Genomic DNA, 89,439 nt, shown 5'->3' with positions numbered 1-89,439 from the left:
CGATGCCTGAAATCGAAGCGCCCAAGCGGAAGCGCGCGATCAAAAGTACGCCTTGACGCTTAGCGGTACGCGTTGATCGTATCGCGCGTTTTCTTCGCGGCGTCGGCTGCGGCCGGCGCGTAATCATCGCCCTTGCCGGCGTAGATGATTGCGCGCGACGAGTTGATGAGCATGCCCGTGCCGTTGGCCGTGCGCCCCGCGCGCACGGTCGCTTCGACATCGCCGCCCTGCGCGCCGATGCCCGGAATCAGCAGCGGCATCTCACCGACAATGCCGCGCACCGTTTCGATTTCCTTCGGGAACGTCGCGCCGACCACGAGGCCGAGCTGGCCTTTGTCGTTCCACTTTTCGGCAGCCAGACGCGCGACGACCTGATACAGCGGCTGACCATCCGTGTTGAGGAATTGCAGGTCCGAACCGCCCGCGTTCGAGGTGCGGCACAGCACGATCACGCCCTTTCCTTCATGCGCGAGATACGGCTCGATGGAATCGAAACCCATGTACGGATTGACCGTCACCGCGTCGGCCTGATAACGCTCGAAGGCTTCTTTCGCGTACTGCTCCGCCGTGCTGCCGATATCGCCACGCTTGGCATCGAGAATGACGGGAATGCCCGGATGTTTCTCGTGGATATGCGCAATCAGCGCTTCCAGTTGATCTTCCGCGCGATGCGCCGCGAAGTACGCAATCTGCGGCTTGAACGACGACGCGTACGGCGCGGTGGCATCGGCGATGGTCTTGCAGAACTCGAAGATGGCGTCGGACCGGCCTCTGAGCGCGCCGGGAAACTTTGCCGGTTCGGGATCGAGCCCGACGCACAGCAGCGATTGAGTACGCGTCCAGGCGGCTTCGAGCGATTGGATGAAGGACATGGCAGGGATTTCTTGAAGACGTCGATGCCACGCATTTTAACGTGCGTGGCATCGGGCCCTGCCTGCGACGGCGGCGAAATCTCAAATCGCCGAATTGGTCGTCGCGTTGAATTTCACGCCCAGCGTCGTTTCGAGATTCTTGATGGCGTCTTCCAGCACGCTGAATATCGTCGCGCGATCCTGCGCGTTGGAGAGATCGAGCGTGCTCGTCGATGCAACCGAATGCTGTGTCAGCGCGGAGTTATAGGCGCTTTGCGCGGTCGCGGCCGGAATGAATTCGCCCGCGCCGGTGCTGGCGTTCACGTAGGACAGCGTCTTGAACACGTTGACGAAGACATCGCCCAGTTTGGTCATGTTGAAGGCGACGTGGTTTTGCGGCGTCATCATCGTCGTCGCGTTGGTGGTGGGAATCGGCCGGCCATAGAACTGATTCAGGTAATAGCGCACCTGATACGGATACTGCTCGTAGGAATCCGTCTTGCCCCAGACGCTGCTCCACGCATCGACTTGTTTGACGGTGTCGGCGGTGGCCGTTGCGCCCTGTTTGCTGTAACTCGACATCAAGGTGCCGTAAAAGCCCTGGTTGTACGCCACGTTCAGCAGGATTTCGAAGAAGTTGTCCGGTAACGTTTTGAAGGTGGTCATCGCGTTGTCGAAGGCCGGTTGCCAGGGCGTGGTCCAGCCGCCCGTGCCCTTTCCGGTTTCCACCAGCGCGACCATATCGTTGTAATGGAAGTACGCGGTGAGCATCGGACCGTAGTACTTGTCATTGAACGATGGCGGCGTGACCTTGGTGTATTGCGTGCCCGCATCGGCCCATGAATAGCCGATATTCTTCTGCAGCGCGATGTAGTTGATCAGCGAATGTCCCTGCGGCTGATAGGTGCCGGAGACCATATCGGCGGCGTAATTGTTGATCTGATACGGACCGCCCTGACCTTTGCCCATCACCGCCTGCTGATCTTTCGATGGCGCGATCTGCGTGCCGCTTGCCTGATACATCTGCGATTCGAGATTCTCCTGCAACAACTGGCCGAGAACGGAACCGTAGAGATAGTCCTTTTCGAACTGAAGGCCGGGGTAATACTCGACGACCAGATGGCCATACATCACGCCCGCAATGATGTTGGACATGATGAGGTCGGTGTAGTTGTCGCCGTCCAGCTTCATGCTGTCCTGCGGGTTGCCCGCGCCGAGCAGCAAGTGGAAGTTGATCGTGCCTGTAGTCGTGACCGAGCCTGCTGGTGAGGGAGCGGGCGTGGGCGTTGGCGTGGGCGTGGGCGTTGGTGTTGGCGTTGGCGTCGGCGTCGGCGTTGGCGTTGGCGTCGGTGCAGGCGTTGGCGAACTGCCGCACGCGCCGAGATCTTTCCACGGTCCGTATGCGCCGCTTTGCGCGGGGTTATCGCCCTGTGTCCACCACTTGCTCTCGTAGTTGTGACCCGCTGTGGTTACGCGTGTGCCAGCCTTGTCGTAGATCGTGGCCGATTGCCATGACGGATAGCAATTCGCCGATGGCGATGGCGATGGCGATGGCGATGGCGCAGGCGTCGGAGCCGGTGCGGGCGCCGGGGTCGGTGTGCCGCCCGCCGATGGTCCCATATCCCGCCAAAGCGTCGGCGATGACGATGGATACCAGCCCGCGCCCGCCAGCGATGTATGCGTCTGCAACGCCTGATAATCGTGGCCCTGGTAACTGACGTACGTGCCCGCCGTATATTTGGTGTCTTCCTGCCAGGCCGGATAAGCAGCATAGACCGCACTCGCTACCAATACAGCACTTGCAACGGACCACCTCAGCTTGCGCAAATGAAATGATCGCATTTTCAACCTCGCTTTCTCTCAGACTGACCCGACCTAACCCCACTAAAATTTAGTCGATCGAATCAAATAAGTCATACGCGAGATTGAACGCATTACGACGTTTGGTTTCATCGAAACATCGTCGCTTTACAGCACGAAAATGCTGATTGAACGCAATGAAATGCGAATGAAGGATTGAGACTTACAGCCGATAAAAGAGGCGGTGATCCACACGCTCGACGTTCAAAATTTCGCAACGGCGCGCAAAAAAAACAGGCCGATCGCGTGACGCAATCGGCCCTTCACCTTGCCATTTGAAACGTATAGATCGAAGCGTTTATTTCGATGCCGCCCGCGCCTTGGTTCCCGCTTTCGACCGCGGCCGTCCGCGTCGCGCCGCTTCGCCGGTACGCTCGACGGTAAATCGAAACTCACGCGATAAGCGCTCGCCCGGAGCCAACACCGTCATGCCGTTGGCCTCGCCGCCGCCCGGCAGATTCACCGCGTTGATCGGATGATCGACCGGTTCGAAGCAGAAGAAGTCCTCACCGGGCGGCGCATACAGCACGTAGTAATCCGTGTCCGCCGCGATCGTCAGTGACAGCCGACGCTTGGGCCACAACACGCTCGTGCGTCCGCTCCAGCCGGTGAACGCGTTATTCACCATCGACGAAGGCATCGGGTACGCCACGCCGAATTGCCACGCGGGCGGCGCGGGCACGTGCCGCACCGGCAGCCAGTCATCGCCGCAAAGCCACAAGCCACCTGCCGCAGCGGACAGTTCCGTATCCGCTTCGCGCATCAGAAAAGGATGCAGGCCGAGACCGAAGGGCATGGCTGCATCGCCGGTATTTTCGATCCCGAGCGTGACGACCAGCGTCGCGTCTTCGAGCGAGTAAGTCTGCGAGGCGCGGAACGAATACGGCTTGCCGTTGCTCCGATCCAGCGACAGCCGCACGCGCGTGGCCGTTTCCTCTTCGACATCCCACGCGCCGAGCCAGCCATCGCCATGCAGCGGACACGGCTCGTCTTCGCGATTGCGCGGCACATCGATCGCGCGTCCGGAAAAATGAAAGTGCCCGTTGCGGATGCGATTCGAATACGGCAGCAACGGATAGCACGCGAGCAGATTCGGATCGGTGCCGGGACCGGGTTCGGGGCAGGGCCGGAAAATCGGCACCAGCGCGCCTTCGTGCCGCCAGTCGAATCGCGTGATACCGCCGCCGAGCATCGGCGCGACATCGAGTTTCAGGTGCGCGTTCGCCAGCGTGATGCAGCCCTCCACGTCCGTTCCGCCGATGGCGACCACCGCGGTGCTCGGGCCGGGGCGTATCGGCGGTTCGGTGGCGGCGGCCAGACGCGAGCGCCGTGCGTTCGCAGCTGCCGTGTTCGCCGCTGGTGTCGATGTGGATCGAAGTCTTTGTTCCGTGCGCGCAGCGGTCATGACTCATGCTCCATCGAGAGGCGTGGACCCGTCTTGTCGGGCGGCGCGTCATCGCGCGCCGCCTCGTCACTCAAAGCTTCCCTGCAAACCAGTTTTCCGCGATACCGCGCGCTCCGGGCTGCGCGCTGAACACGCCGCCCGCGTGTGCATCGCTGCCATCATTTGTATCGATGCCGATGCCCGCGCTCGTGATGAACAACGTGTCCAACGCCGCGCCGCCGAACGCAACGCAACTCGGCTGCTCGGTCGGCACATCGATACTCGCGGTTTCGCGTCCATCGGGCGCATAGCGCACCACGCGCCGACCGCCCCATTGCGCGTTCCACAGGCCGCCGTCTGCATCGACCGTCGAGCCATCGGGCACGCCGTGTTCATCGCTCAATTCGATAAACACGCGATCGTTCGAGCACGACGGGTAATCGCACACGCGAATCTGCCGCGTCGGCGAATCGCAGTAATACATGCGCGCGCCATCGGGACTGAAGCCGATGCTGTTCGAAATCGCGCAATCGCCCAGCGGCAGGCGTTCCAGCGTCAAATCCGTATTCAGCCGATAGAACCCGCCGAGCGGCTTCGCATCTTCAACATCGTGTTTCGTGCCAAACACGAAGCGCCCTTCGCGATCGCAACGGCCATCGTTGATACGTGTCGGCTGTCCGGCTTCGACTTCGATGAGGGTGTGGATCGCACCGGTCGCCAGATCGAAGAAGGCGAGACGCGACGCAAGACCGAGCAAAAGCGTGTTGGCATCGGCGCAAAGAGCGAACGTTGCGAGCCGCTCCGGCATATTGAAACTGCGGCTCGACTGATCGCGCGGATCGTAGCGCCAAAGCTTCGCGCCTTCGATATCGACCCAATACAAACGCCCGCTGCGCGCATCCCAGGTCGCGCCTTCACCCAGCGTGCATCGGCTATCGACGAGCAACTCAGCCTTCATACCCAGCCTCCATCGATGATCAAATCCTGCGCGGTCATCATGCTGCTGTCGTCGGACGCGAGGAACAGCGCCGCACGCGCCAGATGCGCCGGCAGCACTTCCCCGTCGATGCACTGGTTTTCCTTGATCGCGCGCTTGCCTGCATCGTCGAGCCAGAGACGCTTTTGCTTTTCCGTCATGACCCAGCCCGGCACCAGCGTATTCACGCGAATGTTGAACTGACCGAGATCGCGCGCAAGACCGCGCGTCATGCCCTGCACGCCCGCCTTCGCCGTCATGTAGATGGGAATATTGCTGTTCTTGATCATCCAGCTGATCGAGCCGAGATTGATGATCGAGCCGCCGCCGAGCTTTTTCATGTCCTCCGCGACAGCCTGCGCCGCGAAGAACTGATGGCGAATATTGACCGCGATGGTCTGATCGTAAAGCTCGGGCGTCACGTCTTCGATCTTGTGGCGCTTGTCGTTCGCCGCGTTGTTCACCAGCACGCCGATCGGACCGAAGGCGCTGCGGACATCGGCGATGCCGTTGCGGAGTGCATCGATATCGGTCAGGTCGATGTTGAGGTACATCGGGCGCGTCTGGTTTTCGTCCAGCGATGCGCCGAGCGTGTCGGCCAGCGCTTCGCCCGCGTTCGTATCGATATCAATGAAAGCGACCTTCGAACCTTGCGCGAAGAAATGTTCGACGAACGCCGCGCCGATACCGGTCGCGCCGCCGGTAATCAGCACGGTCTTGCCCTTCAGACTCGGATACTGCGCCAGATTCGGATTCATGTTTTAGTCCCGCGCGCCGCGATTCTTCAACTGATCCAGCAACACCGCCGCCAGCAGAATCGCGCCACGCACGAGGTACTGATAGAACGCATCGATATTCATGAGATTCATGACGTTCTCGACCGTACCCATGATCAGCACGCCGATCACCACGCCAGAAATCGTCGCCCGCCCGCCCAGCAGCGACACGCCGCCCAGCACGCAAGCCGAAATCACATTCAGTTCGAAACCTTCCGCCGCGTTCGGCTGCCCGGACGTGATCCGTGACGCCAGAATCACACCGGCCAGCGCCGTGACCGCGCCTTGAATCAGGAAAATCCACACGCGCGTGCGTTCGACATTGATCCCCGCGAGGCGCGAAGCTTCGGGGTTTCCGCCGATCGCCAGCGTATTGCGCCCATAAACCGTCTGGTTGAGCAGCACGCCGAAGATAATGAAACAAGCGAGCGTGACCCAGATAGGGAGGGAAATCCCCAACATCGTCAATCCGCCCAACGCGATAAACGTATCCGACGACACGCCCACCGCTTGTCCATGCGACACGATAAAGCCCAGCCCGCGCACGATTTCCATCGTCGCCAAGGTCGTGATCAGCGCGTTGATGCGCAGATAAGCGATCACCGCGCCGTTGACGAAACCGATCACCGAACCCGCCACCACCGCCGCGATAATCGCGATGAAGGTGTTGCCCGTGGCGTTCAGCACCATCGCGCAAAGTACGCCCGCGAACGCGATGGTCGAGCCGACGGACAAGTCGAAGTCGCGCGAGGCCAGGCAGAACATCATCGTGCAGGCGACCATGCCGATCTGCGAGATCGACAGCGCCAGACCGAGCATGTTCTCGATCGAGAAGAAGTGATCGACGGTCAGCGACATCGTCAAAAACATGACAACGAAGATCACGATCAGGCTGTATTCGGTGATCTGCTGCCACCACTTCTGTTTGTCGTTCTTGGCCGGAATCAGCGCGCTCGCTACTTTCTCGCCCGCCTGACCGACGATATTTTCTCTGGCTTCCATGTTCGCTCCTCTCTACGCCGCTTGTGCTTCTGTGTCCGCTTGCGGCAGCGCAAGACTCAACACCGATTGTTCGTTCGCCTGTCCGCGCGGCAATTCGCCCGCGATCCGTCCCTGCCGCATCACCACGATCCGATCCGACACGCCCAGCACTTCCGGCAACTCCGACGAAATCATCACGATCGCGCAGCCGCGTTCGGCGAGCTGATAAATCACGTTGTAGATTTCGTGCTTCGCGCCCACGTCGATACCGCGCGTCGGTTCATCGAGAATCACCACTTTGAGATCCGGCTCCGCGAGCCAGCGCGACAAAATGGCTTTCTGCTGATTGCCGCCCGACAGAAAGCGGATGCGCTGACGTCGGCTCGGCGTCTTGATCTTCAGCAATTGAATAAAGCGATCCGCCGTCTGCGCTTCTTTCTTGCGATCCAGAAACAGCCCCGCGCGCAAATAGTGACGACGGCACGAGATATTGATGTTCTCCGCCACCGTCGCCATCGCGACGATGCCTTCTTCCTTGCGATCTTCCGGACACAGCACGATGCCGTGACGAATCGCTTCGCCGGTGCTGCGGACTTTGATCGGCTGGCCGTCGAGTTGGATATCGCCGGTCTTTTTCTTGTCCGCGCCGTAGACGAGGTGCATCAGTTCGCTGCGGCCCGCGCCGACCAGACCGAAGAATCCGACGATCTCACCGCGCTTCACTTCGAAGTTCGCGGGCGCATTCAGGGCATCGCCTTGCACGTTCTTGACGGAGAGGCGCACATCGCCCAGCGGACGCGAACGATAGTTGTAGATATCGCTGATTTCGCGGCCGACCATTTCCTGCACGAGCGTGTCGCGCGGGACATCGGCGAGCGACAGATGCGAGGCGATCTTGCGGCCGTCGCGGAAAATCGTGCAGGCATCGCACAGTTCGTAGATCTCATCCATGCGATGCGAGATGTAGATCAGCGCGCGGTTGTCCGCCTTCAGATCGCGCACGAGCTTGAACAGCACTTCCGTCTCACGGTGCGACAACGAAGACGTCGGTTCATCCAGCGCGATCACGCGTGCATTACGCAGCAGCGCCTTGCAGATTTCCACCATCTGCCGCTGCGCGATGGAGAGCTTGCGCAGCTTCGCGTTCGGATCGAGATCGACGCCCATCGCGGCGAGCCGTTCGCGCACGTGCTGACGCGCCGCGCGCTTGTTGACCCAGCCGAGCTTGTTCGGCAACGCGCCGAGCAGCAGGTTTTCGGATACCGTCAGATCCGGCACGTACTGCAATTCCTGATGAATCACTGCGATGCCCGACGCGATCGACGCCGCCGCACTCGCAAATTTCACTTCGTTTTCGTCGATGAGCACGCGGCCCGAATCGGGCTGATACTCACCGCCTAGAATCTTGAGCAAGGTCGATTTACCCGCGCCGTTCTCGCCCATCAAACCGTGCACTTCGCCGGCATTGACGTCGAACGACACGCCGTCGAGCGCGCGCACGCCTGGAAACACCTTGCCGATATTGTCAAAACGCAGCGTCGCTGACACATCGCCTCCTATTTTTCAGCGGACCGCACACGCGGCCCGCTTCTTCTCCGAAAAACTTAGTTCGATGCGAGACCCATCTGCTGACGGACCGACGCGACGTTTTCACGCGTCGCCAGCATGCCGGTGGTGAGCGTCAGCGGCGGCGGTGCCTTGCCGTCCTTGATCCACGCGTACATCAGTTCGGACGTCTCTTCGCCGTGGCGCTTCGGGCTGATGATCACGGTGCCGTAGAAACCGGTCGGATTCGGCTTCTTGAACTCGTTGATCGCCGAGTCCGATCCGCCAATACCGATGCCGATCATGTTGTCCGCCTTGAAGCCGCGCCCTTCCGCTGCGCGCACCGCGCCGAGCACGCCTTCGTCGTTCAGCGCGTAGGCAACCCAGTGCTTGAACTGCGGGTTCTTCGTCAGTGCGATATTCGCGGCGTTGAAGGCGTTTTCCGTATCGGTCTTCGCTTGCGGCGCCATGATGATGTTCGCCTTCGGAAAGCCCGCGGCGACGAGCGCATCGGTTGCGCCGGACGTGCGGTCATGCGCGGTCGGCAACTGTTCGTAGGTCACATCGATCGCGCCGACATCCTTCATGTCCCAGCCGCGCTTCTTGATCTCGGCGGCGATGCCATCGCCCACTTGCTTGCCGATGTTGTAAGCCGAAATGCCCATATGCGGCACCGACTCGATCGGCTTGCCGGAGCCATCGACGAGACGGTCATCGACGGTCATCATCTTGAGCTTGTCGGCCTTCGCCTTGGCGACGATGCCCGGTCCGAGCTTCACGTCCGGCGTGCAAATGATGAAACCCTGCGCCTTCTGCGCGGCGAGGTTATCGATCGCGCTCATGACTTTTTCGCCGGACGGCGCGCCGATTTTCACCAGCGTGAAGCCCTTCTCCTTGGCGGCCATTTCCGCGAACTTCCACTCGTCCTGGAACCACGGCTCTTCCGGCTGCTTGACCAGGAAGCCGATCTTCACGTCATCGGCGGCTTGCGCGACGGGCGCGGCGATCATCGTCGCACTCGTGGCCGTGGCAGCGGCGATCAGCGTAAGGAACAGTCTGCGTTTCATAATCGTTGTCTCCCGACTTTTTCCGTTGTCTCAAAATTCCCGCGTGGGCGGGGATTAACGAAGGGTGTGGCCGTGTTTAGTTGTCTTGATGCGCGCACCGCGGCCAGTGCGTCATTCTTTGCGATTCAGTCGTGATAAAGCGCTGAACGTCCGCCATCCACCGTGATGCAACTCGCGTTGATAAACGGCGCTTCATCCGATGCCAGAAACACCGCCGTCATCGCCACTTCCTGCGGCTGACCGATACGCTTCATCGGCTGCAAATCGAGCGTGGCCTGACGCGCGGCCTGGCGGTCGTGCTGCGCATTCCACCAGTCGTGCGTTAACTGCGTTTCGATATAACCCGGCGCGATCGCATTCACGCGCACGTTCTTCGGCGCGTATTCAATACCCAGCGCTTTCGTCAATCCGATCACGCCGTGCTTGGCCACCGGATACGGAAAGCAGCCCGGAATGATCTTGAAACTGTGCGTCGAGGCGATATTCACGATGCAGCCTTTCTCGCGTCCGACCATGCCCGGCAACACCGCGCGGCAGCCGTTCCACACGCCGTCCAGATCGACGGCGAAGCAGCGCTTCCAGTCGTCGTCGGTCATGGTGAGCGGATCGCAGAACACGTTGATGCCGGCGTTGTTCACGAGCACATCGAGCGGGCCGAAATGCGCTTCGGTCTGCGAAACCGCCTCTTTCACCGATGCGCTCTGCGTCACGTCGGTGCGAATCGCGATGACATTCGCGCCGGTTTCCTGACGGATGCGTTCGGCGGTTTTATCGGCGATTTCGATGTCGAGTTCGGCAAGCGCCACGCTCGCGCCTTCGTGCGCGAACGCCAGCGCGATCGCCGCACCGATGCCGCGCCCGGCGCCGGTCACCATCGCGACTTTGCCGGCGAGGCGGTTCATCGCTTGTCGCCTCGTGCAGTCCGTGCAATAGCCAATCCGTCGATAAACGCCTTCGCGTGATGCGCGGTCACTTCCGCGCTCTGCCCCGGCTTGTACAGCGCCGAACCCAGCCCGAACCCGTTCGCGCCCGCCGTCAAAAACGGCCCCATGTTGTCCGGCGCGATACCACCGACCGGCACCAGCGGCACTTCTTTCGCAATCACCGCGCGCCACGCCTTCACGACGATCGGCCCGAGTTGCTCGGCGGGAAACATCTTCAGCACGTCCGCGCCGTCTTTCAGCGCCTGAAACGCTTCGCCGGGCGTCGCGACGCCTGGCGCGCAGGCCAGACCTTGCGATTTCGCGGCGCGGATCACGTCGCCATCGCTGTGCGGCATGACGATAAGTTCGCCGCCCGCTGCCTTCACGCTATCGACGTAACTCGGATGCAGCACCGTGCCTGCGCCGACGATTGCATCGGCGGGCAAGGCGCTGCGGATCGCGGCGATGCTGTCGAACGGCTGCGGCGAATTAAGCGGCACTTCGATGATCCGAAAGCCCGCTTCGTACAGCGCGCGGCCGTGATCGGCGGCTTCATCGTGCGTGACGCCGCGCATGATCGCGATCAGCGGACACGCCGCGAACGCTGCCGACAATCCGGCGTGCATGCCGTACGGCGCGGGGAGATTGATCGGAGGTTGCATGTCGTGTTCGCCTCATTGAGCCGCGCGCACGGGCGCTGCGATCAGCCCGGCAAGCGCGGCGATTCGATAAAGACCGTGCTCGGTGGCATGCGCGACGGTCGGTGCATCGTCACAACCGAAACGGGCCAGCGCCGCGCGATAACGGTCGCACAATGCGTCGTTGCCGATCAGCCGAAGCGCCTTGCCCGCCAGCGCGGATTGCTCGCGCGACAACACTTCGTTCAGGCCGCGCAATTCGTGACCGATCAGCAATCCCGACAAATAGTCCGGCTGCTGTTCCGCCGTCAGTTGGCCCGTGAGACCGAGCGTGCGCGTGCTGAAAATCGTCGCGAGCACGCCGGGATGACCGGCATCGCGCGCGGTATCGACGCCGCGCAAAAACGCGGGCTGATCGGGCGTCGAACTCGGGTGCATGGTGCGGCCGAGAATGGTGTGATCGCGCAATGCGCCGAAGGTCTCGCCCGTCATAAACGTATAGAACCGTTCGATGCGGCCATCGCGTACAAACGCCCACTTCGCGTGCGTGCCCGGCAAACCGATCAGCGCGCCGTCTTTCTGCTCCAGTGATGTGTCGCTGGCGAGCGCGCCGAAGATTTGCGTTTCTTCGCCGCGCATCACGTTGGGCAGCGTGCCTTGCTCCAGCACGCCCGGCACGATATGCACCGTCGCGCCGCGATCCGTCTTCACCTGCACGATGCCCGCGACCAGCGCGCTGGCACCGGCGGGCGCTTCGACGTAAGGCGCTTCCACCCAGCCCTGCGCGCTGCCGACCATGCCCGCTGCGATGACCGGTAGTTGCGTATGCGCATCGAGCCACGCGCCGCAGGTTTCCTCGAACGTCTGATCAAAGCCGCCTTCCGGCAACTTCATAATCCCCGCCGACGATGCGCGCATGTCGAGCGCGACGCCGTCCGCATCGAGCAAGTAAGCGCGCAGCGAAGTCGTGCCCCAGTCGAGCGCGATGAGTGCAGGTTGGCTCATCGCTTGATCCTGCGGGCGGATTGCGGCGCGCGCCAGCCGAGTTCTTCGGAGATCGCGCGGGCTTCGCGCTGGATGACCGGAATCAGTTCTTCCATGCGTTCGTGCGGCATATAGGGAATCGTGCTCGCCACGGAAAGCGCCGCGACGATCGCACCGGACGCATCGCGCACGGGCGCGGCCACGCATCGGATCGACGCTTCGTTTTCTTCGAGATCGAAGGTGAAGCCGCCTTGTGCGTAACGCGTCATGCGCTGAAGGAACGTATCGATATCCGGCCGATTGTCCGGCTTGAAACTCTTGCGTTCCAAGGCCTTGTGCGATGCCTCGAGCAGCTTTTTCCACGCGTTCGCTTCGAGGTCGAGCATCATCGCCTTGCCGATTCCCGTCGATGCCAGCGGCATCCGGTGACCAACGCGCGACCGCATTTCCAGCCCGCGCGTACCGGGAATCTTGTCGATGTAAAGCACGTCGTCGCCATCGCGCACGCCCAGGTGAATGGTGTCCTGCGTATGCTCAGCGAGCGCCTGCAGATGCGGACGCGCGACTGCGTTCAGCGGCATCTGTTCGAGCGCGATCGTGCCGAGTTCGATCAGCTTCGGCCCGAGCAGATAACCGCCCTGCACTTGCCGGAGATAACGCGCCTGCACCAGCGAACTCACCAGCCGATGCGTCGTGCTGCGCGTCGTGCCGAGCGCGGCGCCGAACGCGCGCAGATCGCGTGCGCCGTTCGCGGCGGCTTCGAGAATCGCGAGGCCGCGCAGCAGCGTTTGCGTGCCGGCTTGCTGCGGCGTGATATCGACCAAGGCGCTTGGCAACGCGATCGCATCGGGATCGCGATGGCCGTTGGATTTTTTGGCGGTGTGGATGGCGTGATCGGCGTGATCCGCAGCGTCGCGCGTTTCCACGGCTTCGATGCCGTCGTTCGAGATTCTGTTCATGGCGCTCGTTTCCTCGGTGAACGGATCCGGCATCACGCCGAACGCGACGTGCGGACGCTGACGTGCGGCACGCAACGCGCGAAGAGGAAAGAATCGTGCAGCGCGACCCGCGAACGCGGGTGGGCGATCGAATGCATGACGTGTCTCCGGTCTGTTCTTGTATTGGCTTCGTGGTTCCGACCTTGCCTTCTTGCCTCTGTCAGGTCGGTCGATTTCGAAGCTCTGGACGGATTGTAGGACTGGCTATCTCAAAAATTCAATATGTGATCGCAGTGTTCAGATAATGGGAGTTCTCTTTCTGGTCGCAAACGGGCAAAAAACAAAAAAGCCCTGATTAATCAGGGCTTTATGGTGTTTAGCAACGCAAAACTAAATTCACTGCGGCAACTCCGCCGCTCCCATCCGCCGCGCAATCACTCCCGCACGCTGCGACAAATACGCCGAATTTCGATGGTCATCGAAATACTTAGGACGCGGCAACATCACCGCCAAGCGCGCGCTCTGCCCCGCAGTCAATTTCGATGCCGAAGTCTTGAAGTAATACTGCGCCGCCGCCTCCGCGCCATACACGCCGTTACCCCATTCCACCGAGTTCAAATAAATCTCGAAGATACGTTCCTTGTCCATCCAGAACTCGAGCATCCCCGTAATCACCAATTCCTCGGCCTTGCGGATATAACTCTTCTCACGCGATAAAAACAAATTGCGCGCCAATTGCTGCGAAATAGTCGATCCACCGAACGCCATTTTCCCGCGCGCCTTATTCTTCTCCCAGGCCTGAAGAATCGCGTCAGTTTCGAAACCGTTGTTATTGACGAAGTTGGCATCTTCCGACGCGATAATCGCGCGCTTCAGATTGCGCGATATCTGGTCGTACGGCACCCAAGTCCGTCGCAACGTAATACCGGGATGCGTCTTCGAAAGCGTCCACGCGTCCGCGCGCATAAACGCGGTTTCGCCGGGATTCACCGTCGTCCAGATGCCGATCTGCACGAAGAAATAAAGCTGCGTAGCCAGCGCCGCGATAAACATCACCGACACGCCGTAGATAATCCAGCGCGCGGGGCCAAAGCGCGCCGCGTTGCGCGTACGCGGCGTTCGGCCGCCGATGGGCGCGGTCGTCATGTCAGTGTTGTGCGAGCGCGCCGCGCAGTTCGCGCAGCACCGCGCCGCCGTCCGGACGCACGCCGCGCCAGATAAAGAACGATTCCGCCGCCTGCTCGACCAACATGCCGAGTCCGTCCGCCGCGCGCGCGCCGAGCTTCTGCGCGTGCTGAATGAACACCGTCGGTTTTGGGCCGTACATCATGTCGTAGGCGAGCGTGCCGGGACCGAACGCGCTGTCGTCGCAATCGGGCAAGGCGGCATCGAGGCTGCCTGCAGTTGCATTGATGACGACATCGTATTGGCCCGCTTCCGCTGCGTCCGCACCGCCGCCCGAGAATCGCACGTTCGATTGCGACGCGTTCTCCGCGAATTGATCGACGAGTACGAGCGCCTTTGCCGCCGTGCGATTCACGATGGTCAACGCAGCAGGAGCGCGATCGAAAATCGGCAGGACGACGCCGCGCGCCGCGCCGCCCGCGCCGAGCAGCAGAATGCGCGCGCCCTTCAGACTCACGCCCAGATTCACTTCGATATCGCGCACCAAGCCAACGCCATCGGTGTTATCGCCGCGTACGCCGTCCGGACCGAACGACAGCGTGTTCACCGCGCCCGCTGCGGCTGCGCGCGGCGACAATGAATCCGCGAAAGCGTGCGCATCGAGTTTGAATGGCACGGTCACGTTCATGCCGCGTCCGCCTGCATCGCGGAAGCGTTTTGCTTCGTCGAGAAAACCGCCGAGCGGTCCAAGAATGCGGCCGTATTCGATCGGCTCGCCGGTCTGCGCGGCGAATTTCGCGTGGATCCACGGCGATTTGCTGTGCTCGATCGGATTGCCGATCACCGCGTATTGGTCTTTCATTGCGTGGATTCCTGCGCGTTGCCGCTGGCTTCGGTTTGCGATTCTTCGTTCGATACTTCCGTCGATGCTTCCGCCTGCGCTTCCGCTTCGCTTTCCGCGCTGAGATCGTCGGCTTCGATGATTTCTTCTTCGCTTTCGTCTTCTTCGGCGGGCGCGGCGGCGGACGGCGCATCGATCACATGCAGCAGACGGCACGACGCTTCCACCGTCAGTTCATCGATCGATACGACTTCGAGCATCACGCGCGTTCCGCGTGCATGCACGCCGAGTCCGGGCACGTGCAGCATCAGCGGAATCTCTTCGAGACGCACGAGATCGTCTTTGATCACCGACGCCGGAACCTGCTTCTTGTTTTCCTGCTTCAGCCAGCGCAGGCACCAGAAATACTCCATGCGACGCTGATGGTCGGCGTACGCGCTGTAGGTATCGTCGAAACCTTGCACGACGGCGAACAAGTCCGCGTCCTTCGGCTTGAACGGCGCGGCGAGTTTCGCGGTGACGCCGTGCTGCACGCACGCGATCAGTTGCCATTGATTGACCAGATCGACGTATCGGCGCAGCGGCGACGTGCTCCATGCGTACTGCGCGACACCCAAACCTTCGTGCGGCGCGGGCGTGGTCTGCATGCGCGTGCGCTTCGGTCCCGGACCGCCGAAACCGCGCTGCGAACGGTAAATGCCCGGCACGCCATGATCGTTGAGGAACGCGCCCCACGATGAGTTCGCCAAAATGGCCAGCTCCGCGACGATCAGATCGAGCGGCGATCCGCGACGGCGCGGCGTGATGGTGATGTGCTCGCCATCGACATAGAAATTGAAGTCGTTGTTGCGCTGGACTTCACGCTTGAGGCCGTAAGTCGCGCGCGCTTGCTGGCGCTTTTCGAACAAGGCTTGCGCGAGCGGCCACAAGACAGCGATATCGTCCTTGTGCGCGTAATCGCCGCTGCCCGCCGCGAGCGTTTCTTCGGTCACATGTTCGTCGAGATGGTTGTGACGCAGATTGCTCTTGATGAACACGCGCTCCGCACGCGTTTCCGTCGCGACAATCTCCTGCGTCTCCCGATTCACGATGATGTACAGCGACAGCGCCGGACGCAGCCCGCCTTCCGCGAGCGTGAAGACATCGACGACGTTGTCGGGCAGCATGGTGATCTTGTCGCCGGGCATGTAGACCGTCGAGAGACGTCCACGCGCGATCGAATCGATCGAATCGCCGCGTTCGATACCGAGCGCCGGCGCCGCAATGTGGATACCCACGCGCACGCGGCCATCGGCTAAATGTTCGACGGAGAAGGCATCGTCGATTTCGGTGGTGGTGACGTCGTCGATGGAAAACGCCTGGACGTTCGCTTCCGGCAAATCTTCCGGCAGCACGCTCGGCTGCACCGACGGAAAACCGATGCCGTGCGGGAAAAACTCCGACAGGAATTTCGCCTCATGCAGCGCCCGCGCCGACGCGATGCCGCCGCACTCCAACATCAGCCGCGCCTGCGACATGCCGCGCGCGATGGCCGCCGCTTCGAGCGCCTTGTATTCGATCGAATTCTTGTCCGGCTTCGTCAGCAAACCGATCGCCTTGCCCTTCAGCGCGTCGGGCAATTTCCCGGCCTTCAGTTCTTCCTCGTAACCCGCCTGAACCAGCGCCTGCTGACGCTTGCGTTCCAGACCGGCGAGCGCCATTTGCAACTGCTCTTGCGGCGCGCGCTGATACTGCCCGCGCCCCTTGCGACGGAAATACACCGGCGCGCCGTGCATGCGCAACACGAGCGCGGCGCGTTCGGTCGGACCGAACTTGTCACCGAAATAATCCGCGCCGAGCGAGGCGAACGGGAATTCGTCTTCGGGCGCGCATTCCCACAGAAAATCGAGATCGATTTCCTGCGCGATGGCGTCGGCTTCCTGCATCAGTTCGCTTGCCGCCGGTTTCTCGAATTCGATCAGCACATCCTTGGCGCGCACTTTCGCGCGGCGGCCGCCCGGCAGTTCGACCTGAAACGCATCGCCCTGTTTCGACAGCACCGATCCGGCCTTGAAACTACCCGATTCCTCGAAGAAAACGTTCACTCAATACTCTCGTAAGACGGTGAGCCGGCGCGATATCGAACGCGCCGGCGTGGAAGTTCTGATTTATGCGGCGGCTGGCGTCGGTTCGCGTCCGCAGAACGCGAGCACGTCGTCCAGATACTTCGGAAAGTCGCTGATGGCGTGATCGCCGCCCTGAATCAGCGTCGTGCGGACGCCTGGATAATGGGCGAGCATCGTGCGGTAATCGAGCACTTCGTCGCCGGTGGCGGCGATCAGAAAGTAGCGCTCGGGCTGCGTGATGGCATCGACGGAAAGCGCGCGCAATTCATCCAGATGACGCGGCAAAACGGTGATGCTGCCGCCGCCGTGCCACAGCGGCTGTTCGCCCAGGTAATGACTCAGATCGTTCTGCGGCACCACGGCGGGATTCAGCAATACCGCGCGCCAGCCGTGCTTTTCTGCGAGATACGTGGCGTAGAAACCGCCAAGCGAACTGCCGACGACCGTGATTTGATCGTCACGCGCGCTCGCCGCGATCCGTTCCGCCAGTTCGATCGACTCGTACGGCGACACCGGCAATACCGGACACTGCCATTCGCTCAATCGGCCGAGTTCGGCGAGGCGCGCATTCATCACGCGCGCCTTGAACGATTGGGGAGATGAGCGAAAGCCGTGCAGGTAGAGGATCACGCGGTTCCTTTCGGTGTCGTTCGCGCCGATAGCGCATCGAGCAGCTTTTGATGCACGCCGCCGAAGCCGCCGTTGCTCATCACGAGCACGTGATCGCCGGGACGCGCGGCGGCGGTGACGGCTTTGACCAGCGGATCGATTTCGTTGAAGGCCTGCGCTTTGTCGCCGAGCGGAGACAGCGCTTCGGCGAGATCCCAGCCGAGTTTGTCGCGGCCTTCGCGCGCGCCGTAGCCGAAAACGAGATCGGCGGCGGCGAGACTGGCGGGCAACTGCGCTTTCATCGTGCCGAGCTTCATGGTGTTCGAGCGCGGTTCCAGCACCGCCAGAATGCGCGATGTCCCGCCGATGCGCGTACGCAATCCGGCAACCGTCGTATCGATGGCGGTCGGGTGATGCGCGAAGTCATCGTAGACGGTGACGCCATCGATACTGCCCTTCACTTCCATGCGCCGCTTCACATTGCGGAACGCCGAGAGCGATTTGACCGCCTGCGCCACCGGCACGCCAACCGATCGCGCCGCTGCGATCGCCGCCAGCGCGTTCATCCGATTGTGCTCGCCCTGAACCTGCCATTCCACGACGCCTTGCCGCTCGCCTTCCCAATACACGGCGAATTGTTCATCGACGGTTGCGCCTTCGGTTGCCGGCAATGCCTGCCAGCCGCCTTCCACGCCGAAGCGCTCGACGCCCGACCAGCAACCGCGCGTCAGTACGCGCTCAAGCGCATCCTCGCGCCCGTTTGTCACGATACGGCCAACGCCCGGCACCGTGCGCACGAGATGATGGAATTGCGTTTCGATGGCGGCGAGATCGGGGAAGATATCGGCGTGATCGAATTCGAGATTGTTGAGCACCGCCGTGCGCGGACGGTAATGGACGAACTTCGAGCGCTTGTCGAAGAACGCGGTGTCGTATTCATCGGCTTCGATCACGAAGAAACTCGAGTCCGTCAGCCGCGCCGAAATGCCGAAATTCAGCGGCACGCCGCCGATCAGAAAGCCGGGATTCAGCCCGGAATCTTCCAGCAGCCACGCCAGCATGGAACTCGTCGTCGTCTTGCCATGCGTGCCCGCGACCGCGAGCACCCATTTGCCATTCAGCACATGCTCGCCAAGCCACTGCGGACCCGACACATACGGCAAACCGCGATCGAGAATGGCTTCCATCAGCGGATTGCCGCGCGAGACGACATTGCCGATCACATATAAATCAGGCTCCAGCGCAAGCTGTTCCGCGCCATAACCTTCAATCAGTTCGATACCTTGTGCCTCGAGCTGCGTGCTCATCGGCGGATAGACGCCGGCATCGCAGCCGGTGACCTTGTGGCCGGCCTCGCGCGCCAGCACGGCGAGACCGCCCATGAAGGTGCCGCAGATGCCGAGGATGTGGATGTGCATAAACCGTGTCGCGCCGCGCGGGCGTTTTCGAGATGCAGAAAGTTGGAACGGCGCTGCGGGAAAACCCTTGTCCCACGGCACCTGAAGCGTTCTATTGTAACCGAGGCTGTCTGCTGTCTTTCGTCCTGCTCCTAGCCCGTTCGCTTGCTCCAAAAGGGCCAATTGACGTTATCTAGTATCATTCCGAGATGGTTCGCAAATCACATTTCGATCCGCAGCGCGTTCGCGAGGAAATCGCGATCGCGGCAGCGAGGATGATTGCCGAAGACGGCCTCGACTACGCAACAGCCAAGCGCAAAGCCGCGCGGCAGGTGGTCGGCGAGAGCAAGGTGACCGGCGAGTTTTTGCCCGATAACGACCAGATCGAAGAGGAAATCCGCGAATATCAGGCGATTTTCCAGAGCGACAGTCAGCCCGCCGTCTTGCGCCGCATGCGCGAAACCGCACTCGACTGGATGCACAAGCTCGAAGCCTTCGATCCGTATCTGACCGGCGCGGTGCTCAACGGCACGGCGGGCGAACACTCCGATATCCACCTGCAATGCTTCTGCGACAATCCCAAGGAAGTCGCGATCTACTTGTTGAACGCGAACGTGCAATACGACGTTTCCGAAACGCGGCACTTTGCCGGACGCGGTTATGTGGAAACGCTGAGCTTTCTGCATCGCGTGCGCGGTGAGGAGCCGATCGGCGTACATATCGCGCTTTACAGCGCCGACGATCTGCGCGGCGCGGTGCGCGCGGACGGACGCGGCAAACTGGCGCGCGCCAACGCGGCAATCGTACGCACGCTGCTCGACGATCCCGATACGCCCGCGCTGCAAATCGGCGCCTGACCTTTTCCCTCGACGCTCATGAAAATCACACGCATTCTGGCTGGCCTGGCGGTCGCCGTCGCCGCGACGATCGGCGGTTTCTATGCCGGCCACGTCTTCACGGGCAACGATTCCGTCGCCGCAACGCAAACGGCCGGCAACGCGGTCGATCAGTTGTGGAAAACCACGCCGCCGGGCGCGGCGGGGACATCGGAACCGCTTTCGGCATTCAAGGGCAAGCCGGTGGTCGTGAACTTCTGGGCGTCGTGGTGCGGCCCGTGCGTGAAGGAAATGCCCGTGCTTTCGGCCATGCAGCGCGACTATCAGAAAAAGGGCATCACGTTCATCGGGCTGGGTGTGGACAGTGAAAAGAACATCAACGACTTCCTGCAAAAGGTCAAAGTCGATTACCCCGTCTATGTCACCGGCTTCGGCGGCGCGGATCTTGCGCGAGCTTTCGGCAACAATGCGGGCGGCCTGCCATTTACCGTTGTCATCGATGCAAAGGGCGTCGTACGGTTGACAAAACTAGGCGAAGTGAACGAACCCGAGTTGAAGAAGACTTTGGATAACCTGTAATAATTCACTGCTCTTTCTCCAAATTTTGTACAACGAAAGCAGCGAAATAAGCACGCGTAGGCCGATTTTGTGAGAACTTCGTGCTGCTGGCGGTAACAAGTCGGGAAAATGCTCCGCTGATTGAGCATCGTCATCGCTGTAAAACTAGACAAAATTCTCTAAACGGCGCTAAAGTGCGCCGAATTCCGCACAACCTGAAGCGACCACGTTCCAATCGGCAGCGGTCGCGGTTGTGTAGTCAGAACACCCATAAGCCAAGTCAAGCACCGGGCAGCCCGGTCTCCAAGTATTGAAAGGGGATTTTTCGATGGACCTTCGTAAACTGAAAACGCTGATCGACCTCGTCTCGGAATCCGGCATCTCGGAGCTGGAAGTGACGGAAGGCGAAGGCAAGGTTCGCATCGTCAAGAACGCAGCGCCGGTCTATATGTCCGCGCCGCAGCAGTTCGCACCGCAAATGCCGATGCAGGGCGGCCAGTCGTTCGCGCCTGCCGCCGAAGGCGCGGCGCCCGCAGCGGGCGCGGCGGCATCGTCGGCAACGGCGGCTGCGATCCAGGGCCACGTCGTGGCCTCGCCGATGGTCGGCTCGTTCTATCGTGCGCCGTCGCCGGGCGCGGACCCGTTCGTGCAAGTGGGCGATACGGTCAAGGAAGGCCAGACGCTGTGCATCATCGAAGCCATGAAGCTGTTGAACGAAATCGAATCGGACAAGGCCGGCGTGGTGAAGGAAATCCTCGTCGATAACGGTCAGGCGGTCGAATACGGCCAGCCGCTCTTCGTGATCGGCGACTAAGGCGCTCACGCCGTGCGCCGGACGCGCACGGTCCAACGTCAGGTTCGCGCGCAACGCACCACCGCGCGCGCCGCCGATTCGATTCCCGAGGGCCGCTCGCGCGCGCCCGTTGATGAGCCGACCCACTATGTTTGAAAAAATCCTTATTGCGAACCGCGGCGAAATCGCGCTTCGCATCCAGCGCGCGTGCCGCGAGCTGGGCGTCAAGACAGTCGTCGTCTACTCCGAAGCCGACAAGGAAGCGAAGTACGTCAGATTGGCCGACGAAGCCGTGTGTATCGGCCCGGCTCCTTCCAATCTCTCCTACCTGAATATGCCGGCGCTCATCAGCGCCGCCGAAGTCACCGACGCCGAAGCCATCCACCCCGGCTACGGTTTCCTCTCCGAAAACGCAGACTTTGCCGAGCGCGTCGAGCAATCGGGCTTCACGTTTATCGGACCGCGTCCCGAAACCATTCGCCTGATGGGCGATAAGGTCACCGCCAAGCAGACGATGATCAAAACCGGCGTGCCGTGCGTGCCGGGTTCGGAAGGCGCGTTGCCGGATGATCCGAAGGAAATCGTGCGGATTGCGCGCAGTATCGGCTATCCGGTGATTATCAAGGCGGCGGGCGGCGGCGGCGGTCGCGGTATGCGCGTGGTGCACACGGAAGCGGCGCTGGTCAACGCGGTCAACATGACGCGCGAAGAAGCGGGCCGTGCCTTCGGCAATCCGCAGGTGTACATGGAGAAGTTTCTGGAGAATCCGCGTCACATCGAGATTCAGGTGCTGTCGGACTCGTTCCGTAACGCCATCTGGCTCGGCGAGCGCGATTGCTCCATGCAGCGCCGTCACCAGAAAGTGATCGAGGAAGCGCCTGCGCCCGGCATTGCGCGGCGACTGATCGAACGGATTGGCGATCGTTGCGCGGATGCGTGCAAGAAGATGGGCTATCTCGGCGCGGGCACGTTCGAATTCCTGTACGAGAACAACGAGTTCTACTTCATCGAAATGAACACGCGCGTGCAGGTCGAGCATCCGGTGACGGAGCTGATCACGGGCGTGGATATCGTGCAGGAACAGATTCGTATTGCCGCTGGCGAGAAGCTGACCATCCGCCAGAAGGATATCCAGTTCAAGGGACATGCGATCGAATGCCGGATCAACGCAGAAGATCCGTTCAAATTCACGCCGTCGCCGGGACGCATCACGTCGTGGCACACGCCGGGCGGTCCGGGCATTCGCGTGGATTCGCACGCGTACGCCAGCTATTTCGTCCCGCCGAACTATGACTCGATGATCGGCAAGCTGATCGCTTATGGCGCCACGCGCGAGCAGGCGATCAACCGCATGCGGATCGCGTTGTCGGAAATGGTGGTGGAAGGCATTTCGACCAATATTCCGTTGCATCGCGAAATGATGATCGACGCGAAGTTCGTCGAAGGCGGCACGAGCATCCACTATCTCGAGAACAAGCTGGCGGCGCGTCAGGCCGCGGCTCCCGAAGAGACGCAGGCGCGCTGGGCATGAGCTACCGGGAACTGATCGCCGAACTGGACCGCGAGCACGCGGAAGCGCTGTCGGATGCGCTGCTGGACATCGGCGCGCTGTCGGTATCCGTCGAAGATGCCGATGCCGATACGCCCGACGAGCAGCCGCTGTTCGGCGAGCCCGGTCTCGTGCCCGAGAAAAGCGCGTGGAATCGTTCGCGCGTGGTGGCGTTGCTGGCCGAAGACGCCGATCCCGCGGTGCTGCTCGCCGCAGCAGCGAACGAAATTGGCCTGAGCGCTGCGCCTTCTTTCTCTGTACGTGAAGTCGAAGAACAGGATTGGGTGCGTCTCACGCAGGCGCAATTCGATCCCATTTCGATCGGCGAACGTATCTGGGTCGTGCCGTCCTGGCACGATGCGCCCGATCCCAACGCACTCGTGCTCGAACTCGATCCGGGTCTCGCGTTCGGCACCGGCAGTCATCCGACCACGCGTTTGTGCATGGAATGGCTGGAGCAGAACGTGAAGTCTGGCAATTCACTGCTCGACTATGGCTGCGGCTCCGGCATTCTCGCGATTTTGGCGAAGAAATGCGGCGCGGAACCGGTGATCGGCATCGATATCGATCCGCAGGCGGTCGAATCCGCGCGTCAGAACAGCGAGCGCAATCATGCCGACGTCACCTACGGTTTGCCCGATGAATGTCCGGCTGGCGAGTTCGATATCGTCGTCGCCAATATCCTTGCGAATCCGCTCAAGCTGATGGCGTCGATGTTGTCGTCGAAGGTGAAACCGGGCGGAAAAATCGCGCTTTCGGGCGTGCTAGCGCGCCAGGCCGATGAAGTCGCTGCCGTCTATGCACGCTGGATCGATATCAGCGTCTGGCGTGAGCACGAAGGCTGGGTGTGCCTTGCCGGAACGCGGCGCGAAAGCCTTTAGAATAGCGCCATCGTCAACATCCGGCCGCGAGGCCACTGGCACTTCTATGGCGCTGGCAACCCGCTGCCCACACTGCGAAACCGTCTTCAAGCTGGACCCGCATCTGCTCGCGCCGCACGACGGCCGCGTGCGGTGCGGACATTGCCAGGAAGTATTCGACGCCGCGCATCATCGTTTCGAATTGCCCGAGGAACACGCTGCGGCGAGTGAAGCGCAGCATGCCGCTATCGTCGATGATGAAGTGGCGATCGGGCCGTCTTCTCCTGCGCCTGTTCCTACGCCCGCGCCAGTTCCTGCACCCGCGCCTGCGCCTGCACCTGTTCAAGCACCCGCTCCTCGTCCCACTGTTGCCGCGCCGCGCACGCTCGATGTCGGTGCGTCGCTCGCGGGCCGCGCTTCGGAGCCGGCTCCGCCGCCGCCCGTCCCCGCATCGCCTTCGCTCGATGAAGACAGCGATCGCACGGTGTATGCCGGTGAAACCCGAACGCCGCCGGATGAGCGCGTGAAGCAATTCGTGCGCGTCGGTACGCCTGCGCCAGTCGAGCCGCCTGCGCCCGCTCCTGCTCCCTCGCCTTTCGTCGCTCCGGTCGATGATCGTGCGGAACCGTTTATCGGACCGGTGCGCGAAGAACGTTCGGCTCCGGCCCCCGCCCCTGCGCCCGCTCCCGATTGGCGCAACGACGACGAACCCGCGTTCGGCTCTAAAGCGCCCGGCGTCACGCACGCCGCCAGCGCCAACGAAGCATTTCCGGTCACGCGCGAACCGCGTCCGGCGAGCGCCGCCGGTCCGCGTCGCGGATGGCGGATCGCGGGTATCGTGTTCGCGGTTTTTCTGGCGCTGTTGCTGATCGTGCAACTCGCGTGGTGGGAACGCGAAGAAGTGATGGTGCTGATTCCCGGCTCGCATTCCATCTACGCCGGAGTCTGCGATGAACTCGGCTGCACCATCTCGCCGCCGCGCGATATCGACGGACTTCAGATCGAAAGCTCCGGTCTGCGTCAGGTCGATGGTCCGCACAAGCTCGAACTGAAGTTGTCGCTGCGCAATCGGCTGGACGTGGCGCTGGCGTATCCGGCGCTCGAACTCACGCTGCTCGACGACAAGAACAATGTCGCGCTGCGCCGCGTGCTGTGGCCGCAGGATTACGCCCGACCGGGTACGATATTCGCCATCGGCATTCCGGCGCAGAGCGCGCAACCGGTCGTCGTACGGCTGGACACCGGCGATGCAGTCGCCGCAAATTACCGCGTACAAGTCTTCTATCCGTGACCGCCATTGTTTGCGGTTCACGACAACGCTTCCCTGCTTCTTCGACGCGCGCCTCTACAAGGAAGCGCGCGAATTTAGTCGGCATCCGACCTATTCTCTGGAGCGCAACATGAGTCAAGTTACCCTCGGCGGCAACCCTATCGACGTCAGCGGCACTTTTCCGAGCACGGGGCAACAAGCGCCCGACTTCACACTGGTCGGCGCGGATCTCGGCGATCTGAAACTGGCGAGCTTCGCAGGCAAGCGCAAAGTGCTGAATATCGTGCCGAGTCTCGACACGCCGACCTGCGCCACGTCCACGCGCAAATTCAACGAATCGGCTGCGAAGCTGAACAACACGGTGGTCGTGGTCGTATCGGGCGATCTGCCGTTCGCGGCGAAGCGTTTCTGCACGACGGAAGGTATCGAAAACGTGGTGACGGCTTCGACGTTCCGTGGCCATGATTTCGCGCAAGCCTACGGCGTGGACGTGACCAGCGGCCCGCTCAAAGGCCTGACGGCGCGCGCAGTCGTCGTGCTCGATGAAAACGACAAGGTGCTGCACTCGGAGCTGGTTTCCGAAATCAAGCAGGAACCGAACTACGACGCAGCGCTTTCGTCGCTGAAGTAAGTTCGTTTTGCAGAGCGCCGAACGCGGTGCTCTGCGCATACGAGGCGCGATGGTCTGCCGTCGCGCGCCTTATGCGCACAACATTCCGAACATAAAAGGACGATCGCCTTGGCCACGCTCATCTGCGGCTCGCTCGCTTACGACAACATCATGACCTTCCAGGGGCGCTTCGGCGACCACATCCTGCCGGATCAGGTGCATATGCTGAATATCAGCTTCCTGGTGCCGACCATGCGCCGCAATTTCGGCGGCTGCGCGGGCAATATCGCGTACGCGCTGAAGTTGCTCGGCGGCGATGCGAAGATCATGGCCACGCTCGGCGAAGCGGATGCGCAGCTCTATGTCGATCGTCTGGACGCGCTCGGTTTGTCGAAGGAATACGTGCGCGTGCTGCCCGACCAGCATTCGGCGCAATGCTTTATCACCACCGACCTCGGTAATAATCAGATCACCGCATTCCACCCCGGCGCGATGATGGACTCGCACCTGAATCACGCCGACGAAGCGCGCGGCATCACGCTCGGCATCGTTGCGCCGGACGGGGCACAAGGTATGCGCGAGCATGCGGAAGGCTTCGCCAAATCCGGCGTGCCCTTCGTCTTCGATCCGGGCCAGGGCTTGCCGATTCTCGAAGGTGTGGAACTTCGTCGCATGATTGAACTCGCCACCTACGTCGCGGTCAACGATTACGAAGCCAAGTTATTGAGCAACAAGACCGGATGGTCGATCGAAGACATCATGAGCCGCGTGAAAGCGGTCGTGGTCACGCGTGGGGAACACGGCGCGCAGATCTATCATGAAGACGGCATGCTGGACATTCCCGTGGTGCAGGCAAAGCAGGTGGTCGATCCGACCGGTTGTGGCGACGCGTTTCGCGGCGGTTTGTTGTACGGCATCGAAAACAAGCTTGGCTGGGAAAAGACGGGGCGTCTCGCGAGCCTGATGGGTGCGCTGAAAATCGAACATCAGGGGCCGCAAACCTACGCGCCGACGCGCGCCGACATTGAAGAGCGTTACCAGCAGGCATTTGGCAGCAGCCTGTCGTGATTGATTTGGAGTAGAGAGAATGAAAACGGTTAGTCGTTTCGTGCTGATGGCAGCACTGGTCGGCTCAGTGGCTTTGACGGGCTGCGCCTACAACAGCAGTTCGCCCGACGTTTATACGGCGTCGCAGGCGCAGCGTGAGGAAACGGTTCGCATGGCGACCGTGGAAAGCGTGCGCGGCGTGAAGATCAGCTCGAACAACGGCCAGCCGAGCGGGCTCGGTGCGGTGGGCGGCGGCGCGCTGGGCGGCGTCGCGGCAGCGAGCGCGATCGGCGGCGGCAATGGCTCGATCATCGCGGGGATCATCGGCGGTCTCGCCGGCGCGGTGGCGGGCAATGCGGTGGAGAACAACGTCGCGACGAAGAACGGGCTTGAGATCACCGTGCGCCTCGACAACGGCGACTTGCGTGCGATCACGCAGACGTCGAATGGTGAAGTGTTCCAGGCGGGCGAGCGTGTTCGTCTGCTGTCGAGCGGTGGTGTGACGCGCGTAACGCACTAAGCGCATCGATCGATTCGATCGATCGTCAGCACTCCGTTCTTCAGAACAAAGCGCATGCTTCGAAAGAGGCATGCGCTTTTTCTTTGCAGCATTGTTTCAGACGCTTCTCTCGCCGAATCAAAACGATCAAAACGCAACGAAACGAAAAACCCGCCGACGGGTTGCCCCGAACGGCGGGTTGTGGCCGGGTAGGACTACCCGGTCCCAAGGCACAGCGGTGTGTGCCGTCGTCCTGCTTACTGCTGTCGAATCGACTTACGGACGGCTGCCCGTCGGGAACGGCCATGCCGCTGCCGGGTTCAACGCCGTCTTGACCGCAGCGGCCGGAGCCGGAGCGGGTGCCGATACGGTCGTTGCCGTCGTTGCAGGAGCAGCGGCCGTAGTCTTCTTCGCAGCAGCCTTCTTGGCCGGAGCCTTTTTCGCGGGTGCCTTCTTCGCAGGTGCAGCAGCGGGAGCGGGTGCGGCAGCAGCAGGCGCAGCAGCAGCGGCGGATTTGGCAGCAGGAGCCTTCTTCGCAGCAGCCTTTTTCGCAGGCGCCTTCTTGGCAGCAGCCTTCTTCGCCGCAGCCTTTTTCGCAGGCGCTTTCTTCGCCGCGGCCTTCTTCGCGGGCGCCTTCTTGGCAGCAGCCTTCTTCGCTGCGGCCTTCTTCGCCGGCGCCTTCTTGGCCGCGACCTTCTTCGCTGCAACCTTCTTCGCCGCTACTTTCTTCGCTGCGACTTTCTTCGCAGGCGCCTTTTTGGCCGCAACCTTCTTGGCCGCGACCTTCTTAGCAGCAACCTTCTTCGCTGCAACCTTCTTCGCTGCAACCTTCTTCGCTGCTACTTTCTTTGCAGCAACCTTCTTCACAGCGACCTTCTTTGCTACGACTTTCTTCGCCGGAGCGGCTTTCTTTGCGACGACCTTCTTTGCTGCAGCCTTCTTAGCGGCGGGTTTTTTCTTGGCAACTGCCATGATTTTCTCCTTCAGGTTTTCAGATGAGAGTCAGTTCAAACACCACCCTTCGTCAAAACCCGCTTCCCACGCGTCGCCTTCTCTATAGCGCACGCTACGAAGCGGATTATTCATCGGCGTACGCTGATCCCACCTGCTTACGCTAATGAATACGGCAAGGCGCGCCGTGCCCCTGGGCACCGCGCGCCAAATTGAGTCAGCACCGCGTATTCGCGGCGCCGGCCATTGCTTGATCGAGCCAGCGAGCTTGCCGCTGGCGTTTTCCGGGGGGAAGTTTGCCCATCCCATTGAAGGGATCGCAAAACGCCTGTCTTCTGTTCGGGCCGATAATCGGCGCTTCAAGCCAGTAGGCGCACTTTGCATCAGGCGACCGTTCTCCTAAACCTTGTCGGCCGGGCGCGCGTATGAATCACGCTGCTGCCCTGCCGTCCCATCGATTTCGTCTGCAACACGTCCTGGATTTTTATTATTCCCAGGTGAGCGCGCCGCCGGTTTGATACTCAATCACGCGTGTCTCGAAGAAGTTGCGTTCCTTCTTCAAGTCGATCATTTCGCTCATCCACGGGAACGGGTTTTCCTCGTTCGGGTAGAGCGGGTCCAGTCCGATCTGCTGGCAACGCCGGTTGCAGATGAACCGCAAGTAGCTCTTGAACATCGACGCATTCAGGCCGAGCACCCCGCGCGGCATGGTGTCTTCAGCGTAACGATATTCAAGGTCAACCGCTTGCTTGAAGAGTTCGCGGATTTCGGCCTTAAAGTCTGCCGTCCACAGTTGCGGCTCTTCGAGCTTGATCTGGTTGATGAGGTCGATGCCGAAATTGCAGTGCATCGATTCATCGCGGAGGATGTACTGATACTGCTCCGCCGCGCCCGTCATCTTGTTCTGACGACCCAGCGCCAGAATCTGCGTGAAGCCTACATAGAAGAACAGTCCTTCCATGATGCAGGCGAACACGATCAGCGACTTCAGCAATTTCTGGTCCGCTTCGAGCGTGCCCGTGGTGAAGGCGGGATCGGTCAGCGTATTGATGAACGGAATCAGGAACTCGTCTTTCGCGCGGATCGAAGCGACTTCGTGATACGCGTTGAAGATTTCGCTCTCGTCCAGGCCCAGCGATTCGACGATGTACTGGTACGCGTGCGTGTGGATCGCCTCTTCGAACGCCTGGCGCAGCAGGAACTGGCGGCACTCCGGAGCGGTGATGTGACGGTACGTGCCCAGCACGATGTTGTTCGCAGCCAGCGAGTCGGCCGTGACGAAGAAGCCCAGGTTGCGCTTGACAATACGACGCTCGTCGTCCGACAAACCGTTCGGGTCTTTCCACAGCGCGATGTCGCGCGACATATTCACTTCCTGCGGCATCCAGTGATTCGCGCAGCCAGCGAGATACTTTTCCCACGCCCACTTGTACTTGAACGGCACCAACTGATTGACGTCGGTCTTGCCGTTGATGATGCGCTTGTCTGCGACGTTGACGCGTGCTTCGCTTTGAGCGGCGATCGCGCTCGAAGAAGGCGTTGCGGCTGCCGGGGGAACGAAGCCATCGGAGAAGATGTTGTTCGCCTGAGCAGTCTGATGGGTTTCCTGATGAGCAAGGACACCTTGCGTTCCGAACGTCGTGCCGGAAGTCATACCTTGAGCCTGACGCAACGCGTTCTGTTGCGAAGCGCTCGAGGGAGTTACGGCAGTGGTCTCGTCATCCCAGTTGAGCATAAATTCTCACCATCAATTTAGATCGGTTTGTACCATCTTTTCATGAGCGATAAAAGAGTTTGCTCATGAAAATTCTCGTTTTCATGCGATTTAGATTCGACGTTGCTACCTGCATACAACACTTGGCTCATCGCATGCTGCATGAAGCGTGATGCGATGAGTCGATAAGCATGTGTGAAGCGGTCCTCATCGAGTGTGTTCGAAGGCATCGCGTGGTGCTTCGAACGTCTTGCATCGATACGCTTTCAGCCTTGCGAAATAAGGCTCTGCGACTGATGCCTTTACTACCTTGCGAGTTGCTCGCTGCATGTGTCGAACGTGATGCGATGTGTTCGCTTCGATGTCTCGCGTGATGTCACTCACGCGTGATGCCGATCGCTGCCAACGACACTCACGATGCATATGATCCGATGCACATCGCGCTTCAACTTCGAACGCTGTCGATGTGTGTGATCGACTGCGTTTCACTTCGTTGCAAGCACGTTGGAGCGATGCTTTGAAGTGCTGCTGCTGCATCGATTCGTTGATTCGATCTTAGCATTTCGCGTCTCTTATTTCCACAATATCTTGTGTTATCGAAGCACGTTAACACTACCTATTGTTCACCGCCCATTCACCGCCCACGCAGCGGATCAAGCAGCGACCGAAGGTTGTTGTGATCGATCTCGTGCATCAGCGCAAGCAACTTGCCGAGCTTGCCTTCTGGAAAACCCTCACGCGCGAACCACGCGAGATAGTGTCCAGGCAAGTCCGCGAGCACGCGATCCTTGTACTTGCCGTAGGGCATCGTCTGCGTGACGAGACGTTGAAGATCGTGCGGGTCCATCGCGTGTTCACTCCTTCTCTATGTTCTGCACGACACGCTGCGTGATGTATCCGCTCGTCGGTCGCGCCACTTCGGTGCCATAATCGCCGCTCTTGCCGCCAAGAGTCCATCGCGATTCCCCATGCCGCTTGTAGCCAAAGCTTTCATTGCTCCTCTCATCGTCGCGTGTGCGATGTTCATGGAAAGCGTTGACGCCAACGTCATCGTTACTGCGATTCCCGAAATGGCGCGAGCCTTCGGTCGCGATCCTGTCACCCTCAAAGTCGCCGTTACGAGTTACGTGCTCGGGCTCGGCGTATTCATTCCCATCTGCGGCTGGGTGGCGGATCGCTTCGGCGCTCGCACCGTGTTCCGCACGGCCATCGGCATCTTCGTGGTCGGCTCGCTGTTGTGCGCGGCGTCCACCTCGCTCGGGCCGTTCACCGTCGCGCGTTTCATTCAAGGCGTAGGCGGCGCAATGATGGTGCCCGTCGGCCGCATCATCATCTTCCGCTCGGTGCGCCGCTCGGAGTTCATCCGCGCGATGAACTACCTCGCCGTGCCCGCGATGCTCGGTCCCGCCGCGGGTCCGTTGCTCGGCGGCTTCATCACGACGTATCTGCACTGGCGTCTGATCTTCTTCATCAACATTCCGATCGGTATTGCCGGTATCTGGCTGACCAATCGATACATCGCCGATACGCGCGAGGCGCATCCCGGTCCGCTCGACTGGTTCGGCTTCTTTCTCTCCGCGAGCGCCGGCGTGTTGCTGATGCTCGGGCTGTCGCTGGTCGGCGGCGAGCTGGTGCCGCAGAGCATCGCGTTCGCGATGTGCTTGTGCGGCGCGCTGCTCGTCGTCTTCTACTTGCTGCACGCGCGACGCAGCGAACGCCCGCTGCTCGATCTGCGCTTCTTCCGCGTGCCGACGTTTCAGGCCAGCGTGCTCGGCGGCTCGATGTTTCGCATCGGACTCGGCGCGGTGCCGTTCCTGCTGCCGCTCGCGTTGCAGGAAGGACTCGGCATGTCGGCGTTCAAATCCGGCGCGATTACGTGCGCATCCGCGTTTGGCGGAATGTTCATGAAGTCGGTTGCGCCGAACGTGTTGCGCAAGTTCGGATTCCGTCAGACCTTGCTCGTGAACGCGGTCTTCTCGGGTATTGCCATTGCCGCGTGCGGCTCGTTCTTTCCCGGCACGCCGACGTGGGTGATCTGGCTCGTCGTGTTGCTCGGCGGCTTCTTTCCTTCGCTGCAATTCACATCGCTCAACTCGCTTGCCTACGCAGAGATCGAGACGAAGGACGTGGGACGCGCAACCAGTCTGGCGAGTTTCATCCAGCAGGTATCGCTCGGTCTTGGCGTGACCGTCGCTGGCATCACGCTCGAAGTCACGCAGTATCTGAACGGTCATGCGAGTGTGCGGTGGTCGGATTTCTGGCCCGCCTTCGTCGTAGTCGGCCTGTTCTCTTTCTTTTCGATGCCGATCACCGCGCGTCTGTCACGCGATGCAGGCTCCGAAATTTCGCAAGGCACGCGCAGCTGATTCAAGCTCAACGTTCACGCAAGCGTCACAAATAAAGAAGCCGGTATCGAATCGCTCGATACCGGCTTTCAGTTCCTAAGCTGCCGGAACTAACTCAGCGTTACTGGCACGCTTCGCACTCGTCGAAGCCCGCATCGCCCGGACGCATCATGCAGACGGGACCATCGGCCTCAGGCGCGGCTTCGACAGCCGGAGCAGGCGCAGCAGCAGCGGCATTGAAGCCACCCTTCGCACCAGCGGACGATGCGCCGCCACCAGCGCCACCAAATCCGCCCTGCGCAGCCGAACCACCTTCATTCGACGACGGCACTGCATTCAGCGCGCCGTGCGCCACCGTGGACTTCTCGACGTGCGTGGCGGCCATCGTACGGAGATAGTAGGTCGTCTTCAGACCACGAATCCACGCGAGCTTGTAGACCTCGTCCAGCTTCTTGCCCGATGCGCCCGCCATGTAGATGTTCAGCGACTGCGCCTGATCAATCCACTTCTGACGGCGCGATGCCGCTTCCACCAGCCACTTCGGATCGACTTCGAACGCGGTGGCGTAGATCGCACGCAGATCGGCCGGAATACGGTCGATGCGCGACAGCGTGCCGTCGAAGTACTTCAGATCCGACACCATCACTTCGTCCCACAGACCGCGCGCCTTCAGATCACGCACGAGGAAGTCGTTGACGACCGTGAATTCGCCCGACAGATTCGACTTCACGTACAGATTCTGGAACGTCGGTTCGATACACGCCGACACGCCGATGATGTTCGAGATCGTCGCGGTCGGTGCAATCGCCACGCAGTTCGAGTTGCGCATACCGTAGGTCGAAATACGCGAACGCAGCGCGGGCCAGTCCATCGACTCCGAAGTGTCCACTTCGACGTAACCGCCGCGTGCTTCGGCCAGCAGCTTCAGCGAATCCTGCGGGAGGATGCCGCGATCCCACAGCGAGCCGCGATACGTCGCGTAACGGCCGCGCTCTTCCGCCAGCTCCGTCGATGCGTAGTAGGCGTAGTAGCACACCGCTTCCATCGAACGATCCGCGAACTCGACTGCTTCCGGCGACGCGTACGGCGTGCGCAGCAGGTGCAGGCAGTCCTGGAAGCCCATGATGCCCATACCGACCGGACGATGCTTCAGGTTCGAGTTACGCGCCTTGGCGACCGCGTAGTAGTTGATGTCGATCACGTTGTCCAGCATGCGCATCGCCACGCTGATGGTGCGCTTGAGCTTGGCCTGATCCAGCGTGTACGAACCGTCCGACTGCTTGACCATGTGCGCCAGCAAGTTCACCGAACCGAGGTTACACACGGCGATTTCCGTGTCGCTCGTATTCAGCGTGATTTCCGTGCACAGATTCGACGAATGCACCACGCCGACGTGCTGCTGCGGCGAACGGATGTTGCACGGGTCCTTGAACGTGATCCACGGATGCCCGGTTTCGAACAGCATGCCCAGCATCTTGCGCCACAGTTGCGCGGCCGGCACCTTCTTGAACAGCTTGATCTCGCCGCGCGCGGCTTTCTCTTCGTAAGCTGTGTACGCCTTTTCGAAGTCCGCACCGAACAGATCGTGCAGATCCGGGCAGGTGGACGGCGAGAACAGCGTCCAGTCGCCGCCTTCCATCACGCGCTTCATGAACAGATCGGGAATCCAGTTCGCCGTGTTCATGTCGTGCGTACGGCGACGGTCATCGCCGGTGTTCTTGCGCAGTTCGAGGAATTCTTCGATGTCCAGGTGCCACGACTCCAGGTACGCGCACACCGCGCCCTTGCGCTTGCCGCCCTGATTCACGGCGACGGCGGTGTCGTTCACCACCTTCAGGAACGGCACCACGCCTTGCGACTTGCCGTTGGTGCCCTTGATGTGCGAGCCGAGCGCACGCACGCGCGTCCAGTCGTTGCCCAGACCGCCTGCGAACTTCGACAGCAGCGCGTTTTCCTTCAGCGCTTCATAGATGCCGTCGAGGTCGTCGGCGACCGTCGTCAGATAGCACGACGACAATTGCGAGCGATGCGTGCCCGAGTTGAACAGCGTCGGCGTGGACGACATGAAGTCGAACGACGACAGCACGTTGTAGAACTCGATGGCGCGCGCTTCGCGATCGATTTCGTTCAGCGACAGACCCATCGCGACGCGCATGAAGAACGCCTGCGGCAATTCGATGCGCGTGCCTTCGACGTGCAGGAAGTAGCGGTCATACAGCGTTTGCAGGCCGAGATAGCCGAATTGCAGATCGCGGCCGGCGTCGAGCGCAGCGCCCAGGCGCTTGAGGTCGAACTGTTGCAGCTTGTCATCCAGCAGGCCGGCTTCGATGCCGCGCTTGATGAACTGCGGGAAGTATTCGGCATAGCGCTCGCCCATTTCGGCCTGCACCACTTCGCCGCCGAGAATTTCGCGGCGGATCGTGTGCAGCAGAATGCGCGCGGTGACCTGGCTGTACGCCGGATCTTTTTCGATCATCGTGCGCGCGGCGAGAATGGCCGAGTCGTAGACCTGCGACATCGGCACGCCGTCGTACAGATTCTTCACCGTTTCGGCGACGATCGGATCGGCGGAAACGGCATCGCCCAGATTGGCGCAGGCCGAAACGATCAGCGCCTTGAGCGCGTCCATATCGAGCGGGCTCGTGACGCCGTTGTCCGTCACGTTGATGATGCCGCCTTCATGCGACTGCGCGCTCTGACCTGCTGCGCGCTCTTGCGAACGCTGCTGCGTGCGCTTCTCGCGATACAGCACGTAAGCACGTGCGACGTTGTGCTCGCCGCCGCGCATCAGCGCGAGTTCGACCTGATCCTGAATATCTTCGATATGGAACGTGCCGCCATGCGGACGGCTGCGCACCAGCGCGCGCACGACTGCCTGCGTCAGTTGCTCGACCTGCTCGCGCACGCGCGCGGAAGCTGCGCCCTGCCCGCCATTCACGGCGATGAACGCCTTCGTTACAGCAATGGCGATCTTCGTGGGTTCGAACGACACCACGCTTCCGTTGCGACGGATGACCTTGTAGTCGGCAAACGTCGTGTTGGGCGCGAGCGCCTGTGCGCCCGGCGACTGCGCACCGCTCATCGGCTGTGCGGATGCGCCTTCGAAGGAAGTCGTGGCGTTCTCGGTGGTTTGCATGTGCAAAACTCCAAATGTTCGATGGATGCGGATGGTCCGCGGATTTATCACTTATTGGCCAATAAGGCGGGCGGTAAAGCCGGACTGTGAGGTCAGCAGGCTCGGAACGCGAATCGCGGCGCTGTTGGCCCGCACTGTTTTGGCGTCTCGTGCGGTGCCCGCGTTGGCGCGCGGTGTCGGTCGACGCAATTCACGTTCACTTGCATGCGTTCTTCACGGTGTTGCTCGGCTGGCGCTCGGTGTGTCCGGTGCCTCTCTCCCCGCCGCGAGAAGCGCTGCACACACCGCCCCTGGGCCAGCCTGACTGCTCACTGCCGGAAAGCCGACGGCGCCGGCTCGTGGGAGCGGGCGCCGCCTTCATGACACAAGATATAGTGCAAAGTACGTCTGTCGGCGCTAAGTATAGTGGACAGTCGCACAGTCGCAAAAAGGTTTATTTGCTTTGGATATGTCCGCGCGGGGTTGACTTTTGCTTTCCCGAATCACGACAAGGGCTTGCGCGCGACGCTGCTGCGCTGCAACGAGAAAGACCTTACTGTGCGATCAGACGTTTGACCGGAAGGGGAAAAAAGCGGCAGGCAAGGCGCTGTCTTGACGCAGACGCGGCCAGTCGAAATGCGGTCCCGGATCGGTCTTGCGGCCAGGCGCGATGTCCGAATGCCCGGCGATCGCATCGATCGGATAACGCTTGACGATGATGCTTACGAGCTTGCCGAGCGCCGTGTATTGCGCGTCGTCGAACGGCACGTTATCGCTGCCTTCCATCTCGATGCCGATCGAAAAATCGTTGCATCGCTCGCGGCCGAAGAAGGTGGAGACGCCCGCGTGCCACGCGCGCTCATCGCAGGAAACGAATTGCTCGATCTCACCGCTGCGGCGAATCACGAAGTGCGCCGACACGCGCATGCCGCGCAGGTGATCGAAGTACGGATGCGCGTCGTGATCGAGCGTGTTCTGGAAGAAGCGCGCGATGGAGTCGGTCGTGAAGTCGTCGGGCGGCAAGCTGATGTTGTGCACGACGATCAGCGTCGGCACCGCGTCGCCGGGACGCGCCTCGAAGTTCGGCGATGGCAAACGCGTCGCGCCGGTCAGCCACCCCAGCGCGTCGATACGCGATGCGCTCATCGCGCGTCGCGGCCGGTCGGGGCGGCGGTGTATCGGCGAGCGTGATCGGCGCAGCAGAAGCGCTGGCCCGCTACGACCACGGATTCGCTGCGAGGCGTATGCACGCCGCACTGCGCGCAGCGGATCAGCGGATCGAGCAATTGCGGCGCGCTGCCAACGTTGGCATCGCTGCGCGTGCGGGTGTTCGCGCCGGACGTGCGTGAGTCGGCGCGCGGGTCGGATCGCGCATCGGCTCGTGCTTCGGCTTGCGAGCGCTCGTTCGCGCGGCGCAGCTTCTTGAGCAGCCATTGCGTAACGAAGAACAGCGCGATCAGAAGAATGAAGTTTCGCATCGGATTCAACAGAAAACGGTCAGACTACCGCGCGATGCAGCAGCACTTCGAACACGAAGCGACTGCCCACATACGCGAGCAACAGCGCAACGAACGACGCCAACACCCAACGCAGCGCCGCGCGGCCGCGCCAGCCGGAAATGCGGCGCGCGGTCAGCAGCGCGCCGAACATCAGCCACGACAGGAACGCAAACACGGTCTTGTGATCGAGCCGCAAGGCGCGATCGACGAGTTGCTCATTGAACGCGATCCCCGACAACAGCGTGAGCGTCAGCAGCACGAAGCCCGCGCCGATCAGCCGGAACAGCAGTTTTTCGAGCGTAAGCAGCGGCGGCAAGGTATCGAGCCAACTTGCGAGCCAGCCGCCGTTGTCCGCGTGACGCAGCGCCGTGCCGCGCATGCGTTGCAGGCGGCGTTCGAGCATCAGCATCAGAATGGCGTGGAGCGCGGCGATCGCAAACAAGCCGTAAGCAATATTGGCGATGAGAAAATGCAGCTTGAACATCGGCGCGGCGGAATACGAGAGCACGCGCACGCCGCCGAACAGCAGCGGCATCAGCGACGCCACGCAGGCGAGCGGCAGCAATAGCAGACGCAGGCCATCGAGCGGAAAGAAAAAGCTTTCGATCCAGTAGATGCCCGCGCCCAGCCAGAACATGGCCGAGAGCGCGAACGCGAAGCCGAAGATCATCGCGTTCTGGGGAAAGATGGTGGTGTGCAGCAAGACGCCGTGTACCAGCAACGCTATTAATAATAGAGCGCGCGTGGCCGTGCCCATCGCCGGAGTTTTGGGTTTCGCTTCAAGCGGCGCAATGCCCGCTGGCACGCCCGCCAGCGCCGGCTCCACGGCCGTGTGACGATGCGCGCGCCAGCCCGCTACGGCCAGTCCGCCGTAGAGAAGCGCAGTGAGGGCATACAGTACAATATCCATGTTCGAAGTTTACACTAGGCCCTTGATTCACGACGTCTTCTCCCTTGCATCAACGCGGGGCGAAAGATCCGTTCTCGGCGAAACAAGGGCCGCATTCTTTAGCGCTCCCCATGCTCGATAACCTCACTCAACGGATGGCGCGCGTCGTCAAGACGCTGCGCGGCGAGGCCCGGCTCACCGAGGCCAACACGCAGGAGATGCTGCGCGAAGTGCGCCTCGCCCTGCTCGAAGCAGACGTGGCGCTGCCTGTGGTGCGCGAGTTCATCGCGAAGGTGAAGGAAAAGGCGCTCGGCGAGGAAGTGCTGGCCAGTCTGTCGCCGGGTCAGGCGCTGGTCGGCGTCGTGCAGCGCGAACTGACTGCCGTGATCGGCGGCGATTACGAAGGCAAAGCCGCCGAACTGAATCTCGCGGTCGCGCCGCCTGCCGTTATCCTCATGGCCGGTTTGCAGGGCGCAGGTAAAACTACCACGTCCGGCAAGCTCGCCAAATTTCTGCGCGAAAAGCACAAGAAGAAAGTGCTGACGGTTTCCGTGGACGTGTATCGCCCGGCGGCTATTCGTCAGTTGCAGACGGTCACCGAACAGGTCGGCGCGGACTTCTTCCCGTCGGAGCCGAATCAGAAGCCTGCGGATATCGCGCGCGCGGCGATCGACTGGGCGAAGCGGCATTACAACGACGTCGTGATCGTCGATACGGCCGGCCGTCTCGGTATCGACGAAGCCATGATGAACGAGATCAGCGAGCTGCATACGCTGCTCAAGCCCGCTGAAACGCTGTTCGTCGTCGATGCCATGCTCGGTCAGGACGCGGTCAACACGGCCAAGGCGTTCAACGATGCCTTGCCGCTCACCGGCGTCGTCCTCACCAAGCTCGACGGCGATTCACGCGGCGGCGCGGCGCTGTCCGTGCGCCATGTCACCGGCAAGCCGATCAAGTTCGTCGGCGTCGCGGAAAAGCTGGACGGGCTCGAAGTGTTCCACCCGGATCGCATGGCGAACCGGATTCTCGGCATGGGCGACATCATGGCGCTCGTCGAGGAAGCGCAACGCGGTGTCGATACGCAAGCCGCGCAAAAGCTCGCCGACAAAGTCAAGAAAGGCGGCGACTTCGACCTGAACGACTTCAAGGCGCAACTGGCGCAGATGAAGAACATGGGCGGCCTTTCGTCCCTGATGGACAAGCTGCCCGCGCAGTTCCAGCAGGCCGCGCAAGGCGCGGACATGAACAACGCCGAAAAGCAGATGCGCCGCATGGAAGGCATCATCAATTCCATGACGCTTCAGGAACGCGCGAAACCGGAACTCATCAAGGCGGCGCGCAAGCGTCGGATCGCGGCGGGCGCGGGCGTGCATGTCCAGGAAGTGAATCGCATGCTGAATCAATACGAGCAGATGCGCGGCATGATGAAAAAGCTCAAGGGCGGCAACCTGCAAAAGATGATGCGCGGCATGAAGGGCATGTTGCCCGGCATGCGCTGATCGCACCGCAAAACAAATTCGCGTTTTTGTCGTCGTCACAGGCGAAGGAACGCGGGTTTATCATATGGCGTTCGCCGACATTTTTTTCCACACTAAGAAGTCAGCCTTCCCCCGCTTGCCCTTATGAATCGCGAAGAAGCTCTCCATATTTTCAGCCACTCCGAAGAGATCGTTTCGGCGACGGACGTCAACGCATCGATCGCGCGCATGGCCGGAGCCATCAAGTCGGAGACGGGTGATGAATTCCCGCTCGTGCTGTCGGTCATGGGGGGCGCGGCCGTGTTCACCGGCATGCTGCTGCCGCATCTCGACTTCCCGCTCGAGTTCGACTACATCCATCTGACGCGCTATCGCAATGCCATCAAGGGCAGTAGCGAGATGCAATGGCGTGTGGCTCCCGCTGAGTCGGTGAAGGATCGCGTGGTGCTGGTGCTCGACGATATTCTCGACGAAGGCGAGACGATGGCCGCGATCCGCGACCGCATCATGGCGATGGGCGCGAAGAAGTTTCTGTCGGCGGTGCTGTGCGAGAAGATCATCCCGAAGGCGAAGCCGCTGCGTCCTGACTTCTGCGGGTTTGAAGTGCCGGATCGGTATGTGTTCGGGTGTGGGATGGATGCGAAGGGGTATTGGCGGAATTTGCCGACTATTCGGGCGTTGACTGAGGGGGCATAAACAAAAAAGCGGCCAAGGCCGCTTTTTTTACAGCTGATGCACGAAAGTACGTATGCCAGTCAGAATCATCTCGACCGAAATCGCCACCAGCACGAGTCCCATCAGGCGTTCGAACGCGGTCACCACACGTTCACCAAGCCACTGCTGAATCTTCTCCGCAAGAATCAGCACGATCGCGCAGACGGCCATCGTCACGGAAAGCGCGCCGACCCATTCCAGCATCTTTCCCGGCGCTTGCGATGTCAGCAGCATCACCGTCGCCAATGCCGATGGACCCGCCAGCGCCGGAATAGCCAGCGGCACGATCAGCGGTTCGCCACCGCGCGAGTCACCGCCCATCGCGCCATCGGGATGCGGAAAAATCATCCGCAACGCGATCAAAAACAGCACGATTCCGCCCGCAATGCGCAACGACAAATCCGTGAGATTCATCGCGCGCAAAAAACGGTCGCCGGCCAGCATGAAGATCAGCAGGATGCCGAACGCGATCGCCACTTCACGCAAAATCACCACGCGACGCCGCTCGGTAGCGACGCCGCGCAACGCGTTGATGAAGATCGGAATGTTGCCGAGCGGGTCCGTAATCAGCAGAAGCAGAATGGTCGCCGACAGGAAGTTGTACTGCATTACTTCGCGAGCGCCTCACGGATTTTGCCAATCACCACGCCCGCCGCCTCATCCACCGGCAGCAGCGTGGCTTCGGTTTCGCGACGGCCCTGATACTCCACTTTGCCGTCCTTCAACCCACGATCGCCGATCACCACGCGATGCGGCACGCCGATCAGTTCCCAATCCGCGAACATCACGCCGGGACGCTCGCCGCGATCATCCAGTATCACGTCGATACCTGCTTCCTGAAGCGATGCATACAGCTTGTCGGCCTGCTCGCGCACGGCGTCGCTGCGGTCATAGCCCATCGGGCAGATCACGACTTCGAACGGCGCAATCGCTTCCGGCCAGATGATGCCCTTGTCGTCGAAATTCTGTTCGATCGCCGCGCCCAGCACGCGCGTCACGCCGATGCCGTAGCAGCCCATCTGCATCGGCGCGGGCTTGCCGTTTTCGTCGAGGAAGGTGGCGTTCATCGCTTCGGAATACTTGGTGCCGAGCTGGAACACGTGACCCACTTCGATACCACGGCAGATCGACAACGTGCCCTTGCCGTCCGGCGACGGATCGCCCGCGACGACATTGCGGATATCCGCCACTTCCGGTTCCGGCAGATCGCGGCCCCAGTTCACGCCGGTCGTGTGGTAATCCACCTCGTTCGTGCCGACGACGAAATCGCTCATGTTCGCGACCGTGCGATCGGCGATCACGCGCACCGGCTTCTTCGTGCCGATCGGACCGAGATAGCCCGGCGGCGTGCCGAACCATTCGATGATCTCGGCTTCGGTCGCAAAGCGATACTCCTTCAGGCCCGGCAGCTTGTTCGTCTTGATGTCGTTCAGCGAGTGATCGCCGCGCAGCATCAAGAGCCAAATGGTCGGCTCGGCGCCTTCGTTCTCGGTCGCGAGAATGATCGACTTGATGGTCTTTTCAAGCGGGATGTTCAGAAGCTGCGCGACCGCTTCGCACTTCGCAGCGCCGGGCGTCGGCGTCTTCTTCAGTTCTTCCGTGGGCGCTGCGCGCTCGGCGATCAGCGGCAAACCTTCGGCCGCTTCGACGTTCGCCGCGAAATCCGAAGTCGGACAATACGCGATGTCGTCTTCGCCCGTATCCGCGATCACGTGGAACTCATGCGAACCGCTGCCGCCGATCGAACCGTTATCCGCCGCCACCGCGCGGAATTCCAGACCGATGCGCGTGAAGATGCGCACGTAAGCGTCGTACATCTTTCGATACGACTCGGCCAGACCTGCGGTGTCCTTATCGAACGAATACGCGTCCTTCATGATGAATTCGCGGCCACGCATCACGCCGAAGCGCGGACGGATTTCATCGCGGAACTTGGTTTGAATCTGATAGAAATTCACCGGCAACTGGCGATAGCTCTTGATCTCGCGGCGCGCGATATCCGTCACCACTTCCTCGTGCGTCGGCCCGACCACGAATTCACGCTCGTGACGATCCTTCAAACGCAGCAGTTCCGGACCGTACTGCACCCAGCGGCCGGATTCCTGCCAGAGTTCGGCGGGCTGCACGGCGGGCATCAGCAATTCGAGCGCGCCCGCGCGATTCATCTCTTCACGCACGATGGCTTCGACCTTGCGCACCGAGCGCAGGCCGATCGGCAGATAGTCGTAAATGCCGCCCGCGACGCGGCGGATCATGCCGGCGCGCATCATCAGCTTGTGGCTGACGATCTCGGCGTCGGCGGGAGCTTCTTTCAGAGTGCCGATGAAGAAACGGGATGCTTTCATTCAAATTTTCCAGATACGGCGCGCGGCTTCGTGCTCAAAAGGTGGCGAAGCAGGCGAATCAAAGGTGAACAAACGGAACGACCAGCGAACTGAAGATTTTGCCGTCTTCCGATTCGACTGGCAAAGCTTGTCTGACAGGCGCGTGAAATCGTGCCCCGAATTGGGGTTCCTGCCGGTGCGCAGGGTCCGTTAACTGTTTATAATCAAAGCAATTTTAAAGGATTTGAAGGTGGCTGTATGCTGGATCGTGAAGGCTTTCGCCCGAACGTCGGCATCATCCTCTTGAACGCGCGCAACGAAGTGTTTTGGGGCAAGCGACTGCGTGAACATTCCTGGCAGTTTCCGCAAGGGGGCATCAAGTACGGCGAGACCCCCGTGCAAGCGATGTATCGGGAGTTACACGAAGAAACCGGCCTGCTACCGGAGCATGTGAAAGTTGTCGGTCGCACGCGCGACTGGCTGCGTTATGAGGTGCCGGACAAGTTCATCAAGCGCGAGGTGCGCGGTCACTATCGCGGTCAGAAACAGATCTGGTTTCTGCTGCGCATGGTTGGGCGTGACTGCGACATCTGCCTGCGTGCGACGGACCATCCGGAGTTCGATGCCTGGCGCTGGAACGAGTATTGGGTGCCGCTGGACGCGGTCATCGAGTTCAAGCGCGACGTTTATCAAATGGCTCTGACCGAGCTATCCCGGTTCCTGCGGCGAACCAATGCTCGCGGTGAACGCGGCGAGCGCGCCGCCCATCACGGACCGCGTTATCCACGCGTGGTCACGTCGATGGTGATCGAAGCACCTGCCGTATCCGCCTCTGGTGCGACGGTTCAGGCAGAATGCTCGGTCAGCGAAGAAGTGCACATCGTCGTGCAGCGTCATCCGTGCGACTGATTACTGCGCTTCTTTCTTTAACTTCCACTCGAAGCAGCGGCATGGCGATACTCTCGCCGTGTCGCTTCGCGCGTACGTTTTCGGGAACGCCCAATTGAAAGTCAACGCCTCACTCGCGGTCATTGCGGCATCTGCGGCCGCGCTCCTCACGCTCGCCGGCTGCGGCAGCTCCAAGGAACCCAGCAACAAGGACGACAGCGCATTCGCCTATCTGCTCGACCGCAAGACGAACTGGGTCGAAAACAAGGTCGATACGCTGCCGCCGTTGCCGCAGGCATCGAACCTTTTGCCGTTCAATGTTTCGCAGAACACGCCGCTGACGTTTTCCATCGACAAGACTTCGCTGACGGTTGGCGATGATGGCGTGATTCGGTACACGGTCGTTGCTGCCAGCCCGAGCGGCGCGCGCAACGTGAACTACGAAGGCATTCGTTGCGACACGTATGAGTGGCGTCGCTATGCGAGCATCAACGAGGATGGAACGGGATGGGATCGCGGTAGCGCGTTCGAGTTTAAGCGCATCGAGAACGGTGAGCTGAACGCGTATCAGGCGGCGCTGTATCAGGATTATTTCTGCACCAGCAAGTTGCCGGTCGGTGACGCCAAGCAGATCGTCAATAACATTCAGTACAAGCGGACGCAGAGTTCGATCAATCTGCGCTGATTTTCTAGCTTCGAATGTGAAAACGCCCGCTGGTTCAGCGGGCGTTTTCGTTTGAAGCGCGTCAGACCAGCACCAGATTATCGCGATGGATCAGCTCCGGCTCCAGCATATAGCCGAGCACCGTTTCGATCTCGCCGCTCGGCCGGCGATGGATCAGCCGCGCCTCCGAACTGCTGTAATTGGTGATGCCGCGCGCCACTTCCTGCCCCTGATCGTTCACGCACGCGATCACTTCACCGCGATCGAACGCGCCTTTTACGTCGATCACGCCGATCGGCAGCAAGCTCTTGCCGTCGTCAGTAAGCTTTTGCACCGCGCCCTTGTCGATAACCACGTGCCCACGCACCTGCAAGTGATCCGCCATCCATTGCTTGCGCGCCGCCATCCGCGCCGTACGCGCGATCAGTTGCGTGCCGATGAGTTCGCCCGAAGCGAGCCGCGTCAGCACATCCGCCTCGCGCCCGCTCGCGGTCACCGTGTTCGCACCGCTATGCGCCGCGCGTTTCGCCGCGAGAATCTTGGCCAACATGCCGCCGCGTCCGAGGCTCGAACCTGCGCCGCCGGCCATTTGCTCCAGCTCTGGCGTGCCGGCATCGGCTTGTTCGACGAGCGTGGCGCTCGGGTCCTTGCGTGGATCGGCGGTGAAGAGACCACGCTGATCGGTGAGAATGACCAGCGCATCGCCTTCGATCAGATTGGCGACCAGCGCGCCGAGCGTGTCGTTATCACCGAACTTGATTTCATCGGTGATGACGGTGTCGTTCTCGTTGATGATCGGCACCGCGCCCAGACGCAGCAGTGTAAGCAGCGTGGAGCGCGCATTCAGATAGCGTTCGCGATCGGCAAGATCGGCGTGTGTGAGCAGAATCTGCGCGGTGCGAATGCCGTGCGCGCCGAAACTGCTTTCATACACCTGCGCCAGCCCCATCTGGCCGACCGCCGCCGCCGCCTGCAATTCATCGATCTCGCGCGGCCGCTTACTCCAGCCCAGCCGATGGATACCCTCGGCAATCGCGCCCGAACTCACCAGCACGACTTCCTTGCCCTGCTCGCGGAGCGCCGCGATTTGCGACGCCCAGCGATTGATTGCAGCATGATCGAGCCCGCGCCCGTCATTCGTGACGAGACTGGACCCCACTTTGACAACGATTCGCTTCGCAGCGGCGATCACCGAACGCATCGGGCGCTTTCTCCTGGTTTCGTTATTCCTTCGATGCTTCGTCGCGGAAACGCACGTCGGCGGCGAGATCTTCGGCTTCCGCCGCCCGCGATGCATCCGAATGCTGCGAGATGTAGTCGAAGATTGCGTAGGTCAGCGCTTCGCAGCCCTGACCGGTGAGCGCCGAAATCTCGTAGACCGGGCCGTCCCACTCGAAGCGTTCGAGGAAGTCGTTCACGCGCGCTTCGCGTTCGTCGTCTGGAATCATGTCGAGCTTGTTCAGCACGAGCCAGCGCGGCTTCTCATACAGCGACTCGTCGTATTTGCGCAGTTCGTTGACGATCGCGCGCGCTTCGGCGACGGGATCGACGGTTTCATCGAACGGAGCGAGATCGACGATATGCAGCAGCACGCCCGTGCGCTGCAAATGCCGCAGGAACTGATGCCCCAAGCCCGCGCCTTCCGCCGCGCCTTCGATCAGACCCGGAATATCCGCGATCACGAAGCTCTTGCTCGGTCCCACGCGCACCACGCCGAGATTCGGCGCGAGCGTGGTGAACGGATAATCCGCGATCTTCGGCCGCGCGTTCGACACCGACGAAATGAACGTCGATTTCCCCGCGTTCGGCATGCCGAGCAGACCGACATCCGCGAGTACTTTCAGTTCAAGCCTGAGCATGCGGCGCTCGCCGGGCTTGCCGTCGGTCTTCTGACGCGGCGCGCGATTCGTACTCGACTTGAAATGCAGATTGCCGAGCCCGCCCGCGCCGCCTTGCGCGACCTGAACCTGTTGATTGTGCTCGGTCAGATCGGCGATCAATTCGCCCGTTTCCTGATCCGTGATGATGGTGCCGACCGGCATACGCAGCGTGATATCGTCGCCGCCCTTGCCGTAGCAGTCCGCGCCGCGGCCGTTTTCGCCGTTGCGCGCCTGATGCTTCTTAGAAAACCGATAGTCGATCAGCGTGTTGATATTGCGATCCGCGACCGCCCAGACGCTGCCGCCACGCCCGCCGTCGCCGCCATCCGGCCCGCCGAACGGGACGAACTTTTCGCGGCGCATCGACGCGCTGCCATCACCTCCGTCGCCGGCGATGACTTCAATCCTCGCTTCGTCAATGAACTTCATGCGTTGCTCCGTCCCGTGTTTTCACTCTATTTTGCCGCGACCTTTGCTTGCGGGTCACGGACTACTACGCTTGTTGACTACAAAAGAAAAAGGCCCCGCGAACTTCGCGGGGCCTTTTTCCGGTCCTGAAGCCCGTGCGTAAAATTTACGCTGCCGGGACCACGACGACCGTGTGCTTCTTCCCTGCGCCCTTCGTCGTGAACTTGACGTGGCCGTCGGTCAGCGCGAACAAGGTGTGATCCTTGCCGATACCGACGTTCTCGCCCGGGTGCATACGCGTGCCGCGTTGACGAACGATGATGCCGCCTGCGTTGATTGCCTGGCCGCCGTACACCTTCACGCCGAGGCGTTTGCTCTCGGAGTCGCGGCCGTTGCGGGAAGACCCGCCTGCTTTTTTGTGTGCCATTTGCTTAGCTCCTTAACCGGATGCGCTTACGCGTTGATCGCGTCGATGCGCAGTTCGGTGTAGTTCTGGCGATGGCCAGCGTGCTTTTGGTAGTGCTTCCGGCGACGCATCTTGAAGATGGTCACTTTCTTGTGACGACCTTGCGACACAACGGTAGCCTTGACGGAAGCCCCACCCACCAGCGGCGTACCGAACTTAATCGATTCGCCTTCGCCTACTGCGAGAACCTGGTCGAGCGTGATTTCAGCGTCAATGTCTGCCGGTATCTGTTCTACTTTCAATTTTTCGCCGACAGCAACTTTATACTGCTTGCCGCCGGTTTTTATGACCGCGTACATTGAGAACCTCACTCAGAATTCTATTTTCCACGCACCACGCGGGAAACACGCGATTATACATAGGGTTACGTGCGACGTCAAAGACCATCGGCGAATTCCGAGGCGCGCCGCCACCGACCGGAAACGGGGTGTTATCCCCCGAAAGGCTGAGTCCGACGCGGCAAACTCCGGCGGCAGTCGGATTCGACTTATAATCCGCGGCACTACCCTATTTGCCGATCATGTCGTCCACCGCCACTTCCTCCCCCAACGCCGCCGCGCTGCTCGCCCCGATCGCCGAGGACATGCAGCAGGTCAATCGCGTCATCCGGCAGCGCCTGGCATCAGAAGTGATGCTCATCAACCAGATTTCCGAGTACATCATCGGCGCGGGCGGCAAGCGGCTGCGTCCGGCGCTGCTGCTGCTCGTCTCGGGCGCATTGGGCGATACAACCGGGCATCGGCACGAACTGGCGGCGGTGGTCGAATTCATCCACACCGCGACGCTGCTGCACGACGATGTCGTCGATGAATCCGATCTGCGCCGTGGCCGCAAGACTGCGAACGCGCTGTTCGGCAACGCGGCGAGCGTGCTGGTCGGCGATTTTCTGTACTCGCGCTCGTTCGAGATGATGGTGAGCGTCGGCAAGATGCGCGTGATGGAGATTCTCTCGGTCGCGACCAACATCATTTCCGAAGGCGAAGTGCTGCAACTGCTGAACATGCACGATCCGGACGTGGACGAAGCGCGTTACATGCAGGTGATCCGCTACAAAACGGCGAAGCTGTTCGAAGCTGCGGCGCAGCTTGGCGCGGTGCTGGCCGGATCGGATGCGCGCACGGAAGCGGCGGCGGCGGAGTTTGGGCGGCGTATCGGCACGGCGTTTCAGATCATGGACGATTGGCTCGACTACACCGGCACGCCGGAATCGATGGGCAAGAACGCCGGCGATGATCTGCGCGAAGGCAAGCCCACGCTGCCGCTCATCTATCTGATGGAGCACGGCACGCCCGAACAGGCAGCGCTCGCGCGTGAAGCGATCGAGCAAGGCGGCACGGATCGTTTCGACACGATCTTCCACGCGATCACGACGTCTGGCGCGCTCGACCACACGCTGGAATGTGCACGAAAAGAAGCGCAAGCCGCCGCCGATGCGATTTCTTCATTTCCCGATTCCATTTTCAAAGAGAGCCTGCTAGAATTATGTTCTTACTCGACGTCGAGACAGTCTTGAAAGAGACTAAAACGACATTGCAGTACATTTAGTCCGTTTGGACAATTCGGGGTGTAGCTTAGCCTGGTAGAGCGCTACGTTCGGGACGTAGAGGCCGGAGGTTCGAATCCTCTCACCCCGACCAGAATTTTCGAAAAGCCCGCATGGTTTGCCATGCGGGCTTTTTCTTTTGTGTTTTGCTTCGCGCATTTAAGCGCTGCCGTGCAGGTATCTACCGAATGGCTAATGCCCGCTCTGCGTACCCCATCCGCCGATAACTCCCGCTAGCATCGATCGCATAGTCAATAAAACTTGCGCGATCGATGAATTACTTCTTTTGGTTCTTGTTGAATCTCGGCGTGCCGACACTCGGACCGATATTTATTCTCTCTCTGGCCTCTGTCTCGTTTGGCAGAAACACTGCCCGCGAACTGATCGTTGCTTCGATCAAAGATGGTCAGTTGTACTGGTCAGCCATCGCCCTTTCATCGGCAGCGATTTATGAACTGAATATCGCACTTATTCACAAAAGGGAAGTTGTAGGCACCGAAATTACGATGATACAGTTGGTTATCCTGATCTTTTCGATACTAATCGTAGGTTGTGCTGTACTAGTAGCGAATGCCTCTCTTGATGCGCATGAGCGCGAAGTATCAATGCGTACGATGTCCGATCGCTTCCCAAAGAACCGGACGCTCAGGTTGTCGATCGGCCTGACGACGGTTGCTGTAATTGCCTACGCGAGTTCGCACGCAATAATTTCATGACAGATATATAGAGGTACACCGTGTTCATCAAACGTTGGATCAAACGCTCGACAGATTGGCTCGTCAATACATCGCCTGAGGACCGCGCGCAGTTTCAACTGTGCGTGTTCTGGTTCATCTGCGGAACCATGGTGCCAACCTGGTACATGATGATCGCGCTGCTCATTCACAAACACTAGCGCCACGGAAACGGCGGCCTAACGTTAAAACAGCCGCCAGCCCCCATCACCCCCTTCTGCTATATTCCAAGCCATCTCCGCCCTACCCGATCAATCGCGTGGACAACCTCCCCTTATGGGCGCAGATTTGCGCCATTTTTCTGCTGCTGATCTTTTCAGGCTTCTTCTCGATCTCCGAAACGTCGATGATGGCGCTCAATCGCCATCGGCTGAAGCACTTGGCCAGTCAGGGATCGCTGCGCGCGCGCACCACGCAAGGGCTGCTCGCGAAGACGGATCAGTTGCTGTCGGTCATTCTGATCGGCAATAACCTGATCAACACGATCATTCCCGTGCTCACCACGTCGATCGCGCTGCGCACGTTCGGTCACAATAATATGGTGCTGTCGATCACGACCGGGGTGATCGCGTTTCTTATCATCGTGTTCGCGGAGATTGCGCCGAAGATCGTTGGCGCGACGTATCCGGAGAAAGTGGCGCTGCCCGCGAGTCTGGTGCTCGCGCCGCTCATGCGCATCGGTCGGCCGCTGATCTGGTTTGTGAATCTGTTCGCCAACGCCATTCTGGCCGCGCTGCACATCAATACCAAAAGCAAGCGCGATCAGCGGATTTCGCCGGAAGAGTTGCGCACCATCGTGCTGGAAACCGGCAGCTTTATGCCGACCAAGCACCGCAGCATCCTGCTCAATCTTTTCGATCTGGAAAACATCACCGTCGATGACGTGATGATCCCGCGCCGCCGTATCGAAGCGCTCGATTTCGACGCGCCGTTCGAGCAGATTCTGCATCAACTCGAAACCTGCTATCACAATAAGCTGGTCGTCTATCAAGGCGATATCGACCGCGTGCTTGGCGTGCTGCACGTGCGCAAAACGCTGTCCGCGTTACACAATCAGGAACTGGAACGCGACACGCTGCGCGAATTGCTCGCCGAGCCTTACTTCGTGCCCGCCGGCACGCCTGTGTTTCAGCAGTTGCAATACTTCCAGGAAAGCGGTCACCGCATCGCTATCGTGGTCGATGAATACGGTGAGTTGCAGGGGCTGGTGACGCCGGAAGACATCATCGAAGAACTGATCGGCGAATTCACGACGACGATTCCGCGCGGCGCAGGATCGCGCAGCGGCTGGGATGAGAACGGCGAGTGCATCGTCGCGGGAACGATGCCTTTGCGCGAGTTGAATCGCTGGCTGAAGCTGACGTTGCCGACCGATGGCCCGAAAACGCTCAACGGTTTGATTCTCGAAACGCTCGAAGATATTCCGGATGGCGATGTATCGATCCTGATTGCGGGCGTGCATTTCGAAGTCCTGCGCAGCGACGATCAAGCCATCCGCACCGTCAAAATCTTCCGTCCGCCCGAAAAGGTCACCGCGAAACGCGCGACGCGTTAGCCATTCGGCCGAATAGTCAGATGTGAAGGCGCGCGAGATGATCGACTCATCTCCACTTCGACGCCTTCACATGAACGCTCCCGCCTTCATCACCGCTTCCGGCGACGACGCGCCCGCCGTCTCGCTGCTCACCGATACCTTGCGCGAAGCCGCAGCGCGCGGCGCATCGGATATTCACGTCGAGCCGTTCGAGCACGCGTGGCGCATTCGATTGCGTGTCGATGGCGCGCTGCACGTGCTGCGCCATCCGCCCGCGCATCTGCGCGATGCCTTCATCACGCGGATCAAAGTGCTGTCGCGCATGGATATCGCGGAGCGGCGCGTGCCGCAGGACGGGCGCTTGCGGCTGACGCTGCCGGGCGCGCAGATCGGCGACTATCGCGTTAGTTCGCTGCCAACGCTGTTTGGCGAAAAGCTCGTGCTGCGCCGTCTCGATGCGCTGCCGCAAGATCTTTCGCTCGATGCGCTCGGACTGAGCGCGCAGCAAAGCGCCGTCGTCGAATCCGCGATTCGCGCGCCGCATGGTTTGGTGCTCGTGACCGGCCCGACCGGTAGCGGCAAAACGCTTTCGCTCTATTGCTTCCTGCAAATGCTCAACGCCGATGCACGCAATATCTGTTCGGTCGAAGATCCCGCCGAGATTCAGCTCGCGGGCATCAATCAGGTGAGCGTGCGCGAGAAAGCCGGGCTGAACTTTGCGGTCGCGTTGCGTGCGTTCATGCGACAAGACCCGGACGTGATCATGGTCGGCGAAATCCGCGATACCGAAACCGCCGACGTCGCAGTCAAGGCCGCGCAAACCGGTCATCTCGTGCTCTCGACGCTACATACGAACGACGCGCCCGCCGCTATCGCGCGGCTGATCGATATAGGCATCGCGCCGTATAACCTTGCATCGGCGCTGCGGATGGTCACGGCGCAACGGCTGGTGCGCAAGTTGTGCGAGGCGTGTCGCGCGCCGTCTTCGCTCACGCTCGATGATGGCTTTCGTCCGTTCGAGCCGCGCGGGTGTCCGAAGTGTCATGGCATCGGATATCGCGGGCGCGTGGGCGTGCATCAGTTGATGCCGGTTTCCGATGCCTTGCGCGAGTTGATCGTCGCGCGCGCGGCAACGCATGAGATCGCGCGTCAGGCGCGCTCCGAAGGTATGCCAACATTGCGCGATGCCGCTTTCGCGCGCGTCCGCGAAGGCGTGACGAGCGTCGCCGAAGCGGCAGAAGCAACGGAATCCGCGTGATGCAAACATCGATCGAAACGCGCTTTGCCTGGCGCGGCATAAACACCGATGGCGCGATAAAACGCGGCAAGCTGATCGCCCTCGACGCCGCGAACGTGCGCGCGTCGCTTCAGCGCGACGGCGTGATCGCGCTGGACATCGAAGCGCTTGGCGACGCGCCGCCGCCCAAGGCATCGACCAATGACGTGACGATCTTCACGCGTCAGCTTTCCGGCTTGCTGCGCGCGGGTCTGCCGCTCGCAGGCGCGCTCGACTTGCTCGCCGATGCCGGCATGCGCAGCGGCCTGCCGCGCATCCTGAAACACGTCTCACGCGATATCTCGCGCGGCGTGCCGTTTTCCGCGGCGCTCGCCAATCATCCGAACGCGTTCGGCGCACTGTATTGCCAGTTGATCGCGGTTGGCGAAGTCGCGGGCGCGCTGCCCGCCGTGCTCACGCGCCTTGCCGATGACCGCGAACGCGCCGCATCGCAACGAGCGAAATTGCGCGCCGCGCTGACGTATCCGGTGATGGTGTTGCTGTTGTCTCTGGCGATCACGGCAGGATTGCTGATCGGCGTCGTGCCCACGTTCAAAACCATTTTCGATGGCTTCGGCGCCGCGCTGCCCGCGCCGACGCGCTTCGTGCTCGCCCTCTCCGATGGCGTCGCGCGTCATGCATTACCGTTCGCGACGATCAGCACGGGCATCGCATTGATTTTGATGCGCTGGATGAAACGCTCGCCGGAAGCGCGCGAGAAGGCCGATCGCATTGCCTTGAAACTGCCGCTGGCGGGTGCGCTGCTGCGGGCGCTGGCGGTCGCGCGCTGGAGCCGCGCGCTCGGCACGCTGCTCGCCGCCGGCACGCCGCTCTCCGATGCCTTCGATTCCCTCTCGCACGCCACCGGCAACCGCGTCTTCGACAACGCGACCGTCGATATCGCCAAGCGCCTGCACAATGGCGAACGCCTCGCCGCCGCGATGCGCGCGCTCGGCTGCTTCCCGCAAGATGTCGTGCAGCCGATCGCCGTCGCCGAAGAATCCGGCTCGCTCGACTCGATGCTGCTCGATCTCGCCTCGCTGGCCGATCGCCAGGTGGACGAGCGCATCGGCACGTTCGCGAGTCTGTGCGAGCCGCTCGTCATTACCGTGCTCGGCGCGCTCGTAGGCGGCCTCGTCATCGCGATGTATCTTCCCATCATCCAGCTCGGCAACGTGGTGTAGCATCGCGGGCCAAAGCCATCGTCAAACCATCATGCAGCCTTCGTTCGATCCAACCGCCGTTCATTTCGCGAGCCGCTTCGAGCTGGCGTTCGCCGCGCTGCCCACGGGCGTGCAGTACGCGTTCGCGATTGTGTTCGGGCTGGTGATCGGCAGCTTTCTGACGGTCGTCGTGCATCGGCTTCCGGTGATGCTGGAGCGCGCGTGGCGCTCCGAAGTGGAATCATCGATGCCCGACGCGCCCGCGCCGCCCGGCGATCCGTATCCCGCGCGCTTCAATCTCGCCGTGCCGCGCAGCGCGTGTCCGCATTGCGGGCATGTTCTGCGGGCGTGGGAAAACATTCCGGTCGTGAGTTATCTGGCGCTGCGTGGCAGATGCGGATCGTGCGGCGCGCGCGTGAGTCCGCGCTATCCGTTGATCGAACTCGCGACAGGCGCGCTCGCGGCGTTGTCGCTGTTCACGTTCGGTCCGACGTGGCTCGCGCTTTCGTCCTTTGGTCTATGCGCGACGCTGCTCGCCGCCGGCCTGATCGATTACGACACGCGCTATCTGCCCGACGTGCTCACGTTGCCGCTTTTGTGGGCCGGTCTGATCGTCAATTTCGGCTATGGCGGATTCGCGACGCTTCAGGACGCCGTCGCAGGCGCGATCGCCGGATATCTGTTTCTATGGTGCGTGTACTGGTTGTTCAAACTCGCGCGCGGCGTCGAAGGCATGGGTTACGGCGACTTCAAATTGCTTGCGGCGTTGGGCGCGTGGCTGGGCTGGGCATCGCTGGCGCAGGTCGTGCTGATCTCGGCGGTGGCGGGCGCGCTGGCGGGCATCATCGCCACATGGCGCGGGCGCATGAAATTCGAGGAACCGTTGCCCTTCGGCCCGTTTCTCGCGGCGGGTGGCGCAATCACGCTCTACCTCGGCACGCCGCTCTACTCGTTGTTCGGATAGGAGTTCGGGATGTTCAGCATCGGTCTGACGGGCGGCATCGGCAGTGGCAAGAGCACGGTGGCGGATCTGTTCGCTGCACGCGGCGTCACGCTCGTCGATGCCGATCTGATCGCGCATCAGATGACCGCGCCCGGCGGCGTCGCGATGCCGCTCATCGCCAGCGAATTCGGCGATGCCTTCGTCGCACCGAACGGCGCGCTCGATCGCGCGAAAATGCGCGAACTCGTCTTTTCTGACGACACCGCGAAAGCGCGTCTCGAAGCCATCGTACATCCGCTGATCCGCGCGGAAACCGAGCGACAGCGCAACGCGGCGGGCGGCGCGTATCACATCGTCGTGGTGCCGCTGCTGGTCGAATCGGGCGATTGGAAAGCGCGTGTATCGCGCGTGCTCGTGGTCGATTGCCCGGTCGAAACGCAGATCGCGCGCGTGATAAAACGCAATGCTTTCACGCGCGAACAAGTGCTGGCGACCATCGCGAAGCAGGCAACACGCGAGGCGCGCATCGCTGCCGCCGACGATATCGTCACCAATGACGAAACGAGCACGCTGGCATCGCTCGATCAGCAAGTCAAAACGCTCCACGAACGCTATCTCGAACTCGCATCCTTATGACGAAAGTCTTACGTATCGCGCGCGAAAAGTCGAAAAAGTTCCCTTTTCAGCAGTGAAATCGCTCATTTGATGCGCGAAATTGGCCCGATTTGCTAGGGTAGGGATGCAGCATTAGAATGTGCTGACTTCCGCTAATGGAAGCAACCTGACCCACGCCGAGGCGAGCGCGCTTGATCCTTTACGAGTATCCCTTCAACGAGCGAATCCGGACGCTGCTGCGCCTCGAAGATCTGTTCGAGCGCTTCACGTTCTTTCTGACTCAGGAAGACGCGCGCGAGCACCACGTCGCGCTCACCACGCTCTTCGAAATTGCCGAAGTCGCCGGCCGCACGGATCTCAAAGCCGATCTCATGAAGGAACTGGAACGCCAGCGTCAAACGCTTGCGCCGTTCCGGGGCAATCCGGGCATCGAGCAGGACGCGCTCGAAGCCGTGCTCGGGGAAATCGAATCCACGCTCGCCGGTATGGGCGATATGCACGGCAAAACCGGCCAGCATCTCGCTGATAACGAATGGCTCGCGAGCATTCGCAGCCGCACGATCATTCCCGGTGGCACCTGCAAGTTCGATCTTCCGTCGTACTACGCGTGGCAGCAATTGCCGGTGGAAGAGCGTCGTCAGGACATCGCCAAATGGGTGATGCCTATGCTTGCTTTGCGCGACGCCGCCGCCATCGTGCTGCGTCTCGCGCGTGAAAGCGGCCAGGCATCGAAAGTCATGGCGATGCAGGGCAGCTATCAGCAAATGCTCTCGGGCCGCACGTATCAATTGATGCAGGTGCGCGTTTCGCCCGACACGCGCGTGATTCCCGAAGCGAGCGCGAACAAGTACATGTTGTGGGTGCGTTTCACCGTGCAGGACGGCGATCTGAAACCGCGCGCGGTGGATGTCGATGTGCCGTTCCATCTGACGCTTTGCAGTCTTTGAACTGTTACCGGAAGTGAGCGCGCCATGAGCGTTTTGACCGCATATGGTCAAATACGGCTTTATTAGTCGGCTCGAACTGCAACTGTCATGAACACTGTCGTCAAATGCCCGACCTGCGGCAAGGATGTCCGCTGGATTCCCGAAAGCCGCTTTCGCCCGTTTTGCTCCGAGCGATGCAAACAAATCGATCTCGGCGCGTGGGCGACCGAGAAGTACAAGATCGAAGGAAATTCACAGGAAACGCCGCCGGACGATGATTCGCGCGGCGGCCTGAACTAAGCCAGAACGTCTACTCGCGCTCTTCTTCCTCGAGCCATTCCAAAATGGGAATGGCCGCGGGCAGCAGCGGCGCGACTTCCACCGGCAGCGTTTGCCACGAAATCGCCTGACCTTCGCGGCCAAGCGGCGTGCCGTCCCACTTCGTCACCTTGCAGAAGAACAGCCGCACATAGGCGTGCGGATAGTCATGCTCCAGCGTGCGCCACAACTCGCACGCGGTGACGTCGATACCCAATTCCTCGTGCAGTTCACGCCCGAGCGCCGCTTCGATGCTCTCGCCCTCTTCCAGCTTGCCGCCCGGAAATTCCCAGTAGCCTTCGTACGGCTTGCCTTCGGGCCGTTGCGCGAGCAGATAGCGTCCGTCGGGCTGAACCATCACGCCGACGGCGACTTTCGTGAATTTGCGGCCGTCCGGCGCGATATCGCTTTGGGTACTTTGGGTATCGCTCATTGCTTGCGGCCCGACCAGTCGCGCGCGAATTGCCACGCCACGCGGCCCGAACGCGATCCGCGTTCAAGCGCCCAGACCAGCGCATCGCCGCGCGCACCGGCGATTTCTTCGTCGTCGCAACCGAAATGACGCAGCCAGTGACCGACGATCGACAGATAGTCGTCCTGCTTGAACGGATAAAAACTCACCCACAAGCCGAAGCGCTCGGACAGCGAAATCTTTTCCTCGACCACTTCGCCGGGATGAATCTCGCCATCGGACGTGTGCTTGTAGGTTTCGTTATCGCTCATGTATTCCGGCAGCAAATGCCGGCGATTCGACGTCGCGTAGATCAGCACGTTATCGGACTGCGCGGCGACGGAGCCATCGAGCGCGACTTTCAGCGCCTTGTAGCCCGACTCGCCTTCCTCGAAGGAAAGGTCGTCGCAGAACACGATAAAGCGCTCGGGCCGCGCCGAAATCAGATCGACGATATCGCCGAGATCGTGGAGATCGTCTTTATCGACTTCGATCAGGCGCAGGCCGTCTTTCGAATACGCGTTCAGACACGCCTTGATCAGCGACGACTTGCCCGTGCCGCGCGCGCCGGTCAGCAGCACGTTGTTCGCGGGCAGCTTCTGCACGAACTGCTTCGTGTTCTGCTCGATCAGCCCTTTCTGGCGGTCGATATTCTGCAGATCATCAAGCCCGATATGCGAAATCGCCGTCACGGGTTGCAGGAAGCCGCGCCCTTGCCGCTTGCGCCAGCGAAACGCCACTGCGGATTCCCAATCGATATCGGGTGCGGCCGGCGGCAACATGCCTTCGATGCGCGCGAGAACCGCTTCGGCGCGCGTGAGAAATTGTTCGAGTTTGTCCATTCGTTTTACGAGCGATAGTCGGCGTTGATGCTCACGTACTCGTGCGAAAAGTCACAGGTCCAAACGGTCGCGTGGGCATCGCCACGGCCGAGCACGACGCGGATCAGAATTTCGCTTTTCTTCATCACGCGCTGACCGTCTTCTTCCTTGTACTCGGGATTGCGACCGCCCGCCTTCGCGACGAGCACATCGTCCAGATACAGATCGATCTTGCCGACGTCGAGGTCCGTTACGCCCGCATAGCCGATCGCCGCGAGAATGCGGCCGAGGTTCGGGTCCGATGCATAGAACGCGGTCTTCACGAGCGGCGAGTGCCCGATGGCATAAGCAATCTGACGGCATTCAGCGACGTTCTTGCCGCCTTCGACGGTCACGGTCATGAACTTGGTCGCGCCTTCGCCGTCACGCACGATCAGTTGCGCGAGTTCCTGCGCGACTTCGGTGACGACATCGCGCAATGCGGCGTATGCGGGCGAATCCGTCGATGTGATCGCCGGCAAACTCGACTTGCCCGACGCGATGAGGATGAACGAATCGTTGGTCGATGTATCGCCATCGATCGTGATGCAGTTGAACGAACGATCCGCGACGTGCTTGACGAGTTCATCGAGCACCGGCTGCGCGACGTTGGCATCGAACGCGAGGAAACCGAGCATGGTGGCCATGTTCGGCTTGATCATGCCCGCGCCCTTGCTGATGCCCGACAGCGTGACCGTGTGGCCGTCGATCTTCACCTGTCGCGATGCGGCCTTCGGCAACGTATCCGTCGTCATGATGGCTTGCGCGGCATCGAACCAATGCGCTGCTTGCTGATTGGCAAGCGCGGCGGGCAAACCGGCTTTCAAACGATCGACCGGCAGCGGTTCGAGAATCACGCCGGTGGAGAACGGCAGAATCTGCTGCGCATCGAGGCTCGTCAGACGCGCGAGTTCAGCGCAGGTTTCACGCGCGATCGCCAGACCCGGCTCGCCCGTGCCCGCGTTCGCATTGCCCGTATTCACGACCAGCGCACGAATGCCCTTGCCGCCTTTGCCCGCGGCCGCCAAATGCTCACGGCACACGATAACCGGCGCGGCACAGAAACGATTCTGCGTGAACACGCCCGCAACCGACGCGCCTTCATCGACGCGAATCACGAGCACGTCCTTGCGATTGGGCTTGCGGATATTCGCCTCGGCCCAGCCTAGCGTGACGCCGGCGACGGGATGAAGCGCTGCGGGTTCGATCGAGGGGAAATTGACGGCCATGTTCGCGACTCGCTGATGGTGGCGGCGCCAGCGTGATGCCGACGCGCTGTGAAAGACTGCGGGCGTTTGCTGACACGCCCGCTTCGGGTTCTGCAAAGACAAACGACGCATTACTGCGTCGCTCGTCTCTTGTGTCACCAGCCGATTAAGCCAGCTTGCCGTGACAGTTTTTATACTTCTTGCCGCTTCCGCACGGGCACGGATCGTTGCGGCCGACCTTCGGTACATCGTCGCCCGAACGGGTGGCGACGGAGACATCATCGCCCGAGGACATCGCCTGCGTGACCATTTGCGCGGCGGCCGTTTCTGCTGCGAACTGCGGCGTCGGCGCGGCGGCCGGCGGATTGTAGTCCGCGTGCGTGAACGACACGTTCTCCAGATGACTGCCCTGCTCTTCGTAACGCTCGGCGGCCTCTTCCAACTGTTCCGGCGATTGAATCTGCACGTTCATCACGACGCGCGTGACTTCCTGCTTGATCGAATCGAGCATGGCGGCGAACAGTTCGAACGCCTCGCGCTTGTATTCCTGCTTCGGGTTCTTCTGCGCATAACCACGCAGATGGATGCCCTGACGCAAATGATCCAGCGCGGCCAAGTGCTCGCGCCAGCGGCTATCGAGCGTTTGCAACATGATCGAACGCTCGAACGCGCTGAACGATTCGCGGCCGACCATCGTGACCTTCGCTTCGTAGGCTTCATCGGCGGCGGCGAGCACGGCTTCGTTGATCTCTTCCGAATCGATGGAATGCGATTCGTTGATCATCTCCTGAACCGCGAGATCGAGCGACCAGTCGTTGCGCAGCACTTCTTCCAGTTCCGGCGCTTCCCACTGCTCTTCGATACTGCCCGCAGGCACGAATGTGCGCACCACGTCGCCGATCACGCTCTGGCGCATCGCGGCGATGGTTTCCTGCACGTCGTTGGCTTCGAGCAGTTCGTTGCGCTGCTGATAGATCACCTTGCGCTGATCGTTCGTTACATCGTCGTATTCGAGCAGTTGCTTGCGGATATCGAAGTTGCGCGCTTCGACCTTGCGTTGCGCGCCTTCGATCGAACGCGTGACCATGCCCGCTTCGATCGGCTCGCCTTCCGGCATCTTCAGGCGGTCCATGATCGCGCGCACGCGATCACCCGCGAAAATGCGCAGCAACGGATCGTCCAGCGACAAATAGAAGCGCGACGAACCCGGATCGCCCTGACGGCCCGCGCGGCCGCGCAACTGATTGTCGATCCGGCGTGACTCGTGCCGTTCCGTACCGATGATATGCAGCCCGCCCGCCGCCTTCACGTGGTCGTGCAACTCCTGCCATTCGTCGTGCAGCTTTTGAATGCGCGCGGCTTTCTCGCCTTCGGGAATCGACAGATCGGCTTCGATAAACGACGCCTGTTTCTCGACGTTGCCGCCAAGCACGATGTCCGTACCGCGACCGGCCATGTTGGTCGCGATGGTGACCGCGCCCGGACGCCCCGCTTCCGCGACGATCGCCGCTTCGCGCGCGTGCTGCTTCGCGTTGAGCACTTCGTGACGCACGCCGGTCTGCGCCAGCAGATTCGACAGCAACTCGGACGCTTCGATCGACGTCGTACCAACCAGCGTAGGTTGACCGCGTTCGACGCAATCGCGGATGTCGCGAATCACCGCGTCGTAGCGTTCCTTCGACGTCTTGTAGATCTGATCCTGCTTGTCGATCCGCTTCGGCGGACGGTTGGTCGGGATCACGACCGTCTCAAGTCCGTAAATCTCGTTGAATTCGTACGCTTCGGTATCCGCCGTGCCGGTCATGCCGGACAGCTTCGCGTACATACGGAAGTAGTTCTGCAGCGTGATGGACGCGAGCGTCTGGTTTTCCGCCTGAATCTTGACGTGCTCTTTCGCTTCGACGGCCTGATGCAGACCATCCGACCAGCGACGGCCCGTCATCATCCGGCCCGTGAATTCATCGACGATCACGACTTCGCCTTCCTGCACCACGTAATGCTGGTCGCGCAGGAACAGCGTGTGAGCGCGCAACGCGGCGTAAATGTGGTGCATCAGCGTGATGTTCTGCGGCGCGTAAAGACTTTCGCCCTCGCCGATCAAACCCCACTCGGCCAGCAGTCGTTCCGCCTTCTCGTGCCCGGATTCCGTGAGGAACACCTGACGCGCTTTCTCATCCAGCGTGTAATCGCCCGGCTTTTCGACGCCCGTACCGTCCGCCTTCTCTTCGCCGATCTGCAATTCGAGCAGCGGCGGCAGCGCATTCATGCGCACATAGAGGTCGGTGTGATCTTCGGCCTGACCGGAAATGATGAGCGGCGTACGCGCTTCGTCGATCAGAATGGAGTCCACTTCATCGACGATGGCGAAATTGAGCGGCCGTTGCACGCGCGCGGACGGCTCGTAGACCATGTTGTCGCGCAGATAGTCGAAGCCAAACTCGTTGTTCGTGCCATAGGTGATGTCCGCGCCGTACGCTTCCTGCTTCTGCTCGTGCGCCATTTGCGACAGATTGACGCCGCAGGACAGACCGAGGAAGTTGTACAGACGCGCCATCCATTCGGCGTCGCGCTGAGCGAGGTAATCGTTCACCGTGACGACGTGCACGCCACGGCCCGACAGCGCGTTCAGATATGCGGCGAGCGTGGCGACCAGCGTCTTGCCTTCGCCCGTACGCATTTCGGCGATCTTGCCGTAGTGCAGAACCATGCCGCCGATCAACTGAACGTCGAAGTGGCGCATCTTCAGAATGCGGCGGCTGGCCTCGCGGCAGACCGCGAACGCTTCGGGAAGAATCACGTCCAGCGACTCGCCGCCAGCCACGCGCTTGCGGAACTCATCCGTCTTCGCGCGAAGCTGATCGTCCGAATACTTCTCGACGGTCGGCTCGAGCGCGTTGATCGCCGCAACGGTCTTTTGGTACTGCTTGACTAGCCGCTGATTGCGGCTGCCAAAAATCTTCTGAAGGAAACCGGTCGTCATCGGATCAGTGTCTGCGTCGCGGATTCGGCCGGGCACATTTTTACAATGCGTCCGCAGGCGAATTACCTCGGCGACTTAAGTCCATTTTGGGTGAAATCGAATCGGGAATTTTAGCACGCGAGTCTGGCAGAGCTTACGCCCGCTCAGGCCTGCGCGCGTCGGCGGCGCGCGACAGTCGGCGGGTTGAAAGGATCGCGTTTTATCGCAGCGGCGCGGTGCGCGGCCCGCGATACAATCGAGCCGTCGCTCCATGCGTCAAACGATTGGAAAATGAGCCGTTTTTCTACAAATTCAAGGTCCGCGCCGCAGCGATTCGATCCGCGCAAGCCGCAAGCGCTGGCCGACGTGCTCGATCGCACCGATGCATTCCGCGCGTTGCGCGCAGGCGTCGATCAGGTTGCCGCGTTGCAGCGGGATCTGGCGAAATTGCTGCCGGATTATCTGGCATCGAATGTCGAGCCGGGTTTTATCAAAGACGGTGTGCTGGCGCTGTTCGCCGGTCACAACGCGCTGGCGGCGCGTTTGCGGCATATCGAACCGCGTCTGCTTGCTGATCTCCAGCAACGCGGCTGGGCGGTCGATTCGCTCAAAATCCGCGTCCGCCCGCAAGCGATGAAGGAAGCCACGCCGCCCAAGCAGGCGCGCATGTCGGCGGCGGGGGCATCGGCGCTCAGTGAATTGGCCGAAACGCTCGCGCCGTCGCCGCTGCAGGAAGCGCTCGCCAAAATGGCGGCGCGTCACGGAGCGAAGGCGCAAAAAAAATGAGCGGCGCGAGCCGCTCATTTTTCATCTCACTTCGAAACCGCTCGAAACGAATCAGGCAAACGCCGTTTGCGTATCGAATGCAAAACCGCGCGGCGCCTTCTGCGTGTCTTCGAACGTGACGATTTCGTACGCGTCTTCGTTCGCCAGCAGCTCACGCAGCAGCATGTTGTTCATCGCGTGGCCGCCCTTGTACGCGTTGTACGAAGCCAGCAGCGGATGGCCCACTACGTAAAGATCGCCGATTGCGTCGAGCATTTTGTGCTTCACGAACTCGTCGTCGTAGCGCAAACCGTCGTTATTCAGAATGCGGTATTCGTCCAGCACGATGGCGTTATCCATGCTGCCGCCGCGCGCCAGACCAAGCTCGCGCATCATTTCGACTTCATGCGCAAAGCCGAACGTACGGGCACGCGCGATATCGCGTACATACGAAGTCGTCGCGAAATCCACTTCCAGCGCCTGACCGGTCTTATCAACGGCCGGGTGACGGAAATCGATCGTAAAGCTCAGTTTGAAGCCGAAATACGGGTCGAGACGCGCGAATTTGTCGCCATCGCGCACTTCAATGGGCTTCTTGACCTTGATGAATTGCTTCGGCGCGTTCTGCTCTTCCACGCCCGCCGATTGAATCAGAAACACGAACGAAGCCGCGCTGCCGTCCATGATCGGAATTTCCTCGGCCGTTACATCGACATACAAATTGTCGATGCCCAGACCCGCGCAGGCCGACATCAAGTGCTCGATGGTGGACACGCGCGCACCGTCCTTCTGCAACACGGACGCAAGACGCGTATCACCAATCGACATCGCGGAAGCGGGAATATCCACCGGATTCGGCAAATCCACGCGCGAGAAAACGATGCCCGTGCCAGCCGGTGCGGGACGCAGCGTCAGATCAACCTTGCGGCCGGAATGAAGCCCGATTCCTACGGTTTTGACGATGCTCTTGATTGTTCGCTGCTTCAACATGATCTTCTTTTCCGATTTATATTCCCTATAAAGAGAATCAATCGCGGTATAAAAACTAATAGGCCGAAGTATACTCCATTCGATGCGTGACGTCCTTAACGAGGGCGTGTCATCTGTTTCCCTGTGTTACGTCGCCGTGTCAGAAACAATGAAGTAGAACGGGCCGATGGCCGGAATGGAGGCATTTCCGGTCATCGGCCCCAAGTTGCCGCCGATTGCGAGGGCGTCGGGCGCGTTGTTATGAGACAACGCGGACGCCGCTGCATTCATCGCAACGTCGCCAGAATGCTCTGAGCGTCGCTGACTTCGAACTTGCCGGGTGCTTCGACGTTGAGCGTCTTGACCACGCCATCGTCGATCACCATCGCGTAGCGCTGGGAACGGATTCCCATGCCGCGCTCGGTCAAATCCTGATCCAGTCCGAGTGCCTGAGTGAAACGCGCACTGCCGTCCGCGATCATCTTCACCTTGCCCGCGGTTTGAAGATCGCGTCCCCACGCGCTCATCACGAACGCGTCGTTGACGGAAACGCACCAGACTTCGTCGATACCGGCCGCGGACAAATCCGCCGCTTTCTCGATGTAGCCCGGCACGTGTCTGGCGGAGCACGTCGGCGTAAACGCGCCCGGCAATCCGAAGATCACCACGCGCTTACCTTGCGCCCGCTCGCGCGCCGAGAACGCATTCGGTCCTACGGCGCAGCCTTCTGTTGCCTCCTCGATAAACTCGAAGAGACGTGCATCCGGCAACGTGTCACCCACTTTGATCATGCTCGGTCCTTCCCTGTCAGTGCTCGCGGACATCCCAGGCGATGCATCGTCCCGCAGTGTTTACAAAACGTCCGTCGCTCGATTTCGGTTTCCAATCTGCTTCCCGACTTCAGGTGCAAATCCGTGGGGGTCGGCTGGCCACGGCCTGGCGTCCGGCTCGACTTCAGCCTCGACGCGGCCTTGGACAGTCGCCCCACGCGAAACCTGCTTCGTCGCGTACGGCGTTCGGCTCGACTGACGGTGCGGCATCACAAACTGCTATTTGAGCACTAAATCATGCGCGTAGCAGCAGCAATGCATCAGTCCGCTTGCTTGCGCAGGAACGCCGGAATGTCATACGTATCGACACCCTTTTCCTGCAGTGCCTGCACGTGCGATGCCGCCGTTTCACGCGTCGAACGCCACACTGCCGGCGTTTCGAGTCCTTCGTAGCTGGTCGTTGCCTGACCATGCTGCGCGTTGCCATACGTGTTGTGCGATGCGTGCGCATGCGCGTGAGCGATCGGCTGATTGTCCGTGCCTGTGCGCAGGAGCGTCATCGGCGTTTGCTGCTGCTTCTTTGCCGCGCGGCCCAGACCCGTTGCCACCACCGTCACGCGAAGCGCGTCGCCCATTGCGTCGTCGTAGACTGCGCCGAAGATCACGGTGGCGTCGTCTGCTGCATACGACTTGATGGTGTTCATCACTTCACGCGTTTCCGACAGACGCAGCGAACGGCTCGACGTGATGTTGACCAGCACGCCACGCGCACCCGACAGATCCACGCCTTCGAGCAGCGGGCTTGCCACTGCTTGTTCAGCCGCGAGACGCGCGCGATCGACACCGGCAACCGTCGCCGTGCCCATCATCGCCTTGCCCTGCTCGCCCATCACGGTCTTCACGTCTTCGAAGTCGACGTTCACGAGGCCATCGACGTTGATGATTTCCGCGATACCCGCGACAGCGTTGTTCAGAACGTCATCGGCGCACTGGAAGCACTTGTCCATCTCGGCGTCATCGCCCATCACCTCGAACAGCTTGTCGTTCAGCACGACGATCAGCGAGTCGACGTGATCCTCCAGTTGCTGGGAACCAGCTTCGGCCACGCGCATACGGCGGCCGCCTTCGAACTCGAACGGTTTGCTCACCACGCCGACGGTCAGAATGCCCATTTCCTTGGCGATCTGTGCAACCACCGGTGCCGCGCCCGTGCCCGTACCGCCGCCCATACCCGCGGTGATGAACACCATGTGCGCGCCGCGCAGTGCATCCGCGATACGCTCGCGTGCATCTTCAGCCGCTTCCTTGCCCTTCTCCGGCTTCGCACCCGCGCCCAGACCGGTCATGCCCAACTGCAGAACTGCCGGCGCGCGCGAACGTGCGAGCGCTTGCGCATCCGTATTCATCACGATGAAATCGACGCCTTGCACACCCCGCGTAATCATGTGCTGAACCGCGTTACCGCCAGCGCCACCAACACCCACGACCTTGATGATCGTGCCGTTGGTTTCCGTTTCCAGCATTTCGAAATCCATGTTGCCTCCGTCAAGAATGAAGATCGGCGTTATTCGATGAGAGATCGGGCAACCTCTTACCGCGCACCAGCCGCCGTTACCGGTGCGAATTATATTTCAAGCTATTAATGACTTAGTTCGTATTGCTTATGTTGCTTTACAGCTTCAGAAGTTTCCGAGAAACCAGTCTTTCATTCTCGAGAACACCTGCCCCATCGAACCGTTTTGCACCGCGACCTTGCGACCGCGCATGCGTTGCGAGCGTCCTTCGGCGAGCAAGCCCATTGCCGTCGAATAGCGCGGATTGCGAACCACATCCGCGAGACCGCCCGCATACTCCGGCACGCCAATGCGCACCGGCTTCAAAAAGATGTCTTCGCCCAACTCGACCATGCCGGGCATCATTGCCGCGCCGCCGGTCAGCACCACGCCGCTCGACAGCAACTCTTCGTAGCCCGACTCGCGCACGACCTGCTCAACCAGTGAGAAAAGCTCTTCGACGCGCGGCTCCACGACCGCAGCCAATGCCTGACGCGACAGCGTGCGCGGACCGCGTTCGCCGAGACCTGGCACTTCGATCATCTCGTCCGGATCGGCCAGCGCTTGCTTGGCGATTCCATAGCTCACCTTGATATCTTCCGCATCCGGTGTCGGCGTACGCAAAGCCATCGCGACGTCGCTGGTGATCTGATCGCCGGCGATCGGAATCACGGCGGTGTGACGGATCGCGCCTTCGCTGAAGATGGCGATGTCCGTCGTGCCGCCGCCGATATCGACCAGCACCACGCCCAGTTCCTTCTCGTCTTCCGTCAGCACCGCCAGCGACGAAGCCAGCGGCTGCAAGATCAGATCGTTCACTTCGAGCCCGCAGCGACGCACGCACTTCACGATGTTCTGCGCCGCGCTCACCGCGCCCGTGACGATATGCACCTTCACTTCCAGCCGGATGCCGCTCATGCCGATCGGCTCGCGCACATCTTCCTGACCGTCGATGATGAATTCCTGCGTGAGGATATGCAGCACCTGCTGATCGGTCGGAATGTTGATGGCCTTCGCCGTCTCGATCACGCGCGCCACATCGGTCTGCGTGACTTCCTTGTCCTTGATCGCGACCATGCCGCTGGAATTGAAGCTGCGGATATGGCTGCCCGCGATTCCGGTGAACACGTTCGTGATCTTGCAATCCGCCATCAGCTCGGCTTCCTCGAGCGCGCGCTGGATGGATTGCACCGTGGCCTCGATATTCACCACGACGCCCTTCTTCAACCCCTTGGAATCCGCCTGACCGAGTCCGATCACCTCGTAGTGGCCTTCGCCCTTCAACTCGGCGACGATCGCGACCACCTTCGACGTTCCGATGTCGAGGGAAACCAGCAGGTCTTTGTAGTCTTTGCTCATAGCGTGCTTATGCCTGTGATGTTCTGCTTACTTCTTGGCCTTATCGGTGTCGTTGATGAATCGCATATTTGCTGCACGGACCGCGAATCCGTTCGGGTAACGCAAATCCGCATATTCGATGTCCTTGCCCCAGCGCCCCGTCACCGCTGGCCAGGATGCGACGAATCGCTTCGTGCGATCGAGCAGCGTCTCCGTGTTCCGTTCGCGTCCGAGTTCGATCTGCGTGCCGTTCGAGAGCTTCACCGTCCACGCGAAACGCGGCGACAGCGTCACTTCTTCCGGCTTCGCATCGAGCGGGGCGAACCACTTCTCGAAATCGTGATACCGCGCGACCACTTCCTTGGCCGTGCCTTCGGGACCGTCGAACGCGGGAAGATCGTCGTCGAGTTCGCCTTGATTCGCGGTGAACAACTCGCCGTCCGTACTCACCAACTGATCGTTGCCCCACGTGCCCAAAGGCTTGTATTCCTCGAGCGTCACGGCAAGCGCATTCGGCCATACGCGGCGCACGCTCGCATGACGCACCCACGGCATCTGCTCGAACGCGGCGCGTGCCGAATCGAGATCGACCGTGAAGAAATTGCCCTTCAAATGACCGACGACGCTCGCACGCACCGTCGGCGTGTTGATGTGTTGCGTGTCGCCGTCGATCTGAATCTGACGCAGACGAAACTCCGGACGCTGGATGGCATACACGCCGGCGGCGGCCAGAAGCGCCAGCACGAACAAAGCGTGCAGCGCGCCGGAGGCGAGATTCAGTTGCCGGACGTTATTCCACATGGTTTCGTTTCGTCGTGTCCTATATGTAACGGTCTTAATTCTTCAGGGTGAGAGAAAGCACTTTCACCACCAAATCCCTGTAGCTGATGCCAACCGCGCGCGCGGCCTTCGGCGGCAGCGAGTGATCGGTCATGCCCGGCGCCGTATTCACTTCGAGGAAGTACGGATTGCCGTCGGAGTCGAGCATGAAATCGGCGCGGCCCCAGTCGGTGCAGCCGAGGATTTCGAATGCGCGCTTGGTGAGCTGCTTCATGCGTGCTTCTTCGGCTTCCGTCAGGCCGCAGGGAATCAGGTATTGCGTGTCGTCGGCGACGTATTTCGCGTGATAGTCGTAGAACTCGCCCGCCGGAATGATCTTGATGACCGGCAAGTCCAGATCGCCCGCGATACAGCACGTGAACTCGCCACCACCTTCGATGCTCTTCTCGACGATCACGATCTTGTCGAACTTCGCCGCTTCTTCGAGCGCGGGCACCAGCGTTTCGGCGCTCTTCACCTTGATGACCGCGACGCTCGACCCTTCGCTCGCCGGTTTCACGAACAGCGGCAAGCCCAGCTTCGCGATGATTTCGTTCGCGCGCGCCGCGTAGTCTTCGCCACGGAACACGGTTTCGAACGGCGGTGTGGGAATGCCGGTCTGCTGCCACACGAGTTTGGTGCGCAGCTTGTCCATGCCGAGCGCCGAACCGAGCACGCCGCTGCCCGTGTACTTGATGCCGTAAAAGTCGAGCGCGCCTTGCAGTTGCCCGTTCTCGCCATACCCGCCATGCAGCGCGATAAACACGCGCACGAAACCCTCGGCCTTCAGATCCGACAACGGACGCTCTTTCGGATCGAACGCGTGGGCGTCGATGCCTGCTTCGCGCAGACCTTGCAGCACAAGGCGTCCAGAGTTGAGCGACACTTCGCGCTCGGCGGAATGTCCGCCCATCAGCACCGCGACTCGGCCGAAGGCCTGGGGATCGATTTGATTCACTTGGTTGCTCATGTTCTTGCCGTTACTTACTGAGGCTGGCCGTTCACGACATTGGCCAGCTTCCCGCACACTCCGCCGATGGAACCCGCGCCCATCGCGATCACCACATCGCCGTCACGCGTGATCGTTCTGATCGCGTCGGGCATCTCATCGATGGTTTCGACGAACACAGGTTCGACCTTGCCTGCCACGCGAATCGCGCGCGCCAACGCACGACCGTCCGCTGCGACGATGGGCGCTTCGCCTGCGGCGTAGACATCGGTGAGAACGAGTGCATCGACGGTGGACAGCACTTTCACGAAGTCTTCGAAGCAATCGCGCGTACGCGTGTACCGATGCGGCTGGAACGCCAGCACCAGCCGCCGATCCGGAAACGCGCCACGCGCTGCCGCGATCGTCGCCGCCATTTCCACCGGGTGATGACCGTAATCGTCGATCAGCGTGTACGCGCCTTCACCGCTGCCCGGCGCGACTTCGCCGTAACGCTGGAAGCGGCGGCCCACGCCGTTGAATTCGGCGAGCGCACGCTGGATATCGGCATCCGCCACTTCGAGTTCAGTTGCAATCGCAATGGCCGCGAGCGCGTTCTGCACGTTATGCGTGCCCGGCAGATTCAGCACGATATCCAGCGACGGGGCATCTTCGCGCAGCGTCGTGAAATGCATGCGGCCGTTGCGCGCTTCGACGTTCACCGCGCGCACTTGCGCTTCCGCGCCGAGGCCGTATCGGATGATCGGTTTGGAGACGAAGGGCAGGATTTCGCGCACGTTCGGATCATCGACACACAACACCGCGATGCCATAAAACGGCAGCCGATGCGTGAACTCGATGAACGCTTGCTTGAGCCGCGCGAAGTCGTGGCCGTAGGTGTCCATATGATCGGCGTCGATATTCGTGATGACTTCGATCACCGGGAACAGATTCAGGAACGACGCATCCGACTCGTCCGCTTCCGCGACGATAAAGTCGCCCGTGCCGAGCCGCGCATTCGCGCCCGCGCTGTTCAGCCGACCACCGATCACGAAAGTCGGATCAAGCCCGCCCGCCGCCAGCACACTCGCCACCAGCGACGTGGTCGTGGTCTTGCCATGCGTCCCGGCAATCGCGATGCCCTGCTTCAGGCGCATCAGTTCCGCAAGCATCACCGCGCGCGGCACGATCGGCACACGGCGATGGCGCGCGGCCAGCACTTCGGGGTTATCCGCGCGCACCGCCGTCGAGACCACGACCGCGTTCGCGCCTTCGATGTTCTGCTCGTGATGCCCGATCTCGACACGCGCGCCGAGCGCTTTCAAACGCTCGGTCACCGCGCCGTTCGACAGATCCGAACCGCTCACGTGATAACCGAGATTCAACAGCACTTCGGCGATGCCGCTCATGCCCGCGCCGCCGATCCCGACAAAGTGAATATGCTTGACGATATGTTTCATTGCTAATGTGCCTCCCTAGCTTGCGCGTTCAACCGCGCGCCGGCCACATCGGCGCAAATGCTCGCGACTCTTTCGGTCGCATCGGGTTTCGCCAGCGCACGCGAACGGTCGGCCATTTCGGCCAGCGTTGCGCGCGTCTGTTTGCGTAACCAGTCGGCGAGCTTTTGCGCCGACAGATCCTTTTGTTGTATCAATTCAGCCGCGCCGTTCTTCGCGAGGAACGCGCCATTCGTCGTCTGATGATCATCGACGGCGAACGGGAACGGCACGAACAACGCGGCCACGCCGACTGCCGCGATTTCCGACACCGTCATTGCGCCGGAACGGCAAATGACGAGATCGGCTTCGGCGTAGGCTTGCGCCATGTCGTCGATGAAGGGCACGAGCTGCACGTTTTCGCCACGCGAAAAACCTGCCGCTGCGTAGTTCGCTTCCAAAGCTTCGATATGTTTCGCGCCCGCCTGATGCGTGATGCGCGGACGTTCATCCTCGCTCAGCATGGCAAGCGCTTTCGGCACGGTTTCGTTGAGCGCAGCCGCGCCCAGACTTCCGCCGACGACGAGCACGTTCAACTTGCCCGAACGCGCGGCGTAGCGTTCTTTGGGCGGCAAAGCGCGCGTAAGTTCCGCGCGAATCGGGTTTCCCGTCCATTCGGCATTCGGCAGCGCATTCGGAAACGCGACCAGCACGCGTTTGGCGAGACGCGCAAGCGCCTTGTTCGCCATGCCGGCGATCGAATTCTGTTCGTGCAGCACGAGCGGGCAACCGGCAAGTTTGGTCATGAGACCGGCCGGAAACGTGATGTAGCCGCCCATGCCGAGCACCACGTCCGGCTTTACGCGACGCAATGCCGCGAGACTTTGCGTGCACGCGCGCAGCAGATTCACCGGCAACATCAGCTTCGTTTTGATGCCCTTGCCACGCACGCCGCCGAAGCGCACGTATTCCATCGGAATGCCATGCTTGGGAACGAGCGTCGCTTCCATGCCATTTGCATTGCCGAGCCATACCACGCGCCATCCGCGCGCCTGCATCCATTGCGCGACCGCGAGACCGGGGAACACGTGTCCGCCGGTGCCGCCAGCCATGACCATCAAGGTGCGATGGGTCTGCGCGGTCATACTTTCCCTCCGCGCATCAAAACGCGATTCTCATAATCCACGCGCAGCAAAACAGCCAGCGCGACGCAGTTCAGCAGAATGCCCGAGCCACCGTACGAAACCAGCGGCAGCGTCAGACCTTTGGTCGGCAGCAGGCCGAGATTCACGCCCATATTGATGAACGTCTGCGCGCCGAACCAGATGCCGACGCCCTTCGCCATCAAACCGGCAAACGTGCGATCCAGCGCCAGTGCCTGACGGCCGATTTCGAACGCGCGACGCACGATCCAGTAGAACAGCAGAATCACGCAGATCACGCCGACGAAACCGAGTTCTTCGCCGATCACTGCGAGGATAAAGTCGGTATGCGCTTCCGGCAGATAGTTGAGTTTCTCGACGCTGCCGCCCAGACCGACGCCGAACCACTCGCCGCGCCCGAACGCGATCAGCGAGTGCGTCAATTGATACGCCTTGCCTTGCGCGTAACGGTCGTCCCACGGATCGAGGTAAGCGAAGATCCGTTCACGACGCCACGGCGAGAGCCACACGAGCATGGTGAACGTGCCGACCGCCGTGAGCACCAAACCGCCGAACAGCTTGCCGTTCACGCCGCCGAGAAACAGCACGCCCATCGCGATCGCCGCGATCACCATGAACGCGCCCATGTCCGGTTCGAGCAGCAGCAACGCGCCGACTGCGCCAACGGCGACCGCCATCGGCAAAAAGCCCTTACCGAAGCTGTGCATGAATTCCTGCTTGCGCACCGTGTAGTTCGCGGCGTAGATGGTCACCGCGAGCTTCATGATTTCGGACGGCTGCATATTCGTGATGCCGAGCGGAATCCAGCGGCGCGCGCCGTTCACGCCCTTGCCCACGTGTGGAATCAACACGATGACGAGCAGCACCAGCGCGAACAGAAAGAACTTCGGCGCGTACTTTTCCCACGTCTTGATCGGAATCTTGAACGCGATGACCGCGCCGACCAGCGCCGTCGCAATCGAAACGAGGTGGCGCGCGAGGAAGTGCCAGTCGCGGTATTGCGCGTACTTCGGCGAATCCGGCATGGCGATCGACGCCGAATACACCATCACGATACCGAGGCCCAGCAGCGCGATCGTCACCCACAGCAGCGAGTAGTCGTAGTCGAGCATGCGCGAGCGCGCCGGGCGCACGCCGTTGACCGCGCTCGAAATGCCGCCATCGCGACGCGGACCCGTGCGGCCCGCGAGCGAATCGCTCGGCATGGCGTTGCGCTGGCCCGTGATTTTCGATCCGAATCGATCCGACCAGCTCATAGCATCACTCCCCGCGCAGCGGCGATTTCTTCGACCGCGCCGCGAAAGACGTCGGCGCGATGTGCGTAGTTTCTGAACATGTCGAGGCTCGCGCACGCAGGCGAGAGCAACACGGCATCGCCGGGTTCGGCGATTTTTGCGGAGGCATCGACAGCTTGTTCGAGCGTCGCGTGATCTTCGAGCGTGACGCCGGTCGATTCCAGCGTCTCGCGGATACGCGGCGCATCGCGGCCGATCAGCATCACCGCGCGCGCCCAGCGTGCGACCGGCGCTTCGAGCGGCGAAAAGTCCTGGCCCTTGCCGTCGCCACCGGCGATCAGCACGACGCGTTGCGCGAGGCCATCGAGCGCGGCGACCGTTGCGCCGACGTTCGTGCCCTTGCTGTCATCGACATAATCGACGCCGTCGATCTGCGCAATCACTTCCACGCGATGCGGCTCGCCGCGATATTCGCGCAAACCATGCAGCAACGCGGCCAGCGGCAGATCGATTGCGCGCGTGAGCGCGAGCGCGGCAAGCGCGTTCGCGGCGTTATGCAAACCGCGAATGCGCAGGGCATCGACAGGCATCAGGCGCTTCGGCACGACGTTCGGTGCAGCAACGTCCTGCTTGCGACGACGCGTAGGCGCGGGTTCATCGGTCGCATCCTGATCGATGCCTTCCGCCAGCCACGCCATGCCGTTGTCGCGCAACAAACCGTATTCGCCGACATTCAGCGGATCGTTCAAACCGAAGGTCACCACGCGATGCTCAGCCACATTTGCGGCAAGTTTCATCGTGCGGTTGTCGTCGCGATTCAGCACGCGCAAGGTCTTCGGTCCGAAGATGCGGCCCTTCGCAGCGGCGTATGCATCCAGACCTCCGTGCCAGTCGAGATGATCCTGCGTGATATTCAGCACCGCTGCCGCATCGGGCGCGAAGGTGTGGGCCGTTTCCAACTGGAAGCTCGACAGTTCGAGCACCCACACATCCGGCAACGAGGTTTGATCGATGGCTTCGGTCAGCTTGTCGAGCATGGCGGGGCTGATATTGCCCGCGACCGCGACCGTCTTGCCCGCGCGTTCGCAGAGCAGACCGGTAAGCGAGGTCGTCGTGGTCTTGCCGTTCGTGCCGGTGATCGCGATCACCTTCGGCTGATAACCATTCGCACCCAGCGACGCCAAAGCCTGCGCGAACAACTCAAGCTCGCCCCACACCGGAATGCCGCGCTCTTTGGCGGCGGCGATCAACGGCGCGAGGTCATCGGCGAGCGGCGAGAGTCCCGGACTGATCGCAACCAGTTCGATGCCGCCATCCAGCAAATCCGGCGTGAACGCGCCGCCGACGAAATCCGCATCGATCTTGTGGATCGCGAGTTCGGAGAGATTCGGCGGCGTTTCGCGTGTATCCGCGATCCGCAGGCGGCAACCGTGCCTGGCGCACCAGCGCGCCATCGCCAGACCGGATTCACCCAGTCCCAGCACGAGCACCATCGGACTTTGCCGACCGGAAAACTTCTCGCCAAACATCGCTTTACCTTTACCTAAAACTTGAATGAATCAACGCAGCTTCAACGTCGAAAGACCGAACAGGCACAACATCAAGGTGATGATCCAGAAGCGCACCACCACTTGCGTCTCGGTCCAGCCGGACAACTCGTAATGGTGATGCAGCGGCGCCATCTTGAAGAAGCGGCGACCTTCGCCGTATCGACGCTTCGTGAACTTGAACCAGAAGACCTGCAACATGACCGACAGCGTTTCGGCCACGAACACGCCGCCCATGATGAACAGCACGACTTCCTGACGCACGATCACCGCGATCGTGCCGAGCGCGCCGCCGAGCGCGAGTGCGCCGACATCGCCCATGAAGACTTGCGCGGGGTGCGTGTTGTACCAGAGAAAGGCCAGCCCCGCGCCTCCCATTGCGGAACAAAAGATCAAAAGTTCGCCCGCGCCGGCAATGTGCGGAAACAGCAAGTACTTCGAATAGACCGATGAACCCATCACATAAGCAAACGCCCCGAGCGATGCGCCGACCAGCACCACCGGCATGATGACGAGGCCGTCGAGACCATCGGTGAGATTGACCGCGTTGCTCGAACCGACGATCACCAGATACGTCAGCGCGATAAAGCCCCACACGCCCAGCGGATACGTGATCGACTTGAGGAACGGCAGCATCAGGTCAGCGCGTGCGGGCAAGCCCATCGACAGACCGCTGCGGACCCACGCCATGAACAGATCGAACACGCGCGTATTGCTCGCTTCCGACACGCTGAACGCGAGATACACCGCCGCGAACAGACCGATCACCGATTGCCAGAAATACTTCTCGCGCGAGGACATGCCGCGCGGGTCCTTATAGACCACCTTGCGGTAATCATCGACCCAGCCGATCACGCCGTAACCGAACGTGACGAGCATCACGATCCATACGAAGCGATTGGTCAGATCGGCCCAAAGAAGCGTCGATACCGCGATGCCGATCAGAATCAGCACGCCGCCCATGGTCGGCGTGCCGGATTTGACGAGGTGCGTTTGCGGGCCGTCTTTGCGAACGGCCTGGCCGACTTTCATCGCCGTCAGTTTGCGAATGACCCACGGTCCGCAGACGAGACCGATCATCAGCGCCGTGGCCGTAGCGCCGACTGCGCGGAACGTGATGTAGGTGAACACGCGCATGAAACTGGCGTCATTCTGGAGCCATTGCGCGAGTGCGAGTAGCATGCTGGTCCTTCTCTTTCAGTGAATCAATGTGCTGCGGGCGTACTGCCCGCAGCAGAGGTTTGCGGACTCGTCAGGGCGTCCACCACGCGCTCCATTTTCATGAAGCGCGAGCCTTTCGCGAGATACGTTGCTTGCTGGCCGAAGCCTGCGCTGTCGAGTGCGTTTGTGAGTGCATTCGTCAGCGCGCCGACATCGGCAAAATGTTGTGCGGCTTTCTTCGATGCCTTTGCGTTGAAAGCGTTCACCGCATCGATGCTCGCGTCGCCGAGTGCGAACAGTGCGTCGATACCGCGTTCCGCTGCATACGCGCCGACTTCGCGATGAAATGCCGGGCCTTCTTCACCGACTTCGCCCATATCGCCCATGATCAGCACGCGCGGTGCGGCTTGCGATGCAAGCACGTCGATCGCGGCGCGCATGGAGTCGGGATTCGAGTTGTAGGTGTCGTCGATCAACGTTGCGCCGTTGAGCGCACGCTTGACCTGCAAGCGGCCCTTCACCGGCTGAAACGCTTCGAGTCCGCGCTTGATCGCATCGAGCGATACACCCGCCGCGAGCGCCGCCGATGTCGCCGCCATCGCGTTGCGTGCGTTGTGCTCGCCGAGCACGTTCAGCGCGATATCGACATCGCCTTGCGGCGTGTGCATGTGGACCGTCGTGCCCTTCAGCGTGCCGGTGACGGCGGCTTTCGTGACATCGTCGGTCAGCGCGAAATCGATGATCGGATTGCCGGTTGCAGCGACGCGCCAGATGCTCGCGTAGTGATCGTCGGCGGGGAACACGGCGGTGCCGGTTTCGCCCAGCGCGTGAATCACCGATGCATGTTCGAGCGCGACGGCTTCCACCGTCGCCATGAATTCCTGATGCTCGCGTTGCGCGTTGTTGACCACGGCGACCGTCGGCGCAGCGATCTTGCCGAGCACTTCCGTTTCGCCCGGATGATTCATGCCGAGTTCGACGACCGCGAGCTTGTGCGCGTCGTTCAGGCGGAACAGCGTCAATGGCAAGCCGATATCGTTATTGAAGTTGCCCGCCGTCGCGAGCCGCGCGTCTTCACCGACTGCCGCCGCAAAGATCGACGCGATCATTTCCTTCACCGTCGTCTTGCCGTTGCTTCCGGTGACGGCGACGAGCGGCATGCTGTAGCGCTTGCGCCAGCCGTGCGCCAGCGCACCGAGACCAATTCGTGTGTCCTTTACCTTGATGACCGGAAGCGGCCAGGCATCGGCGTTGCTTGGTTCGCGTGACACGAGCGCCGCAGACGCGCCGCTCTTCGCAACCTGATCGAGAAAATCATGTGCATCGAAACGATCGCCCTTCACCGCGACGAACAGATCGCCGGCCTGAACGCCGCGGCTGTCCGTCACGATGCGTTCGATCGCAATGTTTTCGTCGCCCTTGAAGGTGCCGCCGGGAACGAGCGCCGCGGCCTCGCGCAAAGTGAACATGGTCATTCGTTGCCTCCTCGTGCCGCTGAAGGCGAAGGTTGTGTCGCGCGTGCGGCGAGAGCGAGGCGCGCGTGATCCTGATCCGAGAACGCGCGCTTCTTGCCCATGATTTCCTGCGTGGCTTCGTGGCCTTTTCCGGCCAGCACGACGACGTCTTCGCGCGAAGCGCTTCGGATAGCTTGCAAAATGGCGCTCGCCCGATCTTCGATACGGCGCGTTTTGCTGGCATCGCTCATGCCGGTCGCGATCTGCTCGATGATCGACATGGGTTCTTCGCTGCGCGGGTTGTCGCTGGTGATGACGATTTGATCCGCGAGACGTTCGGCGATTGCGCCCATCAGCGGACGCTTCGTGGCGTCACGACCGCCGCCGCAACCGAACATGCAGATGAGTTCGCCGCCGCGCGCCTGTGCAATCGGGCGCAGCGCGGCCAGCGTTTTGTCGAGCGCGTCGGGCGTGTGCGCGTAGTCAATCACGACCAGCGGTTCATCGTTCGCGATACGTCCGCCAAGGCGCTCCATGCGCCCGTTCACCGATTCGAGCTTCGCAATGCGCGCGATGGCGGTATCGAACGGAACGCCGACTTCGAGCAGCACGCCGAGGACAGCGAGCAGATTGCTCACGTTGAAGGTGCCGAGCGTGCCGACTTCGACGTCCGCTTCGCCCCAGTCCGACGACAGATGGAACGCGGTGCCCGTTGCCGTCGCGCGCACTTGCGTGGCGAGCAGCATGGCGTCGGCGCTGGGCGCGGCGTCCGTGGGCATTTCGACGCCGTAGGCAATCGTGCGCACCTTGCCGCGCAATGTTTCGATCAAACGTTGTCCTGCCGGATCGTCGCGATTGACGATGGCGGTCTTCAGCGTCGGCCACGAAAAGAGACGCGCCTTCGCGGCTTCGTAGGCTTCGAACGTGCCGTGATAGTCGAGATGATCCTGCGTGAGATTCGTGAAGATGCCGATGTCGAAATCGACGCCATTCACACGCCCCTGATGCAGCGCATGCGACGACACTTCCATCGCGATACCTTCAGCGCCCTGCGCTTTCAGTTGCGCGAGATTGCGCTGAAGTTGCGGCGCGTCGGGCGTGGTGAAGCCGGTATGCAGCAGCTTTCCCGGCATGCCGATTCCCAACGTGCCGACGATCGCGCACGGACGGCCGAGCGCGCTCAGCGCAGTGGCAATCCACGTGCTGCACGAGGTCTTGCCGTTCGTGCCCGTCACACCGACAGTCAGCATCGACGCACTCGGTTCGCCGTACCATGCAGCGGCAATCGGACCCGCCAGTTCGTTCAGCGCGCTCACGGCGAGCGTCTTCGAAGCATCCGCGTGGCCCGCGAAATTTTCCGGCTGATACAGCGCGCACGCCGCACCGGATGCGAGCGCGGCATCGAGATAAGGACGGTTGTCCGCGCCATCGACGGCATACGCCAAAAACACGTCGCCGCTTTTCAGCGAGCGCGTGTCGGCGTGTAGTTGCGCGCCGGGCTGCGCATGCGCGCGCAGCCATTCGACGGCGTTCGAAACGTCCTGTTGCATCTTGTCCTGTCCGGGCAGCGCGCTCATCGCACGACTCCCGGATGCGTCTTCGTATTGCTCGACACGGCGACTTTCTTCGCTACGTTCGGATTATTCGGTTTAGCGGGCGTTGGTTGCGCGGCCTGCTGCGTGGTGGAATTCGAATCGTCCGTCACAACCATTTGCTTGACCGGCATATCCGGCGGCACGTTCAGCGCGCGCAGCGTATCGCCGACGACGCCCGAAAACACCGGACCCGACACCTGACCGCCGAAGTGGCTGCCGGCCGTCGGTTCATCGACGGAAACGGCTACAACAATGCGCGGATTCGGCATCGGCGCCATGCCGACAAACGATGCGCGGTACTTCGAATGATCGTAGCCACGGCCAGAATGCTTGTACGCCGTCCCCGACTTCCCGCCCACGCGATAACCCGGCACCGCGGCATCCGGCGACGTGCCGCCCTTCGCGGTCACGGTTTCGAGCATGGCGCGCACTTCACGCGCGGTAGTCGGCGAGAACACGCGCTGACCGAGCGGCGGCTGATCGGACGGCGTGCGGAAAATCGAAACCGGCAAGACGGTGCCGTCATTCGCAATCGCCGTGTAGGCGCGCGCCAACTGGAACAACGACGCCGACAAACCATAGCCGTACGACATCGTCGCCTGTTCGATCCGACGCCAGCTTTTCCACGGACGCAGCCGGCCCGTCACCGCGCCGGGAAATCCGACCTTCGGCGCCTGACCCAGCCCGATGCTCGTGTACATGTTCCACATTTCTTCCGGACGCAATTGCATCGCAATTTTGGTCGCGCCGATATTGCTCGACTTCTGAATCACGCCGCCGACGGTGAGCGTGCCGAAACCCGAGTCGTCGGTGATGCGCGCGCCGTCCAGCACGAACACCCCGCCGCCGGTTTCGACGAGCGTATTCGGCGTCACGCGATGCAGATCCAGCGCGAGCGAAACGGTGAACGGCTTCATGATCGAGCCTGGCTCGAAGGTGTCCGTGAGAATGCGGTTGCGCAGCTGCTCGCCGGTCATGCGCGAGCGGTCGTTCGGGTTGTAAGTGGGATAGTTGACGAGCGCGAGCACTTCGCCCGTTTTCACATCGATCACGATCGCCGCGCCCGCCTTCGCCTTCGACTTCTCGACGGCCGCCTTCAGGTTCGTGTACGCGATGTACTGAATCTTGCTGTCGATCGAGAGTTCGACGTCCGAGCCGTTATGCGGCACCACTTGTTCATCGACATCTTCGACGATGTGACCCATGCGGTCCTTGATGACGCGGCGCATCCCCGGCGTGCCGGCGAGGACGTTCTGGTCGCCCAGTTCGACGCCTTCCTGCCCCTTGTCTTCAATATTAGTAAAGCCGATCAAATGCGCGGTGATTTCGCCTTCGGGATAGAAGCGTTTGTATTCGCCGCGTGAATAAATGCCGGGAATATCGAGGTCCGCGACCTTCTTGGCCGTTTCGAGCGAAACCTGACGCTTCACATAAACGAAGGTCTTGTCCACGGAGAGTTTCGCGCGGAGTTCTTTTTGCGGCATGTCGAGCAACTTCGCGAGGTCCGCGAACTTGTCGGCGCCGAGGTCGTTCGGCACGGCTTCGGGAATGGCCCAGATGGCCTTCACCGGAAGACTCGTAGCGAGCACGAGGCCATTGCGGTCGCGAATCTGACCGCGCGTGGCCGGCATTTCGAGCGTGCGCTGATAGCGGCTTTCGCCCTGCTTCTTGAAGAATGCGTTGCCCGGACCCTGGATCCAGAATGCGCGGCCCGCGAGCGCGACGAACGCCATGAACAGCAGGAACACGACGAACTTCGAGCGCCACATCGGCAGGCGCACGGCGAGCAGCGGATTCGGCGTATGAGCGATGTCTTTCTGCTTCGCGGATTTTTTCATCGCTTGGCTCCGCGGGCAGGCGGCGCCGACGCCGGGAGCGGCGGCGGCAAGGGTGCATCGGCGGCTTTGTTGCTCGCCGTGTCGTAAGTGAGGTATTGCGTACGGCCGGTCGTCACGGGCTGCATCTTCAAGGAAGTGGTCGCCAACTGCTCGATGCGCGAAGTCTTCGACAAAGCGCTCTGTTGGTACTGCAACTGCGCGTAATCCTGCTGAAGCTGGCGTTCCTGCGACTGCGCCCGCTGCAATTCGATGAAAATCTGCCGCTGCTTGTTGGTGGCGCTGACGACCGACAGCGCGCACCCGAGCACGACGATCAGCAGGAAGATGTTGAGCCGGTTCATGGCGCGATCCGCTCCGCGATACGCATCACCGCCGAACGCGCGCGGGGGTTGTCGGTCACTTCGGCTTCGCTCGGAAACACGCGGCCCACCACGCGCAACGGCGGGCTGGGTAAATCGACCGCGCGGATCGGCAAGCGTCGGTCCACCTGAGGCGCGCTCGACTGCGCCTGCATGAACCGCTTGACGATCCGGTCTTCGAGCGAATGAAAGCTGATCACGACCAGCCGCCCCCCTTGCTCCAACATCGAAAGTGCCGACTCAAGAACTACTTGCAGCTCCGCAAGCTCTTGATTGATGTGAATCCGTATAGCCTGAAAGGTGCGGGTTGCCGGATCCTTGCCCTTCTCACGGGTTTTGACGACGTGACCCACGATTTCGGCAAGCTCGCCCGTGCGGTTGAGAGGCCCAAGACGCTCGGACTCTGCCCGGCGAGCAACAAGCGCCTTTGCAATCTGAAAAGCAAACCGTTCTTCCCCATAATCTCTGATCACCTCCGTGATTTCCTGCACCGTGGCCCGTTCGAGCCACTCAGCCGCCGACTCCCCGCGAGTCGGATCCATACGCATGTCGAGCGGACCTTCTGCGCGGAAGCTGAAGCCGCGCTCCGGGTCGTCCACCTGCGGCGACGACACGCCAAGGTCCAGCAACACGCCCGACACCTTCGGCGCTCCCCGTTCGCTCGCGGCTTCGCGCATTACGGCGAAGCTGTCGTGCACGATAGAGAAACGCGCATCCTTTATTTGTTGCGCAGTGGCGATGGCGAGCGGATCCTTGTCGAAGGAAATGAGCCGTCCCGCATCACTCAACCGCTGCAAAATCGCCCGGCTATGACCGCCGCGCCCGAACGTGCCATCTATATAGATGCCGTCCGCGCGGGTGATCAGACCGTCCACCGCTTCCTTCAACAGCACCGTGCGATGCTGATATTCGTTTCCCGACGCCGTCATGTTCTGAATGCCGCGTCAAAAGGTGAAATTCTTCAGTGCTTCGGGCATGCCTTCAGCCATGGCTTCGGCTTCCTTCGCCTGATACATCTGCGTGTCCCACAGTTCGAAGTGCGCGCCCATGCCGAGCAGCGTCACGTCTTTTTCCAATGCAGCGGCAGAGCGCAGCTCTGGAGAAACGAGCACACGCCCGGCGGTATCCAAATCCAGATCCATTGCGTTGCCGAGAAAGATGCGCCGCCACCACATGGCGTTCATGGGCAACTGGGCGACTTTTTCGCGGAAGCGTTCCCACTCGGGGCGGGGAAACAGCAACAGGCATCCATCCGGGCTCTTTGTGAGCGTCACCCGGCCTTCTGCCTGAATTTGCAGCGCATCTCGATAGCGGGACGGAATCGACATCCGGCCTTTTGCATCGAGCGTCAGCGCCGACGCCCCTTGGAACACTCGCCCTTCTCCCCGTTCTCGACGCCCACCGAGACGTCGCTCCCACCGTGAAATGGCTTGAAAATGGTCCGGAATCACACAAAAGACCACTTTCTCACACTGTCTCCCACTTTAGAGGAACGCATTTCGTCGGTCAAGACGCGTAACTTTTTTTCAACGCGTTTTTCACCGATAGAACAAGGACTTAGCGGAGGAGCTTTAAGTGGCGGGAAAACAGAAAAGCGTTATGAATTAGAGAGCTAGTGCGGGATGTGAATGTGAAAGATGAAATCGGCCGTTGATCTATGTGAAATGTAACTGTTCTTGCGACCGTTTCAGTGCTGGCGGTGAGAGTTAATCGTGAAGCCCGGAGTCGGGGTGACTCCGGGGAACGCGCTTATAAATAATAAGCCGTACGTGTCATGACTTTCGATGCCACGCGCATCAGCGTGCGAACCGGAAACGGCACTTCGCTCGCGCCCGCGCTGATCGCCGATGCCGCGTGCGATGCCTCGTCCTGACGCATCTGCTCGACGATCGCGCGTGAGGCGTGATCGGCGGCGGGCAGCGTGTGCATGTGGCCATCGAGATGTTGCTCGACTTGTCGCTCGGTTTCCGCCATGAAGCCGAGACTCGCGCGATCGCCGAATCGGCCGGCGGCGAAGCCGATTGCCAGCGCGCCCGCGTACCAGATTGGATTGAGCAGACTCGGACGCGAATCGAGATCTTTCAGGCGACGCGATGTCCACGCGAGATGATCCTCTTCCTCGCGCGCCGCATCTTCGAACCGCGCTTTCAGTTCGGGCGAATTCGTGGCCAGCTTTTGCGCCTGATACAGCGCCTGAGCACACACCTCACCGACATGATTCACGCGCATCAGACCGGCGGAATGCGCGCGCTCCTTTTCAGTGAGTTGCGATTCGTCGCCGAGCGGATCGATCGTGTCCGATTCGGGCACCGGTCGCGACATCCTGCTGATCCCGGCCATCGAACGCAGCCCTCGATCAAACTCACTGATGACTTCATCGAGTGTCATGTCCTCACCTCTTTTGTGTTGTTCATCGTGCTGCTTTTTATGCTTCGTTTTCTTGCCTCAGCAAGCCGCGTTCACAGCATCAGACACGTCGCCTGGCGACGTCGAAACACCCGCCGATAAGTGAATTAGGGCAAACACGGGTCGAAAAATCCTGCAAAACCAAGATTTTAGCGCATGTTGCGTAAACGTCACACGAGCTATGCCGATTGCCCCCGTTTCCCTTTGTCCTCCATGACCAGTTTGTTACATTACGTGCAACTTCGATATGAAGTGTACGGGCAGGGACCGTCAACACACTGGCGCTAAGAACAGTGACTCTGCCCAAAAGGTCGCAATTCACTCCTTGGAGATCTATTCAATGAAAAAGTCGCTTCTCGCTTTCGCTGCACTGAGCGCGTTCGCTGGCGCCGCACAGGCACAAAGCAGTGTGACGCTGTACGGCATCGTCGACGCCGGCATCGCTTACGTGAATAACACCGGTGGTCAGCACCGCTACTTCACCAGCAGCGGTAACCTTCAGGGCAGCCGTTGGGGCCTGCGTGGCACGGAAGATCTCGGTGGCGGTCTGAAGGCCATCTTCGTGTTGGAAAACGGCTTCAACGTGTTCAATGGCACGCTGGGTCAAGGCGGCGACGAGTTCGGCCGTCAGGCGTACGTCGGTCTGTCGACGGCGCAATTCGGCACGGTCACGCTGGGTCGTCAGTACGACTCCGTGGTGGACTACACCGGCGCGTTCGAAGTGGGCAGCCAGTGGGGCACGTTCTACGGCGCGCACCCGGGCGACCTGGACAACATGAACAACTCGAATCGCGTCAACAACGCGATCAAGTTCACCAGCGCGAACTACGCTGGCTTCACGTTCGGCGGCTTGTACAGCCTCGGCGGCCAGGCTGGCCAGTTCAACCGCAACCAAATCTGGTCGCTGGGCGTTGGCTACTCGCAAGGCCCGCTGCAATTGGGCGCTGGCTACTTGAACGTCAAGGATCCGAACTTCTCGTTCTTCGGCAACAACGCAACGTCGTCGGCTACGGCTTCGAACATGACGAGCCGCGTGTACTCGGGCTACGCATCGGCTCATACGTACCAGGTCATTTCGGCTGGCGGTGCTTACACGTTCGGCGCAGCAACCGTGGGCGCAACGTATAGCAACACGCAGTTCAAGGATGTCGGCACGGACGGCACGGCTGCTCTGAACCCGGCTGGCTACACGGGCGGCACGGGCAAGTTCCACAACGCCGAAATCAACTTCAAGTATCAGTTGACCCCGGCACTGCTGGTTGGCGCAGCGTACGACTACACGAAGGGCTACGGCCTGGGCGATGCCAAGTATCACCAAGGCACGCTCGGAGTGGACTACTTCCTGTCGAAGCGAACCGACGTTTATGTCGATGGCGTCTATCAGCACGCCAGCGGCACGGACTCGACCAACCGCGCAGCGGTTGCAAGCATCAACAGCCTGACCTCGTCTTCGACGTCGAACCAGGTTGCGGCGATCGTCGGCATCCGCCACAAGTTCTAATAAGCGGGTAAGAACGCGGTATCTGCTGAAAGGCGCCTTCGGGCGCCTTTTTTTCGTTCTATGGTTTTGCGGTTTTGCATCGGCCGATAAAAAAGCTCCACATTTTTCGATGCGGAGCTTTTTCTGAGTCCCAGCGCGTCAAACCGTGCCGTCGCGCAACTCTCTTCGCAGAATCTTGCCGACATTGCTCTTCGGCAGATCGTTACGGAACTCGATGGTACGCGGACGCTTGTAGCCCGTGAGCCGCTCTTTGCAGTACGCCATGACATCGGCTTCGGTCAGACTCTGATCCTTGCGCACGATGAACAATTTCACCGCTTCGCCCGAGTTCTGATCCTTCACGCCGACTGCCGCCACTTCGAACACGCCGGGCAGCATCGCGACCACGTCTTCGATTTCGTTCGGATAGACGTTGAAGCCGGACACCAGAATCATGTCCTTTTTCCGATCGACGATCTTCACATAACCGCGCTCGTCGAACACGCCGACATCGCCGGAGCGGAAGAAGCCGTCGGGCGTCATCACCTTCGCGGTTTCATCGGGTCGATTCCAATAGCCGGCCATCACCTGCGGACCTCGAATGCAGATTTCGCCGGGCTGGCCGAACGCCACGTCGTGATTGTCGTCGTCGCGAATCGCGATTTCAGTGGACGGCAACGGCAGGCCAATGGTGCCCGTGTACTCCGTCGCGGTCACCGGATTGCAGGTTACGCACGGCGAGGTCTCGGACAAACCGTACCCTTCGATAATCGGCACGCCCGTCAGCGCGAACCAACGTTTCGCGACGGCTTCCTGCACGGCCATGCCGCCGCCGTTCGCCGCGATCAGCTTGGAGAAATCGAGCTTGCCGAAGTCCGGGTGATTCAGAAGCGCGTTATAGAGCGTGTTCACCGCGGGGAACGTGTTGATCTGAATACCCTTCAGTTCCTTGATCGTCCCGGCGATATCGCGTGGATTCGGAATCAGCACGCCGAGCCCGCCAGTACGTATCGTCAGCATGCCGCAGACCGTCAGCGCGAAGATGTGATACAGCGGCAGCGCCACCACGCAGACGAATTGATCGATGTCCGGCCTGCGTTTGCGCGCCGGATCGAGCCACACTTCGGACTGCAGCACGTTCGCAATCAAATTCCGATGCGTAAGCGTCGCGCCCTTCGCCACGCCCGTCGTGCCGCCGGTGTATTGCAGGAACGCGACATCATCCGGGCTTTGCTCGATGCGCGTCAGTTCGCCTTTCGCGCCTGCGGACAGTGCATCGTTGAAGCGCGTGCTGCCGGGCAGACTCCATTCGGGCACCAGCTTTTTCACGCGTCGAACCACGAAATTGACCAGCAGGCCTTTCAAGCCCATCAGATCGCCCATCGACGCCACGACTACATGCCGGATCGCAGTGTTCTTGGCCACCGCCTGAAGCGTATGCGCGAAGTTTTCCAGAATAACGATAGCCTGCGCGCCGCTGTCCTTGAGCTGATGCTCCAGTTCACGCGGCGTATAAAGCGGATTCACGTTGACGACGATATAACCCGCACGAAGCACGGCCGCGATCGCCACGGGATATTGCAGCACGTTCGGCATCATCAGCGCGACACGCGCGCCGCGCTGCAAACCTTTCTGCTGAAACCAGATAGCGAGGCGCTTCGACATGTCGTCGAGTTCGCCGTACGTGATCGACTGCCCCATACAAAGAAACGCCCGCCGATCGCGATTTTTGCGAAAGCTGTCTTCGAGCAACTCGGAAACGGACCGATACGCAGATGCATCGATTTCTGCGGGCACACCGGCCGGGTAGGAATTCAGCCAAGGTTTATCCATTCGGCGTCTCCCTCCTTTATATAATTTTAGAATGGTCGTGCGAAAACGGAATCCTAGCTGCTGGTTCTGTTTCCGACAACTGGGTTAGACGCCACCTGACAGGCTTCATCAATGTCTTCCTGCTACATAGATCAGTGCGCTGATTCCACTTCGACCAGACAATCGTAGAACGTGGCCGATCCCCCGAGATCGGTCAGCGCCTGGCTCGTAACCTGATTTGCGTTGCGGCCATCGGGCGACAACTTCTTCCACCAGATCGACAATCCGACCACGCAACCTTCGCGCGCTCGTTCGGTGACGCGCGCGCGCGCCTGCATCGAACCGCGGTCATTGAAGATTCGTACGAGCATACCTTCTTCGATGCCGCGCGGCTGCGCATCGTTCGGATGAATGTCGAGATGCGGCTGCCCTTCTGTCGAGCGCAGACTTTCCACATTCACGAAACTGCTGTTCAGGAAGTTGCGCGCGGGCGGTGAGATCATCGCCAGCGGATAGCGGGCGGCGAGTTCGGGCGCGCCATCGGCTGATTCATAGGGCGGCAGGTAGTCCGGAAGCGGATCTTGGCCTTCGAGCTTCAGCCGCTCGCTGTAAAACTCGCACTTGCCCGACGGCGTGCGAAAACCACCTTCCGCGAACGGCGCATCCGCGATATCGAGCTTGATCCAGCCCGAAGATTTGAGCGCGTCCCAGTTCTGGCCGGCGAGCGCGGGATCGTTCCAGCGGAACGCCTTCGACGCCAGTTGCTCGTCGGTTTCGTACAAGGCGGGATCGTCGATGCCCATTGCACCAGCGATGCCACGGAAAATGTCCGTGTTGGAACGCGCTCCGCCGACCGGCTGGATCGCGGGCATATTCGCCATGACATGCGTATGGCCGTACGACTTGTGGACGTCGAGATGCTCCAACTGTGTGGTGGCAGGAAAGATCAAATCTGCATAGTCGGCGGTATCTGTCTGGAAGTGTTCGAGAACGATCGTGAACAGATCTTCGCGCGCGAAGCCCTCCGCGACCTTTTCCGAATCAGGCGCGACCGCGACCGGATTCGAGTTGTAGACAATCAGCGCTTCGACCTTTGGACCGAAGGTTTCATCGCCGGGATGAAGCAGCGCGTCACCGATTGCATTCATATTGATGATTCGCGGCAACTTGCGCGGCCAACCGGGCAGCAAATCCGGACGCTCGAGCGCGGCATTGTCGATCGGTGCCCAGCCTGACGACGACAGCAAGAGTCCGCCCGAGCGCTCGCGCCATGCACCCGTCAGCGAGGGCAGACACGCGATCGCTCGCGTCGCATTCCCGCCGCCGCGCGTGCGCTGCATGCCGTAATTCAAGCGGATCGCCGACTTCTTCGTCGAACCATAAGCACGCGCCAGATCCACGATCGTCTGCGCCGGAATCCCGCAAATCTCAGCGACGCGTAACGGCGGATAAAGGGCAGCGCGCTCGGCAAGTTCGTCAAAGCCGAGCGTGTGGGAATCCACGTAAGCGCGATCGATGAAATTCTCAGCGATCAGCACGTGAATCATGCCGAGCGCGAGAGCGGCATCGGTTCCAGGCCGAAGCGCGATATGTTGATGACACTTCTCTGCGGTCAACGACTTATAAGGATCGATAGAGATCAGCTTCGCGCCCCGCCGCTTGGCTTCCTGCGCGCGCGTCCAGAAATGCAGGCTCGATGCGATCGGATTCGAGCCCCAGATCAGGATCAGTTCACTTTCGTCGAAAAACTCGACATGCATGCCGAGACTCGCGCCGTATGTGTAACGCAGACCCGCCGCACCCGCAGCCGCGCAAATCGTCCGGTCCAGCCGCGAAGCTCCGAGCGTATTGCACAAGCGCGCCGCGATACTTTCGCCCTGAATCAGCCCCATTGTTCCCGCGTAGCTGTACGGCAAAATGGCCTCGGGCGCGCGCTGCGCAATCTCTTTGAGTCGCGTGGCGGCTATATTCAACGCCTCGTCCCAGCCAATCGGCTCGAATTTGCCCTCACCTTTTCGGCCAACGCGCCGCAGCGGCGTCAAAAGCCGATCTTTGTGATGCGTGCGCTCGGCGTATCGCGTGACCTTTGTGCAGAGAACACCTTGTGTCGGCGGATGATCGGGATCGCCGCTGATTTTTACCGCTTTGCCGTCTTTCACCGTGACGCGCATTGCGCACGTGTCAGGACAATCATGGGGGCAGACGGCGCGGGCGAATTCAGCAGGGGCGTTCATTGAAAATCCGGAAAATCTGAAAAAGCAGTGGCAGATGAAGCGATTCTATTACGGGCGCAATGCGACCGACTGTCCGATGCTGCAAATAGTGGCGGCGTAGAATGAGAATCGAGTGCGCGTCTATACGCGCCATCCGAATTCAAACGTGAGAGCAGTTCAAAATGAACCTGATCCCAGAAATCGAAGCATCGCACGAAGAAATCAGAACACTCCGACGAACGATTCACGCGCATCCTGAATTGCGATATGAGGAGGTCGGCACAGCGAAACTCGTCGCCGAAAGCCTCGAAAAATGGGGCATAACGGTCCATCGAGGATTGGGAAAGACAGGCGTCGTCGGCGTGCTGAAGCGCGGAACCAGTGGCAAAGCAATCGGACTTCGCGCTGACATGGACGCGCTCCCGATCCAGGAATTGAACGACTTCGAGCATCGCTCGACACACGCCGGTCGTATGCACGCGTGTGGCCATGACGGACATACGGCCATGTTGCTCGGCGCGGCCAAGCATCTGGCAGAACGCGGTAATTTCGATGGCACCGTCGTGTTTATTTTTCAGCCTGCGGAGGAAGGCGGCGCAGGCGCACGAGCGATGATCGAAGACGGTCTGTTCCAGCGCTTTCCCGTCGATGCCGTCTTCGGCATTCACAACTGGCCGGGCATGCCCGCCGGTCACTTCGGTGTGACCGAAGGCCCGATCATGGCGTCGAGCAATGAGTTCCGGATTACCGTGCGTGGCACCGGCTCACATGCCGCGCTGCCGCACAACGGGCACGATCCGGTGTTCACGGCAGTGCAAATTGCGAATGGTTTGCAGAGCATCATCACGCGAAGCAAAAAACCGCTCGATACGGCCGTGCTGTCGATCACCCAAATCCACGCCGGCGATGCGATGAATGTTGTGCCCGATCAGGCTTGGCTGGGCGGTACCGTGCGGACTTTCACTGTGGAAACGCTTGATTTGATCGAAACGCGGATGCGGAAAATCGTCGAAGCGACAGCCGCCGCCTACGACTGCCAAGTCGATTTTCACTTCCACCGAAACTATCCACCGACGATCAATGATCCGGAGCAGGCTCGATTCGCTGCTGAAGTTATGAGCGATGTCGTCGGCATCGACAAGGTCGATGACTCCGTCGAACCCACCATGGGTGCTGAAGACTTTTCGTTCATGTTGCTTGAAAAGCCGGGTTGTTATGCGTTTTTGGGGAATGGGGACGGCGGGCATCGTGAGCACGGACACGGAGCAGGCCCCTGCATGCTGCATAACGCTAGCTATGATTTCAACGACGATTTGCTGTCAGTTGGGTCAACGTATTGGGTGCGTCTGGTTGAACGCTTTTTGGCCTACTGACAGACTTGTGAGGCGTGCGGTGAACGCCTCAATTTTCGCGCCCCAAACGCAAAAACCCCATCCGTGTGTGGATGGGGTTTTTGTTTGCAGCATGAGGAGCCTGACGATTACCTACTTTCACACGGGAGCTCCGCACTATCATCGGCGTGGAGTCGTTTCACGGTCCTGTTCGGGATGGGAAGGGGTGGGACCGACTCGCTATGGTCATCAGGCATGACTTGTTGTTGTATCGCTTTGGGGCGCTACAACCAATCTGGGAAGAAGTAGTGGGGAGTGACTGTGTGGCACAGTCGATACTCGCCAGTGGTACAAACACACTGGTTATAGGATCAAGCCTT

Annotated in this window: 83 protein-coding genes, 1 tRNA gene and 1 rRNA gene; 28 read left to right on the top strand and 57 right to left on the bottom strand. The window is 60.9% G+C overall.

The genetic code is table 11. The features are described 5' to 3' along the window. Positions 1-59: 59 nt before the first annotated feature. The 17 genes from pyrF to mpl all read right to left on the bottom strand — a co-directional run bounded on the left by pyrF (position 60) and on the right by mpl (position 19,021). Positions 60-872, bottom strand: a complete 813-nt coding sequence (gene pyrF / locus P7F28_RS22755) for an orotidine-5'-phosphate decarboxylase (RefSeq protein ID WP_277187022.1) — start codon at positions 870-872, stop codon at positions 60-62. Between the two features lie 81 nt (positions 873-953). Continuing rightward, the gene (locus P7F28_RS22750; protein ID WP_277187021.1) at positions 954-2,693 is read right to left on the bottom strand and encodes a carbohydrate-binding protein; all 1,740 of its coding nucleotides are present in this window, start codon (positions 2,691-2,693) and stop codon (positions 954-956) included. Between the two features lie 316 nt (positions 2,694-3,009). After that, on the bottom strand, positions 3,010-4,116 hold the full coding sequence (locus P7F28_RS22745; protein ID WP_277187020.1) for an aldose 1-epimerase: 1,107 nt from the start codon (positions 4,114-4,116) through the stop codon (positions 3,010-3,012). A gap of 70 nt (positions 4,117-4,186) precedes the next feature. Continuing rightward, entirely contained in the window at positions 4,187-5,053 is an 867-nt protein-coding gene (locus P7F28_RS22740; RefSeq protein ID WP_277187019.1) for an SMP-30/gluconolactonase/LRE family protein, read from the bottom strand. Further along, positions 5,050-5,829: an SDR family NAD(P)-dependent oxidoreductase gene (locus P7F28_RS22735; protein ID WP_277187018.1), complete on the bottom strand. Its 780-nt coding sequence runs from the start codon at positions 5,827-5,829 to the stop codon at positions 5,050-5,052. The genes P7F28_RS22740 and P7F28_RS22735 overlap by 4 nt, the downstream gene beginning before the upstream one ends. A gap of 3 nt (positions 5,830-5,832) precedes the next feature. Continuing rightward, a complete protein-coding gene (gene araH / locus P7F28_RS22730) occupies positions 5,833-6,849 on the bottom strand; it encodes an L-arabinose ABC transporter permease AraH (RefSeq protein WP_277187017.1) in 1,017 nt (338 codons plus the stop codon). 12 nt (positions 6,850-6,861) lie between these two features. After that, entirely contained in the window at positions 6,862-8,376 is a 1,515-nt protein-coding gene (gene araG / locus P7F28_RS22725) for an L-arabinose ABC transporter ATP-binding protein AraG (RefSeq protein ID WP_277187016.1), read from the bottom strand. Positions 8,377-8,432: 56 nt separating this feature from the next. Next, positions 8,433-9,440, bottom strand: a complete 1,008-nt coding sequence (locus P7F28_RS22720) for an arabinose ABC transporter substrate-binding protein (protein ID WP_277187015.1) — start codon at positions 9,438-9,440, stop codon at positions 8,433-8,435. A 125-nt stretch (positions 9,441-9,565) separates the two neighbouring features. Next, positions 9,566-10,342, bottom strand: coding sequence for an SDR family oxidoreductase (locus P7F28_RS22715; protein WP_277187014.1), 777 nt, complete (start codon positions 10,340-10,342; stop codon positions 9,566-9,568). Beyond that, positions 10,339-11,025, bottom strand: a complete 687-nt coding sequence (locus P7F28_RS22710) for a 2-dehydro-3-deoxy-6-phosphogalactonate aldolase (protein ID WP_277187013.1) — start codon at positions 11,023-11,025, stop codon at positions 10,339-10,341. The genes P7F28_RS22715 and P7F28_RS22710 overlap by 4 nt, the downstream gene beginning before the upstream one ends. Before the next feature lie 12 nt (positions 11,026-11,037). Continuing rightward, on the bottom strand, positions 11,038-12,006 hold the full coding sequence (locus tag P7F28_RS22705; RefSeq protein ID WP_277187012.1) for a 2-dehydro-3-deoxygalactonokinase: 969 nt from the start codon (positions 12,004-12,006) through the stop codon (positions 11,038-11,040). Next, positions 12,003-12,944, bottom strand: a complete 942-nt coding sequence (locus P7F28_RS22700; RefSeq protein WP_277187011.1) for an IclR family transcriptional regulator — start codon at positions 12,942-12,944, stop codon at positions 12,003-12,005. The genes P7F28_RS22705 and P7F28_RS22700 overlap by 4 nt, the downstream gene beginning before the upstream one ends. Positions 12,945-13,319: 375 nt before the next feature. Next, positions 13,320-14,069 carry a monofunctional biosynthetic peptidoglycan transglycosylase gene (gene mtgA / locus P7F28_RS22695; protein WP_277187010.1) on the bottom strand — a complete coding sequence of 250 codons (750 nt, stop codon included), beginning with the start codon at positions 14,067-14,069 and terminating at the stop codon, positions 13,320-13,322. A gap of 1 nt (position 14,070) precedes the next feature. Then, positions 14,071-14,910 (bottom strand): shikimate dehydrogenase, encoded by an 840-nt coding sequence (gene aroE / locus P7F28_RS22690; protein WP_277187009.1) that lies wholly within the window; start codon positions 14,908-14,910, stop codon positions 14,071-14,073. After that, positions 14,907-16,973 carry an RNB domain-containing ribonuclease gene (locus tag P7F28_RS22685; protein ID WP_277187008.1) on the bottom strand — a complete coding sequence of 689 codons (2,067 nt, stop codon included), beginning with the start codon at positions 16,971-16,973 and terminating at the stop codon, positions 14,907-14,909. The genes aroE and P7F28_RS22685 overlap by 4 nt, the downstream gene beginning before the upstream one ends. Positions 16,974-17,036: 63 nt before the next feature. After that, complete coding sequence (locus P7F28_RS22680) at positions 17,037-17,624, bottom strand: YqiA/YcfP family alpha/beta fold hydrolase (RefSeq protein WP_277187007.1); 588 nt, start codon at positions 17,622-17,624, stop codon at positions 17,037-17,039. Next, positions 17,621-19,021 (bottom strand): UDP-N-acetylmuramate:L-alanyl-gamma-D-glutamyl-meso-diaminopimelate ligase, encoded by a 1,401-nt coding sequence (gene mpl / locus P7F28_RS22675; RefSeq protein ID WP_277187006.1) that lies wholly within the window; start codon positions 19,019-19,021, stop codon positions 17,621-17,623. The genes P7F28_RS22680 and mpl overlap by 4 nt, the downstream gene beginning before the upstream one ends. Before the next feature lie 188 nt (positions 19,022-19,209). Here mpl and P7F28_RS22670 point away from each other — a divergent pair, with 188 nt between their 5' ends. The 9 genes from P7F28_RS22670 (at position 19,210) to P7F28_RS22630 (ending at position 27,043) form a co-directional block, all read left to right on the top strand. Next, on the top strand, positions 19,210-19,857 hold the full coding sequence (locus P7F28_RS22670; protein WP_277187005.1) for a UDP-N-acetylmuramate--alanine ligase: 648 nt from the start codon (positions 19,210-19,212) through the stop codon (positions 19,855-19,857). An 18-nt stretch (positions 19,858-19,875) separates the two neighbouring features. Then, positions 19,876-20,415, top strand: coding sequence for a TlpA disulfide reductase family protein (locus P7F28_RS22665; RefSeq protein ID WP_277187004.1), 540 nt, complete (start codon positions 19,876-19,878; stop codon positions 20,413-20,415). Positions 20,416-20,722: 307 nt separating this feature from the next. Then, positions 20,723-21,208: an acetyl-CoA carboxylase biotin carboxyl carrier protein gene (gene accB / locus P7F28_RS22660; RefSeq protein ID WP_277187003.1), complete on the top strand. Its 486-nt coding sequence runs from the start codon at positions 20,723-20,725 to the stop codon at positions 21,206-21,208. 127 nt (positions 21,209-21,335) lie between these two features. Further along, positions 21,336-22,718: an acetyl-CoA carboxylase biotin carboxylase subunit gene (gene accC, locus P7F28_RS22655; RefSeq protein WP_277187002.1), complete on the top strand. Its 1,383-nt coding sequence runs from the start codon at positions 21,336-21,338 to the stop codon at positions 22,716-22,718. Next, the gene (prmA, locus tag P7F28_RS22650) at positions 22,715-23,617 is read left to right on the top strand and encodes a 50S ribosomal protein L11 methyltransferase (RefSeq protein WP_277187001.1); all 903 of its coding nucleotides are present in this window, start codon (positions 22,715-22,717) and stop codon (positions 23,615-23,617) included. The genes accC and prmA overlap by 4 nt, the downstream gene beginning before the upstream one ends. Before the next feature lie 46 nt (positions 23,618-23,663). Further along, positions 23,664-24,887 carry a zinc-ribbon and DUF3426 domain-containing protein gene (locus P7F28_RS22645; protein WP_277187000.1) on the top strand — a complete coding sequence of 408 codons (1,224 nt, stop codon included), beginning with the start codon at positions 23,664-23,666 and terminating at the stop codon, positions 24,885-24,887. Positions 24,888-24,996: 109 nt separating this feature from the next. Further along, a complete protein-coding gene (gene tpx, locus P7F28_RS22640) occupies positions 24,997-25,497 on the top strand; it encodes a thiol peroxidase (protein ID WP_277186999.1) in 501 nt (166 codons plus the stop codon). Between the two features lie 108 nt (positions 25,498-25,605). Next, positions 25,606-26,544, top strand: coding sequence for a carbohydrate kinase family protein (locus P7F28_RS22635; protein ID WP_277186998.1), 939 nt, complete (start codon positions 25,606-25,608; stop codon positions 26,542-26,544). A 19-nt stretch (positions 26,545-26,563) separates the two neighbouring features. Next, entirely contained in the window at positions 26,564-27,043 is a 480-nt protein-coding gene (locus P7F28_RS22630) for a hypothetical protein (RefSeq protein WP_277186997.1), read from the top strand. Between the two features lie 255 nt (positions 27,044-27,298). On the opposite strand, the gene P7F28_RS22625 is transcribed toward P7F28_RS22630, so the two are convergent. From P7F28_RS22625 to P7F28_RS22610, 4 genes are all read right to left on the bottom strand, one after another. Then, on the bottom strand, positions 27,299-27,994 hold the full coding sequence (locus P7F28_RS22625) for a histone H1-like DNA-binding protein (protein WP_277186996.1): 696 nt from the start codon (positions 27,992-27,994) through the stop codon (positions 27,299-27,301). Between the two features lie 30 nt (positions 27,995-28,024). Continuing rightward, on the bottom strand, positions 28,025-28,357 hold the full coding sequence (locus P7F28_RS22620; protein WP_277186995.1) for a hypothetical protein: 333 nt from the start codon (positions 28,355-28,357) through the stop codon (positions 28,025-28,027). A gap of 103 nt (positions 28,358-28,460) precedes the next feature. Further along, positions 28,461-29,708 (bottom strand): ribonucleotide-diphosphate reductase subunit beta, encoded by a 1,248-nt coding sequence (locus P7F28_RS22615; RefSeq protein WP_277186994.1) that lies wholly within the window; start codon positions 29,706-29,708, stop codon positions 28,461-28,463. A 613-nt stretch (positions 29,709-30,321) separates the two neighbouring features. After that, positions 30,322-30,534, bottom strand: coding sequence for a DUF3820 family protein (locus P7F28_RS22610; protein WP_277186993.1), 213 nt, complete (start codon positions 30,532-30,534; stop codon positions 30,322-30,324). Between the two features lie 121 nt (positions 30,535-30,655). Between P7F28_RS22610 and P7F28_RS22605 the strand changes: the two genes are divergently transcribed. Beyond that, positions 30,656-32,053, top strand: a complete 1,398-nt coding sequence (locus P7F28_RS22605) for an MFS transporter (RefSeq protein ID WP_277186992.1) — start codon at positions 30,656-30,658, stop codon at positions 32,051-32,053. 100 nt (positions 32,054-32,153) lie between these two features. On the opposite strand, the gene P7F28_RS22600 is transcribed toward P7F28_RS22605, so the two are convergent. The 4 genes from P7F28_RS22600 to P7F28_RS22585 form a co-directional block, all read right to left on the bottom strand. After that, positions 32,154-35,168: a ribonucleoside-diphosphate reductase subunit alpha gene (locus P7F28_RS22600; protein WP_277186991.1), complete on the bottom strand. Its 3,015-nt coding sequence runs from the start codon at positions 35,166-35,168 to the stop codon at positions 32,154-32,156. 543 nt (positions 35,169-35,711) lie between these two features. Further along, positions 35,712-36,293 carry a 1,6-anhydro-N-acetylmuramyl-L-alanine amidase AmpD gene (gene ampD / locus P7F28_RS22595; RefSeq protein WP_277186990.1) on the bottom strand — a complete coding sequence of 194 codons (582 nt, stop codon included), beginning with the start codon at positions 36,291-36,293 and terminating at the stop codon, positions 35,712-35,714. After that, positions 36,290-36,625, bottom strand: coding sequence for a PP0621 family protein (locus tag P7F28_RS22590; protein WP_277186989.1), 336 nt, complete (start codon positions 36,623-36,625; stop codon positions 36,290-36,292). The genes ampD and P7F28_RS22590 overlap by 4 nt, the downstream gene beginning before the upstream one ends. 19 nt (positions 36,626-36,644) lie before the next feature. Beyond that, the gene (locus P7F28_RS22585) at positions 36,645-37,556 is read right to left on the bottom strand and encodes an inner membrane protein YpjD (protein WP_277186988.1); all 912 of its coding nucleotides are present in this window, start codon (positions 37,554-37,556) and stop codon (positions 36,645-36,647) included. Between the two features lie 110 nt (positions 37,557-37,666). On the opposite strand from P7F28_RS22585, the gene ffh reads away from it, so the two are divergent. Together ffh and P7F28_RS22575 are read left to right on the top strand one after the other, a co-directional pair. Further along, the gene (gene ffh / locus P7F28_RS22580; protein WP_277186987.1) at positions 37,667-39,034 is read left to right on the top strand and encodes a signal recognition particle protein; all 1,368 of its coding nucleotides are present in this window, start codon (positions 37,667-37,669) and stop codon (positions 39,032-39,034) included. 123 nt (positions 39,035-39,157) lie between these two features. After that, positions 39,158-39,709 carry a hypoxanthine-guanine phosphoribosyltransferase gene (locus P7F28_RS22575; protein WP_277186986.1) on the top strand — a complete coding sequence of 184 codons (552 nt, stop codon included), beginning with the start codon at positions 39,158-39,160 and terminating at the stop codon, positions 39,707-39,709. A 27-nt stretch (positions 39,710-39,736) separates the two neighbouring features. On the opposite strand, the gene P7F28_RS22570 is transcribed toward P7F28_RS22575, so the two are convergent. Next, positions 39,737-40,336 (bottom strand): MarC family protein, encoded by a 600-nt coding sequence (locus tag P7F28_RS22570; RefSeq protein ID WP_277186985.1) that lies wholly within the window; start codon positions 40,334-40,336, stop codon positions 39,737-39,739. After that, the gene (locus P7F28_RS22565; protein WP_277186984.1) at positions 40,336-42,072 is read right to left on the bottom strand and encodes a proline--tRNA ligase; all 1,737 of its coding nucleotides are present in this window, start codon (positions 42,070-42,072) and stop codon (positions 40,336-40,338) included. Before P7F28_RS22565 ends, P7F28_RS22570 begins: the two co-directional genes overlap by 1 nt. Positions 42,073-42,309: 237 nt before the next feature. Here P7F28_RS22565 and P7F28_RS22560 point away from each other — a divergent pair, with 237 nt between their 5' ends. Both P7F28_RS22560 and P7F28_RS22555 read left to right on the top strand, forming a co-directional pair. Then, a complete protein-coding gene (locus P7F28_RS22560; RefSeq protein WP_277186983.1) occupies positions 42,310-42,960 on the top strand; it encodes an RNA pyrophosphohydrolase in 651 nt (216 codons plus the stop codon). 94 nt (positions 42,961-43,054) lie between these two features. Beyond that, positions 43,055-43,624: a CNP1-like family protein gene (locus P7F28_RS22555; RefSeq protein ID WP_277186982.1), complete on the top strand. Its 570-nt coding sequence runs from the start codon at positions 43,055-43,057 to the stop codon at positions 43,622-43,624. A gap of 61 nt (positions 43,625-43,685) precedes the next feature. Here the strand turns inward: P7F28_RS22555 and proB are convergent, their stop codons facing one another. The 4 genes from proB to rplU all read right to left on the bottom strand — a co-directional run bounded on the left by proB (position 43,686) and on the right by rplU (position 46,656). Further along, complete coding sequence (proB, locus tag P7F28_RS22550) at positions 43,686-44,804, bottom strand: glutamate 5-kinase (RefSeq protein ID WP_277186981.1); 1,119 nt, start codon at positions 44,802-44,804, stop codon at positions 43,686-43,688. A gap of 22 nt (positions 44,805-44,826) precedes the next feature. After that, entirely contained in the window at positions 44,827-45,912 is a 1,086-nt protein-coding gene (cgtA, locus tag P7F28_RS22545; RefSeq protein WP_277186980.1) for an Obg family GTPase CgtA, read from the bottom strand. Between the two features lie 145 nt (positions 45,913-46,057). Next, entirely contained in the window at positions 46,058-46,318 is a 261-nt protein-coding gene (rpmA, locus tag P7F28_RS22540; protein WP_277186979.1) for a 50S ribosomal protein L27, read from the bottom strand. A 26-nt stretch (positions 46,319-46,344) separates the two neighbouring features. Continuing rightward, a complete protein-coding gene (gene rplU / locus P7F28_RS22535) occupies positions 46,345-46,656 on the bottom strand; it encodes a 50S ribosomal protein L21 (RefSeq protein WP_035511298.1) in 312 nt (103 codons plus the stop codon). Positions 46,657-46,877: 221 nt separating this feature from the next. Between rplU and P7F28_RS22530 the strand changes: the two genes are divergently transcribed. The 11 genes from P7F28_RS22530 to P7F28_RS22480 all read left to right on the top strand — a co-directional run bounded on the left by P7F28_RS22530 (position 46,878) and on the right by P7F28_RS22480 (position 55,391). Further along, positions 46,878-47,870: a polyprenyl synthetase family protein gene (locus P7F28_RS22530; protein ID WP_277186978.1), complete on the top strand. Its 993-nt coding sequence runs from the start codon at positions 46,878-46,880 to the stop codon at positions 47,868-47,870. A gap of 47 nt (positions 47,871-47,917) precedes the next feature. Next, positions 47,918-47,994 (top strand) — tRNA-Pro (locus P7F28_RS22525). A 178-nt stretch (positions 47,995-48,172) separates the two neighbouring features. Beyond that, complete coding sequence (locus P7F28_RS22520) at positions 48,173-48,616, top strand: hypothetical protein (protein WP_277186977.1); 444 nt, start codon at positions 48,173-48,175, stop codon at positions 48,614-48,616. Positions 48,617-48,636: 20 nt separating this feature from the next. Further along, positions 48,637-48,795, top strand: a complete 159-nt coding sequence (locus P7F28_RS22515) for a hypothetical protein (protein WP_277186976.1) — start codon at positions 48,637-48,639, stop codon at positions 48,793-48,795. Between the two features lie 98 nt (positions 48,796-48,893). After that, positions 48,894-50,189, top strand: a complete 1,296-nt coding sequence (locus tag P7F28_RS22510; RefSeq protein ID WP_277186975.1) for an HlyC/CorC family transporter — start codon at positions 48,894-48,896, stop codon at positions 50,187-50,189. Positions 50,190-50,259: 70 nt separating this feature from the next. Then, on the top strand, positions 50,260-51,426 hold the full coding sequence (locus tag P7F28_RS22505; protein WP_277186974.1) for a GspE/PulE family protein: 1,167 nt from the start codon (positions 50,260-50,262) through the stop codon (positions 51,424-51,426). Then, positions 51,426-52,628, top strand: a complete 1,203-nt coding sequence (locus P7F28_RS22500; protein ID WP_277186973.1) for a type II secretion system F family protein — start codon at positions 51,426-51,428, stop codon at positions 52,626-52,628. Before P7F28_RS22505 ends, P7F28_RS22500 begins: the two co-directional genes overlap by 1 nt. A gap of 31 nt (positions 52,629-52,659) precedes the next feature. After that, a complete protein-coding gene (locus tag P7F28_RS22495) occupies positions 52,660-53,571 on the top strand; it encodes an A24 family peptidase (protein WP_277186972.1) in 912 nt (303 codons plus the stop codon). A 9-nt stretch (positions 53,572-53,580) separates the two neighbouring features. After that, positions 53,581-54,186, top strand: a complete 606-nt coding sequence (gene coaE / locus P7F28_RS22490) for a dephospho-CoA kinase (protein WP_277186971.1) — start codon at positions 53,581-53,583, stop codon at positions 54,184-54,186. Positions 54,187-54,356: 170 nt separating this feature from the next. After that, positions 54,357-55,112 (top strand): cell division protein ZapD, encoded by a 756-nt coding sequence (gene zapD, locus P7F28_RS22485; protein WP_277186970.1) that lies wholly within the window; start codon positions 54,357-54,359, stop codon positions 55,110-55,112. Positions 55,113-55,199: 87 nt separating this feature from the next. Then, positions 55,200-55,391, top strand: a complete 192-nt coding sequence (locus tag P7F28_RS22480; RefSeq protein ID WP_277186969.1) for a DNA gyrase inhibitor YacG — start codon at positions 55,200-55,202, stop codon at positions 55,389-55,391. Between the two features lie 10 nt (positions 55,392-55,401). Here the strand turns inward: P7F28_RS22480 and P7F28_RS22475 are convergent, their stop codons facing one another. From P7F28_RS22475 to secA, 4 genes are all read right to left on the bottom strand, one after another. After that, positions 55,402-55,842, bottom strand: coding sequence for an NUDIX domain-containing protein (locus P7F28_RS22475; RefSeq protein WP_277186968.1), 441 nt, complete (start codon positions 55,840-55,842; stop codon positions 55,402-55,404). Beyond that, positions 55,839-56,702, bottom strand: a complete 864-nt coding sequence (locus P7F28_RS22470; protein WP_277186967.1) for an ATP-binding protein — start codon at positions 56,700-56,702, stop codon at positions 55,839-55,841. The genes P7F28_RS22475 and P7F28_RS22470 overlap by 4 nt, the downstream gene beginning before the upstream one ends. A gap of 5 nt (positions 56,703-56,707) precedes the next feature. Then, complete coding sequence (argJ, locus tag P7F28_RS22465) at positions 56,708-57,949, bottom strand: bifunctional glutamate N-acetyltransferase/amino-acid acetyltransferase ArgJ (protein WP_277186966.1); 1,242 nt, start codon at positions 57,947-57,949, stop codon at positions 56,708-56,710. 145 nt (positions 57,950-58,094) lie between these two features. Continuing rightward, the gene (secA, locus tag P7F28_RS22460) at positions 58,095-60,908 is read right to left on the bottom strand and encodes a preprotein translocase subunit SecA (protein ID WP_277186965.1); all 2,814 of its coding nucleotides are present in this window, start codon (positions 60,906-60,908) and stop codon (positions 58,095-58,097) included. 270 nt (positions 60,909-61,178) lie between these two features. On the opposite strand from secA, the gene P7F28_RS22455 reads away from it, so the two are divergent. Beyond that, the gene (locus P7F28_RS22455) at positions 61,179-61,673 is read left to right on the top strand and encodes a DUF721 domain-containing protein (RefSeq protein WP_277186964.1); all 495 of its coding nucleotides are present in this window, start codon (positions 61,179-61,181) and stop codon (positions 61,671-61,673) included. Between the two features lie 51 nt (positions 61,674-61,724). Here P7F28_RS22455 and lpxC read toward each other — a convergent pair whose 3' ends face one another. The 19 genes from lpxC to coq7 form a co-directional block, all read right to left on the bottom strand. Next, positions 61,725-62,642 (bottom strand): UDP-3-O-acyl-N-acetylglucosamine deacetylase, encoded by a 918-nt coding sequence (lpxC, locus tag P7F28_RS22450; RefSeq protein ID WP_277186963.1) that lies wholly within the window; start codon positions 62,640-62,642, stop codon positions 61,725-61,727. Positions 62,643-62,768: 126 nt separating this feature from the next. Next, positions 62,769-62,912 (bottom strand): hypothetical protein, encoded by a 144-nt coding sequence (locus P7F28_RS22445; RefSeq protein WP_277186962.1) that lies wholly within the window; start codon positions 62,910-62,912, stop codon positions 62,769-62,771. Continuing rightward, the gene (locus tag P7F28_RS22440; RefSeq protein WP_277186961.1) at positions 62,909-63,412 is read right to left on the bottom strand and encodes a peroxiredoxin; all 504 of its coding nucleotides are present in this window, start codon (positions 63,410-63,412) and stop codon (positions 62,909-62,911) included. Before P7F28_RS22440 ends, P7F28_RS22445 begins: the two co-directional genes overlap by 4 nt. Positions 63,413-63,711: 299 nt before the next feature. Continuing rightward, positions 63,712-64,926 (bottom strand): cell division protein FtsZ, encoded by a 1,215-nt coding sequence (gene ftsZ, locus P7F28_RS22435; RefSeq protein ID WP_277186960.1) that lies wholly within the window; start codon positions 64,924-64,926, stop codon positions 63,712-63,714. 144 nt (positions 64,927-65,070) lie between these two features. After that, positions 65,071-66,303, bottom strand: a complete 1,233-nt coding sequence (gene ftsA, locus P7F28_RS22430) for a cell division protein FtsA (protein WP_277186959.1) — start codon at positions 66,301-66,303, stop codon at positions 65,071-65,073. A 27-nt stretch (positions 66,304-66,330) separates the two neighbouring features. Next, positions 66,331-67,083, bottom strand: coding sequence for a cell division protein FtsQ/DivIB (locus tag P7F28_RS22425; protein WP_277186958.1), 753 nt, complete (start codon positions 67,081-67,083; stop codon positions 66,331-66,333). 34 nt (positions 67,084-67,117) lie between these two features. Then, positions 67,118-68,059, bottom strand: a complete 942-nt coding sequence (locus tag P7F28_RS22420) for a D-alanine--D-alanine ligase (protein WP_277187184.1) — start codon at positions 68,057-68,059, stop codon at positions 67,118-67,120. Positions 68,060-68,085: 26 nt separating this feature from the next. Next, complete coding sequence (gene murC / locus P7F28_RS22415) at positions 68,086-69,489, bottom strand: UDP-N-acetylmuramate--L-alanine ligase (RefSeq protein ID WP_277186957.1); 1,404 nt, start codon at positions 69,487-69,489, stop codon at positions 68,086-68,088. A 2-nt stretch (positions 69,490-69,491) separates the two neighbouring features. Continuing rightward, complete coding sequence (murG, locus tag P7F28_RS22410) at positions 69,492-70,610, bottom strand: undecaprenyldiphospho-muramoylpentapeptide beta-N-acetylglucosaminyltransferase (RefSeq protein ID WP_277186956.1); 1,119 nt, start codon at positions 70,608-70,610, stop codon at positions 69,492-69,494. Continuing rightward, positions 70,607-71,833 carry a putative lipid II flippase FtsW gene (gene ftsW / locus P7F28_RS22405; protein ID WP_370467390.1) on the bottom strand — a complete coding sequence of 409 codons (1,227 nt, stop codon included), beginning with the start codon at positions 71,831-71,833 and terminating at the stop codon, positions 70,607-70,609. Before ftsW ends, murG begins: the two co-directional genes overlap by 4 nt. A gap of 47 nt (positions 71,834-71,880) precedes the next feature. After that, positions 71,881-73,392, bottom strand: a complete 1,512-nt coding sequence (murD, locus tag P7F28_RS22400; RefSeq protein ID WP_277186954.1) for a UDP-N-acetylmuramoyl-L-alanine--D-glutamate ligase — start codon at positions 73,390-73,392, stop codon at positions 71,881-71,883. Between the two features lie 30 nt (positions 73,393-73,422). After that, positions 73,423-74,592, bottom strand: a complete 1,170-nt coding sequence (gene mraY / locus P7F28_RS22395; RefSeq protein WP_277186953.1) for a phospho-N-acetylmuramoyl-pentapeptide-transferase — start codon at positions 74,590-74,592, stop codon at positions 73,423-73,425. A gap of 23 nt (positions 74,593-74,615) precedes the next feature. Beyond that, complete coding sequence (gene murF / locus P7F28_RS22390) at positions 74,616-76,046, bottom strand: UDP-N-acetylmuramoyl-tripeptide--D-alanyl-D-alanine ligase (RefSeq protein ID WP_277186952.1); 1,431 nt, start codon at positions 76,044-76,046, stop codon at positions 74,616-74,618. After that, positions 76,043-77,602 (bottom strand): UDP-N-acetylmuramoyl-L-alanyl-D-glutamate--2,6-diaminopimelate ligase, encoded by a 1,560-nt coding sequence (locus P7F28_RS22385; protein WP_277186951.1) that lies wholly within the window; start codon positions 77,600-77,602, stop codon positions 76,043-76,045. Before P7F28_RS22385 ends, murF begins: the two co-directional genes overlap by 4 nt. Beyond that, positions 77,599-79,458: a penicillin-binding protein 2 gene (locus P7F28_RS22380; RefSeq protein WP_277186950.1), complete on the bottom strand. Its 1,860-nt coding sequence runs from the start codon at positions 79,456-79,458 to the stop codon at positions 77,599-77,601. Before P7F28_RS22380 ends, P7F28_RS22385 begins: the two co-directional genes overlap by 4 nt. Beyond that, positions 79,455-79,799: a cell division protein FtsL gene (gene ftsL, locus P7F28_RS22375; RefSeq protein ID WP_277186949.1), complete on the bottom strand. Its 345-nt coding sequence runs from the start codon at positions 79,797-79,799 to the stop codon at positions 79,455-79,457. The genes P7F28_RS22380 and ftsL overlap by 4 nt, the downstream gene beginning before the upstream one ends. Then, positions 79,796-80,746, bottom strand: coding sequence for a 16S rRNA (cytosine(1402)-N(4))-methyltransferase RsmH (rsmH, locus tag P7F28_RS22370; RefSeq protein ID WP_277186948.1), 951 nt, complete (start codon positions 80,744-80,746; stop codon positions 79,796-79,798). Before rsmH ends, ftsL begins: the two co-directional genes overlap by 4 nt. 15 nt (positions 80,747-80,761) lie before the next feature. Beyond that, positions 80,762-81,190: a division/cell wall cluster transcriptional repressor MraZ gene (gene mraZ, locus P7F28_RS22365; RefSeq protein ID WP_277186947.1), complete on the bottom strand. Its 429-nt coding sequence runs from the start codon at positions 81,188-81,190 to the stop codon at positions 80,762-80,764. Between the two features lie 376 nt (positions 81,191-81,566). Beyond that, complete coding sequence (gene coq7, locus P7F28_RS22360; RefSeq protein ID WP_277186946.1) at positions 81,567-82,205, bottom strand: 2-polyprenyl-3-methyl-6-methoxy-1,4-benzoquinone monooxygenase; 639 nt, start codon at positions 82,203-82,205, stop codon at positions 81,567-81,569. 358 nt (positions 82,206-82,563) lie between these two features. On the opposite strand from coq7, the gene P7F28_RS22355 reads away from it, so the two are divergent. After that, entirely contained in the window at positions 82,564-83,724 is a 1,161-nt protein-coding gene (locus P7F28_RS22355) for a porin (RefSeq protein WP_277186945.1), read from the top strand. A 138-nt stretch (positions 83,725-83,862) separates the two neighbouring features. Here P7F28_RS22355 and P7F28_RS22350 read toward each other — a convergent pair whose 3' ends face one another. Both P7F28_RS22350 and P7F28_RS22345 read right to left on the bottom strand, forming a co-directional pair. Continuing rightward, positions 83,863-85,536, bottom strand: a complete 1,674-nt coding sequence (locus P7F28_RS22350) for a long-chain fatty acid--CoA ligase (protein WP_277186944.1) — start codon at positions 85,534-85,536, stop codon at positions 83,863-83,865. Positions 85,537-85,667: 131 nt separating this feature from the next. Next, positions 85,668-87,749 (bottom strand): molybdopterin-dependent oxidoreductase, encoded by a 2,082-nt coding sequence (locus tag P7F28_RS22345; RefSeq protein WP_277186943.1) that lies wholly within the window; start codon positions 87,747-87,749, stop codon positions 85,668-85,670. A gap of 161 nt (positions 87,750-87,910) precedes the next feature. On the opposite strand from P7F28_RS22345, the gene P7F28_RS22340 reads away from it, so the two are divergent. Continuing rightward, entirely contained in the window at positions 87,911-89,101 is a 1,191-nt protein-coding gene (locus tag P7F28_RS22340) for a M20 aminoacylase family protein (RefSeq protein WP_277186942.1), read from the top strand. Between the two features lie 98 nt (positions 89,102-89,199). Here the strand turns inward: P7F28_RS22340 and rrf are convergent. Then, a 5S ribosomal RNA gene (gene rrf / locus P7F28_RS22335) occupies positions 89,200-89,313 on the bottom strand. Between the last annotated feature and the right edge of the window lie 126 nt (positions 89,314-89,439).

Source organism: Caballeronia sp. BR00000012568055 (assembly GCF_029439455.1).
Lineage (GTDB): Bacteria > Pseudomonadota > Gammaproteobacteria > Burkholderiales > Burkholderiaceae > Caballeronia.
Note: the sequence above shows the minus strand (reverse complement) of the source record. Positions and strands in the feature narration are given on the sequence as shown.

What these genes read in the sequence shown, in the direction of transcription:
- mpl (WP_277187006.1), bottom strand. Translation starts at nt 19,021, where the DNA reads ATGCACATCCACATCCTCGGCATCTGCGGCACCTTCATGGGCGGTCTC.
- P7F28_RS22340 (WP_277186942.1), top strand. Translation starts at nt 87,911, where the DNA reads ATGAACCTGATCCCAGAAATCGAAGCATCGCACGAAGAAATCAGAACA.
- P7F28_RS22610 (WP_277186993.1), bottom strand. Translation starts at nt 30,534, where the DNA reads ATGGACCCGCACGATCTTCAACGTCTCGTCACGCAGACGATGCCCTAC.
- P7F28_RS22665 (WP_277187004.1), top strand. Translation starts at nt 19,876, where the DNA reads ATGAAAATCACACGCATTCTGGCTGGCCTGGCGGTCGCCGTCGCCGCG.
- ftsA (WP_277186959.1), bottom strand. Translation starts at nt 66,303, where the DNA reads ATGAGCAAAGACTACAAAGACCTGCTGGTTTCCCTCGACATCGGAACG.
- P7F28_RS22350 (WP_277186944.1), bottom strand. Translation starts at nt 85,536, where the DNA reads ATGGATAAACCTTGGCTGAATTCCTACCCGGCCGGTGTGCCCGCAGAA.
- P7F28_RS22425 (WP_277186958.1), bottom strand. Translation starts at nt 67,083, where the DNA reads ATGTGGAATAACGTCCGGCAACTGAATCTCGCCTCCGGCGCGCTGCAC.
- P7F28_RS22605 (WP_277186992.1), top strand. Translation starts at nt 30,656, where the DNA reads ATGCCGCTTGTAGCCAAAGCTTTCATTGCTCCTCTCATCGTCGCGTGT.
- P7F28_RS22700 (WP_277187011.1), bottom strand. Translation starts at nt 12,944, where the DNA reads ATGAACAGAATCTCGAACGACGGCATCGAAGCCGTGGAAACGCGCGAC.
- P7F28_RS22705 (WP_277187012.1), bottom strand. Translation starts at nt 12,006, where the DNA reads ATGAGCCAACCTGCACTCATCGCGCTCGACTGGGGCACGACTTCGCTG.
- P7F28_RS22720 (WP_277187015.1), bottom strand. Translation starts at nt 9,440, where the DNA reads ATGAAACGCAGACTGTTCCTTACGCTGATCGCCGCTGCCACGGCCACG.
- P7F28_RS22345 (WP_277186943.1), bottom strand. Translation starts at nt 87,749, where the DNA reads ATGAACGCCCCTGCTGAATTCGCCCGCGCCGTCTGCCCCCATGATTGT.
- P7F28_RS22530 (WP_277186978.1), top strand. Translation starts at nt 46,878, where the DNA reads ATGTCGTCCACCGCCACTTCCTCCCCCAACGCCGCCGCGCTGCTCGCC.
- P7F28_RS22735 (WP_277187018.1), bottom strand. Translation starts at nt 5,829, where the DNA reads ATGAATCCGAATCTGGCGCAGTATCCGAGTCTGAAGGGCAAGACCGTG.
- murD (WP_277186954.1), bottom strand. Translation starts at nt 73,392, where the DNA reads ATGTTTGGCGAGAAGTTTTCCGGTCGGCAAAGTCCGATGGTGCTCGTG.
- P7F28_RS22445 (WP_277186962.1), bottom strand. Translation starts at nt 62,912, where the DNA reads ATGAATGCAGCGGCGTCCGCGTTGTCTCATAACAACGCGCCCGACGCC.
- murC (WP_277186957.1), bottom strand. Translation starts at nt 69,489, where the DNA reads ATGAAACATATCGTCAAGCATATTCACTTTGTCGGGATCGGCGGCGCG.
- P7F28_RS22455 (WP_277186964.1), top strand. Translation starts at nt 61,179, where the DNA reads ATGAGCCGTTTTTCTACAAATTCAAGGTCCGCGCCGCAGCGATTCGAT.
- aroE (WP_277187009.1), bottom strand. Translation starts at nt 14,910, where the DNA reads ATGAAAGACCAATACGCGGTGATCGGCAATCCGATCGAGCACAGCAAA.
- rplU (WP_035511298.1), bottom strand. Translation starts at nt 46,656, where the DNA reads ATGTACGCGGTCATAAAAACCGGCGGCAAGCAGTATAAAGTTGCTGTC.
- secA (WP_277186965.1), bottom strand. Translation starts at nt 60,908, where the DNA reads ATGACGACCGGTTTCCTTCAGAAGATTTTTGGCAGCCGCAATCAGCGG.
- ftsL (WP_277186949.1), bottom strand. Translation starts at nt 79,799, where the DNA reads ATGAACCGGCTCAACATCTTCCTGCTGATCGTCGTGCTCGGGTGCGCG.
- P7F28_RS22575 (WP_277186986.1), top strand. Translation starts at nt 39,158, where the DNA reads ATGAATCGCGAAGAAGCTCTCCATATTTTCAGCCACTCCGAAGAGATC.
- P7F28_RS22645 (WP_277187000.1), top strand. Translation starts at nt 23,664, where the DNA reads ATGGCGCTGGCAACCCGCTGCCCACACTGCGAAACCGTCTTCAAGCTG.
- P7F28_RS22570 (WP_277186985.1), bottom strand. Translation starts at nt 40,336, where the DNA reads ATGCAGTACAACTTCCTGTCGGCGACCATTCTGCTTCTGCTGATTACG.
- P7F28_RS22710 (WP_277187013.1), bottom strand. Translation starts at nt 11,025, where the DNA reads ATGCAACCTCCGATCAATCTCCCCGCGCCGTACGGCATGCACGCCGGA.
- rsmH (WP_277186948.1), bottom strand. Translation starts at nt 80,746, where the DNA reads ATGACGGCGTCGGGAAACGAATATCAGCATCGCACGGTGCTGTTGAAG.
- ampD (WP_277186990.1), bottom strand. Translation starts at nt 36,293, where the DNA reads ATGAGCGCATCGCGTATCGACGCGCTGGGGTGGCTGACCGGCGCGACG.
- P7F28_RS22715 (WP_277187014.1), bottom strand. Translation starts at nt 10,342, where the DNA reads ATGAACCGCCTCGCCGGCAAAGTCGCGATGGTGACCGGCGCCGGGCGC.
- pyrF (WP_277187022.1), bottom strand. Translation starts at nt 872, where the DNA reads ATGTCCTTCATCCAATCGCTCGAAGCCGCCTGGACGCGTACTCAATCG.
- mraY (WP_277186953.1), bottom strand. Translation starts at nt 74,592, where the DNA reads ATGCTACTCGCACTCGCGCAATGGCTCCAGAATGACGCCAGTTTCATG.
- ffh (WP_277186987.1), top strand. Translation starts at nt 37,667, where the DNA reads ATGCTCGATAACCTCACTCAACGGATGGCGCGCGTCGTCAAGACGCTG.
- P7F28_RS22470 (WP_277186967.1), bottom strand. Translation starts at nt 56,702, where the DNA reads ATGGACAAACTCGAACAATTTCTCACGCGCGCCGAAGCGGTTCTCGCG.
- P7F28_RS22585 (WP_277186988.1), bottom strand. Translation starts at nt 37,556, where the DNA reads ATGGATATTGTACTGTATGCCCTCACTGCGCTTCTCTACGGCGGACTG.
- coq7 (WP_277186946.1), bottom strand. Translation starts at nt 82,205, where the DNA reads ATGACACTCGATGAAGTCATCAGTGAGTTTGATCGAGGGCTGCGTTCG.
- P7F28_RS22590 (WP_277186989.1), bottom strand. Translation starts at nt 36,625, where the DNA reads ATGCGAAACTTCATTCTTCTGATCGCGCTGTTCTTCGTTACGCAATGG.
- P7F28_RS22475 (WP_277186968.1), bottom strand. Translation starts at nt 55,842, where the DNA reads ATGAGCGATACCCAAAGTACCCAAAGCGATATCGCGCCGGACGGCCGC.
- accB (WP_277187003.1), top strand. Translation starts at nt 20,723, where the DNA reads ATGGACCTTCGTAAACTGAAAACGCTGATCGACCTCGTCTCGGAATCC.
- araH (WP_277187017.1), bottom strand. Translation starts at nt 6,849, where the DNA reads ATGGAAGCCAGAGAAAATATCGTCGGTCAGGCGGGCGAGAAAGTAGCG.
- P7F28_RS22670 (WP_277187005.1), top strand. Translation starts at nt 19,210, where the DNA reads ATGGTTCGCAAATCACATTTCGATCCGCAGCGCGTTCGCGAGGAAATC.
- accC (WP_277187002.1), top strand. Translation starts at nt 21,336, where the DNA reads ATGTTTGAAAAAATCCTTATTGCGAACCGCGGCGAAATCGCGCTTCGC.
- P7F28_RS22745 (WP_277187020.1), bottom strand. Translation starts at nt 4,116, where the DNA reads ATGACCGCTGCGCGCACGGAACAAAGACTTCGATCCACATCGACACCA.
- cgtA (WP_277186980.1), bottom strand. Translation starts at nt 45,912, where the DNA reads ATGAAGTTCATTGACGAAGCGAGGATTGAAGTCATCGCCGGCGACGGA.
- P7F28_RS22560 (WP_277186983.1), top strand. Translation starts at nt 42,310, where the DNA reads ATGCTGGATCGTGAAGGCTTTCGCCCGAACGTCGGCATCATCCTCTTG.
- P7F28_RS22495 (WP_277186972.1), top strand. Translation starts at nt 52,660, where the DNA reads ATGCAGCCTTCGTTCGATCCAACCGCCGTTCATTTCGCGAGCCGCTTC.
- P7F28_RS22520 (WP_277186977.1), top strand. Translation starts at nt 48,173, where the DNA reads ATGAATTACTTCTTTTGGTTCTTGTTGAATCTCGGCGTGCCGACACTC.
- P7F28_RS22740 (WP_277187019.1), bottom strand. Translation starts at nt 5,053, where the DNA reads ATGAAGGCTGAGTTGCTCGTCGATAGCCGATGCACGCTGGGTGAAGGC.
- P7F28_RS22380 (WP_277186950.1), bottom strand. Translation starts at nt 79,458, where the DNA reads ATGAAAAAATCCGCGAAGCAGAAAGACATCGCTCATACGCCGAATCCG.
- P7F28_RS22385 (WP_277186951.1), bottom strand. Translation starts at nt 77,602, where the DNA reads ATGAGCGCGCTGCCCGGACAGGACAAGATGCAACAGGACGTTTCGAAC.
- P7F28_RS22565 (WP_277186984.1), bottom strand. Translation starts at nt 42,072, where the DNA reads ATGAAAGCATCCCGTTTCTTCATCGGCACTCTGAAAGAAGCTCCCGCC.
- coaE (WP_277186971.1), top strand. Translation starts at nt 53,581, where the DNA reads ATGTTCAGCATCGGTCTGACGGGCGGCATCGGCAGTGGCAAGAGCACG.
- P7F28_RS22355 (WP_277186945.1), top strand. Translation starts at nt 82,564, where the DNA reads ATGAAAAAGTCGCTTCTCGCTTTCGCTGCACTGAGCGCGTTCGCTGGC.
- lpxC (WP_277186963.1), bottom strand. Translation starts at nt 62,642, where the DNA reads ATGTTGAAGCAGCGAACAATCAAGAGCATCGTCAAAACCGTAGGAATC.
- argJ (WP_277186966.1), bottom strand. Translation starts at nt 57,949, where the DNA reads ATGGCCGTCAATTTCCCCTCGATCGAACCCGCAGCGCTTCATCCCGTC.
- P7F28_RS22600 (WP_277186991.1), bottom strand. Translation starts at nt 35,168, where the DNA reads ATGCAAACCACCGAGAACGCCACGACTTCCTTCGAAGGCGCATCCGCA.
- P7F28_RS22750 (WP_277187021.1), bottom strand. Translation starts at nt 2,693, where the DNA reads ATGCGATCATTTCATTTGCGCAAGCTGAGGTGGTCCGTTGCAAGTGCT.
- P7F28_RS22615 (WP_277186994.1), bottom strand. Translation starts at nt 29,708, where the DNA reads ATGCTCAACTGGGATGACGAGACCACTGCCGTAACTCCCTCGAGCGCT.
- P7F28_RS22620 (WP_277186995.1), bottom strand. Translation starts at nt 28,357, where the DNA reads ATGCAAAGTGCGCCTACTGGCTTGAAGCGCCGATTATCGGCCCGAACA.
- P7F28_RS22480 (WP_277186969.1), top strand. Translation starts at nt 55,200, where the DNA reads ATGAACACTGTCGTCAAATGCCCGACCTGCGGCAAGGATGTCCGCTGG.
- murG (WP_277186956.1), bottom strand. Translation starts at nt 70,610, where the DNA reads ATGACCGCGCAGACCCATCGCACCTTGATGGTCATGGCTGGCGGCACC.
- P7F28_RS22625 (WP_277186996.1), bottom strand. Translation starts at nt 27,994, where the DNA reads ATGGCAGTTGCCAAGAAAAAACCCGCCGCTAAGAAGGCTGCAGCAAAG.
- murF (WP_277186952.1), bottom strand. Translation starts at nt 76,046, where the DNA reads ATGACCATGTTCACTTTGCGCGAGGCCGCGGCGCTCGTTCCCGGCGGC.
- P7F28_RS22500 (WP_277186973.1), top strand. Translation starts at nt 51,426, where the DNA reads ATGCAAACATCGATCGAAACGCGCTTTGCCTGGCGCGGCATAAACACC.
- ftsW (WP_370467390.1), bottom strand. Translation starts at nt 71,833, where the DNA reads ATGCCGAGCGATTCGCTCGCGGGCCGCACGGGTCCGCGTCGCGATGGC.
- ftsZ (WP_277186960.1), bottom strand. Translation starts at nt 64,926, where the DNA reads ATGGATTTCGAAATGCTGGAAACGGAAACCAACGGCACGATCATCAAG.
- proB (WP_277186981.1), bottom strand. Translation starts at nt 44,804, where the DNA reads ATGCGTTCGGTGATCGCCGCTGCGAAGCGAATCGTTGTCAAAGTGGGG.
- tpx (WP_277186999.1), top strand. Translation starts at nt 24,997, where the DNA reads ATGAGTCAAGTTACCCTCGGCGGCAACCCTATCGACGTCAGCGGCACT.
- rpmA (WP_277186979.1), bottom strand. Translation starts at nt 46,318, where the DNA reads ATGGCACACAAAAAAGCAGGCGGGTCTTCCCGCAACGGCCGCGACTCC.
- P7F28_RS22440 (WP_277186961.1), bottom strand. Translation starts at nt 63,412, where the DNA reads ATGATCAAAGTGGGTGACACGTTGCCGGATGCACGTCTCTTCGAGTTT.
- prmA (WP_277187001.1), top strand. Translation starts at nt 22,715, where the DNA reads ATGAGCTACCGGGAACTGATCGCCGAACTGGACCGCGAGCACGCGGAA.
- mtgA (WP_277187010.1), bottom strand. Translation starts at nt 14,069, where the DNA reads ATGACGACCGCGCCCATCGGCGGCCGAACGCCGCGTACGCGCAACGCG.
- P7F28_RS22630 (WP_277186997.1), top strand. Translation starts at nt 26,564, where the DNA reads ATGAAAACGGTTAGTCGTTTCGTGCTGATGGCAGCACTGGTCGGCTCA.
- P7F28_RS22505 (WP_277186974.1), top strand. Translation starts at nt 50,260, where the DNA reads ATGAACGCTCCCGCCTTCATCACCGCTTCCGGCGACGACGCGCCCGCC.